108 protein-coding genes and 2 pseudogenes (2 of these 110 only partly in view) are annotated in these 113,607 nt (G+C 57.8%); 48 read left to right on the forward strand and 62 right to left on the reverse strand.

The window, feature by feature from the left end:
- Positions 1–805: the 3' portion of an efflux RND transporter periplasmic adaptor subunit gene (locus JQR90_RS16530; protein ID WP_286790526.1), read on the forward strand. It extends 338 nt beyond the left edge of the window; only the last 805 of its 1,143 coding nucleotides appear in the window; the start codon falls outside the window, past its left edge; it ends in the stop codon at positions 803–805.
- Positions 806–814: 9 nt separating this feature from the next.
- Positions 815–3,961 carry a multidrug efflux RND transporter permease subunit gene (locus tag JQR90_RS16535; RefSeq protein ID WP_434140135.1) on the forward strand — a complete coding sequence of 1,049 codons (3,147 nt, stop codon included), beginning with the start codon at positions 815–817 and terminating at the stop codon, positions 3,959–3,961.
- Between the two features lie 99 nt (positions 3,962–4,060).
- On the opposite strand, the gene JQR90_RS16540 is transcribed toward JQR90_RS16535, so the two are convergent.
- Both JQR90_RS16540 and JQR90_RS16545 read right to left on the reverse strand, forming a co-directional pair.
- The gene (locus tag JQR90_RS16540) at positions 4,061–4,534 is read right to left on the reverse strand and encodes a GNAT family N-acetyltransferase (protein ID WP_286787802.1); all 474 of its coding nucleotides are present in this window, start codon (positions 4,532–4,534) and stop codon (positions 4,061–4,063) included.
- Between the two features lie 15 nt (positions 4,535–4,549).
- Complete coding sequence (locus JQR90_RS16545) at positions 4,550–5,179, reverse strand: LysE family translocator (RefSeq protein WP_073450419.1); 630 nt, start codon at positions 5,177–5,179, stop codon at positions 4,550–4,552.
- Positions 5,180–5,615: 436 nt separating this feature from the next.
- On the opposite strand from JQR90_RS16545, the gene JQR90_RS16550 reads away from it, so the two are divergent.
- From JQR90_RS16550 to JQR90_RS16565, 4 genes are all read left to right on the forward strand, one after another.
- Positions 5,616–6,005 carry a tautomerase family protein gene (locus tag JQR90_RS16550; protein ID WP_010795778.1) on the forward strand — a complete coding sequence of 130 codons (390 nt, stop codon included), beginning with the start codon at positions 5,616–5,618 and terminating at the stop codon, positions 6,003–6,005.
- Between the two features lie 151 nt (positions 6,006–6,156).
- Positions 6,157–6,687 (forward strand): GNAT family N-acetyltransferase, encoded by a 531-nt coding sequence (locus JQR90_RS16555; RefSeq protein ID WP_434140136.1) that lies wholly within the window; start codon positions 6,157–6,159, stop codon positions 6,685–6,687.
- A 136-nt stretch (positions 6,688–6,823) separates the two neighbouring features.
- Positions 6,824–7,252, forward strand: coding sequence for a hypothetical protein (locus JQR90_RS16560; protein WP_010795780.1), 429 nt, complete (start codon positions 6,824–6,826; stop codon positions 7,250–7,252).
- A gap of 759 nt (positions 7,253–8,011) precedes the next feature.
- Positions 8,012–8,365, forward strand: a complete 354-nt coding sequence (locus JQR90_RS16565) for a hypothetical protein (protein WP_434140137.1) — start codon at positions 8,012–8,014, stop codon at positions 8,363–8,365.
- Between the two features lie 37 nt (positions 8,366–8,402).
- Here JQR90_RS16565 and JQR90_RS16570 read toward each other — a convergent pair whose 3' ends face one another.
- The gene (locus tag JQR90_RS16570) at positions 8,403–9,470 is read right to left on the reverse strand and encodes an NAD(P)-dependent alcohol dehydrogenase (RefSeq protein ID WP_010795782.1); all 1,068 of its coding nucleotides are present in this window, start codon (positions 9,468–9,470) and stop codon (positions 8,403–8,405) included.
- A 153-nt stretch (positions 9,471–9,623) separates the two neighbouring features.
- Between JQR90_RS16570 and JQR90_RS16575 the strand changes: the two genes are divergently transcribed.
- The 7 genes from JQR90_RS16575 to JQR90_RS16605 all read left to right on the forward strand — a co-directional run bounded on the left by JQR90_RS16575 (position 9,624) and on the right by JQR90_RS16605 (position 15,827).
- A complete protein-coding gene (locus JQR90_RS16575; protein WP_010795783.1) occupies positions 9,624–10,574 on the forward strand; it encodes a nucleoside hydrolase in 951 nt (316 codons plus the stop codon).
- 223 nt (positions 10,575–10,797) lie between these two features.
- Positions 10,798–11,049 (forward strand): hypothetical protein, encoded by a 252-nt coding sequence (locus JQR90_RS16580; protein WP_010795784.1) that lies wholly within the window; start codon positions 10,798–10,800, stop codon positions 11,047–11,049.
- Positions 11,050–11,342: 293 nt separating this feature from the next.
- Complete coding sequence (gene pstS / locus JQR90_RS16585) at positions 11,343–12,362, forward strand: phosphate ABC transporter substrate-binding protein PstS (protein ID WP_010795785.1); 1,020 nt, start codon at positions 11,343–11,345, stop codon at positions 12,360–12,362.
- Between the two features lie 71 nt (positions 12,363–12,433).
- Entirely contained in the window at positions 12,434–13,414 is a 981-nt protein-coding gene (gene pstC / locus JQR90_RS16590) for a phosphate ABC transporter permease subunit PstC (RefSeq protein ID WP_010795786.1), read from the forward strand.
- Positions 13,414–14,289 (forward strand): phosphate ABC transporter permease PstA, encoded by an 876-nt coding sequence (pstA, locus tag JQR90_RS16595; protein WP_010795787.1) that lies wholly within the window; start codon positions 13,414–13,416, stop codon positions 14,287–14,289. Before pstC ends, pstA begins: the two co-directional genes overlap by 1 nt.
- 17 nt (positions 14,290–14,306) lie before the next feature.
- Positions 14,307–15,059: a phosphate ABC transporter ATP-binding protein PstB gene (gene pstB, locus JQR90_RS16600; RefSeq protein ID WP_230382260.1), complete on the forward strand. Its 753-nt coding sequence runs from the start codon at positions 14,307–14,309 to the stop codon at positions 15,057–15,059.
- Positions 15,060–15,191: 132 nt separating this feature from the next.
- A complete protein-coding gene (locus JQR90_RS16605; RefSeq protein WP_010795789.1) occupies positions 15,192–15,827 on the forward strand; it encodes a LysE family translocator in 636 nt (211 codons plus the stop codon).
- Between the two features lie 37 nt (positions 15,828–15,864).
- Here JQR90_RS16605 and JQR90_RS16610 read toward each other — a convergent pair whose 3' ends face one another.
- Complete coding sequence (locus tag JQR90_RS16610; RefSeq protein WP_010795790.1) at positions 15,865–16,773, reverse strand: M23 family metallopeptidase; 909 nt, start codon at positions 16,771–16,773, stop codon at positions 15,865–15,867.
- A 426-nt stretch (positions 16,774–17,199) separates the two neighbouring features.
- Between JQR90_RS16610 and JQR90_RS16615 the strand changes: the two genes are divergently transcribed.
- Complete coding sequence (locus JQR90_RS16615) at positions 17,200–17,790, forward strand: Yip1 family protein (RefSeq protein ID WP_010795791.1); 591 nt, start codon at positions 17,200–17,202, stop codon at positions 17,788–17,790.
- A gap of 104 nt (positions 17,791–17,894) precedes the next feature.
- Here the strand turns inward: JQR90_RS16615 and JQR90_RS16620 are convergent, their stop codons facing one another.
- The gene (locus tag JQR90_RS16620) at positions 17,895–18,359 is read right to left on the reverse strand and encodes a DUF192 domain-containing protein (RefSeq protein ID WP_010795792.1); all 465 of its coding nucleotides are present in this window, start codon (positions 18,357–18,359) and stop codon (positions 17,895–17,897) included.
- Between the two features lie 185 nt (positions 18,360–18,544).
- Between JQR90_RS16620 and JQR90_RS16625 the strand changes: the two genes are divergently transcribed.
- Positions 18,545–20,245 (forward strand): histidine kinase famiy protein, encoded by a 1,701-nt coding sequence (locus JQR90_RS16625; RefSeq protein WP_434140138.1) that lies wholly within the window; start codon positions 18,545–18,547, stop codon positions 20,243–20,245.
- Between the two features lie 26 nt (positions 20,246–20,271).
- Entirely contained in the window at positions 20,272–20,649 is a 378-nt protein-coding gene (locus JQR90_RS16630; RefSeq protein ID WP_219651050.1) for a response regulator, read from the forward strand.
- A gap of 107 nt (positions 20,650–20,756) precedes the next feature.
- Here JQR90_RS16630 and fecE read toward each other — a convergent pair whose 3' ends face one another.
- Genes fecE through JQR90_RS16650 form a run of 4 tightly spaced genes read right to left on the reverse strand, consistent with a single transcriptional unit; the run spans position 20,757 to position 24,409 of the window.
- A complete protein-coding gene (gene fecE / locus JQR90_RS16635) occupies positions 20,757–21,530 on the reverse strand; it encodes a Fe(3+) dicitrate ABC transporter ATP-binding protein FecE (RefSeq protein ID WP_434140139.1) in 774 nt (257 codons plus the stop codon).
- Positions 21,531–21,534: 4 nt separating this feature from the next.
- On the reverse strand, positions 21,535–22,503 hold the full coding sequence (locus JQR90_RS16640) for an iron chelate uptake ABC transporter family permease subunit (RefSeq protein WP_074822050.1): 969 nt from the start codon (positions 22,501–22,503) through the stop codon (positions 21,535–21,537).
- Complete coding sequence (gene fecC, locus JQR90_RS16645) at positions 22,500–23,462, reverse strand: iron-dicitrate ABC transporter permease FecC (RefSeq protein WP_112297967.1); 963 nt, start codon at positions 23,460–23,462, stop codon at positions 22,500–22,502. The genes JQR90_RS16640 and fecC overlap by 4 nt, the downstream gene beginning before the upstream one ends.
- Positions 23,463–23,497: 35 nt before the next feature.
- Positions 23,498–24,409, reverse strand: coding sequence for a Fe(3+) dicitrate ABC transporter substrate-binding protein (locus tag JQR90_RS16650; RefSeq protein WP_434140140.1), 912 nt, complete (start codon positions 24,407–24,409; stop codon positions 23,498–23,500).
- A 249-nt stretch (positions 24,410–24,658) separates the two neighbouring features.
- Between JQR90_RS16650 and JQR90_RS16655 the strand changes: the two genes are divergently transcribed.
- Entirely contained in the window at positions 24,659–25,111 is a 453-nt protein-coding gene (locus JQR90_RS16655) for a hypothetical protein (protein WP_434140141.1), read from the forward strand.
- A 68-nt stretch (positions 25,112–25,179) separates the two neighbouring features.
- On the opposite strand, the gene JQR90_RS16660 is transcribed toward JQR90_RS16655, so the two are convergent.
- Positions 25,180–26,796, reverse strand: a complete 1,617-nt coding sequence (locus tag JQR90_RS16660; protein WP_010795800.1) for a catalase — start codon at positions 26,794–26,796, stop codon at positions 25,180–25,182.
- A gap of 426 nt (positions 26,797–27,222) precedes the next feature.
- On the opposite strand from JQR90_RS16660, the gene JQR90_RS16665 reads away from it, so the two are divergent.
- From JQR90_RS16665 to xopAW, 3 genes are all read left to right on the forward strand, one after another.
- Complete coding sequence (locus JQR90_RS16665; protein WP_434140142.1) at positions 27,223–27,987, forward strand: response regulator; 765 nt, start codon at positions 27,223–27,225, stop codon at positions 27,985–27,987.
- Between the two features lie 3 nt (positions 27,988–27,990).
- Entirely contained in the window at positions 27,991–29,100 is a 1,110-nt protein-coding gene (locus tag JQR90_RS16670; RefSeq protein WP_434140143.1) for a sensor histidine kinase, read from the forward strand.
- 118 nt (positions 29,101–29,218) lie between these two features.
- Entirely contained in the window at positions 29,219–29,920 is a 702-nt protein-coding gene (gene xopAW, locus JQR90_RS16675) for a XopAW family type III secretion system calcium-binding effector (protein WP_434140144.1), read from the forward strand.
- A 45-nt stretch (positions 29,921–29,965) separates the two neighbouring features.
- Here xopAW and JQR90_RS16680 read toward each other — a convergent pair whose 3' ends face one another.
- Positions 29,966–31,045: a M42 family peptidase gene (locus JQR90_RS16680; protein ID WP_434140145.1), complete on the reverse strand. Its 1,080-nt coding sequence runs from the start codon at positions 31,043–31,045 to the stop codon at positions 29,966–29,968.
- Positions 31,046–31,111: 66 nt separating this feature from the next.
- Positions 31,112–31,291: a hypothetical protein gene (locus tag JQR90_RS16685; protein WP_074822038.1), complete on the reverse strand. Its 180-nt coding sequence runs from the start codon at positions 31,289–31,291 to the stop codon at positions 31,112–31,114.
- Positions 31,292–31,662: 371 nt separating this feature from the next.
- Between JQR90_RS16685 and JQR90_RS16690 the strand changes: the two genes are divergently transcribed.
- Positions 31,663–31,953, forward strand: coding sequence for a hypothetical protein (locus tag JQR90_RS16690; protein WP_010795806.1), 291 nt, complete (start codon positions 31,663–31,665; stop codon positions 31,951–31,953).
- Between the two features lie 23 nt (positions 31,954–31,976).
- On the opposite strand, the gene JQR90_RS16695 is transcribed toward JQR90_RS16690, so the two are convergent.
- The 8 genes and pseudogenes from JQR90_RS16695 to JQR90_RS16730 form a co-directional block, all read right to left on the reverse strand.
- Positions 31,977–32,678 (reverse strand): response regulator, encoded by a 702-nt coding sequence (locus JQR90_RS16695; protein ID WP_010795807.1) that lies wholly within the window; start codon positions 32,676–32,678, stop codon positions 31,977–31,979.
- Positions 32,679–32,738: 60 nt separating this feature from the next.
- A complete protein-coding gene (locus tag JQR90_RS16700; RefSeq protein ID WP_010795808.1) occupies positions 32,739–35,384 on the reverse strand; it encodes a sensor histidine kinase in 2,646 nt (881 codons plus the stop codon).
- A complete protein-coding gene (gene kdpC, locus JQR90_RS16705; protein WP_434134971.1) occupies positions 35,381–35,926 on the reverse strand; it encodes a potassium-transporting ATPase subunit KdpC in 546 nt (181 codons plus the stop codon). The genes JQR90_RS16700 and kdpC overlap by 4 nt, the downstream gene beginning before the upstream one ends.
- A gap of 28 nt (positions 35,927–35,954) precedes the next feature.
- Positions 35,955–38,000 carry a potassium-transporting ATPase subunit KdpB gene (kdpB, locus tag JQR90_RS16710; protein WP_434134972.1) on the reverse strand — a complete coding sequence of 682 codons (2,046 nt, stop codon included), beginning with the start codon at positions 37,998–38,000 and terminating at the stop codon, positions 35,955–35,957.
- A 1-nt stretch (position 38,001) separates the two neighbouring features.
- Positions 38,002–39,702: a potassium-transporting ATPase subunit KdpA gene (kdpA, locus tag JQR90_RS16715; protein ID WP_434140146.1), complete on the reverse strand. Its 1,701-nt coding sequence runs from the start codon at positions 39,700–39,702 to the stop codon at positions 38,002–38,004.
- A gap of 10 nt (positions 39,703–39,712) precedes the next feature.
- Positions 39,713–39,802 (reverse strand): K(+)-transporting ATPase subunit F, encoded by a 90-nt coding sequence (gene kdpF, locus JQR90_RS16720; RefSeq protein ID WP_010795812.1) that lies wholly within the window; start codon positions 39,800–39,802, stop codon positions 39,713–39,715.
- A 151-nt stretch (positions 39,803–39,953) separates the two neighbouring features.
- Positions 39,954–40,688: a methyl-accepting chemotaxis protein gene (locus tag JQR90_RS16725; RefSeq protein WP_434140788.1), complete on the reverse strand. Its 735-nt coding sequence runs from the start codon at positions 40,686–40,688 to the stop codon at positions 39,954–39,956.
- 174 nt (positions 40,689–40,862) lie between these two features.
- Positions 40,863–41,585 (reverse strand): annotated as a pseudogene (locus tag JQR90_RS16730) (cache domain-containing protein); the annotation flags it as partial.
- Positions 41,586–41,833: 248 nt separating this feature from the next.
- On the opposite strand from JQR90_RS16730, the gene JQR90_RS16735 reads away from it, so the two are divergent.
- The 9 genes from JQR90_RS16735 to JQR90_RS16775 all read left to right on the forward strand — a co-directional run bounded on the left by JQR90_RS16735 (position 41,834) and on the right by JQR90_RS16775 (position 53,593).
- Positions 41,834–42,727 (forward strand): chemotaxis protein, encoded by an 894-nt coding sequence (locus JQR90_RS16735; RefSeq protein ID WP_010795814.1) that lies wholly within the window; start codon positions 41,834–41,836, stop codon positions 42,725–42,727.
- Positions 42,728–42,809: 82 nt separating this feature from the next.
- Entirely contained in the window at positions 42,810–43,088 is a 279-nt protein-coding gene (locus JQR90_RS16740) for a DUF3820 family protein (protein WP_083397824.1), read from the forward strand.
- Between the two features lie 177 nt (positions 43,089–43,265).
- Positions 43,266–45,389, forward strand: a complete 2,124-nt coding sequence (locus JQR90_RS16745) for a TonB-dependent siderophore receptor (protein WP_434140147.1) — start codon at positions 43,266–43,268, stop codon at positions 45,387–45,389.
- A 93-nt stretch (positions 45,390–45,482) separates the two neighbouring features.
- Positions 45,483–46,211, forward strand: a complete 729-nt coding sequence (locus JQR90_RS16750) for a DUF4198 domain-containing protein (RefSeq protein WP_312510078.1) — start codon at positions 45,483–45,485, stop codon at positions 46,209–46,211.
- A gap of 91 nt (positions 46,212–46,302) precedes the next feature.
- The gene (locus tag JQR90_RS16755; protein ID WP_434140148.1) at positions 46,303–48,096 is read left to right on the forward strand and encodes a sensor histidine kinase; all 1,794 of its coding nucleotides are present in this window, start codon (positions 46,303–46,305) and stop codon (positions 48,094–48,096) included.
- Entirely contained in the window at positions 48,093–49,427 is a 1,335-nt protein-coding gene (locus tag JQR90_RS16760; RefSeq protein ID WP_434140149.1) for a sigma-54-dependent transcriptional regulator, read from the forward strand. The genes JQR90_RS16755 and JQR90_RS16760 overlap by 4 nt, the downstream gene beginning before the upstream one ends.
- Positions 49,428–49,620: 193 nt before the next feature.
- Positions 49,621–50,931 carry an MFS transporter gene (locus tag JQR90_RS16765; protein ID WP_407362357.1) on the forward strand — a complete coding sequence of 437 codons (1,311 nt, stop codon included), beginning with the start codon at positions 49,621–49,623 and terminating at the stop codon, positions 50,929–50,931.
- 142 nt (positions 50,932–51,073) lie between these two features.
- Positions 51,074–52,816 carry a ClcB-like voltage-gated chloride channel protein gene (locus JQR90_RS16770; RefSeq protein ID WP_010795821.1) on the forward strand — a complete coding sequence of 581 codons (1,743 nt, stop codon included), beginning with the start codon at positions 51,074–51,076 and terminating at the stop codon, positions 52,814–52,816.
- 207 nt (positions 52,817–53,023) lie between these two features.
- The gene (locus JQR90_RS16775; RefSeq protein WP_010795822.1) at positions 53,024–53,593 is read left to right on the forward strand and encodes an HD domain-containing protein; all 570 of its coding nucleotides are present in this window, start codon (positions 53,024–53,026) and stop codon (positions 53,591–53,593) included.
- Between the two features lie 2 nt (positions 53,594–53,595).
- Here JQR90_RS16775 and JQR90_RS16780 read toward each other — a convergent pair whose 3' ends face one another.
- Positions 53,596–55,518: a PAS domain S-box protein gene (locus JQR90_RS16780; RefSeq protein ID WP_434140150.1), complete on the reverse strand. Its 1,923-nt coding sequence runs from the start codon at positions 55,516–55,518 to the stop codon at positions 53,596–53,598.
- A 178-nt stretch (positions 55,519–55,696) separates the two neighbouring features.
- Here JQR90_RS16780 and JQR90_RS16785 point away from each other — a divergent pair, with 178 nt between their 5' ends.
- On the forward strand, positions 55,697–57,046 hold the full coding sequence (locus JQR90_RS16785; RefSeq protein ID WP_434140151.1) for a cation:proton antiporter: 1,350 nt from the start codon (positions 55,697–55,699) through the stop codon (positions 57,044–57,046).
- A 15-nt stretch (positions 57,047–57,061) separates the two neighbouring features.
- On the opposite strand, the gene JQR90_RS16790 is transcribed toward JQR90_RS16785, so the two are convergent.
- The 4 genes from JQR90_RS16790 to JQR90_RS16805 all read right to left on the reverse strand — a co-directional run bounded on the left by JQR90_RS16790 (position 57,062) and on the right by JQR90_RS16805 (position 60,404).
- Positions 57,062–57,424, reverse strand: coding sequence for a response regulator (locus JQR90_RS16790; protein ID WP_074822007.1), 363 nt, complete (start codon positions 57,422–57,424; stop codon positions 57,062–57,064).
- A gap of 27 nt (positions 57,425–57,451) precedes the next feature.
- Positions 57,452–58,894 (reverse strand): ATPase domain-containing protein, encoded by a 1,443-nt coding sequence (locus JQR90_RS16795; protein WP_239383404.1) that lies wholly within the window; start codon positions 58,892–58,894, stop codon positions 57,452–57,454.
- Positions 58,895–59,125: 231 nt separating this feature from the next.
- Positions 59,126–59,764, reverse strand: coding sequence for a peroxiredoxin (locus JQR90_RS16800; protein WP_010795827.1), 639 nt, complete (start codon positions 59,762–59,764; stop codon positions 59,126–59,128).
- 58 nt (positions 59,765–59,822) lie between these two features.
- A complete protein-coding gene (locus tag JQR90_RS16805) occupies positions 59,823–60,404 on the reverse strand; it encodes an alpha/beta hydrolase (protein WP_434140152.1) in 582 nt (193 codons plus the stop codon).
- Between the two features lie 272 nt (positions 60,405–60,676).
- Between JQR90_RS16805 and JQR90_RS16810 the strand changes: the two genes are divergently transcribed.
- Positions 60,677–60,850, forward strand: a complete 174-nt coding sequence (locus JQR90_RS16810) for a general stress protein (RefSeq protein ID WP_010795829.1) — start codon at positions 60,677–60,679, stop codon at positions 60,848–60,850.
- Positions 60,851–61,524: 674 nt separating this feature from the next.
- Here JQR90_RS16810 and JQR90_RS16815 read toward each other — a convergent pair.
- Together JQR90_RS16815 and JQR90_RS16820 are read right to left on the reverse strand one after the other, a co-directional pair.
- Positions 61,525–61,791, reverse strand: a complete 267-nt coding sequence (locus JQR90_RS16815; RefSeq protein ID WP_010795831.1) for a hypothetical protein — start codon at positions 61,789–61,791, stop codon at positions 61,525–61,527.
- Between the two features lie 54 nt (positions 61,792–61,845).
- On the reverse strand, positions 61,846–62,055 hold the full coding sequence (locus JQR90_RS16820) for a cold-shock protein (RefSeq protein WP_416615003.1): 210 nt from the start codon (positions 62,053–62,055) through the stop codon (positions 61,846–61,848).
- A gap of 528 nt (positions 62,056–62,583) precedes the next feature.
- On the opposite strand from JQR90_RS16820, the gene JQR90_RS16825 reads away from it, so the two are divergent.
- On the forward strand, positions 62,584–62,793 hold the full coding sequence (locus JQR90_RS16825) for a cold-shock protein (protein WP_010795833.1): 210 nt from the start codon (positions 62,584–62,586) through the stop codon (positions 62,791–62,793).
- 117 nt (positions 62,794–62,910) lie between these two features.
- On the opposite strand, the gene JQR90_RS16830 is transcribed toward JQR90_RS16825, so the two are convergent.
- Both JQR90_RS16830 and JQR90_RS16835 read right to left on the reverse strand, forming a co-directional pair.
- A complete protein-coding gene (locus tag JQR90_RS16830; protein ID WP_010795835.1) occupies positions 62,911–63,261 on the reverse strand; it encodes a DUF3509 domain-containing protein in 351 nt (116 codons plus the stop codon).
- Between the two features lie 80 nt (positions 63,262–63,341).
- Positions 63,342–63,560 carry a cold-shock protein gene (locus tag JQR90_RS16835; protein ID WP_010795836.1) on the reverse strand — a complete coding sequence of 73 codons (219 nt, stop codon included), beginning with the start codon at positions 63,558–63,560 and terminating at the stop codon, positions 63,342–63,344.
- 354 nt (positions 63,561–63,914) lie between these two features.
- Between JQR90_RS16835 and trhA the strand changes: the two genes are divergently transcribed.
- Positions 63,915–64,532: a PAQR family membrane homeostasis protein TrhA gene (trhA, locus tag JQR90_RS16840; RefSeq protein ID WP_010795837.1), complete on the forward strand. Its 618-nt coding sequence runs from the start codon at positions 63,915–63,917 to the stop codon at positions 64,530–64,532.
- Between the two features lie 250 nt (positions 64,533–64,782).
- The gene (locus tag JQR90_RS16845; protein ID WP_434140153.1) at positions 64,783–68,925 is read left to right on the forward strand and encodes a CheR family methyltransferase; all 4,143 of its coding nucleotides are present in this window, start codon (positions 64,783–64,785) and stop codon (positions 68,923–68,925) included.
- An 82-nt stretch (positions 68,926–69,007) separates the two neighbouring features.
- Here the strand turns inward: JQR90_RS16845 and JQR90_RS16850 are convergent, their stop codons facing one another.
- The 14 genes from JQR90_RS16850 to JQR90_RS16915 all read right to left on the reverse strand — a co-directional run bounded on the left by JQR90_RS16850 (position 69,008) and on the right by JQR90_RS16915 (position 80,140).
- A complete protein-coding gene (locus JQR90_RS16850; protein WP_010795839.1) occupies positions 69,008–69,223 on the reverse strand; it encodes a TOBE domain-containing protein in 216 nt (71 codons plus the stop codon).
- Positions 69,224–69,242: 19 nt separating this feature from the next.
- Positions 69,243–70,046, reverse strand: a complete 804-nt coding sequence (gene ssuB / locus JQR90_RS16855) for an aliphatic sulfonates ABC transporter ATP-binding protein (protein ID WP_434140154.1) — start codon at positions 70,044–70,046, stop codon at positions 69,243–69,245.
- Positions 70,043–70,834: an aliphatic sulfonate ABC transporter permease SsuC gene (ssuC, locus tag JQR90_RS16860; protein WP_010795841.1), complete on the reverse strand. Its 792-nt coding sequence runs from the start codon at positions 70,832–70,834 to the stop codon at positions 70,043–70,045. Before ssuC ends, ssuB begins: the two co-directional genes overlap by 4 nt.
- A gap of 9 nt (positions 70,835–70,843) precedes the next feature.
- A complete protein-coding gene (ssuD, locus tag JQR90_RS16865; protein ID WP_434140155.1) occupies positions 70,844–72,007 on the reverse strand; it encodes an FMNH2-dependent alkanesulfonate monooxygenase in 1,164 nt (387 codons plus the stop codon).
- Positions 72,008–72,075: 68 nt separating this feature from the next.
- Positions 72,076–72,216 (reverse strand): hypothetical protein, encoded by a 141-nt coding sequence (locus JQR90_RS16870; RefSeq protein ID WP_197872564.1) that lies wholly within the window; start codon positions 72,214–72,216, stop codon positions 72,076–72,078.
- Positions 72,213–73,202 (reverse strand): aliphatic sulfonate ABC transporter substrate-binding protein, encoded by a 990-nt coding sequence (locus JQR90_RS16875; RefSeq protein WP_434140156.1) that lies wholly within the window; start codon positions 73,200–73,202, stop codon positions 72,213–72,215. Before JQR90_RS16875 ends, JQR90_RS16870 begins: the two co-directional genes overlap by 4 nt.
- Entirely contained in the window at positions 73,199–74,173 is a 975-nt protein-coding gene (locus JQR90_RS16880; RefSeq protein WP_010795846.1) for a sulfonate ABC transporter substrate-binding protein, read from the reverse strand. The genes JQR90_RS16875 and JQR90_RS16880 overlap by 4 nt, the downstream gene beginning before the upstream one ends.
- Positions 74,174–74,268: 95 nt before the next feature.
- Positions 74,269–74,853 carry an NADPH-dependent FMN reductase gene (gene ssuE / locus JQR90_RS16885; RefSeq protein WP_010795847.1) on the reverse strand — a complete coding sequence of 195 codons (585 nt, stop codon included), beginning with the start codon at positions 74,851–74,853 and terminating at the stop codon, positions 74,269–74,271.
- 228 nt (positions 74,854–75,081) lie between these two features.
- Positions 75,082–76,098 (reverse strand): TRAP transporter substrate-binding protein, encoded by a 1,017-nt coding sequence (locus tag JQR90_RS16890; protein ID WP_073450403.1) that lies wholly within the window; start codon positions 76,096–76,098, stop codon positions 75,082–75,084.
- A 63-nt stretch (positions 76,099–76,161) separates the two neighbouring features.
- Entirely contained in the window at positions 76,162–77,439 is a 1,278-nt protein-coding gene (locus tag JQR90_RS16895) for a TRAP transporter large permease (protein WP_010795849.1), read from the reverse strand.
- A 65-nt stretch (positions 77,440–77,504) separates the two neighbouring features.
- A complete protein-coding gene (locus JQR90_RS16900) occupies positions 77,505–78,641 on the reverse strand; it encodes a gluconokinase, GntK/IdnK-type (RefSeq protein ID WP_010795850.1) in 1,137 nt (378 codons plus the stop codon).
- A 172-nt stretch (positions 78,642–78,813) separates the two neighbouring features.
- A complete protein-coding gene (locus JQR90_RS16905; protein WP_434140157.1) occupies positions 78,814–79,242 on the reverse strand; it encodes a VOC family protein in 429 nt (142 codons plus the stop codon).
- The gene (locus JQR90_RS16910; protein ID WP_010795852.1) at positions 79,242–79,625 is read right to left on the reverse strand and encodes a DUF3140 domain-containing protein; all 384 of its coding nucleotides are present in this window, start codon (positions 79,623–79,625) and stop codon (positions 79,242–79,244) included. Before JQR90_RS16910 ends, JQR90_RS16905 begins: the two co-directional genes overlap by 1 nt.
- Complete coding sequence (locus tag JQR90_RS16915) at positions 79,625–80,140, reverse strand: Rho termination factor N-terminal domain-containing protein (protein ID WP_010795853.1); 516 nt, start codon at positions 80,138–80,140, stop codon at positions 79,625–79,627. Before JQR90_RS16915 ends, JQR90_RS16910 begins: the two co-directional genes overlap by 1 nt.
- Positions 80,141–80,258: 118 nt before the next feature.
- Between JQR90_RS16915 and JQR90_RS16920 the strand changes: the two genes are divergently transcribed.
- The 3 genes from JQR90_RS16920 to JQR90_RS16930 all read left to right on the forward strand — a co-directional run bounded on the left by JQR90_RS16920 (position 80,259) and on the right by JQR90_RS16930 (position 82,835).
- Positions 80,259–80,789, forward strand: coding sequence for a GNAT family N-acetyltransferase (locus JQR90_RS16920; RefSeq protein ID WP_010795854.1), 531 nt, complete (start codon positions 80,259–80,261; stop codon positions 80,787–80,789).
- 476 nt (positions 80,790–81,265) lie between these two features.
- On the forward strand, positions 81,266–82,165 hold the full coding sequence (locus tag JQR90_RS16925; protein ID WP_010795857.1) for an alpha/beta hydrolase: 900 nt from the start codon (positions 81,266–81,268) through the stop codon (positions 82,163–82,165).
- Between the two features lie 154 nt (positions 82,166–82,319).
- Positions 82,320–82,835: a hypothetical protein gene (locus JQR90_RS16930; RefSeq protein WP_010795858.1), complete on the forward strand. Its 516-nt coding sequence runs from the start codon at positions 82,320–82,322 to the stop codon at positions 82,833–82,835.
- A 73-nt stretch (positions 82,836–82,908) separates the two neighbouring features.
- Here JQR90_RS16930 and JQR90_RS16935 read toward each other — a convergent pair whose 3' ends face one another.
- The gene (locus tag JQR90_RS16935) at positions 82,909–84,216 is read right to left on the reverse strand and encodes an MFS transporter (RefSeq protein ID WP_010795859.1); all 1,308 of its coding nucleotides are present in this window, start codon (positions 84,214–84,216) and stop codon (positions 82,909–82,911) included.
- A 222-nt stretch (positions 84,217–84,438) separates the two neighbouring features.
- On the opposite strand from JQR90_RS16935, the gene JQR90_RS16940 reads away from it, so the two are divergent.
- The 5 genes from JQR90_RS16940 to JQR90_RS16960 all read left to right on the forward strand — a co-directional run bounded on the left by JQR90_RS16940 (position 84,439) and on the right by JQR90_RS16960 (position 87,555).
- On the forward strand, positions 84,439–85,131 hold the full coding sequence (locus tag JQR90_RS16940) for a TetR family transcriptional regulator (RefSeq protein ID WP_010795860.1): 693 nt from the start codon (positions 84,439–84,441) through the stop codon (positions 85,129–85,131).
- 95 nt (positions 85,132–85,226) lie between these two features.
- On the forward strand, positions 85,227–85,727 hold the full coding sequence (gene ureE, locus JQR90_RS16945) for an urease accessory protein UreE (RefSeq protein ID WP_010795861.1): 501 nt from the start codon (positions 85,227–85,229) through the stop codon (positions 85,725–85,727).
- A complete protein-coding gene (locus JQR90_RS16950; RefSeq protein WP_074821950.1) occupies positions 85,724–86,395 on the forward strand; it encodes an urease accessory protein UreF in 672 nt (223 codons plus the stop codon). The genes ureE and JQR90_RS16950 overlap by 4 nt, the downstream gene beginning before the upstream one ends.
- Positions 86,396–86,408: 13 nt before the next feature.
- Positions 86,409–87,023: an urease accessory protein UreG gene (gene ureG, locus JQR90_RS16955; RefSeq protein WP_019367367.1), complete on the forward strand. Its 615-nt coding sequence runs from the start codon at positions 86,409–86,411 to the stop codon at positions 87,021–87,023.
- Between the two features lie 58 nt (positions 87,024–87,081).
- Complete coding sequence (locus JQR90_RS16960; RefSeq protein ID WP_434140158.1) at positions 87,082–87,555, forward strand: hypothetical protein; 474 nt, start codon at positions 87,082–87,084, stop codon at positions 87,553–87,555.
- Here JQR90_RS16960 and JQR90_RS16965 read toward each other — a convergent pair.
- From JQR90_RS16965 to JQR90_RS16990, 6 genes are all read right to left on the reverse strand, one after another.
- Positions 87,527–88,150 carry a phosphatase PAP2 family protein gene (locus tag JQR90_RS16965; RefSeq protein WP_434140159.1) on the reverse strand — a complete coding sequence of 208 codons (624 nt, stop codon included), beginning with the start codon at positions 88,148–88,150 and terminating at the stop codon, positions 87,527–87,529. The genes JQR90_RS16960 and JQR90_RS16965 overlap by 29 nt on opposite strands.
- A 58-nt stretch (positions 88,151–88,208) precedes the next feature.
- Positions 88,209–89,453, reverse strand: a complete 1,245-nt coding sequence (locus JQR90_RS16970; RefSeq protein ID WP_434140160.1) for a phospholipase D-like domain-containing protein — start codon at positions 89,451–89,453, stop codon at positions 88,209–88,211.
- Between the two features lie 61 nt (positions 89,454–89,514).
- On the reverse strand, positions 89,515–90,165 hold the full coding sequence (locus JQR90_RS16975) for a MotA/TolQ/ExbB proton channel family protein (RefSeq protein ID WP_010795867.1): 651 nt from the start codon (positions 90,163–90,165) through the stop codon (positions 89,515–89,517).
- Between the two features lie 33 nt (positions 90,166–90,198).
- A complete protein-coding gene (locus JQR90_RS16980; RefSeq protein WP_010795868.1) occupies positions 90,199–92,481 on the reverse strand; it encodes a TonB-dependent receptor in 2,283 nt (760 codons plus the stop codon).
- A 22-nt stretch (positions 92,482–92,503) separates the two neighbouring features.
- Positions 92,504–93,292, reverse strand: a complete 789-nt coding sequence (locus tag JQR90_RS16985; RefSeq protein WP_010795869.1) for an energy transducer TonB family protein — start codon at positions 93,290–93,292, stop codon at positions 92,504–92,506.
- A 3-nt stretch (positions 93,293–93,295) separates the two neighbouring features.
- Positions 93,296–93,703, reverse strand: a complete 408-nt coding sequence (locus JQR90_RS16990) for an ExbD/TolR family protein (protein WP_010795870.1) — start codon at positions 93,701–93,703, stop codon at positions 93,296–93,298.
- A gap of 209 nt (positions 93,704–93,912) precedes the next feature.
- On the opposite strand from JQR90_RS16990, the gene JQR90_RS16995 reads away from it, so the two are divergent.
- Positions 93,913–94,617 carry an aspartate/glutamate racemase family protein gene (locus JQR90_RS16995; RefSeq protein ID WP_010795871.1) on the forward strand — a complete coding sequence of 235 codons (705 nt, stop codon included), beginning with the start codon at positions 93,913–93,915 and terminating at the stop codon, positions 94,615–94,617.
- Between the two features lie 21 nt (positions 94,618–94,638).
- On the opposite strand, the gene JQR90_RS17000 is transcribed toward JQR90_RS16995, so the two are convergent.
- From JQR90_RS17000 to JQR90_RS17015, 4 genes are all read right to left on the reverse strand, one after another.
- Positions 94,639–95,988: a hypothetical protein gene (locus JQR90_RS17000; RefSeq protein WP_010795872.1), complete on the reverse strand. Its 1,350-nt coding sequence runs from the start codon at positions 95,986–95,988 to the stop codon at positions 94,639–94,641.
- A gap of 157 nt (positions 95,989–96,145) precedes the next feature.
- The gene (locus tag JQR90_RS17005) at positions 96,146–97,519 is read right to left on the reverse strand and encodes a hypothetical protein (RefSeq protein WP_434140161.1); all 1,374 of its coding nucleotides are present in this window, start codon (positions 97,517–97,519) and stop codon (positions 96,146–96,148) included.
- Between the two features lie 100 nt (positions 97,520–97,619).
- Positions 97,620–98,675, reverse strand: coding sequence for a hypothetical protein (locus JQR90_RS17010; RefSeq protein ID WP_010795874.1), 1,056 nt, complete (start codon positions 98,673–98,675; stop codon positions 97,620–97,622).
- A gap of 135 nt (positions 98,676–98,810) precedes the next feature.
- Positions 98,811–99,875, reverse strand: a complete 1,065-nt coding sequence (locus JQR90_RS17015; protein WP_010795875.1) for a hypothetical protein — start codon at positions 99,873–99,875, stop codon at positions 98,811–98,813.
- Between the two features lie 397 nt (positions 99,876–100,272).
- Here JQR90_RS17015 and JQR90_RS17020 point away from each other — a divergent pair, with 397 nt between their 5' ends.
- Positions 100,273–100,566 carry a YciI family protein gene (locus tag JQR90_RS17020; protein WP_010795876.1) on the forward strand — a complete coding sequence of 98 codons (294 nt, stop codon included), beginning with the start codon at positions 100,273–100,275 and terminating at the stop codon, positions 100,564–100,566.
- A 33-nt stretch (positions 100,567–100,599) separates the two neighbouring features.
- Here JQR90_RS17020 and nhaA read toward each other — a convergent pair whose 3' ends face one another.
- Together nhaA and JQR90_RS17030 are read right to left on the reverse strand one after the other, a co-directional pair.
- The gene (nhaA, locus tag JQR90_RS17025; RefSeq protein WP_010795877.1) at positions 100,600–101,775 is read right to left on the reverse strand and encodes a Na+/H+ antiporter NhaA; all 1,176 of its coding nucleotides are present in this window, start codon (positions 101,773–101,775) and stop codon (positions 100,600–100,602) included.
- A gap of 36 nt (positions 101,776–101,811) precedes the next feature.
- Positions 101,812–102,900 carry an AI-2E family transporter gene (locus JQR90_RS17030; protein ID WP_208859647.1) on the reverse strand — a complete coding sequence of 363 codons (1,089 nt, stop codon included), beginning with the start codon at positions 102,898–102,900 and terminating at the stop codon, positions 101,812–101,814.
- 465 nt (positions 102,901–103,365) lie between these two features.
- Here JQR90_RS17030 and ahpC point away from each other — a divergent pair, with 465 nt between their 5' ends.
- On the forward strand, positions 103,366–103,929 hold the full coding sequence (gene ahpC, locus JQR90_RS17035; RefSeq protein ID WP_010795879.1) for an alkyl hydroperoxide reductase subunit C: 564 nt from the start codon (positions 103,366–103,368) through the stop codon (positions 103,927–103,929).
- Between the two features lie 121 nt (positions 103,930–104,050).
- Positions 104,051–105,607 carry an alkyl hydroperoxide reductase subunit F gene (gene ahpF, locus JQR90_RS17040; RefSeq protein ID WP_010795880.1) on the forward strand — a complete coding sequence of 519 codons (1,557 nt, stop codon included), beginning with the start codon at positions 104,051–104,053 and terminating at the stop codon, positions 105,605–105,607.
- A gap of 86 nt (positions 105,608–105,693) precedes the next feature.
- Here ahpF and JQR90_RS17045 read toward each other — a convergent pair whose 3' ends face one another.
- The 4 genes from JQR90_RS17045 to JQR90_RS17060 form a co-directional block, all read right to left on the reverse strand.
- On the reverse strand, positions 105,694–106,047 hold the full coding sequence (locus tag JQR90_RS17045; protein ID WP_010795881.1) for a rhodanese-like domain-containing protein: 354 nt from the start codon (positions 106,045–106,047) through the stop codon (positions 105,694–105,696).
- A gap of 36 nt (positions 106,048–106,083) precedes the next feature.
- Positions 106,084–107,433 carry a chromate efflux transporter gene (gene chrA, locus JQR90_RS17050; RefSeq protein WP_073450396.1) on the reverse strand — a complete coding sequence of 450 codons (1,350 nt, stop codon included), beginning with the start codon at positions 107,431–107,433 and terminating at the stop codon, positions 106,084–106,086.
- Positions 107,434–107,492: 59 nt separating this feature from the next.
- Positions 107,493–108,443, reverse strand: a complete 951-nt coding sequence (gene dmeF / locus JQR90_RS17055) for a CDF family Co(II)/Ni(II) efflux transporter DmeF (RefSeq protein WP_010795883.1) — start codon at positions 108,441–108,443, stop codon at positions 107,493–107,495.
- A 132-nt stretch (positions 108,444–108,575) separates the two neighbouring features.
- A complete protein-coding gene (locus JQR90_RS17060; protein ID WP_085985642.1) occupies positions 108,576–109,862 on the reverse strand; it encodes an alanine/glycine:cation symporter family protein in 1,287 nt (428 codons plus the stop codon).
- 334 nt (positions 109,863–110,196) lie between these two features.
- Here JQR90_RS17060 and JQR90_RS17065 point away from each other — a divergent pair, with 334 nt between their 5' ends.
- Positions 110,197–110,820: a hypothetical protein gene (locus tag JQR90_RS17065; protein WP_010795885.1), complete on the forward strand. Its 624-nt coding sequence runs from the start codon at positions 110,197–110,199 to the stop codon at positions 110,818–110,820.
- 57 nt (positions 110,821–110,877) lie between these two features.
- Here the strand turns inward: JQR90_RS17065 and JQR90_RS17070 are convergent, their stop codons facing one another.
- Positions 110,878–111,810 (reverse strand): glycoside hydrolase family 5 protein, encoded by a 933-nt coding sequence (locus JQR90_RS17070; RefSeq protein WP_010795886.1) that lies wholly within the window; start codon positions 111,808–111,810, stop codon positions 110,878–110,880.
- Positions 111,811–112,598: 788 nt separating this feature from the next.
- Positions 112,599–113,607, reverse strand: a pseudogene (locus tag JQR90_RS17075) (glycoside hydrolase family 5 protein) (its annotated part continues 50 nt past the right edge of the window); the annotation flags it as partial.

Genomic DNA, 113,607 nt, shown 5'->3' on the forward strand with positions numbered 1-113,607 from the left:
GGCTGCCGATGCCGCTGAAGACATTGCCAAACGCTCCAGGCAGCTGATGGCCGATGAGTCCATTAGCGCCCAGCAGTACCGCAAGGATTTCTTTACAGAGAAGCAGGCACGGGCTACCCAGAAGGCAGCCGAAGCCAAGGTACAAAGCGCCCGCCTGAAGCTCGCCTATGCCAACGTGACCTCGCCGATTGCCGGCCGCGCACGTCGGGCCGAGGTCACGGAGGGTGCACTGGTCGGTCAGGATGAAGGCACCAAGCTAACTACAGTCGAACAGATCGACCCGATTTATGTGAATTTTGCCCAGCCCATGGCTGATTCCCTGGCGCTCCGGCAGAGCCTTCAGCAGGCCGACAAGCGCGAGAAGCCCATCCTGCGCCTGCGACTGAGCAATGGCTCGACCTACCCTTTGAACGGCACCCTGCTCTTCTCCGATTGGGCAGTGGATGAGAAGACCGACACCGTAGCCATGCGCGCCATCTTCGACAACCCGGACCACCTGTTGCTGCCCGGAATGTATGTGCAGGTCGAGCTGCAGCAGCCCGGCCAGACGCAGGCCGTTCTTATTCCCCAGCAGGCCCTGACACGCACCCGTGAAGGCGCCTATACCATGGTTGTCGACGAGACCAACCACGCCCACAGCCGCCCGATTTCCGCCGATACGCTCGAAGGCAGTCAATGGCGCGTCACCGACGGTCTGAAAGCTGGCGAGCGGGTCATCCTCAGTGGCAGCGCCCTGAAGGACGGTCAGGCCGTAGAGCCCAAGCAAGCCACCCTGACGACCCAGCCGGTCGCCTCAAAAGAGTAAGCGTAGACCATGTCCTCGTTTTTCATTGCGCGCCCAGTGTTCGCCTGGGTCGTCGCCATCATGATCTTTCTGGGCGGCGGCCTGACGGCGCTGCGTCTGGCGGTGGAGCAATACCCTAACGTCTCGCCTCCGAGGGTAGGCATACAGGCCTACTACCCGGGCGCCTCGGCCGAAGTCATCGAACGTACCGTTACCTCCGTTATCGAGCGCGAGCTGAGTGGTATTGAGGGACTGCTGTACTTCGCCTCCGACAGTACCGCCACGGGCGAGGTGGAAATCGGCCTGTCCTTCGAGCCGGGCACCAATCCGCAGATCGCTTCCATTGAAGTGCAGAACCGCATCAAGCGCGTCGAGGAGCGTCTGCCGGAAAGCGTGCGGCGCCAGGGAATCGAAGTGGACAAGAGCGGTGACAACGACCTACTGTTCGTCACACTCCTGGCAGACAACCCGAACATCACGCATATCCAGATGGGCGACTACGCCACTACCGTGGTGCGCCCTGCCCTCTTGCGTGTGCCCGGCGTGGGCAAGGTGGAGGTCTATAGCCCCGAATACGCCATGCGGATCTGGCCGGACGTTCACAAGCTCACCGCCATGGGCGTGACCACTTCAGATATGGTCAGCGCCATCAACCACTACAACGAGCGCATTACTCTCGGCTCCATTGGCACGCCTCCGGTGCCCGCCAATACCACACTCACGGCCCCGCTGACGGTTGAGGAAATCCTCAATACACCGCAGTCCTTTGGCGCGGTTCCGCTGCGGGTCAACCCGGACGGCTCGGCCCTGCGCATTCAGGATGTGGCTCGTGTCGAGCTGGGCGGCAATTATTACACCTACCCCTCCTACGTGAACGGCAGGCCTTGCGGCGCTATTTCCATCAAGCTTGCTCCCGGCGCCAACGCCCTCAGTACGGCACAGGCTGTAAAAGCCACGCTGGCGGAGCTGTCCCAGCAGTTCCCACCGGGCATGCACTACCAGACGGCGTTCGACACCACGACCTACGTACATATGTCCATCGTGAAGGTGGCCTATACGCTGATCGAGGCGATGGTGCTGGTCTTTCTGGTCATGCTGGTGTTTCTGCAAAACCTGCGCGCCACGCTGATCCCTTCCATCGTGGTACCGATAGCCCTGGCCGGCACCTGTGGCACCATGTTGGCACTGGGTTTCTCCATCAACGTGCTGACCCTGTTCGGCATGGTCCTGGCTATCGGGATTCTGGTGGATGATGCCATCGTGGTGGTGGAAAACGTCGAACGCATCATGCGGGAGGAAGGACTGGCTCCCCGCGAGGCAACGCTCAAGGCCATGCAGCAGATCAGCGGCGCCATTGTGGCAATTACGCTGGTACTGACTGCCGTGTTCATCCCGATGGCCTTTTTCGAGGGCGCTACTGGCTCGATCTACCGGCAGTTCTCCGTGGCGCTGGCCGTGCCGATGGCCTTCTCGGCATTTCTGGCGCTCACGCTGACGCCCGCCCTGTGCGCAACGCTACTCAAACCGGCAGCGACCGATACGCTCAGCCTGGGCAGAGTGGGCCGCTGGGCGGCTTCCCTATCGACAGGCTATCAACGCAGCCTGAGCGGTGTCCTGAATCGCCCGGTGCGCTTCGTGCTGCTGTATCTCGTTCTGCTGGCCGTGCTGGCGCTTCTGTTCAGCCGCCTGCCCGGCTCCTTTGTGCCGAACGAAGACAAGGGCAGTTTTGCCACCGTCGTGCTGCTTCCCACCGGCTCGACCCAGGAAATGACGCATCAGGTCGTAAAGGAAGTGCAGGCCTATCTGCGCAGCGATCCTTCAGTCGGCCAGCTCTTCACCCTGCAGGGCTTCAGTTATTTTGGCGGCGGCGAGAACGCTGCCATGATCTGGCCTACGCTCAAGGATTGGTCCGAACGCAAGGCGCCCGATCAGCACGTCGATGCCATCATCGCACGACTGAACGAGCACTTTGCCAATGGCGTCGCGTCGATCCCCAACGTCACTATCCAGGCCTTGAATACCCCGCCGCTGCCCTCCATGGGACGCACCGCCGGTATCGACATGCGTCTTCAGGATCGCGCAGGGCTTGGGCACGAAGCCTTGCTGGCTGCCAAGGACAAGCTCCTGACACTGGCACGGCAGAATCCTGTATTCGCTACCGCCACCTACTCGGGGCAGGACGACACGCCGCAGCTCAAGGTTTCCATTGATCGCTTGAAAGCCCAGAGCATGGGCGTCTCGGTGGATGAGATCAATTCGACCATGGCTACCCTCTACGGCTCGCTCTATGTGGGAGATTTCATCCATGATAATCAAGTCCGCCGAATCGTCATCCAGGCGGAGGGCAAGGACCGGCAACAGCCTGACAGCCTGCTCCAGGCCCGGGTTCGCAATGCTGACGGCGAGATGGTGCCGCTAAGCACCTTCGTGACGCTTAGATGGACGGTAGGCACGATGGCTATCGAGCACTTCAACGGCTTCCCGTCGCTCTCCATCAACGCCACACCGGCGGCGGGCTACAGCACCACCCAGGCGATGGACACCATGGCACGCTTGGTAGGCGAGCTACCCACCGGCGTCGGCTACGAATGGGCAGGTCAGTCCTATCAGGAGCGGCTGTCCGGCGATCAGACACCCCTGCTGTTCGGCCTGTCCATTCTGGTGATCTTTCTGTGCCTGGCAGCGCTCTACGAGAGTTGGTCGGTACCTTTTGCAGTCATCCTGGCGATTCCGCTGGGCATCATCGGTGCGGTCATGGCCACTACGCTGCGCGGACTGCCGGACGACCTGTACTTCAAGGTCGGCCTCATCACCATCATGGGCCTCACTGCCAAGAACGCCATCCTCATCATTGAGGTGGCCCGCGAACTCCAGCATGAGGGCACTCCCTTGCGTCAGGCCATTCTGGACGCCGCCCGGATGCGCCTGCGCCCTATCGTCATGACGTCCCTAGCCTTCATGTTCGGCGTGCTGCCCCTCATGTTTTCTCAGGGCCCGGGCTCGGCCAGCCAGCACGCCATTGGCACCAGCGTTTTCGGCGGCATGCTCTCGGCCACGCTGCTGACCCTGTTTTTCGTTCCACTCCTGTATGCACTGGTCATGCGCCTCAAACGGCGCACGGCCTCTGCTGCGTCTTCCTCCCCTACGGACAGGACGGCCCATGAGCTTACGCCTTGATGCGCTGCTTTCGCACCCTTCAGGCCCTGCCAAACACTTGGATTTCCAGTGGGCGGTAGACCGGTTGATCTGGCTTTTAAAGAATGAGCCGCCCGGCTGCTAACCGGCTTGCTCGGCCAGGATCAGTCGCATGCCGATGACATCCACATCCGAGCGCAGCTCCACTGGTTTGAAGCCGAGCTTGTGGTACAGCGACTGTGCCACGGCATTGTCCCGGTAGACGCGCAACGTAACCATGGAAGCGCCTGTGTCCGCCACAGCCTGCCTAATCAGTTGCTCGCACAACTGCTTGCCATAACCGTGGCCCCGCCAGTCAGGCGAGACGATGATGCGGCACAGGTGGACAGTATCGGGCGAGACGGTTCGGTATTGCCCAAAGGCAAGCGGCCGGTTGACGCCCTCTACCAATGAAAAGCTTTTACCGGGCACCTCCAGCAGTTCCGGCAACTCAACGGCAGTGAACGGATACCTGAGCTGGGGCCCTGCCCAGCGCGCGCAGGCGTCAGCCGTAGGCACCCAGGCAACCAGTGCCTCGTAATCACTGGGAATCGGTGCGCTTAGTGTGGCAGTCATGGTGCAAACCTCCTCTTAGGCCTGCCGGGCCATCAACAGCTTTACGCCCAGCCCTACGAATAACGCGCCGCTGGCCCGCTTGATCGCCGTGACCCAACGGCTCGCGGAAAGCCGCCTGCTGAGCCTGGACACACTGAAGCAATACACACAGTGTACCGTCACGACAATCAAGGCGATGGTCAGGTACATCGTGGTGAACTGTACAACCAATGACCGTCCCGGCTCGATGAACTGCGGCAAGAAAGCTGAAAAGAAGATAAGCGTTTTCGGATTGCTGATTGATACCAGCAGCGCTTCACCAAAAACCTTGGACGACGAGACACTGGGCGCAATAGCTGGTGTGACCGTAGACGATCCAGGCTGACGTTTGAGCAGCTGCACAAAACCAAGATAGATCAGATAAGCCGCTCCGATCAGCTTCATCGCCAGAAACGCCATCGGCATGGCTGCCACCAGAGCGCCTATGCCAAGCGCCACAAGAATGATCACGAATAGCTGCGCCGTCAGGTTACCTGCCAGGGTCGCCAGCGTTCCCCGTGCGCCATAGCGCAAGGTATTGCGAATGACCAAAAGGACGTTGGGCCCGGGAGAAAGCGTTGTTACCAGGTAAGCAACACAAAAGACAAACCAGACATGCAGCGTCATGGAGCTCTCCATAGGATCACAGATGTTACCGCATCACTATCGTGACACTTTACCTGCCTTACCAGGAAAATGTTGAAGGCTTGGCCCAGCTTAAGGAAAGGTTAAGAGCCTTGCTTCAGGTTAGGCCTTTTACCTCTCTAGTGAGGGCTACTTCTTTGTAGTCGTTAGGGCATGCCCCTGCGACTACAGGACTACCTATCAGCTAATAGGTGAAGCTCCAGTGTGATCAGTTACGAGAGGGTTGAATACGGTCCTCCAAGCTGTAACTATGCCCTCATGATTAATACTTTGTTTTCAAGCAGCATGCATTGGCGCCGCTCTATCTAAGAGCGGCCCGGCACGTATTTTCTTAACCGACAGTGCCGCCATGTTCTGGCTGGTGCTGTGCTGTAATCTACTTCCGACATGGCGGCGCTCCAACAAGGAGAGCACGCCCATGGCACAAGTAAAGATCTACGGATTGAGACGTAACCTTGAAGCTATCAGGTCTGAATTATCAGAGGCCATCCACGCTTCTATAGTCGAGGCTTTACAGTACCCGCTAGAGAAGCGCTTTCATCGTTATATCTTACTGGATGAGCTGGATTTTCTTTACCCTGCCGATCGGTCGGAGCGCTACATCATTCTCGAAATAAGTATGTTTGAAGGGCGCTCGGTGAGCGCAAAAAAGCAGCTAATCCATCTCTTGTATAAAAAAATCATGTCAGCAACAGGCATCACTCCTCAGGATATCGAAATTACCTTGTTTGAAACCCCAAAGCATAACTGGGGGATAAGAGGCAAGCCTGGCGATGAGCTCGGGTTGAGTTATCAAGTCACCGTTTAGCATCAGGGCTATAACGGAGGACGTTAATGGTAGCTGCATTCGTGTAGTCGATGGGATATACCCCAACGACTACACCTTGTTCTATAAGCTGTTCTGGTTAGTTAATGTAACGGTAGCCTTCTAGTCACGTTGGGTCGTAAGCAGCTATTTAATGGTGTTAATCAAAATGGCACATAATGTGATATCTGTACGGCCAATAAAACCTAGCGAGTGGCAGCTTTATCGGGATACGCGACTATATGCACTTCGCGACTCTCCCGATGCTTTCGCAAGCACCTATGAAGAAGAAGCTCTAAGAGCAGATGAGAGTTGGAAAGCCCGAATCATTGCGGCTTTTTCCTCCAACAATGACCATGCTTTGTTTGCGCTGGATGGAAATGAGGTTTGCGGTCTGGCTTGGGGAAAGCTATCAGCGAATACCGCTGACATCTTTCAAATGTGGGTAAATCCTAAATCACGAGGGCTAGGTGCAGGCCGCGCTCTGCTCGATGAACTCCTAGCCTGGGCAAAGAGATGTAGAGCGCTCCGTGTCCGCTTAGGTGTTACGGCAGCCGATACACCAGCAATGCATTTATATAAGGCGTTTGGCTTCCTGTTGGATGGAGATCTAGAGCCTCTGCGCAAAGATTCTGTTCTCATAAGTCAGCCAATGGTATTAGAGTTAAGGTCCGCTCTACCTTGAGCGCAAGTCTCTGAGTAGTTATTAGCGTATACCCCAGCGACTACACATGATTAGTAATCGCACACCTCAAAATCAAGGCCAGTCTTAGATTACTACTACTTTTGAGAATATAAGAAACCATGGAGCCACCTTCTGAATGAAACCAAGCGCACAGTTGTCACGGCCCATCATGGAAGTATTACTAGAACTTAGAAAATCCGCCGCGCTAGTTGAATATTCAAAGATCGAGAGTGACGAGTTTATAAATGTTCCTGAGGCAGGAATTTTCTTTCATGCCCAAGATGTTGATGTTGTTACTGGCTACCGAGTGTACTACCAATCGGTTGGCAAATTTTTTCCCGCTCAGGACGAGCTGAAAGAAGAGCTATCTACTCTTACAACATTAGCTGATGCCAAGGCGCTTCTTGGTGAGCCGGCTAAAACAATTAGGTCATTTCAACTACCAGGCATAGAACCAACTTTTCCTGGATTGCTGTTTACACAAAGCGCAAGAACGATAAGTATCTATCATAAACCTGACGATGATCTTGTCAGCTATGTGCATGTCAAGCTGATACGAAACTAGCTGGTGATAGCTTTTTTTGCGTAGTCATTAGGGTGTACCCCAGCAGCTACATCAAAAGCGTATGCCCTTGGTGTAGCGATTAATTAGCAAGAGGACTTAAACGACTACACCGCCTATTCGCTACACCTAACGACTACACTTTTCGGGGCTCGCAAATTAGAAACGCCCCTGCGTCTATAATTGCTTGATAAACACCGATCAGCCATGTCTCAAGCGTAATGCAGCTGTCCCGTTTGCGCTCTAGAGCATGTTACCTGCCTGCACTTTCTCTTTGAGATACCAGCTGTATTAAGCTTTAGGTAACAACCGAAGCCTCTACTAAAATCAATCCAATATATCAATTTATAAAATCGAAATAATAATTTGATTAGATATTCAGGGATAACTATTAAGAGCCGCTAACAAAACCCATTTCTGGTTGGCTGATATAGGCAAGCACAAGCGTGATACTCACTGAAATCTCTTACCCTTGCCCTGCCGCCTACGCTCATTTATGAGGTTTTGTTAGCAGCTCTAAATAACCGCTCTGTACCATGTAACGCTTTTCTGCCCTGCCCTCATCTCCAAGGTGGAGCCTGCTTTATGAACATACTGATTACGGGCGCATCAGGGTCTGGTACAACAACCTTGGGTGTCGCACTGGCCACACATCTGCATGGCGTGGCCCTGGATGCAGATGGCTATTACTGATTACCCACTGAAACACCCTATACCCAGCGACGCGATAAGTTCGAGCGTAATGCGCTGTTGATTAAAGACATGCAGGTCAGTGAGACGGTGATTATTTCCGGCTCGATCATGAACTACGGGGACTCCCTCGAAAACCTGTTCGACCTGATTGTGTTTCTTTACCTGCCCGCTGAAATCCGCATACCCCGCCTCAAGGCACGGGAGGAAGCCCGTTTCGGCTCAGCCAGCCCCGAGTTTCTGGACTGGGCTGCTCAATACGATAGTGGTCCCGCGGTTGGGAGCAGGAGCCTTGCTAACCATACCGCCTGGCTGTGCCAGCGTACCTGCCCGGTGCTTAGGCTGGAAGGCGATATGACCGTGGAGGCACGCGTAAGGCGTGTTGTGGCTGAACTCAAGCGACTGGCCCTTCTACCCCACCCATAAAAAAGCCCGCACAAGGCGGGCTTTTGTCTGTTGGTGATCAGGCGGCGACAGAAGCGGCCTCTTCCAGCGAGGCCATATCGATCACGAAACGGTACTTCACGTCCCCCTTGAGCATGCGCTCGTAGGCTTCGTTGATGTCCTGCATCTTGATCATTTCGATGTCGGAGACGATGTTGTGCTTGGCACAGAAATCCAGCATTTCCTGGGTCTCGGCAATTCCGCCAATCAACGATCCGGCAATCTGGCGACGCTTGAAGATCAGGTTGAACACGTCGGGAGACGGATGCGGCTCACCGGGCGCGCCCACCAGCGTCATGGTGCCGTCACGCTTGAGCAAGGAAATGAACGCATCCAGGTTGTGCGAGGCGGCCACGCAGTTGAGGATGAAATCAAAACTGTTCAGGTGTGCATTCATCTCGTCTTGATTTTTCGACACTACCACTTCGTCAGCACCCAGTCTCAACGCGTCGTCTTTCTTGTCGGGCGAGGTTGTGAACAGTACGACATGGGCCCCCATTGCATGGGCAATCTTGACTGCCATGTGGCCCAGGCCGCCCAGACCAACAACACCTACTTTCTTGCCCGGGCCGACCTTCCAGTGGCTGAGCGGCGAGTAAGTGGTGATACCGGCACACAGGAGCGGTGCAACGGCAGCCAGATTTTCGGTATGGGTGATCTTTAGAACAAACTTTTCGCTGACGACGATATTGTCGGAATAACCGCCATAGGTATTCTCGCCGCCAAAGACCGGGCCGTTATAGGTGCCAACGAAACCGTTCTCGCAATACTGTTCAAGCCCTTCATTGCAGGAAGAACATTGCTGACAGCTATCGACCATGCACCCTACGCCAGCCACATCGCCTACCTTGAAGCGGGTCACATGATCACCAACCGCTACGATACGACCAACGATTTCATGTCCCGGTACTGACGGGTATAGCGTGTTCTTCCATTCATTGTGCGCAGTGTGCAGGTCCGAATGGCAGACGCCGCAGTACAGGATATCGATCTGTACATCGTGTGGGCCTACATCACGCCGGTCGAAGTTGTACGGTACCAGTGGATCCTGAGGGGAATGAGCGGCATAGCCCTGAGACTTGATCATGCTTATCGTCCTCTTGCAGAAGGCCGTAACGGCCAGAAAAAGGCAGGAAACAGTGGACTCGTTTCCACCGGCAAAGTTACCGTGCCCCTATCGGGTCCTGGCGCGCCTTGATGCAAACGCCACCACCCTCTTTAGCAAGAAGGACATGACCGCATGACAACCCCTATCATTTTCGACACCGATCCGGGCATTGATGACGCCCAGGCCATTGCCATCATCATGGCTGATCCGGGCATCGAAGTGGTTGGCCTGACCACCACCTTCGGCAATGTCTCGATCGAGACGGCCACGCGTAATGCCTTATCGCTTGTCGAGCTGGCGGGTCAGGACATTCCCGTGGCCCAGGGCATGGGTACTCCGCTGGAAAAAACGCCTCACCCTGTTCCCGCCCATGTGCATGGCGATGACGGCCTGGGCAATCTGAACCTGCCCGCCCCGACGCGTCAGGCGGTGTCCCAGAGTGCGGCCGAGTTCATTGTCGAGGAAACGCGCAAGCGTCCCGGCGAAATCACCCTGGTGGCTGTCGGCCCGCTGGGTAATCTGGCTAAGGCCCTGGAGCTTGATCCAGAGGTTATCCACCGCGTAAAGCAGGTGATCGTTATGGGCGGCTCGATCCGTGAGGGCGGCAACGTTACGCCACTGGCGGAAGCCAACATGTTTTCCGACCCGCATGCAGCCGCCCGCGTCATGACGGCTGGCTGGCCGCTCACACTGGTAGGCCTGGACGTTACCCACCGCACCTGCCTTGATCCGGTGCGCATGCAGCGCATCACCGAAGCGCACCGCACCCTGGGTCCACTCTTGGCCCATAGTTACGCCTTCTATGCCAAGTTCTACAAATCGGCCCTGGGCATAGACGGCTGTACACCCCATGACAGCTGCGCCGTGGCATTCCTGCGTCATCCGGAGTGGTTCCAGACCGTACGCGGCCACCTGAACGTGATAACCGAGGGGCTTGCCGAAGGCCAGACCGTATTTGCACCCGAAGGCCGCCAGTTCGTAGGAGACCGGTGGAGCCAGTCACCTCTCGTCGACGTGTGCATGGGCATCGATGGCGAAGCAGTCGTGCACTGGATGGAAGAGGTCCTGACGGCCAATACCTAAGCCCGGTCATGGCGCTACGGCTCATTTCGTAGCGCCCGCACGATGGGTGGAGTACAGCGATACCCATCGCCTCTACCGCCACAGCTTTTTCTGCTCAAGCATTGCCGTAGTTCTCAGTTTTCAGGCTCAACCACCGCAGACAGCCGCTTGCGTGGCCCTCGCTGGAACTAACGCAAAGCGGCTGTCTTCCAAGCGACATCATTATGAGAAGGGGGAGTACACCATGCGCCAATGGTTAGCCATCCTGTTTACAGCCTTGGCCCTGACAGGACTCGGCGGGTGTGATGACCAGCCTGAGGACCACCGCAAGGAGGCTGCTGAACACGCGCAAAAGGCCAAGGAGCATGAAGCCGCCGGTAATCAGCAGGCAGCCGATGCCGAGCGTGCCGCCGCGGCAGAAGCCGATCATGCCGCGCGCCTTGAGGAAGCTGAAAAAGATCCTCAGAAAGAAGGTAATGCCGAATCACCGCGTTAAGCCTTTCAGGCTGACTCACGTAATAACCTGTCTTAAAACCGACCGTGACAGCACCCACACGGTCGGTTTGCACAAATAGACAAAAAATTTCGGATAAACCTTCCATATCCTCCGGAACCCTTTGTTTTCAGGGGGATCAAGACAATTTAAAAGCTGAAAAACACGCCTGGATACAATCTCCTGATGGCTCAGTGCCGCTTGTTCATAATTCTGTAACATATTTGTCGCTTTAATTTCACGTACACAAACTAGCTTCTGCCTCACTTAACAGCCAGACATGCCTAGGAGGCATCGTGTACGCCACTCGCACTTTCCGTCTTGCCGCTCTTCTGTCTGCTCTCTGCCTGAGCACGGTCGCTCATGCCACAGACGTTACAGGCGCCGGTTCCAGCTTCGTCTACCCGGTACTGTCGAAGTGGTCTCAGGCTTACAGCCAGAAAACCCAAAACCGTATCAACTACCAGTCCATTGGTTCGGGCGGCGGTATTGCCCAGATCAAGGCGGGCACGGTTGATTTCGGTGCCTCCGACGCCCCGCTGAGCACTGACGATCTGCAAAAGTCAGGTCTGGGTCAGTTCCCCAGCGTGATCGGCGGTATCGTACCGGTCGTTAACGTGGAAGGCATTGCGCCCGGCCAGTTGAAGCTGGACGGCGAAACCTTGGCCAAGATTTTCATGGGTACCATCAAGACCTGGAACGACCCGGCCATCGCCGCGCTGAACCCGGACCTGAAGCTGCCTTCGGCCAACATCACCGTCGTACACCGCTCCGACGGCTCGGGCACCTCCTACAACTTTACCAACTACCTGGCTAAGGTTAGCCCTGAGTGGAAGGAAAAGGTCAACTTCGGCACCACCATCAACTGGCCGACCGGTGTAGGTGGCAAGGGTAACGAAGGAGTTTCTGCCTACATCAAGCAGATCAAGAACTCCATCGGCTACGTCGAATACGCTTATGCCCTGCAAAACAAGATGTCCCATGCTCAGTTGAAAAACGCGGCGGGCACCTTTGTTGAGCCCAACGCGAAGAGCTTCCAGGCCGCTGCTGATACTGCAGACTGGGGCGCCTCCAAGGACTTCAACCTGCTGATGACCAACGCGCCAGGTGCTGACGCGTGGCCAATCACTGCCACGACGTGGGTGATCATGTACAAGGAGCCGAAGAATGCTGAGCGTAGCAAGGTAGCCTTCGACTTCTTCAAGTGGTCCCTGGAAAATGGCCAGAAAGATGCCGCAGCCCTGGACTATGTCCCGCTACCGGACTCTCTGGTTGAGAAAATCGAGGCGTATTGGGCATCTGACTTCAAGAGCTGATTCCCCTCTGCCCTCCCCGTGCACCCTGCCCCGATCTTCGAGGCGGGGTGCATTGCTAAGGATCCTTTAAAATGCCCGCAATACCCTACACGACCGCCAATCGGGAACAACGGGAGCGCCGCGCCAGACGCGATACGCGCCATGACCGCTGGTTCCGTATTATTTTGTTGACCGCTGCGCTTCTTGTCTTGTCCGTCATGCTGGGCGCTGCGATTTCTACGCTTTGGGGCGGTCGCCTGGCCTTTTCTACTTTTGGCTGGTCCTTTCTGACCAGTAGTGAATGGGACGTGGTCAACGGACGCTTCGGCGCACTCGTACCGATTTACGGCACTCTTGTAACATCCCTGATTGCACTGATCCTGGCCGTACCGGTCAGCTTTGGTATCGCGCTGTTTTTAAGCGAGATCGCACCACCATGGCTGCGTACGCCGGTTGCGTCCGCAGTTGAACTGCTTGCGGGTATTCCCTCGATCATCTACGGCATGTGGGGCCTGTTCATATTCGGCCCGTTCATGGCGGAATACCTTGCACCCTGGATCAATGATTACTTGGGCGCCATTCCCGTTATCGGCGGCCTGTTTCAGGGTCCAGCCTTGGGTATCGGCATGCTGAGCGCCGGCATTATTCTGGCGATCATGATTCTGCCCTTCATCACCTCGGTGATGTATGAAGTCTTCCGTACCGTTCCACAACAGCTGAAAGAGTCGGCCTATGCCTTGGGCTCAACGACATGGGAAGTCTGCTGGGATATCGTTCTTCCCTACACTCGCTCAGCAGTCGTCGGCGGTATCTTCCTGGGCCTGGGACGCGCTCTTGGAGAAACCATGGCCGTGACCTTCGTACTGGGTAACGCCCACCAGCTGTCCCTATCGCTGATGATGCCCAGCAGCTCCATTGCTTCGGTCATCGCTAACGAGTTCAACGAGGCCTATACTGATTTGCATCGCTCCTCGCTGATCGCCCTGGGCTTCTTGCTATTCGTCGTCACGTTTATCGTGCTGATGCTGGCCCGTCTCATGTTGGCGCGTATGTCGCGTCGGGCAGGTAATTGATGGCCGTCAACGAAAACCTCTATCGCGCCCGCAAGATCAAGAACGCCATCGCCATGACGCTCAGCAGCGCGGCGGCGATCATCGGCCTTGGCTGGCTGGTCTGGATTCTGGCCACTACCCTGATCAAGGGTGGTAGTGCGCTGAGCCTGACGCTCTTTACCGAGATGACGCCACCGCCCGGCGCCGAAGGGGGCTTGGCCAACGCCTTGTATGGCAGCGTGCTGATCAGCCTGCTTGCCTTGGCAATCGGTGCGCCTATCGGCATTCTGGCCGGCCTATGGCTGGCCGAGTTCGCTCGTACCTCCAGGCTGGGCACGGTGATTCGTTTCGTGAACGATATCCTGTTGTCCGCCCCGTCCATCGTGATCGGTCTGTTCGTCTACACCGCCGTCGTGATCCCGATGAACCAGTTCACCAACGGCTCGATCAGCTTTTCGGGCTTTGCCGGTGGGCTTGCGCTTGCCATGCTGGTGATTCCAGTAGTGACCCGGACCACGGACGAAATGCTTCAGCTGCAGCCTGCGTCCCTGCGTGAGGCGGCCCTGGCGTTGGGTATTCCGCAGTGGAAAGTCACCATTGAAATCCTGCTACGCGCAGCCAAAGCTGGTGTGGTAACAGGCGTTCTATTATCCATGGCGCGCATTACCGGTGAAACGGCGCCGCTGTTGTTTACCGCCTTTGGCAACCAGTTCTGGAACTCCGACCTGCTCAAGCCGATGGCCAGTGTGCCGGTCACCATCTTCCAGTTCGCCATGAGCCCGTTCGAAAGCTGGCAGGCGCTGGCGTGGGCAGGTGCGCTGTTACTGACTATCTTTGTTCTGGTCCTGAGCCTTCTATCCCGTTTCGTTTTCTCCCGTAATAAAGGTGCCCAATGAGCAATCTTCAGACGCATATGCCAGAAATCTGCGCGCGCAACGTTGGGTTCCAGTACAAGAACCATATCGCGCTGAAATCCATTAACCTGGATATCCCGGCCAACAAGATCACCGCGATCATCGGCCCATCCGGCTGCGGCAAGTCCACGCTTCTGCGTATCTTCAACCGCATCTACGCCGAATATCCCAATCAGAAGGCTACCGGCGAGATTCTGCTCGATGGGGAAAACATCCTCGATCCCAAGTATTCGCTGAGCCGCCTGCGCAGCACTGTGGGCATGGTATTCCAGAAGCCGGTGCCCTTCCCGATGTCGATCTTTGACAACGTGGCCTATGGCATTCGCCATCACGAGAAACTGTCCCGCGTCGAAATGAACGATCGCGTAGAGCAGGCCCTTCGCGGCGCAGCATTGTGGGATGAGGTGAAGGACAAGCTCCAGCAGAGCGCCTTGGGTCTTTCCGGCGGTCAGCAGCAGCGCCTGTGTATCGCCCGGACCATTGCCCTGCGTCCCCGCGTACTGCTACTGGACGAACCCACGTCAGCGCTTGACCCGATCTCAACCATGAAGATTGAACAGCTGATCACGGATCTGAAAGAGCAGTTCACTGTTGTGATCGTGACCCACAACATGCAACAGGCCGCCCGCTGTTCGGATATCACTGCGTTCATGTACCTGGGTGAATTGATCGAAGTGGGGTCGACAGACCTGATCTTTACCAAGCCTAAGCAAAAGCAGACCGAAGACTACATCACCGGACGGTTCGGTTGATGTAGCGCAACAGCACGCCACACCTCGCTTATGGGTGTCTCTCAAGGACCTTGAGCGAGGCGTGGTGCTTCTACCCCCTTTACGTTGTACCGCCCTCCCTGCACTATCTCTTGCTCCCCATTACGAGAAGAGATGATTCACATGCTCTCACCTGAGCAATTCTTGAGCTTTCTGGCCTTGGCTCTTTTGATCACCGCCTCACCGGGTCCAGACAATTTGATGGTTTTAGGTATTGGCGTCTCCAAAGGGCGACTGCGCGGCATGGTATTTGGCTTTGGCTGCGCACTCGGCTGTCTGGCGCACACCGCCTTGGCCGCTCTAGGCGTCAGTGCACTGATTGCCGCCTCGGCCACGGCCTTCACTGCCCTCAAGATTGCCGGCGGGCTCTACCTGATATGGCTTGGTATCCAGGCGCTGCGTAGTACCGGGCAGACGCGTATCAATAATGATGTTCAGATTGATGAGTCGCTGAGCAAGCTGTTCTTCAAAGGTCTGTTCGCCAATGCGATCAATCCAAAAGTCGTGCTGTTCTTCCTGTCCTTTTTGCCGCAGTTCGTGATTGCCGAACAGGGTCATGCCAGTCTGCAAATCCTGCAGTTGGGCGTACTGTTCACACTTCAGGCGGCGGTGCTGTTTGGTCTGTTGGGGTACTTCTCGGGCGCAGCCGGGCAATGGCTGCAGCGAAAGCCCCGTATTGGGCTATGGCTCGATCGAGTCGCAGGCGGCATTTTCGTCGCGCTGGGCGTGCGTCTGATCGTTTCACGCTGATAGGCAGGCGGGGCAAGCGGGCCCCGCCATGCGATGTTTACTGCCCGCCCAGCGCGAAGTTGGGCAACTCGCCTACAGGTCTGGCGAAGCGGAAAGGAATGGACACCAGCGCATCCCCCTCGCCCTGCTGAACCACGAAATGCAGGTGCGGCCCGGTACTGCGTCCGGTATTGCCCGACTGCGCCAGGGGTGTGCCTGTCGTAACCTTCTGTCCTTCCCTTACGACAACCGAGCCACGCTTGAGATGCAGATAGGCACTCTGCGTACCATCATCATGCTGGATACGAACAAAGTTGCCTGACGGACTCGGTCCATGCCCGAACTGGCGATTCTGGATCTCGATGACAGTACCGCTACGCGCCGCTACGACGGGCGTGCCTTCAGGCATGGCGACATCCACGGCATAACGGCCCTTGGGCGTATGGTGGCTGAAGTCACCGTTCGCACCCTGGCTGATGAAGAACGGACCGCCCTGCCAGGGCAAGGAATAGGCGTAGCCGGCTGTAATACTGGCCAAACTGTTGGGGTTGCCCAGCCCGCCGCCACTGCCTGGTGCGAAATGAGGAGAAAAGCTGAACGCCTGGTCATAGTGCATCGGGAAGCCCTGCTGACGTTTCTGCAGCGTGGCCACACGAAGCTGACTATTGGCTGGGACCGTCTGGCGAATCACGCCATTACCAACCCCGCCTACATTGACAGTACGGCTCAAGCGCACCGTCACCGTTACAGGTACGTCCATATCATTGCGGACTTCCAGCGCTTTGCCTGCTTTGGTGTTCAATGTCAGGAGACGAACACCGCCCTTACGCTTGGCACGAGGCTTTTCCGTGAGGCTCGTTTGATCAGCCTTGCTGATCAGGGAGGTTTCCTTGCTTTGCTCTGCCATGGCCCATGTGGGCGAGGCCAGCAGCCATGAAGTCAATAAAGCTGAACACAAATAGCGCATGCTGTGATCCGTCACTCGGTAAGGTCTGTGCCCACGCTTGATTGGCGGGCGAAGGGTCGCCGATTGCATGGCGGGATCGGCCTATGATCCAGAGCGAGGAGGTTGAGTTCCAGCGCACACTTTCAAAGTGAGAGGCAAATCAAACTTCCTGATAGCGTCCTGACATCAGGCCTTACCATCTATCGCCTCTATGGCGCCTAGCCCAGCTCAGGTAGACCATTCATCGGTCAGTAAGCAGGTGGCCGATCTCTTCATTTCAGTTTGATCTTTAAGGTTTGTTACTTATGACCAAATGCTCATAGCAATGACCTGACCAAGCATTTTGACTTTCTATACTGAAAACAGGCCGCACCTCTCGCAGCGGCCTGCTGCGGAGGACCTACAACGTTTCGCCGATAGCGTCCTTCGGTGAAAGTGAGGTGTGTCATGATCAATCACGTTTGGGGCCTTCTGGCCCATCCTGATCGTGAATGGAAGCAGATCGATAACGAGAGGGAGTCGGTTTCCCATGCGTATGCGCATCACATCCTCTGGTTGGCTGCGATTCCAGCAGTCTGCGCCTTTATTGGCACGACCCAACTGGGTTGGAGCTTTGGCGGTAATCATCTTCTTCGCCTGTCACCCTGGACAGCCTTCACGATAGGGGTAATGTCCTACGCCTTGATGCTGGGTGCCGTTTACGTGATGGGCAGTGTGATTCACTGGCTGGCACGGCGCTATCCTGACCGGCCCAGCAAGGAACGCTGCGTAGTCTTTGCAGGTTACATTGCTACGCCTATGTTTTTAAGCGGCCTTGTTGCGCTTTACCCGCTGGTCTGGCTGTGTGCATTGGCCGGGATTGCCGGGCTCTGCTACACCGCCTACCTGCTCTATGTAGGTATCCCGAACTTTCTGAATATCGATCGCCGTGAAGGCTTCATCATGTCAGGCTCGACACTGGCCATTGGCGTGCTCGTGCTTGAACTGCTGATGGCGATGACGGTACTGCTCTGGGGGTACGGCCTGCAGTTCGGCTGATACAGTGACGCCGCTCCTGCGATCGGAGCGGCGTGCTCTACGCCTAGCATGAGGGACCGCCAACGCGTTGCAGGAACCTTTAGGCGTCTGACGCTAGCCAGACGCTATAAACCCTGTACCTGATCGCCTGTCTTGACGCCCTGCCGCCTGAACCACCCCTTGTTCATTTCCAGCGCCTGCGTGACCTCGGACGGCGCACAGTGCAAGTCCTCGCTTAACGGCTCCATATCCTGAATATCGACGATACGGCCTCGCGCATCGAGAAAGGCAATCGAGAGCGGCAGTATCGTATCGTGCATCCAGAAGCACACTTTCTTGGGTTCATCGAACACAAACAGCATGCCGTGCATTTCTGGCAACTGATGCCGATGCATGAGCCCCTGCTCACGCTTACTAGCGGTATCGGCAACCTCGACCGTGACCGTATGAATGCCCACCTGCATCGATTTACGCTCGAATGCCTGAGCGTATTCAACCGAGGCGATGAGGACTCCCAGAATAACCGACAGGTCTCGCCGCCGCAGCGCTGAAGCTCGGCGCGTCCAAAAGCACAGCGATAAATACGGCATGATTCCAGAAGCCCTGATGTGATCAACGGAAGGATAAGGCATGAAACCCAATCGAGCCGCTTAAAGTCCATTCAAGAGTAGCTAAGGCATCGACGTCAGGACAGCGACAGACCCTATCATGACAATAGCCAGGAATGCCGTTCTGCCTTTCTCCGACGGGTTTGTATTTCATATGGGAAGCGAGCATGGTCCTGGGCAAAAGCGATTTCGAACGTGAACAGGCGATTAAGGTTGAAGGCGACGGCCAAAGCGCAGGCGTACCGGCGTCCGGCGAACTGGAAGGCAATGCCTATAACCCCTTGGGCAATCCCGGCGAAAACCATTGGCAGGCAGGTTACGTTACCCACACAGGCCTTGATGAACGTAACAATATCTTTTTTGCCGCGGTGCAGATGACCCGCATGCCGATGGTCGTCTGCGATCCCAATCAGCCTGATACGCCCATCGTATTCGCCAACAAGGCGTTTATGGACCTGACGCAATATACTGAAAAAGACATCCTGGGTCGCAATTGTCGCCTCCTTCAAGGCGAGCAGACCGACCAGACTACGGTTGCCGAAATCCGCACTGCCTTGAGTGAACATCGCGCAGTGGCTGTAGACATTCTCAACTACAAAGCTGACGGAACGCCTTTCTGGAATGCGCTGTTCATGGGGCCGGTGTCGGATCAGAACGGCAAGCTGCTCTACTGGTTTGCCTCGCAGATGGATATCACCCAGCGGCGGCTCACCGAAAACTCGTTTCGGCAGGCACAGAAGATGGAGGCTATCGGGCAACTCACCGCGGGGCTGGCCCATGACTTCAATAATCTTCTACAAGTCATTACGGGCAACCTCGAACTGGCGGGTCAGTACGCACATACCCATCCGATCCTCTCTCAGGCCATTGAGAACGCACAACAAGCGGCCGAACGGGGCGGCAAGCTGACACAACAGCTGCTGGCCTTTGCTCGCAAACAACGGCTCGAACCCAAACGCCTTAACCTGAACGCCCTGATCATCGATTTCAGCGAAATGCTGGTGCGGGCGTTGGGCGAGCGAATCGATCTGCGCCTGGACCTCAAACCAGGCCTGCCTTATTGCACGATCGACCCAACGCATATGGAGATGGCGCTACTCAATGTGCTCATCAACGCACGCGACGCCATGCCCAAGGACGGCAAGGTGACGATTGGAACAGCCACGATAACCAACCGTGAGCGCATTGATGTGCATCACCTGCCTCCGGGTGGGTATGTGGTGATTTGTATCATCGATGAAGGCGAAGGCATGTCCCCCGAAGTGATTCGCCGTGCCACAGAGCCTTTCTTTACGACCAAGGCGCCAGGCACTGGATTGGGGCTGGCCATGGTTCACGGTTTCGTTCAGCAATCCAATGGACGCCTGGAAATCGAAAGCGAACAGGGCAAGGGGACGGCCGTACGCATGATTTTCCCGATTACGCAGGAGCAGGCTTTTTCTCCGCACCAGCAGCCGTTTCGCGCCTCAACACAGCCTTCAGAGTCGGGCACCATTCTGCTTGTAGAGGACAGTGAAGATGTACGTCGGGTAACTGAGGATTACTTGAGTTCGCTGGGTTATACGGTGCTCTCGGCCCAGAGCGGCGAGGAAGCACTTCAGCTGCTCGACCGCCATGGAAAGGTCGATCTATTATTTACGGATGTGATCATGCCGGGAGGCATGAATGGCCTGGTACTTGTAGAACGTGTCAGGCAGCGGCTGCCTAACCTCCCTGTCCTGCTTGCCACGGGATACATGGATGAGCTGGCCAACCAGAACGTTAGAGACGCTTCGATGAACGTTCTGAGTAAACCCTATCGCCGTAACGAGCTGGTGGACCATATCCATGCGGTGTTCAAGCGTGACAAGCCTTCTTCCACGCCTTGATGCCTTGTGTTCAGTCTGAGGAATACATGCAACACATTCTGGTAGTAGATGACGACACGCAAATCGCCATGTTGTTTGAAGGTTTTCTGGAGGCCAGCGGTTATCGCGTAACCGTCGCGAACAATGCCCTGGCAGCGCTTGAAGCCGATGCCCGAGACGCCGCTGATGCGGTGGTCACAGACCTGTCCATGCCCGGCATGAATGGTCGGGAGCTGATCGATCAGTTGCGGGCGCGGCGGCCACACCTGCCCGCCATGATCGTGTCAGGCTATCCCTGCAACAATGATCTGGATAAGGCCAACCGGATCGTAGTACTTATGAAGCCGGTCAGGCTGATGCAGCTTGCCGAACGGCTCAGGGATATCCTGGCCGATGCGCAGACGGCTCATAACCTGACCGCTTAGAGTACAGACCGGAATCACACACCTGATGGGCGCTGTCCAGACGATCTCGTCTAGGCGACCCCGTCTAGGCGACCCCATCTAGGCGACCCCATCTGCCGATACCCTGTTTAGGCTACACCTTCGATGACGCACATCGGGGTGCCGGCGCAGGGCTCTTTCATGACCTGTACCCGGACGCCAAACACCTCTTTCACCAAAGCAGGGTTGATAACCTCGTGAGGTGAGCCGAGCGCTTGCAGGGCACCCTGTTTCATCACAGCCAAGTGATCAGCATAGCGACAGGCCTGATTCAGGTCGTGCAGTACGGTAATTACTGTCTTGCCCTCCCCTGCAAGCGACTGCATCAGTTCGAGCAGCTCGACCTGATGGCAGATGTCCAGATAGGTTGTGGGTTCGTCCAGCAGAACCACGGATGCATCCTGCGCCAATACCATGGCCAGCCAGGCGCGCTGACGCTGGCCACCGGAAAGGTCCGCCAACAGCCGACCACGCAGTTCGCCAAGCCCCATGCGTTCAAGCGCTGCTTCCACATAGGGTTTGTCCATCTGGCGCAGACGCCCCCAAAGGCCGTTATGCGGGCTACGGCCGTAGCCCACCAGCTGTTCGACTGTCACCCCTTCCGGCACAGGCAACACTTGCGGCAGAAAGGCAACCTGCCGAGCGATCTCCTTCGCAGACAGAGAGGCATATGCCCTACCGCCCAACCTTATTTCGCCCTGCGTGGGTGTCAGCACTCGGGCAAAGGCCTTGAGCAAGGTCGACTTGCCGCAGCCGTTGGGGCCGATCAAGGCTGTCACCTGGCTGGCAGGTGCCTTGAAATGAAGCGTGTCGACAATGGCCTTGCTGCCATATCCCAGTGTCAATGCGACTGCTTCGAGCATGGAGTCACCCCTTGAGCCGCGTGAGCAGCCATAGAAAATACGGCGCGCCAATGATGGCCGTGAGAATACCGGCTGGAATCTCAACCGGTGGGATCAGTCCTCGCCCCAAGGTATCGGCCAGTACCAGCAGAATGGCGCCTACAATGGCGCTTGCTGGCAGTAGCCACTGATGACGGCCACCGATCAGGCGGCGCGCAAGATGCGGTGCGACCAGACCGATAAAGCTGACCGGCCCGATGATCGCCACGCCCAGACTCGTCAGGATCACGGCCAGTACCAGCACGGCGAGTCGTGCTGGGCCCAGGCGAACCCCCAGTCCCGAAGCGGCTTCATCGCCCAACCCAATCAGATTGAGAGGTTTGGCCAGCATAAGCGCCAAGGGCAGCCCTGCCAGCAGCGGTACGGCCAGTCCAACATGATGCCAGGTGCGGCTCCACAGGCTACCGGTCAGGGCTAGCAGGGCGGTATTGATGTTAAGAGGGTGAGACAGGATCAGAAACTCGATCACGCTGCCAAGGGTGAGTGAAATCGCCACACCCGATAACGCAAAACGTACCCCGGAAAAGGATCGCCCGGCACTGTAGAGTGCCAGGGCACCTGCGCCAAGCGCACCCCCCAGGCAGGCTACCCCGGGTAGCCAGACAAGCGAAAGCGCAGGGAAATAGATCAGCGCGATGGTCAATGCCAGCCCCGCACCCTGGGTTACCCCCAGAATCTCGGGTGAAGCGAGCGGGTTGCGAATCACGCCCTGCACCAACGCGCCTGCCAGGGCAAAGCTTCCTCCGGCCAGCACAGCGATCAATGTTCGCGGCAGACGATGCCGCCAGACAAGAAAGTCCTGCGCGTCATGGGCGATAACGTGCTGGATCGCCTCGACAGGGCTCAACCATTGCGTGCCGATGCACAGACTCGCCAGGCAGACGACGAGCAATACGGCAATAAGCGCGATCAGGCTAGCGGCAGGACGGCTCATCGGGAGCGCCTCGCCAGCCATAGGAAAAACGGCGCCCCCACCAGAGCCGTCACTACACCAGCCGGCGTTTCAGCCGGAAACGCCACCGCGCGAGCCAGGATATCGGAGGCCAGAACGATGACCGCGCCAAGAGCGGCACTGGCGGGCACCAGCACACGGTAATCGTGCCCCAGCCAGTAGCGGGCCATGTTGGGCGCGACCAGACCGACAAAGCCGATCGGCCCGATAGCACAGACGCTCGCGCCTACCAGCAACAGGCTGACCGCAAAGACCAACAGCCGCAGCCCGGCAAGCCGAACACCCAGCGAGCGGGCCGCGTCATCGCCCAGGTTGATGAGATTGAGCCGGGGCGCGCAGGCCAGCGCCAGGACGCCGCCGATCAGCACGGCAGGCCACAGCAGTCCAACCTGACTGTAAGTGACGTTGGCAAAGGAGCCTGCCAGCCAGTTCAGGACATTCTGCGCCTGATCTTCGACCAGAATGATGGTCAGCCGTGTCAATGCCGCACACAGCGCCGCGACAATCACACCGGCCAGTACCAGACGGCCCTGGGTATCCCCCACCGACCACGCCTTGCCCAGGCTGAACACGATCCCCCAGGCAAACGCACCGCCCAGCAGGGTCATGATCATGGCACCGCCCGGCAATGGCAGCGCCACCAATCCGGTTGAAAAGAGCGCCAGCCCCAGCGCCGCTCCCGCCGTGACACCAAACAGAGAAGGCGATGCCAGCTCATTGCGGGTAATGCCTTGCATGAGCGCCCCCGCCATGGCCAATGCAGCACCTACCAGGGCGGCCGCCATTGCTCGGGGCACACGCAGCTGCGCAACAACAAAGGCAATCTGCGTACCGCCCTGGCCGCCGGAGAACAGCCCGTGGAAGGCATCCTGCCGGGTAATGACGAAGGGCGAGTAGACCGATAACGACAACCAGAACAGCCCAAGGCCTACCGCACTCATCGCCCCGAAAGCAAAGCACAGCGCCAGGGTACGGCTCACTCTTGGCCCTTGCCGGTCAGGATCTTCAGCGCATCCTCGGCAATCTGCTCGGACGCCATGATGCCGCGGTTGCGTGCCCAGACGTTACCGTCCACATCGGCTACATGCCCGGCCTGTACCGCACCGAGGGCCTGCCACAGCGGCTGCTTGCTCCAGGCATCCACCAGACTCGGGTGGCGATAATGCCCGACCAGCAGCCAGCCGGGGTTAAGCGCCAGGAGCTGTTCGAGGCTCACGAACTCGGTCGGTGCTGCGCCAGCACGCACGCTTGGTACCGTCAGGCCAATGATCTTAAGCACGCTGCCAGCATATGAGTCAGGACCGTGTACGGAAAAGCTGTCTTCCCGGGCCACACCAAACAGAACCTGGGTGTTGGCAGGAATATTCGCCGCAATGTCCTTGAGGTGCTGGCGATTGGCCGAGATACGATCCTGCATGTCCACGGAACGGTCCAACGCCTTGCCGATCAATTCGGCTGAGGTAAGACTGCTTTCGTAATTCTCTCCGCGAGACGGCAGCAGCAGCGTAGGAGCAATGCTGGAGAGTTCGTCATAGAGACCGGCATGACGGCTCTCGTCCGCAATGATGAGGTCCGGCTTCAGCCGGGCAATGACCTCGATATTGGGTTGCGAGCGCAAACCGACAGACGTCCACTCACCAATGGCTTCCCGAGCGCGAGGCAGGACGCGGCTGGCATCGCCGTCATCGGCAACACCCACCGGCGAAACGTGAATCGAAGCCAGCGCATCGACAAAGGAAAACTCCAGCGCTACGACACGCTTGGGTGCTTCTGGCAAGGTAAGGGTGTGCTCGCCGTCATTGAGCGTGATCGGATTGGCTTGAACCGCCTGGGCGAAAACAACCGCCAGGGAAAACAGACAGAGAGACAGAAATGAGCGCTTGAACATGAGTGACCTGATAGCCCACAGGGCCATTAACGGTAAGGCGAAAAAAGCGGGCACTATTCCACATTGGCTCCGCGGGATCAAAACTCTTCACCGTAGCAAGTAAGAGTCATTACCATTTTCCGACCTTGCGGTGACGAATGAAACCCTCGCCGTCTTATGCTGCGTACTTTGCATACAGGCTTTGAACTTGCGCGTTGTTTCAAGCCTCCTTGTTTACAGGTACATATTCAAATCGAAGATGAGGTCTGCATGAGCATCGAGTCATTGAACAGTGAAGAGCATGTCCTGGGAGCCGTTCTGGACGGAGACCGCGAACATCCGCTTTTCGAAGCCTATGTGGCCTATTGCGATGAACGCACCGAGGCCATGCTGGCCTGTGTCAGCTTTCGGCAATGGCTGTCGGAACGTACCCATATCGAGCACGTTGCGGCTGAGCTGGCGGAGCGTGCCCGTCAGGCTGGTATTCGGGAGTCGGCTCTGGATGAACTGGTTCGCGATGCGTCAGGGGCTAACCAGCCCGATGTCATCAGCATTCGTACGGACGAGGCGCCGGAAGATGAAGAAGGTGAGATGGAATCGCTGGATACGTTAGAAGCCGAAGATGCGCCACATGGGCTGGAAAGCCATATCATTTTTCTGATGACCCACTTTGGCATTTCAAAGGTGGAAATCGAAAAGGAGCTGGGACTGCCGCTTGAATAAAAAAGCGGCTACGTCGCTCATGAGTCGACGTAGCCGCCAAACCAGGCCTCAACGGCCTTTTGGGGAGATTACTTGACGCTGTCAGTCATGACGCTGGCCTGCGTGGGATTGCTTTTGCTATCCCCTTCCGGCTCGCCGGTGTCATAGAGGGTCACGTCCAGATCCTGGCCCGGTGCCGGACGGCCTTCCAATGGCGGCAGTGCCTTGGCCTTTTCGATATCAACACCCACACCGTCGGCCAGACGCTGACCGTAATCCGGATCGCAATGCCAGAAATGCCAGATCATCCGCAGCTGGATGTTTTCCGGGCACTGCTTGAGATCGCCTGTGATGTTGTTGATCAGGTCCTCACGCTCCCAGTCCTCGAAGGTGCGATAGCGGTCACCGGCCTGCTTGTAATCCGCCGCGGTCTTGGTGGTCTGATAACGTCCCAGATGCCCTTCGACCCACTGGTGGTAGTCCTTCTTGGGCTTGGGTGCTTCACGCAGACCGCCCTGGGTGCTGGGCTCGTAGTTCACATGAGGGTTTTCTCCACCATTATCCACGTTGTAGGCCATGAAGCCATCGCGCTGGTTGGTGGCTACCGTGGTTTTTGCCGCATTGATCGGGAGTTGCAGGTAGTTGGCGCCTACGCGATAACGCTGGGTATCGGAATACGATAGCGTCCGGCCCTGCAGCATCTTGTCGTCGGAGAAGTCGATACCGTCTACCAGCACGCCAGTACCAAAGGCAGACTGCTCGGTCTCGGCAAAGACATTGGACGGATTGCGATTCAGGACGATTCGGCCTACCGGCAGCAGCGGAAACTTGTCTTCCGGCCAGCGCTTGGTGTCATCCAGTGGGTCAAAGTCCAAGTTCAGGTGCTCATCCTCGGACATGACCTGAACGCACATTTCCCACTCGGGAAATTCACCGCGCTCAATGGCGTCGTACAGGTCGCGGGTGGCATGCCCCACGTCATTTTTCTGGATTTCAGCAGCCTGCTCGCTGGTCAGGTTCTTCACACCCTGCTTGGGTTCAAAGGAGAACTTGCACAGTACCGCTTCACCCTTGTCATTCACCAGTTTGTAGGTGTTTACGCTGGAGCCCTGCATGTTGCGGTAGGTAGCAGGGCGACCCCAGGGGCTCTTGACCCAAGTCACCATGTGCAGCGCTTCAGGATGATGCTGCACAAAGTCATAGAAGCGCCAGGGCTCTTGACGGTTGCTGATAGGGTCCGGCTTGAACGCGTGGATCATGTCCGGAAACTTGATCGCATCACGGATAAAGAAGACCTTGAGGTTGTTACCGACCAGGTCCCAGTTACCGTCTTCAGTATAGAACTTGATGGCGAAGCCACGGGGGTCCTGAGCTGTCTCGGGCGATTCCTTGCCACCGATCACGGTGGAGAAGCGCAGGAAGATAGGCGTCTGAACGCCGGTCTTGGTGAGCACCTTGGCTCGGGTGTATTTGCTGGCAGGCTCGTCGCCGATCTTGCCATAGGGTTCGAAATAACCATGCGCCGCCGTACCACGGGCATGCACGACGCGCTCCGGGATGCGCTCGCGGTCGAAATGGGTAATCTTTTCGATGAACTGATAGTTTTCCAGCGTAGCCGGGCCGCGCTCGCCTACGCTGCGCAGGCTCTGGTTATTACTGACAGGATGCCCCTGACGGGTTGTGAGTGTTTTCTGTTCGTCAGCCATAGCGATTTCCAAGCCTAAATTCACGGTTGTTGGAGTTATTTAGGTCTGGAAAGCTACGGGGAGTTCGGCCAAGCGAAGCGCCATTAGGCGGACATAGCATGACAATCAGGTGTCAGGCAGCATGGCAAAGTGCCGATGAGAACGGTCTAGCAAACCGCCCCGCCAAAAGCGCATGAATAGCTGGAGCCCTTGCCCAGCCTGCCTTCGGGCATGGTTTGAGTACTTGGAAACAGGGGGTTATTCGAAGTTGGCTTTCGCCTTTATTCAAGCGACCTCATTGATAACGTTAAACCCATCCATTAGTTCTTCTTATCGGTCGAATGTATCGGTTTGTAAAGAAGAGGTAAGGTCAGCCGCTACCTATAGATGCCGGTAGGGCGACTCGCTAGCATTCCGGCCCTGCCTTTTTGTTTTCGCCAGGTATCTATGGACCGCCAGCCTTTTCCTGCATCGCCCGTTGCTGATGAGCCCAGCCGCTGGACGGCCAGGGTCTTACTGGTCGATGACGACGCCCCCATGCGCGAGCTGATCGGTGATTATCTGGCGCGCTTCAATCTGTATGTCGACGGCGTGGCCAGTGGCACCGAGATGCGGCAGAAGCTGGGCGGCAACAGCTACGACATCATCATTCTGGATCTGATGTTGCCTGGTGAAGATGGATTGTCTCTGTGCCGGTGGCTGCGTCAGGACAGCAGTATTCCCATCCTGATGCTGACGGCCCAGTCGGAGCCCATGGACCGGATCATTGGCCTTGAGCTGGGTGCCGATGACTACATGGCCAAACCCTTCGAACCACGGGAGCTGGTCGCCCGTCTTCAATCCGTACTGCGTAGAACTCAGGATACGCGAGGCGTACGCCGGAATGTTGCACGCACGCATATCCGCTTCGATGGTTGGAAGCTCGATGGAGTGCGGCACCAGCTGCACTCACCGGACGGCATGGTCGTTCCGTTATCCAACGCCGAGGTGCGAATGCTCTGGGTATTTATCGATCACCCGCGTCAGGTACTCAGCCGCGACAAGCTACTGGATGCCACCCGTGGACGCGCCATCGAGGCGTTCGACCGGAGTATCGACCTGCAAGTCTCACGGTTAAGGCAAAAGCTGGGAGACGACCCCCGCTCACCAACGCTTATCAAGACGGTGCGCGGCGAAGGCTACCTGTTCGACGCCCAGAAAATCGGAAACTGACCCGTGCGCCGTCTGGACACCCTATTTGCGCGTCTGTTCGGCGTACTGGTCATTGCCATCGTACTGGGCCACCTGCTGGCCTTCGCCTGGTTCCATTATATGGGAAGGCAGCCCGACCCACCCCTGCTGCCGCCAGGCGCTGAGTCTCGTCTACCACCACCCGCGATCACAGCATTCAGTGGTCCTCACCCTCCGCCGCCTTTTACCAATCCATCGCTCCCGCCTCCTGCCGGACCGCCGGTTTCGGCATTAGGTCAGCTTGGCTGGATGTTGGGCGGACCGTTCCCCTTCCAGTTAGGCACTCTGCTGGTTGCTGCCTGGATCAGCGCCCGTCTGCTGACCCGCCCTATCAGCCGTCTCACCGCGGCAGCGCAGGACCTGAGCGATAACCTGGACAGCCCTCCCATACCAGAAACGGGCCCTCACGAAACCCGTGAAGCGGCACGGGTGATGAACCAGATGCGCGAACGCATCGTAGCGCAGATCCAGCAACGCGGACGGATGCTGGCGGCGGTTTCCCATGATCTGCGTACACCACTGGCCCGCGTAAAGCTCAGGCTGGAAGACATCGACGATCCTCAACTGCGCAGCCGTGTAACGCAGGATGTGGACGACATGATTAACCTGCTCAACGCAACACTGGAGTACCTGCGCGAGCAACGCAGTGAAGAGCCCTGGGTGCTGTTCGATATTCAGGCGTTGGCTGAATCACTGACGGAAAACGCTCTGGATGACGGAGCCGCTGTATCGCTGAGTGGCCAGTGCAAGCCTGTCCGGGCCCAGGCCATGGCCCTGCGCTCATGCCTGACCAACCTGCTCGATAATGCACTGCGCTACGGGGGTAGCGCCGAAATCGTATTGAAGGAACATCCTGACTCCATAGAAATACAGGTGCGCGATCACGGTCCCGGAATTTCTGCCCAATACCGCGAGGCAGTATTCGAGCCGTTTTTCCGCCTGGAAGGCTCTCGTAACCGCAACTCCGGCGGCGTGGGGCTGGGCCTTGCCATTGCGCGGGAGTCCATTCAAAACCAAGGCGGCACGTTGTGCCTGGAAGAAACCCCAGGCGGCGGTCTGACCGCCCTTATCATGCTGCCGATACGCTCGGCATGATGCCTTTAACCGCTGTGTATCTCGCCAGATACACAGTCACGATACCCACGACATACTCATGCGCGAAGCTTGAACCTGAGAACTCCCTTTAGCCCTTTCTCAGCCAGGTAGCCCCGTCATGATCAGTGGAATAGGTAACAGTTATTCCAGCTATTTCAGCAGTTACACTGCTAACAAGAACAGTACCACCGTACCCGCCAGCACCACGAGTGATGATGAAAATCCACTCAAGAATCTGTTCAAGGCCTTGGATGCCGACGGTGATGGTTCGATCAGCCAGAGCGAGCTGACCGCAGCCGCCTCCAGCAGCGGAGAGAGTGACGACAGCACGGCAATTGATGTCGACCAGCTGCTCAGCCTGATGGATCAGGACAGCAGCGATAGCATCAGCCAACGTGAATTTGCCAGTGCATTCGCACCACCACCGCCTCCCCTGCCGGTAGCTGATGCAGACAGCGACGATCTGGCCGACGAGCTGATCGTCAGCCTGGATGCTGATGCCAGCGGTACACTCAGTACCCTCGAACTGGCCGCTCTGGACGACACTAACAGCACGTCGCTGATGTCCGCACTGGACGAAGACGAGAACGGAGAAGTCAGTCAGGATGAATTGAGCCGTGCATTGCAGGCCTCGATGATGGCGCACACGGACAATGACGACAGCAGCACGTCTGGTACGGTCAGTGCAGCCAGCACCTCATCAACAGTCGCCAATGATGCCGTTAACCTGCTGGCGCAAGCGGTGATCCGCAAGTACCAGAGCGTTAGCAACTATTCATTGGATGCGTCCAAGGCGTCCCGGATCAGCGTATCGGTCTGAGTGGACACGAGGCCATTCTCCGAATGGCCTTTCTCTACGGGATCACTATCCGTTCACAGGCTTGCCGATCAGGTATTCCGTCAGCGCTCGGGCACAGGCATCCATGCCGTCATGCAGGACCACCTCATAGCCATGGGTATTTTCAGTTGGGATGGCGATACACCCTGCCTTACCTTTCGAGCCGGAACTGAGTATGGCACTGGCATCGGAAGCAAAATCCGGCATGAGCGCTGGTTGCGGATTGAGTCCGCAACGCTCGGCAGCCTGCAATAGATCGTCCGTTACGGATTTCGAGTAAAACCCTTTTTCATCACCGGTCAGCACAATCGGGTCGGCGCTAAGCTGCGTATCGTATTCCTCGGCGATAGGCCCCACCTCGACGGCAATGACAATTTCACCGGGTAGCGTTCGGGCTGCATATTGAGCACCGCCATTGGTTTCCTCCTCCTTGGTCGTAAAGACAAACACGGCATCGCGCTTGAGGAGGGAACGGCGCGCAGCCGTCAACGCAGCGGCCTTGAGCGTCGCCACGATAGGCGCACGGTCATCCAAAAAATGGGCTGCGATGGCGTCATTAACATTGAAGGGCTGGCGCCAATGTTGACTCAGCACAACCCGTGTACCAGCCCGTATGCCTGCTTCGCCCAGCTCATCCTTCGAGCGCCGGGTAAGCACATGCACATCCTTCCATTGCACATTGCCGCTGAGCACATCGGCTCCTTGAGGCGACTCGGGCGTGGCATGCATGGTTCCGAATGACAGTACGCCAGGCAGCAGGGCGTGCTCACCCATGATATCCACCGGGCACATGCCAAAGTTCACCGGAAAGGCCCCGCCCAGTGCGACGACGCTCAACGTACCGTCAGAGTTGACGCGTTTGACGACCATGGCGATTTCATCTTGGTGCGCCATGATCACGACGCTGCGCTGTGCAGCCTCTTCCCGGGAAATCTCCTCGGTGGCCCGCACGACCCCGATCACGTTATCGGCCGCGTCGACCCATACCTCATCACAGCTGCGCTTGAGCTCACGTAGGCAGATGCGCCTGACTTCATCCTCCTGCCCGCCCGGGCCTCGGGCCAGAAGCAGCTCTTCCAGCAGTTTCAGATCCTCGGTGTTCGCCATGCCTTACCTTCCTGCTCCGGGCGACCTGCCAGGCAGGCCACCAACCTTCAATCGCGCCCTATTGCCTTACTTGCCGCTGTTGGCGTCCTGGTTGTCCTGGCCGGTGGCGTCGTCCTGGGGCGAGTGCATCTGGATGGATGCCTTCTCGGAGCTGGATTCGCTGGATTTGTCATCGGAGCTGCCAAAGCAGCCACTGAGCAGCACGGCACATAGGGTGAGTCCGACCATGCCTATTCTGGAAACCATCTTTCTACCTCCACGTCGATTTCCGGACCCGTCAATACCAGGGTCCGTACAAGAAAGTACAAGAAAGTACAAGAAAGTCGACCGTCGATCGTTCTGGATGGTTCGAATTGAGGTGAGGGAAACCGGATACAGGCAGTGCCTCTTTCGTGACACAGGTCAACCCCATCGGTCAGTCTTTCACACTTTTTTGACAATTGGATGATTTCAAATCGCTACCCTGCCGTTTCATTCATTGAAAGGGAGCCTTTACGTGCCCAAGACGTATCCGCTCATCTCCAAAATGAACCATTACCGGTACGGGGTATGGTCGACCAGATCGGGAAATGGCATATTGCCATACCACGATTTATTTGATGATTGAGAAGTACATCATGTCTCTAGCACCCAGTACCGATCAGGTAATCAGTACCCCTCGCCGTGCCCGTCGTACCAAGCACTACGAATCCCAGTACGACTTTCACAATCGCTTGCTCACCCGGTGTGAAGACCGGATCGAAGAACTTGGCATGCTCGACAATATAAGTCGGGATGAAAAGATGACTCACCTGCAGAACATCGAACTGCTGGCCAATACCGTCTTGGCCCAGACTGAAGAAGAGGACCTGATCAAGCGCGCTCAGGCTGCACTTCAGTACAGTCGCGAGCAGATGCTCGAAGCGTGATCCGCCAGCGCCCAGGGATGGGCTCAGGCATCGTGCCTGTCACGTAGCCGGTAACCCACACCAGGCTCGGTGATGATGTACTGCGGAGCAGCAGGGTCGTCGCCCAGTTTCTGCCGCAAGTGCCCTACCACGACACGCAGATAGTGGGTGTCCTCGACATGGGACGGGCCCCAGATTTCTCTGAGCAGATGTTGCTGGGTCACCACGCGCCCCAGATGACGAGCAAGGTGTTCAAGCACTGCATATTCCTTGCGCGTCAGGGCGATGTCACTGTCCTGCACCGTGACGCGGCGAAAGGCAAAATCTACCTTGAGCGCTCCTAGGCTCAGGGCTGACTCTGTCTGCGGCTGGGCCACACCCTGCCTTAACAATACCCGTACCCGGGCCAGAAACTCCTGAATGCCGAAGGGCTTGGTGACGTAGTCATTCGCCCCTGCATCCAGTGCACGGACCTTTTCCTGCTCATCCGCCCGGACCGACAGAATAAGTACCGGTACGGACGACCATTCACGAATTTCCCTGAGGATGGTCTGCCCATCTTCATCCGGCAGACCCAGATCCAGCACGACCAGATCAGGCCGCTCCAGTGCCGTCTTGGCCAATCCTTCTGCACCGGTGGCAGCCTCGATGACCCGATAGGTTTGGGCCGTCAGGCTGATGCGCAGGAATTTGCGAATCTGCGGCTCGTCATCGACGATCAGGATCAAGGGTGCATTTGTGGTCATGGAAGCCTTCAGAAAAAGCGAACACTTGCCGCATGCTACGTTATTGAAAGGCGAAACGCCTCAGCCCTCGCTGTCGCCGAGCGGTTGTGGATGCAGCGGCAGATGCAGGGTCAAGGTCGCCCCCTTTCCGTCCAGGCCGGTATCAACAGTCACGCGACCGCCGTGCGCGCCCACCATACCTTGGCAGATTGCCAATCCCAGCCCTGTACCCTGCCCGCCTCGGTCACCCCTCGCGGCGGTGTAGAACATATCGAAAATCCGGGCACGTTCCCCCTCTGGAATACCGGGGCCCTGGTCGCTCACAGCCAGACGGATCTCTTCATCGTCATGCTCGACCGCAACGCGCAGGCGCCCGTGCTCCGGGGAAAACCGCGCCGCGTTTTCCAATACGTTAATCAGGGCCTGTTCGATCAGGGCAGGATGCACATAGAGCAGCGGCATATCGGGGGGAACCGATGTTTCGACATGCAGCGGTGCCAGTACAGGCTTCAGTCGGCTCAGGGCGCTGGCCACGACGTCGCCTGGGGAGACCCAGTCGCGGGCCAGCTGCAGCCCGCCATGACCCAACCGGGTCATGTCAAGCAGGTTCTGGATGTACCGATCCAGACGTTCGGCTTCGAGACGTGTCGTATCCAGAAGGGATTGGCGATCCTCGGCGCTGATGCTGTCGCCCAGCGTGGCCAGTGTGTCGATAGAGCCGCGCATGGCGGTAAGCGGGGTGCGCAGGTCATGCGATACGGAGGCCAGCAAGGCGCTGCGTAGCTGCTCGGTTTCCCCATGCAGGCGTGCAGCCTCCAGGTCTTCGGCCAGACGCGCCCGCGCCAGCGCCTGGGCCAGCGGCTGACCCAGCGCAGCAAACAGCCGACGCTGCTCGGCGCTCAGGCTCCTGCCGTCTTTCAAGGCAATCCCCAGCAGCGCCAGAGGGTCTTCTTCGGACGCCAGGGGCCACCACCACCAGCGCCCATGGGGCAAGGTATCCGTTCCATGGCCCGCTGGCTGCTCGTGCTTCCACGCCCAGTCAGCCGCGGCACGTTCACTTTCATTCAGGACGCTGGCGGTCCCAGCCTCGACATGCCACTGCTCATGGCTATCCCGGCTCATCAGGCAGACCTCAATGTCGATGGAACTCAGCTGCTGCGCCGCAGCCTTCAGTACTGCCTGCCGGTCAGTGGCGGCCGTCAGCTTGCGGGAGAGTTCAAGCAGGGCGCCGGTTTCGGTCTGGGCCTGTCTGAGGCTGTTCAGCTGCCCTCGCTGGCGGGCCGCCAGATTGCCGGTAAGCGTTGCCATGAACAGAAAGAACATGAGTGTCAGCACATCCTGTTCACGTTGAATGGTGAACGAGAACAACGGCGGGATGAACAGAAAGTTATAGGTCAGAAAACTCAGGACCGCGCACAAGATGGCCGGACCACGGCTACTGCGAATGGCGACCAATAAAACGGCGGTCAGGAACACCAGCGAAATATTGGGGAGCTCCAGCAGGCTGGAGGCGGCCTTGGCCAGAAGGGCAGCGCCCACGGTAGCGCCGATCGCCAGCAGGTAATCCCGGCCATTGCGTTGGGGCACCTTTGGCAGGGAAGTGCCTACCTCCTCACGGGCGTCCAGCACACTGATCTCAAGCCCCGCCTCGAACTGTAGCAAGCGCGAGGCCAACCCAGTACCAAACAGACGGCGAACCCAGGTGGGCCGGCTGCGCCCGACCAGCAACAGGCTGGCCCGTGTCTCTACGGCGTGATTCACAAGGGATTTCGCCACCTCCCCGGCCCGTAGAATGACCACTTCACCCCCGAGCCGCTCGGCCAGACGCTGGGCGGCTTGCAGGCGGGCGCGCTCGGTCTCATCCTGCGTCCGGCCGGTCTCGACATGCACCAGGCTCCACGGCAGATGCCGGCGCTCCGCCACCCGGCTCGCATGACGCACCAGCCGCTCCGCCTGACCGTCACCGTTGACCGCCACCAGCAGACGCCCCAGAAGCGCCGGGGCATCCTCTCCCTGGGCGCGATAACGCCGGGCCAGATCCGAGTCGACCCGCGCCGCTGCCGTCTGCATGGCCATCTCGCGCAGGGCGGTAAGGTTGGTCTGGCTGAAAAAGGCATCGATGGCCGCCCGCGCCTGTTCGGGTACGTAGACCTTGCCTTCGCGCAGCCGCTCCAATAGCTCGCGCGGCGGCAGGTCGATCAGAACGATCTCATAGGCATCCTGCAACAGCCGGTCCGGCACGGTCTCGCGCACCTGTACGCCGGTCACATCACGCACCTGATCGTTCAGGCTTTCCAGATGCTGGACGTTGACGGTGGTGTAGACATCGATCCCGGCGGCCAGAAGCTCTTCGATGTCCTGCCAGCGCTTGGCGTGGCGGCTCCCCGGCGCATTGGTATGCGCCAGCTCATCAACCAGCACGAGTCGGGGTGGATTGGCGAGTACACCGTCCAGATCCAGCTCCGCCAGGTGCATGCCCCGGTAGTCGTATCGCCGTAGCGGTTGTTGCGCAAGACCGGCGACCAGAGCTTCGGTCTCCGCGCGTCGGTGGGTCTCTACGACGCCGATCCGCACGTCCACACCCTGTCGCTGCAAAGCCTGGGCAGCCTGGAGCATGGCGTAGGTCTTGCCGACACCGGGCGCCGCGCCCAGGAATACCTTTAGCCGACCACGTCCTTCGGCGTGGTCGGCAAGCAGTGCATCGGCGCGCTCGGCGGCATCGGTCATCGCGTACGCTCATCTAGGGCCAGATTAAGTTGCAGCACATTAACCACTGGCGGCCCGATCAGCGAGCGTTCCGTATGCTCGACGACCAGTTTTTCCAGCTCATCGGCCGGTATGCCGCGCGCCTGGGCTATCCGGGCGATCTGATAACGGGCGGCAGCCGGTGGCAAATCCGGGTCAAGCCCGCTGCCCGACGTCATGACCAACGCCAGCGGCGCCGGTCCACTGCCCTGCTCATTCCCCAGCGACTCGGCGATTCGCTGTACCAGTGCCGGGTTGGATGCCGCGAGATTGCTCGCACTGCTGGACACCGTGGCAAAATCACCCGCCGAGGGACGCGGGTGGAACCATTGGTTTCCGGTAAAAGGCTGGGCGATCAATGCCGAGCCGATGACCTGACCCGCCGGGTTGCGAATCAGACTTCCATTGGCCTGGCTGGCAAAGGCGGTCTGCCCGACACCAGCGACCACTAGAGGGTAGGCCACTCCAGTGATCAGGCTCAGGACCAGCATCATGGCCAGGGCGGGACGAGCGTGCGCAAACATAACGATTCTCCTAAGGAAGACTGGCCGCTCAGGCCAGCCCTACGGCAGTCAACACCATATCGATCAGCTTGATTCCCACGAACGGCACCAGCAGACCGCCGAGGCCGTAGATCAGCAGGTTACGGCGCAGTAATTGGCTAGCATTGGCGGCCTGGATACGCACACCGCGTAGCGCCAGGGGTATCAGCACCACGATGATCAGGGCATTGAACACAATGGCAGACAGAATCGCGCTTTGCGGACTGTGCAGACCCATCACGTTAAGTGCACCCAACTGCGGATAAATACTGGCGAACAATGCCGGCAGAATGGCGAAGTACTTGGCCACGTCATTGGCGATGGAAAAGGTGGTTAGCGCACCACGTGTAACCAATAGCTCCTTGCCCACCTGCACGACATCCAGAAGCTTGGTAGGGTCGGAGTCCAGATCCACCAGGTTGGCCGCTTCGCGAGCCGCCTGGGTGCCGTCGTTCATGGCCATGCCCACATCAGCCTGGGCCAGCGCCGGAGCATCGTTGGCTCCATCACCGCACATGGCAACCAGCTTGCCGTCCGCCTGTTCCTCACGGATGCGGGCCAGCTTTTTCTCAGGCGTGGCTTCGGCGATCACATCATCGACCCCCGCCTCGGCCGCAATCGCCGCGGCGGTCAGCGGGTTGTCACCGGTTACCATCACGGTGCGGATACCCAGCTTGCGCAGCTCGGCGAAACGCTCTCGGATACCGGGCTTGACCACATCCTTCAGGTGAATGGCCCCAAGCAGCTGCCCATCGGCACAGACCAGCAGCGGCGTACCGCCATCCTTGGCAATGCGGTCGATCTCACGGGCCAGCACATCGGGCAGGTGGCTGCGTGTCATGCCTAGAAAACGCAGCACGGCGTCCATTGCCCCCTTGCGGTAGACGTGGCCGTCCCAATCAATACCGGACAGGCGTGTCTCGGCGCTAAAGGTGATCGGCGTGACCGCATTACGGGCAGGCTCGTTCATGGGATGTAGGGCGCGCAGGTATTCGACGATGGATTTGCCCTCAGGGGTATCGTCCACCAGTGACGCCAGCAGGGCGCCTTCAGCCAGCTGTTTGGCCGTAATGCCGCTTGCCGCATACATGGCGCTGCACCGGCGGTTGCCAAAGGTGATGGTGCCGGTCTTGTCCAGCAGCAGCGTATGCACGTCCCCGGCAGCCTCCACAGCACGGCCGGATTTGGCAATCACGTTCAGTCGCACCAGACGATCCATCCCGGCAATGCCAATGGCCGAAAGCAGGCCGCCAATGGTGGTCGGAATCAACGTCACCAGCAGCGCCGCCAGGTACAGCATGGGCAGGTCGCCACCGGCATAGCGAGCAAAGGGCTGAAGCGTAGCGACCACCAGGAGAAAGATGAGCGTCAGGCCGATCAGCAGGATATCCAGCGCGACCTCGTTAGGTGTCTTCTGCCGCTTGGCCCCTTCCACCAGGGCGATCATGCGATCCAGCGTAGATTCGCCCGGATTGGTCGTGATGCGCACCAGCAGCCAATCTGAGACGATCTGGGTATTGCCGGTTACGGCCGAGCGATCCCCGCCGGACTCACGGATGACCGGAGCGGATTCGCCTGTAATGGCCGCCTCGTTGACAGCAGCGATCCCCTGGACGACCTCACCATCTCCCGGAATCAGCTCACCTGCCTCGACGCGGACCACATCTCCTTTGCGCAACCCCACGGCCGGCACCATTTCGAACAGACCGTCCGCGGTCTGGCGACGGGCCATAAGATCCTGCCCTACGCCTTTCAGGCTATCGGCACGCGCCTTGCCGCGTCCTTCGGCCAGGGCTTCGGCAAAGTTGGCAAAGAGCACCGTGAACCACAGCCACAAAGTGATTTGTACGGCCACGGCGGTACTCACTCCGGCTTGCGGCAAAAAGCACAGCACGGTGGTGAAAACGGCAGTCAGCTCCACAACGAACATGATCGGCGAGCGCACCAGCTGCCGTGGGTCCAGCTTCACGAACGCCTGGACCAGCGCTGCCTGCCAGAGCGGTTTGCCGGGCGCAGGCGCAGCGGCAGCAGTGGTCGGTTGGGTATGCATGTTCATATCAATGTCCACCGAAAAGCATCAGTTGATCGGCAATCGGCCCAAGGGCCAGGGTCGGCAGGAAGGTCAGGCCACCTACCAGGAGGATGGTCAGGGTTAGCAGCGTGACGAACAGCGGGCCGTGAGTAGGAAAGCTGTTTGGCCCATGCGGTACGGTACGCTTGGCGGCGAGGCTCCCGGCAATGGCCAGTACCGGCAGGATGTAGCCATAACGGCCAAGCAGCATGGCCAGCCCCTGCATCAGATTGTGAAAGGGCGTGTTGGCACCGAACCCGCCAAAGGCCGAGCCGTTATTGGCGGTGGCGGAGGTATAGGCATAAAGCAGTTGGCTGAAGCCGTGGGGGCCGGGGTTGCTGATGGCCGATACCGGTCCCGGCAGGCTGATGGCCAGAGCCCCCAGCACCAGCACGCCCAGCGGCATGACCAGGAGTGTTGCCACCAGCAGGCGAACTTCCCGCGCTTCAAGCTTCTTGCCCAGGTATTCCGGGGTGCGCCCCACCATCAGCCCGGCCAGGAACACCGCGATCAGCACGTTGAGCAACATGCCGTAGAGCCCGGCGCCTACCCCGCCAAAGATGACCTCCCCTAGCATCATGTTGAACAACGCCACCAGCCCGGACAGCGGCGAAAGGCTGTCATGCATTGCATTGACCGACCCGTTGGAGGCCGCCGTGGTGGCAACCGACCAGAGCACCGAGGCCGTGATGCCAAAGCGGCTTTCCTTGCCCTCCAGCGAGGCGCCCTGCTCAACAGCCAGCGAGGCCAGGGCCGGATTGCTCTGCCATTCGGACCACAGCGATACGCCTATGCCGATCAGCAAAAGGCCCAGCATGCAGGCCAGAATCGCCCGGCTCTGCCGCAGATCCTTCACATAATGGCCAAAGGTAAACACCAGTGCGGCCGGGATCAGCAGCAGCGAGACCATTTCCAGGAGATTGCTCAGCGCCGTCGGGTTTTCGAAGGGATGCGCGGAGTTCACGCCAAAAAAGCCACCGCCATTAGTGCCCAACTGCTTGATGGCGATCTGACTGGCGGCTGGCCCCAGCGGTAAGGCCTGCGTACCGCCCTGGACCGTCTGGGCGCCGATATAGGCCGAGAAGGTTTGCGGCACGCCCTGCCAGATCAGCAACACGGCCAGCACCAGGCTGAGCGGTAGCAGGATATAGAGCGTCGCGCGGGCCAGATCGACCCAAAAATTACCCAGTGCCAGCGCGCTGCGGCGGGTAATGCCGCGGCTCAAGGCTACCAGCACGGCAATCCCGGTCGCAGCGCTCACGAAGTTCTGTACGCCCAACCCTACCATCTGGCTGAAATACGACAGCGACGCCTCACCGCTGTAGGCCTGCCAGTTGGTGTTGGTGACAAAGCTGATCGCCGTGTTCAGTGCCAGGGTCCATTCAAGCCCCGGCAGATGCTGCGGATTGAGCGGCAGATACGCTTGCAGCAGAAGCATCAGGAACAAGGCCAGCAAGCCGACCAGATTGAACAGGAGCAGCGCCAGGGCGTATTGCTGCCAGCTCTGCTCCTGCCGGGCGTCAATACCGCCAAGGCGATAGCCCACCCGCTCCAGCGGCGCCAGGACCGGGGTAAGCCAGGTGCGCTCGCCTTCGAGGGCACGGTAGAAAAAACGCCCCAGAAGAGGCGCTGGCGCTAGGAAAAACGCCAAAAACAGGACAATCAACAAGCCATCGGCAGTGCTCATGGTCGCGGCCTCACGAACGGTCGGCGCGCATCAGCGCCACCAGCAGGTACACGAACAGGCCCACGGCCAATAGCAGGCACAGGCTATCCAGAACGCTCATGACTCTCTCCTTTACGCGGCACGACCGCTGATGGAGAGCATTGTCGGGAGGAGTCCTGTAAAGGATCGAGACGTAAGCCCCCAGGGAGGCGTAAAGAAAGCGTTAAGAAATGCAGGGCGACCCGTCAGGACCGGCCCTGCAAGGGAAGGTATTACACCTTGAACTGGCCGAGCAGATGACCCAACTGATCGGCAATGCCACGCAGCTGCTGGCTGGCCTGACTCGTCTGCACGCTCGCCGTGGCGTTGGTCTGGGCAAGGCCGGCCACCTGCACGACGCTCTGATTGATCTCCTCCACCACATGGGACTGCTGCAGAGTAGCGCTCGCAATCGAGGCGTTTACCGCTGCAAGGTTACGCAGGGTCTGGTTGATCTGCTCAAGGCTGTCGCTGGCCTGACCGGCCTGCTCGATGGTGTGCTGCGAAGCCTGCCGGCTCTCCTGAATGACCCGAACCGCCGCGCCCGAATTGGTCTGCAGCCGCTCGATCATGGCATGAATCTCCTGGGTGGACTTCTGGGTACGCTGCGCCAGAAGCCTGACCTCATCGGCCACTACCGCAAACCCGCGCCCCTGCTCACCGGCACGTGCTGCCTCGATAGCAGCGTTAAGAGCCAGGAGGTTGGTCTGGTCGGCAATGGAGCGGATCACGTCGAGTACGGTGCCGATCTGGGTACTCTCCTGCGCCAGTGATTCAATGACCTCGGCAGCCTGAAGAATAGTGTCTGACAACCCTTCGGTCTGGTGGAGGCTGGTCTGGATACTAACCTGCCCCTGATCGGCCCGACGCTCAGCACTCTGCACCTCGCCTGAGGCCTGCTCGGCGTGGCGGGCCACGTCCTGGATAGCATGCGTCACTTCATTGATAGCCGTGGCGAGCATATCCATCTGCTGGGTCTGGGTATCGCTGTGCCGCTGGCTTTGGGCCGCAATGGCACCCAGCTCGCCCGAATGACGATCCAGCGAATGAGCAGCCGTCAGTAGCTGACGAATGAGTTCACCCAAATGCTCCGAAAACCGGTTGAAATGACGGCCCAGCTCAGACAACTCGTCACGGCCCGACGTGTCGAGCCTGTGGGTCAGGTCGGCCTCGCCACTGGCGATACTGGCCATTGCCCTGACGGTCGACGTCAGCGGTCGGGTAATGCTGCGCTGAATGAGAAAGATCAAGACGCCCATGAGCACTACGATGACGGCCCCGACGCCTGCCGTCTGCCAGACCTGTGCGCGAAACTCGGCCTGCAGATCATCCAGGTAGACGCCTGTTCCCAGCACCCAGCCCCAGGGCTCGAACTGCTTGACGTAGGAAACCTTGGGCACCGGCTCACTGGCGCCGGGCTTGGGCCAACGGTAGGCCACAACCCCACCGCCGTTTTTCGCCACGACTACCATCTCATTGAACAGCGCTTTGCCGTCAGGATCTTTATAGGTAGAAAGGTCCTGCCCGTCGAGCTTGGGGTTCATCGGATGCATGACCATGCGCGGTTGCAGATCGTTGACCCACAAGTAGTCGTTGCGACCGTAGCGAAGCGCTTTGAGCACAGCCAAGGCGCCTTGCTGCGCCGCCTCACGGCTGAGCGTGCCGCCCGCTTCCAACGCCTGAAAATGCGTGAACACACCCAGGGCGGTTTCGACCACATGCTGCGTCTTTTCGGCCTTGCCCTGATAGAGGTGCTCATAGGACGCCCTGAGCGTCAGCGCGCCGAAGGCCAGCAGCATCAGGGCCGCGACGGTCAGAATCAACCACAGACGCGCGCGAACGGGGTATTTGCGTAAGACATCCATGCAACAGGCTCCTGTTTATTCTTGTTGAAGCTCACATGACATGACGGTGCCCGGACTCTTTTCGGGCTGTCTTTAGATTCATCGACTCCCTTTTGGGGATCTGAAGCCCGACCCGATGACTGGCTACGCTCGCCCGGCCAGTGGCTCTTCGGGCGGATGCGACAGAATGAAGCAAACTTTCGCCTAAACCTTCGCGTCTATTGGCCGATAGTTCTGGCAGCCAAGTTGAATTCCTGAACAGGTCGCACATGCCCAAGCACAATCCGTCCGATGACTCCCTCTCGCTGCTGCTGTTCTCATTGCGCAGCGGAAAGCTCATGGCCATCAACCTGCTCAAGGTCAGCGAAATCATTCCGTGCCCGCCCCTGACGCGCATGCCTGAGTCGCATCCACATGTCAAAGGCGTTACGACCCTGCGAGGCGCCTCGCTATCGGTGATTGACCTGAGCCGTGCCATTGGCGAACAGCCCCTGGCCGACCCTTCTGGTGGCTGCCTGATCGTGACCGAGATCAGCCGTACCAAGCAGGCGCTACACGTCCAGAACGTTGCCAAGATCATTCACTGCCGGTCGAGCGACATCATCCCGCCCCCCTTCGGCTCGGGTAGTCGCGCGTTTGTCACCGGCGTGACCCAAGTGGAAGGCACGCTGGTTCAAGTGTTGGATATCGAAAAGGTTATCCACGGTATTGCACCGCCTGCTATACCGCAGACGCCTTCGGCCCTGAACGAAGAAGATATCGAAGCCCTGGAGGCAACGCGTATCTTGATCGTGGATGACAGCCAAGTCGCGCGCAACCTGTCGCTTCATGCCTTGCAGACATTGAATATCCGCTGCCATGTTGCCCGCAGCGGCAAGGAAGCCATTGAAAAGCTTCTAGAGCTACAAGGCACAGATGATGAGATCAATGTGGTTGTCTCCGACATTGAAATGCCGGAAATGGACGGCTACGCCTTTACCCAGAGCCTGCGCGAGAGTCCGGACTTCAGCAGTCTCTACGTACTGCTGCATACGTCGCTGGACAGCTCCATGAACAGCGACAGGGCCAAGAAGGCAGGTGCCAACGACGTACTCACCAAGTTCTCTCCACCGGAGCTGACCCGCTGCGTGATTCGAGCGGCCCATGCCGTTCAGGGGCGCTGACCTCGCCTGTCAGCCTCGATACGGTAGAATGTCCGGGTCCGGTGAAGATCCGGGCATTCCAACCGTTACCCTGTGAGGCTTTATGGACCCGAAGGATCTGCAACTGCTGGTGACCCGTGAAATGCCCTATGGCAAATACAAGGGTCGCGTCATTGCCGATCTACCCGGCCATTACCTCAACTGGTTTGCCCGCGAAGGATTTCCCAAGGGCGAAATCGGCCGCCTGATCCAGCTGATGCAGGAGATCGACCACAACGGTCTGTCACCGCTGCTCGAACCGCTGCGCAAAGCGCACCCGCCCAAGTCTGGAACCCGCTTTCCAGACAAGCCCCCGCGACCCAAGCGGTTCTCCTTCGACTAGCCGTCTTTCTTCCGCCTGAACACCTGAGGCGTTAGGACAGCGCGTTCCGTGCTCGTTGCATTCCAGACGACGCAATCAAGTTGCTATCAACTCGTTATTGATAACGATTATCATAATATATAGCATCCGCATCCTATCTCCGCGTCTGGCGGTTCTTACCAAGGAAAAGAAGAAGAAATGCGGCGTCTTATCGTCCCCGTGCTCTCTCTGCACGCCTTCACCTGCTATGCCCAGGAAACCCCATCCGACTCCGAGCCAGCCTCGTTATCGCAGATGGAAATCACAGCCAACGTGACCGAAAGCGCTCAAGGCCCCGTTGAAGGTTATCGGGCAACCCGTTCGGCCAGTGCCACCCGTACCGATACGGCCATCCACGAGACGCCGCAGTCCATTAGCGTAGTGCCGCGTCAGGTCGTAGAAGATATTGGTGCTACCCGGCTTGAAGATGCCCTGGACTACGCGGGTGGCGTAGAGCGAGGCAACAACTTTGGCGGACAGGGTCTGACTGAGTTCCTGGTGCGGGGCTTTAGTACCCAGGAGTTCTACCGCAACGGCTTTGCCGTCAACCGTGGCTATCCCAACATGCCGGATGCCAGCACGATCGAGCGCCTGGAGGTACTTCGTGGCCCTGCATCCATGCTGTATGGCCGAGGCGACCCGGGCGGCACGTTCAATATTGTCAGCAAGCAGCCCCAGGCCGATCGGAAAACCGTTCTGGGCAGCCAGTTCAACACCCAGGGGCTGCGCCGCGGCACGCTGGACACCACCGGTGCACTGGATGAAAACGCCGAATTTACCTATCGCCTGAATCTGGTGGCTGAAGGCAGCGACAGCTTTCGTGACCATGTGGAAAGCGAACGGTACAACGTAGCGCCCGTGCTGCGCTGGCAGCTGAGCGACCGTACCGCTGTGATCCTAGAGGGCGACTATCTGCACAACCGCCATCCTATGGATCGGGGCGTTACCCGTTATGCCACCCAGGCCGGTCAGCTTCCACGCGATCGTTTCCTGGGCGAGGAGGACGCTGGCAAACTTCGTAATGAAAACGCCACCACCCAGCTGCGTCTGGAACACCAGCTCAATGACGACTGGGCCATTCGTGGCGGCGTGCAGTATCTCGACGGTAGCCTGGACGGCGGTGCCGTAGAGAACAATGGGCTGGCAGCCGATGGCCGCACCATTGGCCGGAACTATAGCGAGCGCACCCTGGAATGGGACGATATAGCCTTTCAGACCAACGTTGAAGGCCACTTCAAGACCGCGGGCTTTGCTCACACCTTGCTGGCTGGTGTCGAGTACGACGATTTCAATTACACATCCTTTATCCGCCGCTCCAGCGGCAGCGTCAGTGCCTTCCCGCTCGACCTCTATGCGCCGGTGTATGGCCAGCCGCTGCCTGCCCTGACCCGTACGACCACCCATGATGACGAGAACCTGAAGTCTTACGCGCTGTACCTGCAGGATCAGGTCGAACTTACCGACCGGCTCAAGGCCCAGGTTGGTGCGCGGCTGGAGCGCTTCGAGCAGCAGTACACGAACTACCTGTCCGCATCAGGCAGCTGGGAGCAGGCACATAACGCCGTCTCGCCTCGCTTCGGCCTGGTGTATGACCTGACCGACTCGCTGGCCGTGTATGCCAACACGGCTCGCTCGTTCAAGCCCAACCGGGGCGCCGATCGCAGCAGCCAGGCCTTCGACCCGGAAAAAGGCATTGCCTACGAGACCGGCATCAAGTACGACGTGCCGGAGCATGACCTGAGTATTACGGCCGCCCTGTTCCATATCACCAAGGAAAACGTCCTTACATCGGACCCGCTCGACAGCAATTACCAGATTGCGGCAGGCGAAGTGCGTAGCCGTGGCTTCGATCTCAGCTTGGCTGGCAATATCACGCCGCAATGGCGCGTTATTGGTGGTTATGCCTATGTCGATGCCGAAGTGACCAAGAGCACGACGTCCACCATGCCTGCCGGCAGCCGTCTGGCAAACGTTCCCAAGCACAGCGTGAATCTGCTCAATACCTATGAATTCGATTCGGGTCTGTTGAGCGGGCTGGGCGTGGGCGTAGGGCTCAAATACGTAAGCGACCGCAAGGGCAGCACCTCGTCTACGGCGTTCGACATGTCGTCCTATACCGTTGTCGACTTGCTTGCCTATTACCCGCTGACAGACCGTATTCGCCTGAACCTCAACCTCGACAACGTCTTTAACGAGGAATACGACGAGCGTGCCTGGGGTTCGATCTGGGCCTACCCCGGAGCGCCACGCACCCTGCAGGCCGGGGTTTCCATCACCTTGTAAGCCGAACGCGGCGTGTGCCGGATTCATCGCCTGCACACGCTTCGCTTTTATCGAAACGCTGTATCCCGTCACGCTCGCTACAGGAACCTCGACATGAATACCAAGCACACCCTGGTGGCCGCCACCCTTGCGTTGTCCGTTTTCAGCGGCTCGCTGTTTGCCCATGCGCTCTGGCCGGAGGAGCGCCGCGGCCAGATCGAAGTGGTCTTTGGCGAAGGCGCCGAAGAGGACGCCTATGACCCGGCCCGGATTTCTGGTGCCTGGGCATACGACACCTCCGGCAAGCCCGTACCGATCACGGTTGAAAAGCAAAGCGACCATGCGCGTCTGAAACCGGCCGCTACACCAGCGGTGCTGGCGGTTGCGCTGGACAATGGCTATTGGGCACAAGGCCAGGACAAGAAGTGGGTGAACAAGGGAGCAACTGAGGTATCGGGCGCCCTTGCCTCAGGACGCTATTACAAGTACAGCCTCGCGGTTATGGAAAAAGGCGCCAAGCTGCCCTCTCTGGACGCACTTAAATTCGCCATTATTCCTCAGCGCGATCCATTGGCCGTAGAGCCCGGTGAGACGCTGGAGGTGCAAGTCCTGCTCGACGGCAAGCCCGCCTCCGGTATCAAGCTGTACGACGATGTGATCAACGACCCTGATCACGTCAGCGTCACGACCGATGCCCAGGGCCGGGCACAGATTACGGTGCGCCATCATGGTCGTAACGTGATCGGCGCCAACACGGAGGTCAAGCAGGACGACCCCAACGGCCGCGTGCGCGGGATGTTTTCCACCCTGGTCTTTGTCAGCCCGAGCGACCACCACCATTGATGCCGGCGTAGACCTCTGAAACAGCCCAGTTATCGAAAAGCCGTTCAAGTGCATTTCGGTAACCGGGCTGTCAGTACCGGCCGAACGCAGTATGATCCGTGCTCCGCTGATCGCGAAGTCTGCCATGCGCCTGTCCCGTTCCTCGCGTCTGTTTGTTGCCTCGCTCGTCATCGTGGCCGGTGCCGTGCTGGTGGCCTATGCCGCCACACGTCAGGCTGAGCGCTATGCCCTGCGCGAAGCCGGTGCCCTGAGCGAAGAGCAGCTGCACCTTTATGCCCGCAACCTGCAAACCCTGATCGACCGCTACCGCTCCTTACCCGCCGTTCTGGCACTTGATCCCGAGATGAGCCAGAGTCTGGCCGGGCCCCTGAGTACCGAAGCCCAGCATCGGCTCAACCTTAAGCTCGAACAGCTCAACCGGGCCGCTGGCTCATCCACGTTGGAACTGCTCGACCGCACGGGTCTTGCCGTGGCTGCCAGTAACTGGCGCCTGCCCACCAGTTATGTAGGGCATAACTACGGGTTTCGTCCCTATTTTCTACAGACGCGCACCCGGGGAGCGGGTCGTTTCTATGCAGTAGGCGTCACCACAGGCATACCCGGCTACTTTCTCTCCCAGGCGGTGACGGCCGATGACGGCACCTTTCTTGGGGCCATTGTGGTCAAGCTGGAGTTTCCAGAGCTTGAACACTCCTGGAGCCAGCAGCCGGATATCATCCTGGTAAGCGATGTGCGTGGAATCGTGTTTATCGCCAACCAGCCGGGGTGGCGCTACCGCATCCTCGAGTCGCTAAGGCCCGATGACCATGCCGAACTTGAGGAGACCCGGCAGTACAACCGTCAGCCCTTGTTGCCGCTCACTTATCAGCCCATGAACACCCTGGCGCAGAATCAGCGCCTCACCCGGGTCCACGGTCCCCTGGGCGTGCAGGATTTTCTCTGGACCTCACTGCCCCTCACCGAAGAAGGCTGGACGCTGCACCTGCTGCGTGACCGCTCTCGTCTTCCTGCCACGGCCCAAACCACGGGCCTTGCGGCCGCCGGTGCCTGGTTTGCCTTGGTCTTCGCCCTGCTCTTTCTTCAGCAGCGACGGCGTCTGGCCCGTGAGCGCCAGCGCAGCCGTGATGAGCTGGAGCGTCTGGTCGAGGCCCGTACCGCCGACCTGCGAACCGCCCAGGACGGTTTGATCCAGGCTGCCAAACTGGCCGCGCTCGGGCAGATGTCCGCCGCCCTCGCCCATGAGCTGAACCAGCCGCTCACAGCCCAGCGCATGCAGCTGGCCAGCGTTCGCCTCCTGCTCGACCAGCAGCGTCACGATGAGGCTCGCCAGAGCCTTATCCGTATCGATGAACTCCTGGGTCGCATGGCTGCGTTGACCGGTCATCTGAAAACCTATGCCCGCAAGACGCCTGCCGGTCTTCGCGAACCGCTGGATCTGGCCTGCGTAGTAGACAAGTCCTTCGAGCTATTGGCGCCCCGGGTCCAGAACGAGCGGGTCGACGTCAGCCTGCGCATGAGCCGGCCCGCCAAGGTGCGGGGTGATGCCATCCGTCTTGAGCAAGTGCTCGTCAATCTTCTGCGCAATGCACTGGATGCCATAGCGGATAAATCGATTCGCCAGCTGGATATTGCCCTGACACCCGAGCGAGGCCGTTGGCTGCTATCCGTCACGGATTCCGGCGGCGGGATCGCGGAAGAACATCTGAGCCAGGTTTTCGATCCGTTCTTCACCACCAAGCCGGTCGGTGAAGGATTGGGCCTTGGCTTAGCCGTGTCGTACGCTATCGTCCACGAACTGGGCGGCGAGCTGACGGTTGACAATACGGCCCAGGGCGCGCGTTTTATGTTGACCCTGCCCATGGTGATCGAAGAGGACCCAACATGACGGACCGCGTAATCGTCATCGATGATGAATCCACTATCCGGGAAGCCATCCAGCAATGGCTGCAACTCTCGGGATTCGAGGTCGCGTTGTACGCCAGCGCCGAGGCCTGCCTGGCGCAGCTGACGCCCGACTTCGCCGGTGTGATCATCAGCGATGTCCGCATGCCCGGCCTGGACGGGCTCTCCTTGCTCGAGCAGCTTCAGACCCTGGACAAGGACCTGCCGGTCATCCTGCTGACCGGCCACGGCGATGTGACCATGGCCGTCGAAGCGATGCGCCAGGGTGCCTATGATTTCCTGGAAAAGCCTTTCAGCCCCGAGGCCTTGCTCGGCAGCCTCAAGCGCGCCCAGGAAAAACGCCGCCTGGTGCTCGAAAACCGGCGCCTGCACGATCACTCGGACCAGAAAGCTCAGCTGGCTGCACGGCTGATCGGCTATTCACGCCCCATGGAAACGCTACGCAGACAGGTGCTTGAACTGGCCAATACGCCCGTCAATATCCTTCTGCGGGGTGAAACGGGTAGCGGCAAGGAGCTGGTCGCCCGCTGCCTGCATGACTTCAGCACCCGTAGCGCCAAGCCCTTTGTGGCGCTCAACTGTGCCGCCATCCCCGATACACTGTTCGAGGCCGAGCTGTTCGGGCATGAGAGTGGCGCCTTTACCGGGGCAACCGGCAAGCGGATCGGCAAACTGGAACATGCTAACGGCGGCAGCCTGTTTCTCGACGAGATCGAAAGTATGCCTCTCGCCCAGCAGGCCAAGCTGCTGCGGGTCTTGCAGGAGCAGCAGCTGGAGCGGCTCGGCTCCAATCAGAGCATTCCTGTGGACCTGCGCATCATTGCCGCCACCAAGCCTGATCTGCTGGAAGAAGCCCGTGCCGGCCGGTTCAGAGAGGACCTTGCCTACCGTCTCAACGTAGCGGAGCTTTACCTGCCACCGCTGCGCGAGCGCCGCGAGGACATCCCCCTCCTGTTCGAGCATTTTCTCCAGCAGGCTGCCAAACGTCTGGACCGCGAGCCCGGCACGCCCAGTGGTAACCAGTTGGCCCGCCTTCTGGCCCATGACTGGCCGGGCAATGTCCGGGAGCTGGCCAACGCAGCCGAGCGGCATGTGCTGGGCCTGGATAGCGGCGCTCCGCAATCAACGGCGGACCTTTCCCTCTATGAGCAAATGGAAGCCTTCGAGGCGCAATGCCTGCGTAATGCGCTGGCCCGGCACAAAGGCGACATAAAGGCGGTACTGGAGGAACTCAAGCTTCCACGTCGTACCCTCAATGAAAAAATGCAGCGCCATGGGCTGATGCGGGAAGTCTTTCTGGAAGCCGACGGCTGACCCAGACGCAACCAGCGGCGACCATAGGCGGAAATCCGCTTATGGTTTAAGGGCCTTCGGCAAGATTCCGCTTACATCCTCCTCTACAACCCGCTGGATACGGCCAGCACCCTGATGGCACGTCTCGTGCAGTCAGGATGACAAGCCGTGCGTTCACGCAGCGGCATACAACAATGATAAGAGAGGATTCCGAATGGAAAGCACCGCCACCCTGGCCACGGGCGTAACGCCCAAGACCACGTCACAGCGCATCAAATCCATCTTTAGTGGCTCCGTTGGTAACCTGGTCGAATGGTACGACTGGTACGTCTATGCCGCCTTCTCGCTTTATTTCGCCAAGGCCTTCTTTCCGCAAGGCGACCTCACCGCTCAACTGCTGAACACGGCCGCCATCTTTGCCGTAGGTTTTCTGATGCGTCCCATCGGCGGCTGGCTGATGGGCGTTTATGCCGATAAAAAAGGGCGTAAGGCTGCGTTGATGCTGTCGGTCGTCATGATGTGCGGCGGCTCGCTGATCATCGCACTCACGCCCAGCTATGCCACCATCGGGGTAGCCGCTCCCGTCCTGCTGGTGCTGGCCCGCCTCTTACAAGGGCTTTCCGTGGGGGGCGAATACGGCACCTCCGCCACGTACCTCAGTGAGATGGCGACCAAGGAACGCCGTGGCTTTTTCTCCAGCTTCCAGTACGTCACACTGATCTCAGGCCAGCTCATCGCCCTGGCAGTATTGATCATCCTGCAGCTGACGTTGACCAACGAGCAGCTGGAAAGCTGGGGCTGGCGCATTCCGTTCCTGATCGGTGCGGCCTGCGCTGTCACCGCGCTATACCTGCGCCGTGGAATGGAAGAAACCGCCTCCTTCAAGAAAAAGGATGAAAGCGTCGTCCAAGAAAGCCTGATGCGTACGCTGATGCGCCACCCCAAGGAGCTGCTGACCGTGGTAGGCCTGACCATGGGCGGCACCCTGGCGTTCTACACCTACACCACCTACATGCAGAAGTATCTGGTAAACACCGTAGGCATGAGCAAGTCCGACTCGACCATGATTTCGGCGGCCACGCTGTTTCTCTTCATGCTGCTGCAACCCGTAGTAGGCGCGCTGTCCGATAAGATCGGCCGTCGCCCCATCCTGATCGCCTTCGGGGTACTGGGCACGATATTCACCGTTCCGATCCTGTCTGCGCTGCACACCATCCAATCCATGTGGGGCGCGTTCTTCCTGATCATGGCGGCACTGGTCATCGTCAGCGGCTACACCTCGATCAATGCGGTGGTGAAAGCCGAACTGTTCCCCACTGAAATCCGTGCCCTGGGTGTGGGTCTGCCCTATGCACTGACCGTTTCGATCTTTGGCGGCACCGCGGAATACGTAGCCCTGTGGTTCAAGAGCATCGGCATGGAGACCGGCTACTACTGGTATGTTACCGGCTGTATCGCCTGCTCGCTTCTGGTCTACCTGTTCATGAAAGACACACGCGACCACTCTCGCATTACCCACGAGTAACCCCTCCCCAAAAGGCCCCGCAAGGGGCCTTTTTTGTCGCAGCCAGCATCAATCAGGACGCTTTTGCCATAACTAGGGGATAGCCCTTGCGCAAGGCATGGTCCATGATCCGAACAGCATTTCTTGTGGCTTCGGATTGTTTATGAGGGTTATCACCCGGCTGGTATCGTCCTTTCGTCAAACCTGGCAGCACCTGAGCGAACGACTCGGCGATGCTGAAAACCTGAGTACCCTGCTCTGGGCCATCCCGATCGGGATCGTCGGGGCGCTGGTCACGCTGGGCTTCCGCCATGCGATTGACCTCATCCATCTCGCGGCCTTCGGCAAAACGGCCGACGTGGTCGAGCTGGCCCAGTCCAGCGAATGGTACATGCGCCTGATCGTGCCTACTCTGGGCGGGATCGTGGCGGGCTTCCTGCTCCTGCTCAGTCGACGCTATACCAAGGCCACGGCGCATTCGGACTATATGGAAGCCATCACCTTGGGCGATGGCCGTATCCCGGTTCGGCAGACGCTGGCACGCAGTTCATCTTCACTGTGCTCGATTGCCACCGGCTCCTCTATCGGACAAGAAGGCCCCATGGTGCAGCTGGCCGCCCTCTGCGCCTCTTTGGTGGGTCGCTTTCGCACGATCTCACCGGAGCAGATGCGGACCCTGGTGGCCTGCGGGGCCGCAGCCGGGATCACCTCTGTATACAACGCCCCGATTGCCGGTGCCTTCTTCGTGGCAGAGATCGTATTAGGCTCCATCGTGGCGGAGCGCATGCCTCCGCTGATCATGGCGTCCGTGGTAGCCAACCTCACCATGCGCTCGCTGCCGGGGTATCACTCGATCTACAGCGTACCGCTGTTCGAGCCCCTGAGCCTGTCGCAAGACCTGATGTTCATCCTGCTGGGGATTCTGCTCGGCGCGCTGGCCCCGCTCTTTCTCTGGCTGCTAGAACACTCGCGCAAGCGAATCGACCAGATTCACCTGCCGCTGCCCGTCAAGCTGGGGTGCGGCGGCCTCGTGGTCGGCCTGATTTCAGTCTTCTATCCACAGACCTGGGGTAACGGCTATAGCGTCATCAATGACTTCATCAACCACCCATGGCCCTGGACAGCCGTGGCGGCTCTGCTGGTCTTCAAGGTCCTGGCGACAACCGCCTCAGCCGGTACGGGAACGGTAGGCGGCATTTTCACGCCGACCTTGTTTGTCGGCGCCGCCATCGGTGTGCTGTTTGCCAGCCTGGTCGAGCATCTCGCCCCTACCCTGCATGCGCCAACCTTTACCTATGTCGTGGTCGGCATGGGCGCGTTTCTCGCTGCCACCAGCCGGGCGCCGCTCATGGCAATCCTCATGGTGTTCGAGATGACGTTGAGCTATGACATCGTGCTGCCGTTGCTGCTGTGCGTGGTGGCTGGCTACTACATCAGCGGCGCATTCTCGCCCCGCTCCATGTACGCCGTGACCGCCAAAAACAACGAACTCTGGAAAGCCCGTAACCAGACGCGCAACCTCAAGGTTAAAGCCATTCTTAACGAGGGCGCTCAAACCGTACCAGCATCAGCCACGCTGGAAGAAGTGCTGCAAACGTTCCGCGAACAGATCGTCAAGTTTGTGTACGTAATCGACGAAAATGGCCTGCTGGTCAAGATCGTCGCGCTGCGAGACCTCAACAGAGCCCAGGCGGCTGGAACACTTGATGCCAACCTGCTCGCCAGGGACCTGCCGGGTCATACGCTTCCCCTGCTGCACCCTTACGATAACCTCACGGTTGCCCTGGAAGCCTTCCTGAACCATCCCGGCGAACGCCTGCCGGTGGTAGAAAGCCAGGCCTGCCCCAGGCTTTTGGGCTATATATCGAAAAGTCAGGTCCTGGCGCACCTGAAGCTGTATTTATAAGGCGGGTTTTGCAGGGTATCGCCCCGGTGGCAATGCCCTGCTGTCTCTTGCGTCAGGCGTTAATGCGGGAAGACCCAATCTTCTCTCACCTTTTCACCTTTGTGCTGTCCAAGCCATCATCTATCGAGCGTCCCGCGCCGTGCCTGCACATTCAGGCCCTGCGCACTCGATTCGTTGTATTGATTCACCCTGACAGGAGTGGCCTGCATGACACTAAGCGAATTAATGGGAACACTCCGCTTTCTCAAGGATGCCGAGATGCTGAAGGATACCCTTCGCACCGCCTATACCCGCTCGGGAAAGCAGGAGAGCACCGCGGAACACACCTGGCGGCTATGCCTCATGGCCATGGTGTACGAAGACGAACTCCAAGGCATCGACTTTGCCAAGCTGCTGAAAATCTGCCTTATCCATGACCTGGGCGAAGCCATCAGCGGTGATATTCCGGCCGTGCTACAGCGACCGGGCCTGAGCAAGTCCGGGCAGGAACGCCAGGACTTGCAAACCCTGCTGGCCTCGCTCCCTGCGGAGCGTCAGGAACGTTTTCTGGCGTTGTGGGACGAGTACGAGAACGGCTCCTCTCCAGAGGCCAAGCTTGCCAAGGGCCTGGATAAGCTCGAGACCATTCTCCAGCACAACCAAGGCTTGAATCCGCCAGACTTCGACTATGGCTTCAACCTGAACTACGGCCGCCAATACACCTCCGCACACCCGTTGCTGGCTGCCATCCGTGAGCAGCTGGATGAAGAAACCGAGCGCAGAACAGTCGCTCACTAGGCTTACATGAGATGAAACCGGGCCTTGCCGGCCCGTTTTGCCTCATACATGGCCGTGTCGGCAGTCTTGATAAGGTCGTCCGCCGAGAGGGCAGAGCCCGGCGTGTAGAGCGTGATGCCAATACTGGCACTTACTCTGGCCTCGTAGTCTCCCAGCCAGATCGGCGCCTGAATCTTTTCAAGCAGAAGGCTGGCCAGACGACACGCATCACTTGCGCCATCCACAAGCCCTTCCAGCATGACCGTGAACTCATCGCCGCCCAAGCGGATGACTTCATCGGACTTGCGGACGCCCTCTTGCAAGCGCTTTGCGATTTCACGCAGCAGCGCATCGCCGGCATCATGTCCCCGGGCATCGTTGACGGCCTTGAAACCATCCAGATCGAGAAAGAGTAGCGCCAGATCCACCTTGTTCCGCTCAGCTCGCGTAATGGCCTTGGGCAAGACGTCCATCAGGGCACGACGATTCAATAGTCCCGTCAGTGCATCATGGCGCGCTTCGTATTCACGTCTTGCTTCAGCCGCCTTGCGCTCGGAAATATCGTGCAGGAAAGCGCTGAAAAAGGACTGCCCCTCTACATTCAGAGCTCGGATACGCACCTCGACCGGAATATCAGACCCATCACGCCGTATGGCAGGCAGTTCCAGGCGCTGGTTGAGCACCTTAGCCTCACCGGTCGACAAATAACGGGCCATTCCCACCCGATGCGCTTCGCGCAGGGCAGGCGGAATAATCATGTCACTCAACGGCTGGCCCAGAGCTTCTTCCACCGTCCAGCCAAAGGTTTCGACTGCCTGACGATTCCAGGCTGTGACAATCCCCGCCTCGTCAATACGGACATAGGCATCATTGGCATGCTCGATCACGCTGCTGAGTTCTGCCTCACGCCGACGAAGCGCCTGCTCAGACTGTAGCTGGTGCGCCATTGCCTGGGATAGCTGCTCATTGGCACGTTGAAGCTCATGGGTTCGAAGCACTACACGCTGCTCCAGATCCTCCTTTAGAGCCGCCAGGGCCTCTTCGGCTTCCTTGCGCGCATGAACATCGATAATGATCGCGACGATGCTGCTGGCATTGCCGTCGTGATCCTCCAGACGGCTTACACTCAGCCGGACCCATACCGGCTCGCCCTGCTTATTGAGCGCCCGCCGCTCAAGGTCGATGGCATCGATCCTGCCGGTACTGAGCCACTCGGCCAACTGCCTGAACTCCTCCAGGTCGTCCGGATGAATAAGCTCCCAGAACGTCAGCGTTTGCAGCTCCTCGCGGCTGTAACCAAGGATGCGGCAGAGCGCATCGTTGATATCGATCCACTGATCATTCCTGCCTACCAGAGAGATGCCTACGGCAGCCCGTTCGAAAATGGCGCGAAAGCGCGCCTCACGTGTCTCGAACACCGCTTTCGACCGTTTGACGTGACGGCGGGCCAGCAGGGTTGTTTCGCGCAGCTGAACCTCATGACAGACCAGGGCGGCCAGGTCGTTGAGCACCTCAAGCTCTTCTGCCTCCAGCCTGCGCGGTGTTGTGTCCATGACACACAGTGCACCGAGCGCCAGTCCTTCGATACTCGTGATGGGGATCCCGGCATAAAAGCGAATATGCTTGCCACCCTTGACGAGATGATGGTTTTTAAACCGCTCATCCAGCGTTGTGTCTTCGATAAAGATAGCCTGCTGCGCCAATACCGTATGAGCGCAGAAAGAGGACTCCCGACTGGTTTCCACGATATCCAGGCCAATCTGGGACTTGAACCATTGCCGCTTGTCATCCACCAGCGAGATATAGGCGATGGGCATACCCAGTGTACGTACCGCCAGCCGGGTAATCCGGTCGAAAAAAGGCTCGGCAGGCGAATCCATCAGCTCAAGCGCATTCAGGACGCGCAAGCGTTCGGTTTCGTAAGAAGGATCGGCTGCTGGCAACATGGCAATGGTCAGGCTAAAGCGGGACTATTTCACAGTCTGACAGATAAGCAGCCGTTTCTGCTCATGGTTTCGTCAGGCCACAGTATGTCATTGATAGCGTTTTGATCCGATAACCTGAACCAGTACGCCCTGTCATGTCTCGAACCATAACGTTTCAGTATCAGGTATCCATGAGCGCATGACTTTCATTCAATGGGCAGGCGTACTCAGTACGTTACTGCTGGTTCTGGCCCTGGCATCGGCCTACCTTCGCTGGCTTCCTGTCACTACATCCGTCGTTTGCCTGGCATTTGGCATTGCTATTGGCCCGCTGGGGCTGGGCCTCTGGCAGGAAAGCTTTCAGGACGTGGCCCCCTGGATGGAGCATCTGACGGAAGTTGCCGTTCTGATCTCCCTGTTCGTGACCGGACTCAAATTGCGATTACCCCTGACAGACCCGGCCTGGCGCGGTGCCTACATGCTGGCCGGACCGATCATGCTGTGCTGTATTACCGGCAGTACCCTGGTCTGTCACTACCTGTTTGGTCTCAACTGGGGCACCTCCCTTCTCATCGGCGCGGCACTGGCCCCTACCGACCCTGTCCTGGCCGGGCTCGTCCAGGTCGTTCATGCCCGGGACTTCGACCGGGTGCGCTACTCGCTGTCCGGTGAGGCGGGCCTCAATGACGGCACGGCCTTTCCGTTTGTTGCCCTGGCCCTGCTGGTCATGCACCACGATAGCGTACAGGCTGACTGGCTGGGTGAATGGGTTCTGCATCGCCTGCTCTGGGCCGTGCCTGCAGGCCTTCTAATCGGCTACACCCTGGGGCGGTTGATGGGGCGATTCTCCATTTACCTGCGGATCAAGCACCGCGATAGCGTCATCTCTCCCAATGACTTTCTTGCACTGGCCCTGATAGGTCTGGCCTATGTACTGGCCGATCTGGTCGGCGCCTGGGGCTTTCTTGCCGTGTTTGCAGCGGGCGTGGGGTTGCGTCGAGTGGAGGTCTCATCCTCCGGCCACGCCAAGATTCCAGCCGAGGAGCAGACCCAGCCGGTACTGGGTCACATGACCGGATCGGTCGTACAGGCCAATCAGCTCGACCAGGACAAACTGAGCAGCCCCACCGTGGCAGCCGGTGTGCTGATGGGTGACATGCTGGCCTTTGGCAACCTGCTGGAACGCTCCCTGGAAGTGTTGCTGGTCACGCTGCTGGGCGTATTGCTCTACCCCCACTGGGATTGGCGCGCGGCAGGGCTGGCGCTGATATTGTTCTGCGCGATCCGCCCTTTAAGTGTGTACTTGCTGATGGGTCGACGTTGGGCGACCCCTGCCCAGCGCACACTGATCGGCTGGTTCGGCATACGAGGGATCGGCAGCCTGTACTACCTGAGTTATGCCCTGAACCACGGCCTTACGGAAGGCTCACTCAAGGACAGTATCGACATCACTTTGACCGTCGTAACTATCAGCATCCTGCTGCACGGAGTCACTACCCAGCCCTTGCTGGATCGCTATGAGCGTAAACATGCGAAAGAACAGGCATGAGCTAGCGCGCGGGGCTTATACCGTGTCGGTAAGTGCTTTGACCGTGTCGATGACTTTGAAGACGTCGAAAGGCTTTTCGAAGATGGCATTGAACAGATGCTGGTTCTGCTGAGCGATATGCGCCTGCGCACCGGTGGTCAGGATGATGGGTATCGCCTTGAGATCGGGATGGTCGTGAATGGCCTGGGCCAACTCCATGCCATTCATCAAGGGCATCATGAAATCCGTGATGACCAGCGCAGGCTGCTCGCGCAGCAAGGCATCCAGCGCCTTTTGGCCATTGCTGGCCGTTTTGACCTGGAACCCGGCATCCTCAAGCGCGAACGAGAGAATTTCTGCGATTAAAAACTCATCATCGACCACCAGAATCGTCGTCATGTATTTACCTTCCCTGTAATGACGACGTCAGCCCTGACTGTTCGACGTTGCTGAGCCTGAAAGAACCATCTCCGCATTTCTGAAAGCCTTAGCTAAATCAATACCACTATCACTGATAACAATTTCACGAAGTGACGGGTCGAAGTGGCTGTCCCGCACCTTCAATATGGAAATGACCCGCTTGAGTTCGGCATTCAATTCCGCATAGCGCATCATGAACAGATTGTCTGTAATGCCTGACAGTTCAGGCGCAGGCGCGTGAATATCCGACCCGAAGAGGTCTTTCATCTCCCACGTGCCATACACTGTGACACCCATAGACCTGAGCTGGTTGGTGAGCGCGGTAAAGAATTCCATGAGTCGATCCTCCTTGCTGGCCATGCGAGCAATGGCGCCGAGGCTGTCAATCAATAACCGCCTGGCCTTCAATCGGCGGACCTCATCAATAATCTGATGGCCTACTTTATCCAGCTGCAACTCAACCGTTGGCTGCCAATGAATATGTACAGCGCCGCTATCGATCAGGCCGCCCAGATCCAGCCCTATACTGCGTGCCTTGATGCGGAGCCGGTCTGGCGTCTCGTAAAACCCGAAGATCACGCCAGGTTCCTCCAGAGAGGACTGGGCAATAAAGCTCAGGCCCATGGAGGTTTTGCCGCTGCCTGACGGCCCCATCAGCAAGGAGATGGAGGATTGACTAAGGCCTCCTGCAAGCATCTGGTCAAAACTGGTCAGCCCTGTGCCGACTCGGCGCTCATCAATCTGTTCCGGACGATAAGGCGTGTTGTAGACAGCCTCGAGCCTTGGATAGACCACAAACCCATCTTCAGTGATCTGATACTCATGCAGCCCGGCAATCGCAGGGCTACCACGCGTCTTGCGCAGGCTCATGCGACGAATGGAGCGCACGCCACGAATCTCCTCGCCCACGTCCAGCACACCGTCGACCATGGTCAACTCGGGGCTGCCGTCATCGAGACGTGAGCTGGTCAGGAACAGAACCGTACAATTGGCAAAGGCGGCATGGGCCTGCAATTCGGCAATAAATCGCTTCGTGTCCAAAGGCGTTTCGGCTCTGGAGCGGGCATTGAGCAGTCCATCGACCACCAGCAGCGTCGCCTTTTGCCGGGAGATCTCCCGGCGCAGCAGCTTGACGACCGGCTCCAGCCCTTCCTGCTCCATGGTGTCGAACGCACTAAGGTATTGGATATCACCGCCGATCTGGCTGTGATCGAAAAAGCTGAGCGTGGAAAGAAACTGGAACATCCGCTCATGGGATTCGGACAACAACGTGGCGAACAGGACACGCTCACCCTTGCGCACATGGTTGAAGGCAATCTGATTGGCCAGAATTGTCTTGCCAGAACCCGGACGGCCCTGAATGACATATGACGCGCCGGCCACAAAGCCGCCCCGTAATAAGGTATCCAGCCCCTCGATTCCACTTTCCAGGCGCGTTAGTTGCTTCAATTCGATTGGCCCTGCCAGAGAGTAAAAGATCATTGATCGACCACACCGTGGCGGTCTGAACAGGTCGACAAGACTATGGCTCAGCGCCTGAAATATCCAGATGAATGCTTCGGAGAGAGGCCCAGGGTACTTATCAGAGATGACAAATGAGCAGGAGTTCTCAGACGGCAACGCCTGGGGCACCACGCCTGTAGAGACGGGAGCGGTAGCTGCCGCTCCCTGAGGAGAATGTTACTTGTCTGGCTGAGGCGTCATGCGCAGGTAGGGGCGCAGCGCCTGATAGCCTTTCGGGAAGCGCTGCTTGATCTCGTCTTCATCCTTGAGCGAAGGCACGATCACCACATCGCCACCCTGCTCCCAGTTGGCTGGCGTAGCCACCTTATGGTTATCGGTCAGCTGCAGCGAATCGATCACCCGCAGGATCTCATTGAAGTTACGTCCCGTGCTGGCGGGGTACGTGATGATCAGCCGGACCTTTTTGTTCGGGTCGATGACAAACAACGAGCGAACCGTCAGCGAGTCGTTCGCGTTCGGATGGATCATGTCGTACAGGCCCGACACTTTCCGATCTTCATCGGCAATAATGGGAAAGTTGACGGTGGTCTTCTGAGTGTCGTTGATGTCATCGATCCAGCGGCGGTGAGAATCAGCCGGATCGACCGACAGGGCAATGACCTTGACGTTTCGGGCTGCGAATTCGTCCTTTAGCTTGGCCGTGAACCCAAGCTCTGTCGTACAGACGGGCGTGAAATCGGCCGGGTGCGAGAACAGCACGCCCCAGCTATCGCCCAGCCACTCGTGAAAACGAATACGGCCTTCGCTGGAATCCTGTTCGAAATCGGGTGCTATATCGCCCAATCTAAGGCTCATGGTGATCCTCCAGTATCGGTTCAAGGGGCCACCTGCCTGCGCAGATGGTCCGGATAAGTTAAGCCCGGTATCGTGACGTTCGCTCGATTTGATGCTGCAGCTGGTACAGGAATGTGAAACCGTCCTCCCAGCGTTCATGACCGGACTTCACATTGATGTGACCGACATCGGCCAGGATCGTTGAGGCGGCACCCCAGGTATTCGCCAGATAACGCGCGCGCTCCGGTGTGGCAGCCGGGTCGTTACCGGAGCCGACAAGCAGCGCCGGAAACGGCAGAGCCTGCCGAGGCAATGGCGCAAAATTCTTTAGCGGCGCGGGACAGGCCGGTCGCTCGACGTCTGCAGGTGCAACCAGCAACGCACCGACTACATGCTGTCTTGTTTCAGGGTCGGCCTGCTCGGCCCAATGGGCCACGGTTGCACAGCCCAGGCTGTGGGCGATCAGGATAACCGGAGCGTGGCAGGCCTTCAGACTGCGCTCCAGCTCATCCACCCATTCCTGACGTTGCGGCGTGAACCAATCCTTTTGCTCTACCCGAGAGCAATCAGGCAGAACACGCTGCCAGTGGCTTTGCCAATGATTGGCAGGCGAGCCCTGCCAGCCGGGAACGATCAGATAGTGTATCGGGGTGGTGCCCATGGCGATGCCTCTACAGGAGTCATGCCAGCAGTGTACGCACACCTAAAATACGCACAAAGAATAAGTAATAATTGATTTATTCTTTAATGGAATATGGCTTATTCCTCGACAGGCTGCTATGCGTGTCCTGGATGATTACGCCTCCTATGCCATTGGTCTTCTTTATTACCATCAGCCCGTAATATCTGAACTCCCGGCGGATATCCCTCTCCTTACCTAGGAAGGCTGTTGATCATCAATAGCCGAATCAGGGTTCCCCCTGGAGAATTCAAATGACTGCTAAAAACGACAACCCAGGAAATTTTGCCAACGACCGCGAAAAAGCCTCCGAAGCAGGCAAGAAAGGGGGTCAGAACAGCGGCGGTAACTTTGCCAACGATCGGGAGAAGGCCTCTGAAGCAGGCAAAAAAGGTGGCCAGAACAGCCATGGCGGCGGCCGCAGCTAGTAGCTGAGTGGTTGAGCGGAGGCCCAGCTTCCGCTCAAGCTCTGTTTTCAGGCGCTGCTGAAGACACTTCCTACCGTTTGAATAAATCCACGCTTTTACCAACCTCTAATACCCCTCTTTGATCATCACCCTCCCTGACATGACCTGATCGCTCGCTTCAGACGTATCTGCCTGAGCGGCCTGCTCTTTGGAGTATTTCGGCCTCCAGAGAAGAGCTCAAGCGCATGAGGGTCTGGTATAGCCTCTCTAAAATAGAGCTACACACAGACATCTGCCTTAAGCGTGTAAAGGTAATAACCTGATGAGGGCAATTGGGAATTGCCGGAGGGCTTATGAATTAAATTGGCAGAACAGACACACCGATAACCAGAGCTTAAAAAACAATATCGGTAAATTCATCTTCCTATGGTTTGCACAATAGCGGCATCGCTGAACTCTTCCATCCGCAACAATTTCAGCGAAGCGAGAAACGCATGAGCCTGATGTTCATGGCGAAATTCAATAGATGGCCGCTGGGATTCAGTACACATAGCCGGTATGTTTCTTTCCTGCCATACCACCGTGACCAACTTTCCTCGTAATGAACAGCTATGTAGCGTTCTTCCGTCACTGGTCTTGATTGTCCAGGCAGTCATGAAGTACCTGTATAGTTAATGAATAACCGTTGCGCCTCGTTAAACTTTGGCCAGACTATTCTTTCTTCGAATATCAAACTGATTATCTATTTCACGCTTGATGCCCGTCACCCACACTTGCGCCTCAGCCTGGCTCATTTGATAAGGTGAACTATTTCGTCTGGCTTCTAGAATGGTAATACCGCTTTGCTGATTGAAGATGCGCACGGCGAAGCCTTTTTCGCTCTCTTCCAGCACTTGGAAACCCAAGGGCAGAAACTGCGACTTCATATAGGTGAGAACAGGGGCTGATACGTCAGTCGACATGAATTTTCCTTACGCTAATAAACGTGAAAAACCCCGGCTTGGCGGGGCCTTATGTCAACGCTCTCTGACCTGTCCCGCTTCGAAGCCCTTAGGCCCTACGATCAACTGATAACTCACAAGCTGGCCTTCATTCGGACCTCTGAAGCTTCGGTTTTCAAAAGAGTTCGTATGAATGAAAAGGTCTGGTCCTTCTTGCGGAATAATAAAGCCAAATCCTTTATCTTCACTAAACCACTTAATAGTGCCTTGATGTCTAATGGACATGATTTTTCTCCTGGGTATGAATCACGGCAGCCTTTGAAATGCGCCGAGACTGCACCTAACGGGCAGAGGAACCGAGGAGATGATTTCAGACAGGCCATCAAGTCAGCATCGCGGTGACAATTAGCTATACAGTAAGACCACTGTACTCTCTTTCACGTCCATGTGTTGCTTTTATACTGAACCTAGACGGACGGAATAAATAAAAACAGATATGACTATTACTACTCCATTACTTATGCTTCCCAAATATTATAGGACAGCCATTTATTTGGTCTAACACCCTGATTTTATTGAGCAAGTGTTATTTAAATCGTTTTTAGCAGAGAAAAATAATCGAGAAAATAAAAATAAAGGTATACAAGAGCTGAAAAAAGCGTATTGTGATCTCACTGCTTTGCAACTGCTACTTCGATACCTGGCTTGATGTTCTGTTTTTCGTTTCATCTCCTCGGCTCGTTTTACTTTCGCACCTCAGTCTCGGCCTGAATGTTTCAGCGCCGCAGCCTTATTTTACCCTGGAGATACATCATGTCTGGTCGTCAAAATGGCACCGTCAAATGGTTCAACGATGAAAAAGGTTTTGGTTTTATCACTCCTGAGAGTGGTCCGGACCTGTTCGTCCATTATCGCTCGATCGAAAGTTCAGGCTTCAAGAGCCTGAGCGAAGGTCAAGCAGTGTCCTTCGTGGCCGTCAAAGGTCAGAAAGGCATGCAAGCTGATCAGGTTCAAGTCGCTTAAGACACCTGATCCAAAAAAAGCCCCGCACTGCGGGGCTTTTTTATTGCCTTGGAAAATAGCCTGCCAACCGATTCGCCCAAGGCATACCCCGTGAGCATGCCTGCACCTGGACAATGATCAGGTAGGCACGGGCCCATCCGGTGATATAAACGGCTTTGTAAAACCCGGTGCCAAGGGTGCCAATGCCCACTCACTGCGGAATCGGCTGAGGTACACCATGTTGCTGCGGGTGGCGGCTTTTCGGTTCATTTTCCCAGCCATAACCGCGAGCTGCGTCTTGATACCATCAATAACCGTATGTAACCGCTCCTGATCATCCAGATCGGCTGCGGAAATCACACGTATGGCCACCACATCCTTGTTTTGCGTTGAAAACGTTAGCGTCAGACTGCCGTCAGGTCGAACGGCTGAAATGACGGGCCGGTTAACCTCAAAGGAGGATGACAGGGTCTTGAGATACGCCTTCATGTGAAACACCTCGCCGAGCAGAATGGTAGATATTGGCAGCCAGCGCTGCGTTTATGGCTCCAGAAGCCAGTGCGAGGCACCTAGAGTGCCTCGACATGTTCAGCCTGCATGCCCTTCCCTAATTTGCCTTCAGCGGCAATGTAGGAAACCGGCTGGCCCGCGATCAGCTGCTTGACCGCATGACCACCGTTGACCGACTTGTGGTGCACAAACAATTCAGGCCCCTGGGCCTGAACAATGAAGCCATACCCTTTGACACGGTCGAACCATTTGACGGTACCGGTTTGACGATCAGACATGAAAGGCTCCTGGATAAGGTAGGCCGCAGGGAAATATCCCGTGCGAGCCGAGGCGGCAGTGATCCAAAGAGAGGCTGGGGTGTAGATAAAACACCCTCAAGGGGTCATGGCAGCATGATAGCAACGTAGTTACTTCACCATAGGCGCATTCGGCCTGGGGTGTGCGGCTATTTAGCTGTGCGGCGACGGGTGGGAATCCTTGCTCTGCCATGCGATCAAAGCGACAAACTGCTCAGCACAGCGGCAGGCCTGATTGAGCACGTGTAGAAAGTCCATGCCAGACGGGTTCTTATCGCTGATGCAGGCGCAGGCGCGGTACTGATATGAACCGAAGGCATTCAGCCTGGGAGAACTATGTACTACGGAGAGCGATTCAACGCCTGGACGCACCTGATCGGCGCAGCCCTGGCGTTCATGGGTGCGGTATGGCTACTGGTACGGGCCACCCTTGACGGCTCACCAGCTAAGGTCATCAGCATCATTATCTATGGCGTCACGCTGGTGCTGCTCTATAGCGCCTCGACGATTTACCACAGTGTGCAGGGCCGTGCGAAAACGGTCATGCGCAAGGTGGATCACCTCTCCATCTACCTGTTGATTGCTGGCAGCTACACGCCGTTCTGCCTGGTGACACTGAAAGGTCCCTGGGGCTGGACACTGTTCGCCATTGTCTGGGGGTTGGCGGTCATCGGTATGCTGCAGGAGATCAAACCCCGTTCCGAGGCCCGCGTTCTGTCTGTCGTGATTTATGCCGTGATGGGCTGGATCGTTCTGGTCGCGGTCAATCCATTGCTGGCGTCGCTGGGCGCGGCAGGCTTTACCTGGCTGGTCACAGGGGGTTGCCTTTATACACTAGGGATCATTTTCTTTGCGTTCGATCACCGTTTTCGCCACTGGCATGGCATCTGGCACTTATTCGTTATGGGGGGCAGCCTGCTGCACTTTATTACCATCGCCCTGTATGTGGTGTGATACCTTCAATTCAGTAGTATTGAGCGAACACAGGTATCAGGCCGGAGCAAGCCACTCATCTGCTACTGAAAAAGACCTGAATCAGACACTATGCTTGAAGGTCTTTGCTCATAGCACTGTTTCTAATTTTGAGCGCTGTCTTGGACACTATAAAAGCTTTAACAGGTTTGCCTGACAGTACTCCTGCGCAAGGCTTGCTACTTACATTTCGCCTCACCCATAGGCGACCCGCTGGATCGTACGGGGTTATATGAACACCACTACCCAACCATCGGTTCCTGACAATCAGAAGAACCTGACTCGCAGCGATATTGATTTTCCGGTGGTAGGTATCGGCGCCTCAGCAGGCGGTCTGCAAGCCCTTCTGAAGTTCTTTGAACACATGCGCAGCGATAGCAACATGGCGTTTGTGGTCATTATGCATCTGTCGCCAAAGCACACAAGCGCGGCTGACCGCATCCTGCAGAACGTAACCAAGATGCCGGTTATTCAGGTCACAAGCCCTGTCCCAGTCGAGAAGAATCACGTCTATGTGATACCGCCGGGCAAAGACCTGAGCATGAACGACAGTTACCTGCGTCTGGGAGAACCACAGCGTACCCGCGGGGATCACGTAGCAATCGATTTGTTCTTTCGGACACTGGCCGATGTTCATCGGAGCAGGGCCATTGGCATCGTGCTATCGGGTGCCGGAGCCGATGGCTCGGTGGGGCTTGCACGGGTAAAGGAGCAAGGCGGTATTACCCTTGCCCAGTCCCCGCAGGATGCTGAATATGACTCGATGCCCAACAGCGCCATTTCTACCGGTGTGGTGGATATCGTCCTGCCTGTGGTTGAGATGCCACAAAAGCTGCTGGAAGTCGCTGCCAATCTGGTAAATATCCAGATACCGATCAACGACCCCCGTGAAGAGAACGAGCCGCAGATCGATCCTCAGATCAGAAATCGAACGAATCAGCTGGCCCTTCGGGATATCCTGACGCTGCTGCTAACGCGCACCGGCCATAATTTCAAGCAGTACAAGACCGCTACCATATTACGGCGCATCGAACGGCGCATGCAGGTCAACTCCATCCCTGACATGAACAGTTATGCAACCTTTCTGCATGACCATGTCGAGGAAACGCCCGCCTTGCTCAAAGACATGCTGATAGGCGTGACCAACTTCTTTCGGGACCGCGAAGCCTTCGAAACGCTTGAGCGAGACATTATTCCCGATCTGTTCGAGCAGTTCGCTGCGGCAGAGAGCGAAGACAGTGAAATGCGGGTATGGTCTGCAGCCTGCTCGACAGGCGAGGAAGCCTACTCCCTGGCCATGCTGCTCACCGAACAGGCAGAACTGAGAGGCTCACCTGCCAAAATTCAGGTGTTTGCAACCGATATCGATAATCAGGCACTGGGTGTAGGACGTGCCGGCCTTTATCCACAGGCCATTGTCACGGATGTCCCTCCATCCCGTCTGCGCCAGCACTTCATAAAAGAGCAGATGCATTACCGGATCAAGAAGGAGCTTCGCGAGCGGGTTTTGTTTGCGGCGCATAACCTGCTGAGTGATCCTCCCTTTTCCCGACTGGATCTAATCTGCTGCCGCAACCTCCTGATTTATCTGGACCGTGAAGTGCAAAGTGAAATCCTGCAAACATTTCACTTTGCGTTGAAGCCGGGTGGCTACCTCTTTTTGGGCAGCTCCGAATCAGCTGACATGTGCAGCAGTCTATTTGTGCCGGTCGACAAGAAGAACCGCATCTACCGCGCCAAGAACACGACCGGAATATTGCGATCCCGTCCAGTGCTGCAATTCAGTCCAGGCTATCCAACGGTGCGATTGCCTCAGCACCAAGTGGGCCGGGGCAAGAAGGTTTCCTTTGCCGAAGTCCATCGCCGGGTACTGGAGCAATATGCGCCGCCCAGCGTAATCGTCGATCACGAATCGAACATTGTGCACATGTCGGACCGTGCCGGGCGGTTCCTGCGTTATGTGGGCGGCGAGCCTTCTCATAACCTGCCAACGCTGGTGCTGCCTGAGTTGCGCCTTGAGCTGCGGACCGCGCTCTTCCAGGCGATACAGTCCAACAAAAGCGTTGAGGCACGGCGGGTGCGAATCACCCGTGACGATCGGACGTATTACATCAACATGGTCGTGCGCCCCTTCCGCGATGATGAGGCCAACAGCGATTTCATGCTGGTGATCTTCGATGAGGTCGAAGATGTGATGAGCCAGGAGTCCACTACACCTCATACCGAAGCCAAGGACAGCGTACTTACCCAGCTCGAAGCGGAGCTGCACCGCACCAAGGAGCAGCTACAGCTCACCATTGAGCACTCCGAAACCTCGACGGAAGAGCTCAAGGCATCAAACGAAGAGCTTCAGGCCATTAATGAAGAGTTACGCTCGGCCACGGAGGAGCTGGAGACCAGCAAGGAAGAGTTGCAGTCGATCAACGAAGAGTTGATTACCGTTAACGCTGAACTCAAGAGTAAAATTGAAGAGACCGGCAAGATCAATGACGATCTCCAAAACCTGATCACCTCGACGGATATCGCCACGGTATTCGTGGACCGTCGCATGCGTATCAAATGGTTCACGCCCCGAGCAACCGAGTTGTTCAATATCATAGCCAACGATGCCGGACGCTCCCTGCTCGATATCACGCATCGGCTGGATTACGACGAACTGGCTGAGGACGCGACCCGGGTCTTCGAATCCCTGCACCTGATCGAGCGCGAAATCTGCGCCTCGAATGGGCATTGGTATCTGGCCAGGATGCTGCCCTACCGCACGGCGGATGACCGAATAGAAGGCGCGGTACTCACCTTTATTGATATAACCGGGCGACGCGAAGCTGAAGAGCAGGTACGCGCCAGCGAAAACCATATGAAGCTGGTGGCACAAAGCGTCAGTGACTACGCCATCATCACCATGGATCAAAACGGACTCATCACCACCTGGAACCATGGCGCCGAAATCATGTTCGGGTATTCCGAGGCGGAGGTGGCCGGGCACTGCATCGAGACCATCTTCACGCCTGAAGAGCGGGCCAAGGGCATACACCTTGAGGAACTTAGAATTGCCCGGGAGAAAGGCCACTCCCTTGATAAACGCTGGCATCAGCGCAAGGATGGCAGCCGCTTGTATTGCAGTGGTGTCACCTACCCTATGCAAGATACCGAGCTACGCGGCTATGCCAAGATCGCCCAGGACACCACAGAAGAGTATCAGCGTGCCTGCGAGAAGGACGATCAACTGGTCCGATCGGAAACCAGCAGCCAGCTCAAGGACGAGTTTTTTGCCGTCATGTCCCATGAACTGAAGCATCCGTTGAATTTGATTCAGTTGAACGTTGAGTTGATTGCTCGCGCGCCCTCGGTTCGTGCCTCCGCCGCCACGCTGCGCGCCGCCGAAACGATCCAGCGCTCGGTACGCAGTCAGGCCCAGATCATCGACGATCTGCTCGATTTTTCACGTGTGCGAACCGGTAAGCTCAAGCTCGATCGCACGATAGTGGATGTTGTCAGCCTGCTGCAGGAAATTGCCAATGTCCTGCGGCCTACGGCAGTTGCCGAGTCTATCCGCCTGGAGGGTCCCAATGTGTCCGAGCAGCCCTTGCTGATCGAGGCGGACCGCACCCGGATGGAACAGATCGTATGGAATCTGCTTAACAACGCAGTGAAGTTCACGCCTGCTGGCGGCACCGTTACGCTCCGCCTGAGCGAAGACGGCGACAGCGTCCGGCTGGATGTCATCGATACCGGACAAGGCATTGCGCCTGAGTTTCTACCCAAGGTATTCGACATGTTTGGCCAGGCTGAAATGCACAATACGGCGCGCGCCCGGCATGGCCTGGGCATTGGCCTGGCCCTGGTAAAGCAGTTGGTCGAGGCTCATAACGGCCGGATTGAAGCCGAATCGGCCGGCTTAGGCCAAGGCTCACGCTTCACGGTCTGGATACCGAAATGCAGCTACGACGAGACGACTTGCGAGTGTATCGACGCCTGCTCGGAGGCGGGACAACTGCAGGGGCTCAAGCTGCTGCTGGTGGATGATTCCGAAGATATTGTCGAAACCATGCAGATGCTGCTGGAAAGCGAAGGGGCCGAGGTTACGCCGGCCTGTAGCGGTGAGCAGGGGCTGGCACTTGCCAAAGAGCAGGTCTTTAATCTGATCCTGTCCGATATTGGCATGCCGGGCATGGATGGACACGAGCTGATGATCGCGTTGCGTCTGGACAGTCTCAACCAGCAGACGCCAGCGATTGCCTTGACGGGGTATGGCAGCAAGACGGACATCGACAAGGCAATGCAGGCGGGCTTCGACGCTCATTTAAGCAAGCCCATCCAGTTCGATACGCTTATCCAGCACACGCTTGAAACGGTCAATCGGCGTCGGTCTTAAAAAGAGCCCGCCTCGCGGCGGGCTAAAGGTGCCTTATAGGGGAATAACTACAGGCAGCGTGACGTGGGTGACCGCGTGGCAATCAGAGTTTGGCGATCGAGACCTCCGTGGACTTCACGAAGGCAATCACCTCGCTGCCGACCACCAGTTCCAGCTCCTTGACCGAGCGCGTGGTGATAACGGAGGTAACGATCCCGGCAGCGGTTTGTACGTCAATTTCGGAAAGTACCGACCCTTCGATGATTTCCTTGATGGTGCCTTTGAACTGGTTACGAACGTTGATGGCTTTAATGGTCATGGTTGTGCTCCTCAAGTGATCAGAGTGCCCAGCGCAGTTGCGTGGGACGGTAGTCGATGTCGTGATGGTCAGGGAGTGAAGGTTGGGCCAGTACGCGGGCCAGCACTTCGGCCTCCAGAGCGGCAAGCCCGGCCGAGCCGCGGTTGCGCGGACGCGGCAGATTGATGCCGAGGTCCAGGCCGACCCGGCCCTCCTCGATCAGCAGGACGCGATCCGCCATGGCTACGGCTTCGCCCACGTCGTGCGTGACCAGCAGGACGGTGAACCCATGCTGCTGCCAGAGACGCTCGATCAACTGCTGCATCTCGATGCGGGTCAGGGCGTCCAGCGCACCCAAGGGCTCATCCAGCAGCAACAGGCGCGGCTCATGAATCAGAGCCCGCGCCAGGGCCACACGCTGTTTCTGTCCACCCGACAACGCAGCCGGCCATTCATGGGCACGCTCAGCCAGCCCCACGGCATCCAGCGCCTCTAGCGCCTTCTGCCGCCAATGGCCTTTGAGGCCCAGGCCGACGTTATCGATGATGCGTTTCCAGGGCAGCAGACGGGCATCCTGAAACATGAGGCGAGTCGCCTCCTGATGCCGGGCAAGCGGCTCCTTTCCCGCCAGCAGCTGCCCGCCAGTCGGCTTATCCAGCCCGGCCACCAGCCGCAGCAAGGTGCTCTTGCCGCAACCGCTGCGCCCCACCACGGCCACAAACTGACCAGAGGGAATCGTCAGGTCGATGCCCTGAAGGACGTCGCGCTCACCGAACCGCTTGCCGACCCCTTCCAGGGTCAGGGCTGTTCCCCGCTTGTAAGGGAGACTGTGCAAGGCCGTCATGCTGCACCTCCTGTTTTCTGATAGGCCGGATGCCAGCGCAGCCATGCACGCTCAAGGCCGCGGGCCGCAAGATCTGCCAGCTTGCCAAGGACGGCATACAGCACGATTGCCAGTACCACGATGTCGGTTTGCAGGAATTCACGGGCATTCATAGCGAGATACCCGATGCCGGAACTGGCCGAGATAGTCTCCGCCACGATCAGGGTCAGCCACATCAACCCAAGCGCAAAGCGCACCCCCACGAGGATCGACGGCAGCGCCCCAGGCAGCACGACCTGCGTGAACAATCGATAGCCGGAGAGCCCGTAGCTGCGCGCCATTTCCACCAGGGCCGGATCGACGTTGCGAATGCCGTGATAGGTATTGAGGTAGATTGGGAAAAACGTACCCAGGGCGACCAGGAAGATCTTGGCCGACTCGTCGATCCCGAACCACAGAATGACCAGCGGGATCAGCGCCAGGTGCGGGACGTTGCGGACCATCTGCACGGAGCTGTCGAGCAAACGCTCGCCCCAGGTCGAAAGCCCTGTGATAAAGCCCAGGAGCAGGCCGATACCACCTCCGATAGCAAAGCCGATACTGGCGCGCCAGCTGCTGATGGCGAGGTGTTGCCAGAGCTCGCCACTGCGCACCAGGCTCCAGCCTGCCTCCAACACTGCACTGGGTGCCGGCAGGATACGGCTGGACAAGAGGCCGGTTTCCACAGCCACCTGCCACCCGGTCAGGAGCAGCACGGGCAGCACCCAGGGCGCTACGCGTTGCAGGGAAGTGTTGATCGTATGATTCATACCGCCTCCTCAGCTCTGCGCGGCATACTTCGTGGTTGAGAATGGCACTATGTCGTTGGCCACGATCTCACCGAAGGGGCTGATGTTATTGGCACCCGCTGGCTGCTCGGGTCGGCTAAGCGGCAGGTGCGGGAACAGGAGTTCGGCCACGCGGTAGGACTCTTCCAGGTGCGGATAGCCGGACAGGATGAAGGTATCGATGCCCAGTTCAGCATACTCCTTCATCCGCTGGGCCACCGTAGGGCCGTCACCCACCAGGGCAGTCCCTGCCCCGCCGCGCACAAGCCCTACACCGGCCCAGAGGTTGGGGGCAATTTCCAGCTTGTCGCGTCGTCCGCCGTGCAGCGCAGCCATGCGCTGCTGACCAACCGAATCGAACCGCGCAAACGAAGCCTGGGCTTTGGCGATGGTGGCATCATCCAGATTGGCGATGAGCCGGTCGGCCGCCTTCCAGGCCTCTTCGTTCGTCTCGCGGACAATGACGTGCAGGCGAATCCCAAAGCGAACGGTACGGCCATGGCGAGCGGCCTTTTCACGTACGGACTCGATCTTCTCGCGCACCGCCTCAAGCGGTTCACCCCAGGTCAGGTACAGCTCGACCTGCTGGGCAGCCAGTTCCTGGGCAGGCTCGGAGGAGCCTCCAAAGTACAGTGGCGGACGTGGCTGTTGCAGCGGCGGATAAAGCAGCTTGGCGCCCTTGACCTTGATGTGCTTGCCGTCAAAGTCGACCGTCTCGCCTTCCAGCACACGGCGCCAGATATGAGTGAATTCTTCCGAGGCCTCGTAACGCTCCTCATGGCTCAGGAACAATCCGTCCCCGGCCAGCTCTTCCGGGTCGCCGCCGGTCACGAGGTTGAACAGCGCCCGCCCGCCGGACAGGCGATCGAGCGTAGCGGCCTGACGAGCGGCCACGGTGGGTGAAATGATGCCGGGGCGCAGCGCTACCAGAAACTTGAGTCGCTGGGTCACTGGGATCAGCGAGGCCGCTACCAGCCAAGAGTCCTCGCAGCTGCGGCCGGTAGGAATCAGTACGCCGCCAAACCCGAGCCGATCCGCCGCCTGGGCGATCTGTTGCAGGTAGCCGTGGTCAACGGCGCGGGCGCCCTCTGCGGTGCCAAGGTAATGGCCGTCGCCGTGGGTTGGTAGAAACCAGAAAACGGTGAGATTGCTCATGAACAGGGCTCCGTCAGATGGAAATCTGGGTTAATTCAAATGTGGGCTTCAGGGTGCTTTCAGCGGCATCAGCCGTGGGCTCCAGGGGCAAGGGCTGCACATGGGCGTCGACAAAGGCACACCATGACGCGTGCCATCGCCTGATCCATCCCATTCAGGTAGCGCTCGACCAGACGGCTGGCGATCGTAGGCAGGGGCTTGGTACTCATGGCGTCACCTCGGTGTTGGTTTGGCGTTGCGCAGTAACCGGTACGGCGGGCGTCGCAACGTCGGCCACGCGTATCGGCTTGGGAATCAGGCGGTTCTGGTAGAACAGGTCAGCGGTTTGCTGCTGGTTTTCGATGTCCCTGGCGGTAATCGGGCTGATGGGCGAATCCGGACGGTGGCTGAAATAGGAGGCCACCACGGCATGCGGCAGTCCCAGCTGGCGCGTCATGATTTCGATACTGCCTTCGGGATTGGCCCGCGTGAGCGCCTCGGCCTGGTTCAGCGCATTGAAGATCTGCGGGATAAGGTCTGGATTGCGCTCGGCAAACGGACGGGCCGCCAAGTAGAAGGAGCCTGAGTTGGAAAGCCCGTTACGACCATCGGTCAGCACACGCACCTGACCGGTTAATAGCGCCGCCGAATAGAAGGGATCCCAGATGGCCCAGGCGTCCACGTTGCCCTGATCGAAGGCTGCGCGAGCATCGGCAGGCGGCAGGTAGACCGGCTGGATATCGGTGTAGTTGAGGCCTGCCTGATTAAGCGCTCGAAGCAGCAGCGCATGGGAGCTGGAGCCTTTCTGGAAGGCCACCTTTTTCCCCTTGAGATCCGCCAGGGTGTGGATCGGGCTGTCCTTGCTCACCAGAATGACCTCGGCCAACGGCTTGGCGGGCTCGGTGCCAACATAAAGCAGATCGGCTCCGGCAGCCTGGGCAAAGATCGGCGGGATATCACCTGTCGCCCCCAAATCGATGCTGCCTGCGTTCAGGGCTTCGAGCAGTTGCGGCCCGGCCGGAAACTCTACATAACGAACCTGCGTATTCGGGAAGCGCGTCTCCAGGAAGCGCTTCTCCCGCGCCACCACCAGATTCACGGCACTCTTCTGATAACCGATGCGCAACTCGGCGGGATCGGCCGAGGCGCCCTGGAACGCGAACGCTGCCAGCGTGCCGAGCAGGATCAGGCTGCGGGTCAGAAAAGCAGGCTTCATGGTTTTACCTCCGCGCGCTGGGCAAGGTTGGCAGGCGGTGTCCAGATCACGTCACGAACCGCCAGCGTTTTAGGAATCAGACGAATCTGCGTAAAGGCATCAGCGATCTTCTGCTGCGCGGTTACCACCTCAGGGGAGATGAACTGGGCCCCGTAGCCCTGCCGCGCCACGACCGTACGGGCAATGTCTTCCGGCAAGCCGAGCAGCGGCGCGACCTGCTTGGCGACCTCCTCAGGATTGGCCTTTGCCCACTCCCCTACCGAGCGAACCTCGTCGACCAGCGTGGCAATGACTTGCGGGTGCTGTTGGGCGTAAGGGCGTGTTGAGAGATAGAACTGGTGGTTGTCGACCAGCCCGGTACCGTCGGTAAGCGTGCGCGCCTGAAGCTGCTTTTCCGCAGCCGCCTGATACGGGTCCCAAATAACCCAGGCATCGGCGCTGCCGCGCTCAAAAGCGGCGCGGGCATCTGCCGGAGGCAGGTAGATCGGTTGGATGTCGCTGTATTTCAGGCCTGCCTTTTCCAGCGCGCGAACCAGCAGGTAATGAACATTGGAGCCCTTGTTCAGGACGATCCTCTTGCCCTTGAGATCGGCCAGCGTCTGGATGGAAGAATCCTTAGGCACCAGGATCGCTTCGCTGGTCGGCGCTGGCGGCTCATGGGCGACATATACGAGGTCAGCACCCGCCGCCTGAGCGAAAACGGGTGGGGTTTCACCAGTAACCCCAAAGTCGATACTGCCAACATTCAGCCCTTCCAGTAATTGGGGGCCGCCGGGAAATTCAGTCCATTGCACGGTAACGCCCTGCTCGGCCAGGCGCTTTTCCAGCGTGCTACGGGCCTTGAGCAGCACCAGCGTGCCGTATTTCTGATAGCCGACCCGTAAGGTTTCGGCGGCTTGAACGGTGGCATCGAGCGACAGGGCCAGCAGCAGCGCGGCAACCCATCCTCGATGCAAGGGTTTGACGCGCATCGCGTGCTCCTTGGCTTCGAGTGGTGTCCTGCCTGCTGCCCCGTTGTCGGGTCAGTAAGGTCGGTAATCTATTCTCCCGTGTGGGAGTGGTTACATCAGATGCTCCAGCGTGCCTGTGTCAGCTGCGCTGTCAAAACATGTGGCTCGACCGGCTTCGGTCGGCGGGCCAGTGCGGCCAGAAAAAGCTCCAGTGACTCGTCCAAACGCTCCGCCAGTGCAGATGAGAGCGGTGTTTCGCTTTCATAGCTGACCTGGCTGTCATCGGCGAACACGCCGGGCAGGATCTCCTGCGCCTTGAGCGCAGCCAGCACCGGCTTGAGTGCGTAGTCCACCGCCAACATATGTGCAATCGAGCCGCCGGTTGCCAACGGCAGCACCACCTTATGGTTGAGTGCCCGCTCCGGTAACAGGTCAAGTACCGTCTTGAGCACCCCGGAAAATGAGGCCTTGTAGATCGGTGTGGACACCACAAGGCCGTCCGCATTGTGCACGTGCTCGACAAAGGCCTTGACCTGAGGGCTCTCGAACCGCGCCTGGATCAAATCTTCGGGCGGGAAATCCTGGATGCGCCAGGAGGCTACCTCGACCCCATGTGCGTTCAGCCATTGCCGGGCCTCGCCGAGCAGTACGCTCGATCGGGATCTGGCCCCCGGGCTGCCCGCCAGCGAAACCACTAGCATGCCGTTCCCCTTCAACTGTCCTGTCAGGGTCGGTATGCCCTTCAGGTATGTAGCGAACCATAGCAAGCCTTAGCTTATACCTAAAAATCATTTTTATTAATTTGCTTATAACTTTTTGTATAAATGAAAAACCCCAGCGCGCAGGCTGGGGTTTTCTGATGTTGTAAGACTTGCAAGCAGAGTGCGGAAGATCGGTACTGCACCCTCGATTTACAGGGTGAAGCGCCCTTACTGCGGCGCTTTCTGGATTTCAGCCTGAACCTGATCGAACAGCGGTTTGCCCACGGTATCGATAACCGACTGGATGGCCGGCTGCGCCTTTTCACGCATGCGCTGGGTTTCTTCTGCGCTTACCTGGTTGATCTGCATTCCGTGGGCCTTCAGCTCTTCCAGGGCTTTTTCGCCTTCGGCGCGTGTGTCCAGCCGCTCGGCATCACGTGCCTTCCTGGCTGCCGCCATTAGGATATCCTGCTCGGTCTTGGACAGACCATCCCACCAGCGCTTGGAGGCCATCATGATCCAGGGGCTATAGACGTGGTTGGTCACGGTCAGGTACTTCTGCACCTCATAAAACTTGGACGACAGAATCGTGTTGAACGGGTTTTCCTGCCCATCCACGGCCTTGGTCTCCAGACCGGTAAAGAGTTCGGAGAACGGCAGCGGCACGGCATTGGCACCCAGTTGCTTGAAGGTATCCATGAAGACCGGGCTCTGCATCACCCGCACCTTGATGCCGGAGAAATCTTCCAGCTTGTTGATCGGGCGAACGTTGTTGGTCATGTTGCGAAAGCCGTTCTCCCAGTAGACAAGGCCGACGAGGCCCTTTTCCTGGAGCTTGTCCATAACCTGCTGGCCTACTGGTCCGTCGAGTACATAATCCGCCTGTTTTGCATTGGAAAACAAAAAGGGCGTATCCCAGATCGCCATCTCCTTGGTGATGCCGACCAGTGTCGCGGTAGAACCCACCATCATTTCCTGCGCCCCGCCAATCAACGCATTCTGCATCTGGGCATCCGGGCCCAGGCTACCGGCGCCAAAGGTGCGCACCTTGAGCTTGCCACCTGAGGCCTTGGCCACCTCCTCTGCAAATACCTTGGCGCCGCGTCCCTGGTTACTGTCTTCGTTTAGGCCATAACCGAAGCGGATCATGCGGGGGCGAATGTCATCGGCGGCCTGGGTTGTGAGGGTGGCTAGCGGGCCGCAGAGCACAGCCGTGGCCAGGGTTGCGAAGAGAAAGCGTTTCATGGGCGTTCCTTTTATTGTTGTTGATAAAGCCTGATGCCTGGGCGCTACAAGGGCCCAGGCCGTTCAATGCAACCACTTCAGAGGTACGGTAATGATCTCGGGAAAGATCACCAGCAGGACAACAATGGCGATATAGGTAAAGAAGAAGGGCAGCACGCCCTGCACCAGCTTTTCCATGCGGATACGTCCGATCCCTCCAACCACGTTCAATACGGTACCCACCGGCGGCGTGATCAGGCCAATCGAGCCGATCAGCACAAACATCACCCCAAAGTAGACCGGGTCGACGCCCGCCTTGGCTGCAATGGGTGCCAGGACAGGTCCCAGGATCAGGATGGTGGGCGTAAGGTCCAGCACCATGCCGATGGCCACCATCAAGAGCATGATGGCGGCTACCAGCAGCTTGGGATTGTCGGCAATCGGACCCAGCATGGCGGCGATTTCATCGGGGAGCTGGGCCAGTGTGACCATGTAGGCCGAAACGGTCGCGGCCGCACACAGGAACATCACCGAGGCCGTGGTGCGGCTGGCCCGGGTCAGCACCTCAACCAGTGCGTTCCAGCTCAGTTCCCGGTACAGCAGCGTGGACACCAGTAGCGCATATACCGCCGCGACCACGGCTGCCTCGGTGGGCGTGAAGATACCGCCCCGCAGACCGCCCACAATAATCACCGGTAGCATCAGGGCGGCAATGCCATCCACGATGGCATGACGGCGTTCCGCCCAGGAAGCCTTGGGTTGCGGCGGCTCGTGAATGCTTCGGGCGATCAATGTCCAGGCGATGATCAGCCCGGCCCCCATGATGAGCCCAGGAACCAGACCCGCCAGGAATAACTGGCTGATCGAGGTATTGGTTACAACGCCGTAAATCACAAAGGGCATCGACGGCGGAATGATCGGCGCAATAATGCCCCCTGCCGACACCAGTCCACAGGAAGAGCTGAGCGGATAGCCGCGCTGACGCATCATGGGCAGTAGCAGGGTCGCCAACGCCGCGGTATCGGCCAGGGCCGAACCCGACATGCTGGCCAGCAGCACCGAGGCGGCAATGGCAACGTAACCCAACCCGCCCTTCTTGTGGCCGACAAAGGCTTGGGCCATGGTGATGATGCGTCGGGAAATGCCGCCTGCGTTCATCAGCTCGCCAGCCAGAATAAAGAATGGCACAGCCAGGAGCGGAAAGCTGTCGGCACCGGCCTGTAGATTCTGGGCCAGCAGTTGCACATCCCAGAAGTCCAGGTACCACATCAGCACCGCGCCGGTCAGCAGGAGTGCAAACGCAATCGGCATCCCGAACGCCATGAAGCCCAACAGGGAGGAAAGAAAGACAGCAACGGTCATGATCAGCCCTTAAGGGAGGCAGCGCCTCGTAGTCTTGTTATTGGAATCGACTGATTACACCGGGCTCAGTCTGCCGTGACATTTGCCAGGGCTGGCGGTACCTCCCGCTCGGTACGCCAGGCATTGAGCAGTTGCACCAGTGCCAGCACCGCGAGTGCGATCATGCTTACCAACACCGGTAACATGGCAATGGCTAACGGATAGCCGACCACGGGGCTCGCGTTCTGCCAGCCAAACTGCATCTGATACCATGCCCCCCACGCAGACAGACCGCTGCCGGTAGCAATCAACAAGGCGCTGACCGAATCGACAAGCCGCCGGGCAATGCGCGGAAACTTGTCACGGATCAGGGTAAAACTCATCAGCTCGCCGCGACGCATGCTGGACGCAACGCCAACAAAGATCAGCCAGACGAAGGCCAGCCGGGACAACTCTTCGGCCCCGGCCCATCCGGAGCCGAACGCATAACGCAGCACCACATTGACAAAGACAGCACCCACCATGAAGGCCATCAGAATGGCCATCAAGCTGTCGGTGAGCTTATCGAAGCGCTGGGCCGTGCGGTTGTTATAGATCGGCTCGCTGGTCAGGGGCGGCTCGTTCCGCGGAGAAGGTGCATCGGGCATCTTTGAGGCCAGGCTGATCAAGGCAGCCATTTCGCTACTTGGAATTGGCGCATGCATCCAGGCGCTTACCTCCTGAACAACCGCATCGCTGGCCTTGGAGGCCTCGACATACAGCACCCCTGGTTCTCCTCTGGGAGATTCGAGGATGTCGAACTGGCTCTTGACGAGTGACGTAGGCATGTAATGGCCAGAACGCTCTCCGACGCGCTGGAGCGCCGTTTCGTAATCGACCGACAGATACGCGAAACGCAGGCCGGGTACAGCATCACGCAGACGGTCCCGGTAGCTGCGACGCAGTGCCGAGCAGGACAGCACGAATCCCGTGCCATCCTGCACCGCCTTTTGCATCTCAAGCCGCAGGCGATCGAGCCACTCGAGACGGTCGGCATCGGTCAATGGCGTACCGGCCTGCATGCGGGCCACGTTTTCAGCGGAATGGAAATGGTCGGCTTCGATATGACGAAAACCAAGACAGCGGGCAACGCCCAGGCTCGTCTCGGTCTTCCCTGAACCGCTGACGCCCATGATGACAAGGGCCTGAGCGGGTGTAGCGGAGGTACTGACGGGTGAAGTCATGGCGCTCTCCAGAGCGCCTTTCGGTGCGCTCATTCTTATTTTTGTTTGATGTTAGCGCTAACATTACAATTGGGCAATGAGACTGAAAGGCCACCAGTCGAACGTGTCCCGCATAGACGTAACAAGATATTTCATGAACCGAGTAGGATGCCCTGCTAGAGCAATGGGCAGATCAGTAGTTTTCCCACAGCCCCGGCGTTGCCAGCTCAACCAAATGCTCGTCAGGATCACGAAAGTACAGGCTTACTCCGCCCTTCGGCCATCGCACTTCACCTTCGATCACAATCCCGTGAGTCGCCAGATGATCACGCCACGGCTGTAGATATTCAGGAGCAATGGAAAAGGCGTAATGAAGTCTGCCTGAACCGTCATGGGGTGGAATGGTGCCGCCGGGAAGCTGAGCAGGCGTATCGGTCGTGCCCTGCTGGAAAAGCAGTAAAACGCTACCCGGTGCGGCGTCATAGGCCGCGACACGCTCATCATGAAACATGACGCTCAGGCCCAGCAGTTCCTCATAGAAACGGCGAGCCTTTTCCAGGTCAGCTACATAAAGACCGGTTTCCAGTACTGGACCAAGGGGCGGAGCGATTGGGGATGTCATCAGCCGGCCTTTTGCTTCATGGGATCATGCCCCCAGTTCATCAGGGACTTGCGCCAGCGCGTATCACCTACCTCACCATCCGGGCGCTGCTTGATGTGCCGATGCACATAGCCGATGACCTTACGCATGGCCAGGTAGTCATCTTCGCTCAGCTCACCCTGCCGCTTGCGTTTAATCTCGAGGATACGCTCGCCCATCTCATGGCCAACCGCCTCGCCGTCAGCCTTTGCCTTGACCTTTTGGCCTTTGGCCGTCATGCCTACAGACTGGCTCTCCTCGCCCTGCAACCACTTGCGCAGCCGGGCAGGCGGCATGTTGACCACCTGTTTGAATTCACTGCGCAGTTCTTTCTTGTCCGCATCGGTAAGCGCTTTTGCTGTCATTATTCACCTGCCTGCTTGAGTGCATGAATCAGCTCGTCCTTTTTCATCCGCGAGCGCCCACGGACCTGATGGTGTGCTGCACGCGCCATCAGCTCGGTCTTGGTCATATCGGATAGAGCGGTCTTACGGGCAGACGCCGTCTTGCGGGCAACATCCTCCGGCTGTTTGGAGTGCTGCTTGCCTCGACGGGTATCCCGCCGCTTATTGGCAGTGCTGCGGGCATATTCGCTGTCGCTGATCTGCTCTCGTGCCTTTTTAGGCAGATAGCGCTCACCCGTCTCGGTGGACTTCTCGCCGGACTTTGTCCCCCAGTCCTGCTCGGTCCATTGCTGGAGATGGTTATCGGGGCCCTTGCCGCCCTCATAACCCCCACCCCGCCTCTGGTATTCCTGGCTCGCCAATTGCGCTTTTCGCGCCGACCACTGGCCGGCACGACCACCCTTCGAGCCACGCGTCACATCCTCTTTAACACTGTTCCACAATTCCGGATCGGTCTTCCTGGCGGTAGCAGACATCTGTCTTTCTCCTCAGTAGAGTTTCGGACCCCTCGGAAATGGGGACCACCTATCGAGACGCTTGTTCTAGCCAGGCGACGGGGTGTATCAAGAAGGACGCTTCAAGAAGGACATGGTCATGCCGCTACCCTCGCTTCAAATCCGTGATGCCACCGAGCCGGATATTCCTGCTATCCAAGCCATTTATGCTCATCATGTTCTGCATGGAACGGCCACCTTCGAAGAAATTCCACCCGATGAAGCCGGCATGAAACGACGCCTGCGGACCCTTCAGGAAGCTTCCTTGCCGTTTCTGGTCGCCGAGCTGGATGGCATGGTACGAGGCTACTGCTATGCCAACTTCTATCACACGCGATCGGCCTATCGTTACACCCTGGAAGACACGGTTTATCTGGAGGAAGGCTGGCGTGGCCGCGGCCTGGGTAAAGCCCTGTTGAGTGCACTGCTTGAGCGCTGCGAAGCGGGAGGTTGGCGGCAGATGGTGGCGCTTATCGGCGACAGCACCAACGCAGGCTCCATCGGGCTCCATCGCAGCCTGGGCTTTCGTCAGATAGGTATTCTGGAAAAGGTCGGCCTCAAGTTCGGCCAGTGGCATGATGTGGTGATGATGCAGAAAAATCTGGGTAAAGGCAGCAGCGATACACCGTAAGTCGGCTGTACAGAACTTCGGTTACTTCGGCTCCTCACAACAGGTACACCCACTTAGAGGAGACCTAGCATGGCCGATAAATCGCCAGTAGCACCAGAGCGCCAGGAAGCGGAACTGTCCCCGGATGACTTTGAAGAAATGCCTGAGGACGAAGAAGAGTAACACATGCGCCCATAAAAAAGCCCACCGCATGCTCAGGTGGGCTTTTCATGAGCCTCGCATCAGAAGATCAACTTGATGATGCCGATAACCACGATCAGGCCGATGATGAAAATAACGCCGGCAGTGCCCCCAATAAACTTCAACATACCCATGCTCCTTGATTAAGTGCGTTCACTTATTAAGACGCCAGTTGTTCGCAGACGTTCGCTGAAATATTCATTAAAGGCTTCTGCCGAACGGCCAGGCAGGTTTTCCAGTCTCTCTTAGGTAACGCGCCTCCAACGGTCCATCCGCATTTCGCAAGAGCCCTGTTCATGTCTACCACATTGATTCGCCGCCGCTGGCGCCCCTTGGCCTTTCTTGCCTTGTTGCTGGGTGTGGGTCTGCCGTTTGGCTGTTCTGAACTCGCCCACAAGGAGCGCGAGCTGGTGTTCAACATCGAACCCGGCACTGCCAGTTGGTTCTCGGGCGTGCCTACCGGTGTCCAGCAGTTCAACATCCCGGTCACGACTGGGCTCAGCAAGACGCAATATGTCCATGCCTGGTGGTGGCCTGCCGCAAAGAAAGATGCCCCTGCCGCCCTGTACCTGCATGGGACACGCTGGAACCTGACCGCCCAGGTGCGTCGCATCACTGCCCTGCGCAGCCTGGGCTATTCCGTTCTGGCCATCGACTACCGGGGCTTTGGTGAAAGCCCTGGCGATCTGCCCTCGGAAAACACGGTGTATGAGGATGCCCGGGTGGCCTGGAAGCGCCTCGTTGAGCTGCAGCCCAACCCTGAAAAACGCTACATCTACGGACACTCGCTGGGCGGTGCAATAGCCGTCAACCTGGCTCAGCAGATTTCAAAACAGAAAGACCCGGAGGGCGATCCCGCCGCCGCAGCCGGCCTGATCATCGAGTCGACCTTTACCAGCCTGGCGGATGCAGCAGCTGCCGTGGTCGACACCTCGTTGCCGATCCGCTGGATTATGTCGGAGAAATTCAATTCCATCGACAAGATCGACCAGGTCGATATGCCGGTACTGATCGTCCATGGAACAGGTGACCAGTACGTACCCTCCCGCTTTAGCGAGGAGTTATTCAGAAAAGCTCAGGATCCGAAGCGGTTATTGCTCATTGAGGGAGGCAACCACACCAACAGCATGTCCATCGGAAGCCAGGAATATGCCCGGGCAGTACGGGATCTCTTTGGGCTGAAAGGCGCGTACTAGAGATCAGCGCGCCCTGCACTATCAACGAGAACATATGCCACCTCGATTGGGCATCATTTCCGGTGATGTTTGGTATGCCTACGATCCATTTTTTAATCGATCAACTCGAACCGATACTGAATCTGTCGAAACGATCCCATCGAGGAAACAGATCATGAAACGCACTATCGCATTCGGTATCGGCCTCACCGCCCTGGCATTCAACACTCTGGTTGCTGCTCAATCCCTGCCCCAAGCCGCTCAGCTGTACGCAGAAGATGGCAGCCAGTACACCGTGGACAAGATGATCAACCGTCAGACCAAGAGCATTGAAGAACGTCTGCTGACCGAGAACGGCTCCGACCAGACCCTGGGCCGCCTGATCGAGCGCCAGCAAAACCGCCTGAATACTCCTGCCCAACTGGCCGAAGACGGTACTGAGCAGACCATCGACAAAATGATTCATCGTCAGCAACATCAGATCCAGTTAGCTGAAGATGGTACCGAGCAGACCATTGATAAGATGATCCATCGCCAGCAGCACCAGCTTCAGGTAGCCGAAGACGGTACCGAGCAGACCATTGACCGGATGATCCAGCGTCAACAGGAGCACATTCAGCCGCAGCTGGCTGCCGATGATTCACAGCAGACCATCGACCGCTCGCATCACCGCATGCACCGGATTGTCTGATGCCGGCCCCATAAAAAAGCCCGACCAGTTGATCGGGCTTTTTTATTTATAGCGACTGCTTTACGCGACTATTTCATGCGACCGGCTTTTCATCCGGGAGGCCATCGGAGCGGCCAATGTTAGGCGGCGTATCCACCATCAGCTCCTCGGGCACTTCCTCCACGCGGGGGTCGAGCGTTGCGGCCATCGGGCTAACTGTATCCGGCATCGCCACGTGATGCAGTGGTGCTTCATCCACGAGATGCTCATTTGTTACGAAGCGAGGCTGAACCCAGATGATCAAAATGACGGCATAGATCGACACCAGAATGTAGAACATGCCGGGACCAAACTGATTCATCAGCGCACCGGCCAGCAGCGGACCAATACAAGCGCCTACGCCATAGGTGGTCAGCAGCATGGCGGAAAGCTCCACGCGGCGCGAGGGCTCCACATGGTCATTGGCATAGGCCACTGACAACGGATACAACGTGAACAGCAGCATGCCAGTCAAAAAGCCGGTGCCGAGCAGTCCGGCATAGGGCAAGGTGATGTATCCCCACATCGGAATTGCCGCCAGGCAGAGCAGCACGGCGTTGGCGCGGATCAACTTGCAGCGGTCGACCCGATCGGACAACCAGCCTAGCGGCCACTGTGCACAAAAACCTGCCACGATGCATATACCCACAAACATACTCGACTGCGCCGTATCGAGCCCATTGCGGTTGGCATATACCGGCGCCAGACCATAGAAGGCACCGACCATCAGGCCAGCGGCAAAGATCGTGACCAGTGACTGCGGTACGCGCTGCCAGAAGAACTTGATTTCAAGGGGCGCGGCGACCAGCTTGGCCGGGTGTACGCGACGCGTCATGGCGATGGGAATCAGGCAGGACGCAAAGCAGATTGCCACCAGCAGCAGCGGCTTGTAATCCAGTGCCGGGTGTACGGCCAGCAAGGCCTGTCCGACCACCAGTCCCAGATCCACCGCCACCATGTAGCCGGCAAACACCTTGCCCCGCTGGTGGTTTTCGGCCTGCTCGTTGAGCCAGCTTTCAATCACCATGTACTGGTTCATCATCAGAACACCCATGATGAAGCGCAGCACCAGCCAGACGCCCAGATGATCGGTCAGGGCGTGAATGAGTACCGTCACCGTCGCGCCGCCGGCGCAGGCGACGTATGAGCGGATATGCCCTACGTTGGCGATCAGCCGGTGGCCGAGTTTGCCACCGCAGACCAGCCCGAAATAATACGCCGCCATCAGGCAGCCGACCCACAGATCGCCCGCCCCCTGTTCCGTCAGGCGAAGGCCGATGTAAGTGGTGAAGAGGCCGGAACCGGCCAGCATCAGGAGCGTAGCAATATAGAGCGCGGGAAATGTGACAAGCGGGCTGAACATGAGTCGTCTGATTTGAGCTGAGCCAATCCTGGCGGGAAGAGAGCGATCGAAGGCACGGCTATCGGCCGTGGGTGCTTCATCTTTAAGCGCATCGATTATCACCTGGATGATGCGCCATATGCAGACAGACTACCGGCGCCCGGATTTTGTCACACGACAAGTGTTTCAACCGGACGTGCGGGTATTTGATAGAGTACCCCCTTGCCTGATTGGAAAACCGCCATGTCCTCCCGCGCCGAGCAAAAACTGCAAACCCGCCATGCCCTGCTGGATGCTGCACGTATGCTCATGAGCAGTGGCCGCGGCTTCGGCAGTTTGAGTCTTAGAGAAGTGACCCGCAGCGCCGGTATCGTTCCGGCGGGGTTCTACCGGCACTTTCCCGATATGGATGCCTTTGGACTTGCGCTGGTTGCCGAAGTGGGCGAGACCTTTCGCGAAACCCTGCGCCGGGTACGTCATAACGAAATCGAGCTGCGTGGTGTGATTGATGCCTCGGTCGGCATCTTTATCGAAGCCGTCGCCGAACACCGTAGCCAGTTCATCTTTCTCGCCCGGGAGCAATACGGCGGTTCGTTGTCGATTCGTCAGGCCATCAGTGAACTGCGCCAGCACATTACTGATGACCTTGCATTAGACCTGTCCCAACTCAACCGGCTGCCCCACCTTTCGTGTCAGGACATCGATGTTCTGGCGGATCTGGTGGTCAAGACCGTATTCGCCACTCTGCCCGAGCTGATTGATGCGCCTGACGAGGGACTGGAGCCGCACAAGACACCCCAGGCCAAGATCATTCATCAGCTACGCTTCATCATGATCGGTGCCAAGCACTGGCGCGGCCTTAACATGCTGTTCGCACCAAATCAGGGCGAACCCCTGCCCTCCGACCCGCTGTTGCACCGAAATCAGGCAAACTGAGCGCACAATCCCCTGTGCAACGCCGGTGAAACGAGCCGTTGCGTTCTGGCAGGCCGCTTGCTGTAGTCTTCATAAAGCACAGCGGATACTGCCTTATGTTGGTCATTCACACCCGTCTGCCCCCCCCCGATACCTGGCACGAAGAAATTCACCTTGGCTTCGAGGCGCGCAGCAAGAGCCGGCTGCGAACCGTGACGGTCAGTGGCGAAGATGTCGGGCTGTTTCTCGAACGCGGCCAGCCGCCCCTGTTTGACGGTGAAGGGCTGCGTGCCCAGGACGGCCGTATCGTACGCGTCTGCGCCCGCCCCGAGGCTCTTTTGCACATCACCTGCGCCAATGCCCATGAGCTGACCCGCGCTGCCTACCACCTGGGCAACCGTCATGTGACGCTGCAAGTAGGCGACGGCTGGCTACGCATTCTGGATGATCATGTACTCAAGGCCATGCTGGATCAACTGGGCACTACGTGTGAATCGATCCAGGCGCCTTTCCAACCTGAGCATGGCGCTTATGGTGGTGGGCATCACCACTCGCACCACGGTGAGGCTGATTTCAATTACGGCCCTCGGCTGCACCATTTCGGGGTGCGGATATGAGCCCGGCCTGGGCATTGATGCGTCTGGCCAGCCCGCAATTACCTATCGGCGGTTACAGCTACTCCCAAGGGTTAGAGGCGGCCATCGAGACCGGCCTCGTAACCGACTCAAGCTCGGCTCGCGTCTGGCTCGAAGATCAGCTGGAGCTTAACCTTGCCCGCTTCGAAGCGCCCTTGCTGCTGGCTCACTGTCAAGCGGCTGCCTCCGGTGACTGGCTGCGGCTAACTGAATTAGCAGGCCGCCACTCAGCCAGCCGAGAAACCCGAGAGCTGCGCCTGGAGAGCCGCCAGACCGGTTTTTCCCTGACGCAACTGCTCAAGGACTTGCCCGAACTGGACCCCGAAGCACGCGAGCACCTTTTGGCCAGCGAGCCAACGTTTGCCCTGGGTTGGGCGGTTGCCGCGCGTGCCTGGGCCATTGCCCCGGCAGAGGCCGTCTCGGCCTGGCTCTGGGGGTGGCTGGAAAACCAGCTGGCCGTTCTGATGAAAACCCTGCCCCTCGGCCAGCAGGCAGCACAGCGACTGACCTCTGAACTCCTGCCAGCCTTGGACGCAGCCCTCGCAACTGCCCGTGCGCTACCGGAAACCCTCTGGGGCAGCGCACCGTTTGGTCTGGCGCTCGCCAGCATGGCCCACGAACAACAATACAGCCGTCTTTTCAGATCCTAGGAGAACAAGCGCGATGAACACTCAACCCCTGCGCGTCGGTATTGGCGGCCCGGTCGGTTCCGGCAAGACGGCCCTCACCCTCGCCCTCTGCCGTGCCCTGCGTGATCGTTACAACCTGGCGGTTGTCACCAACGATATCTATACCCGTGAAGATGCCGATTTTCTCGTGCGCAACGAGGCGTTGGCCCCTGAGCGCATCATCGGCGTGGAAACCGGTGGCTGCCCGCACACGGCCATCCGTGAGGATGCTTCCATCAACCTGGAAGCGGTAGACCAGCTCAACCGCCGCTTTCCTGGTCTTGATCTGATCCTGGTCGAATCCGGCGGCGATAACCTTTCCGCCACGTTCAGCCCGGAGCTGTCTGACCTGACTATCTACGTGATTGACGTGTCTGCGGGCGACAAGCTCCCCCGCAAGGGCGGCCCGGGCATCTGCAAGTCTGACCTGCTGGTTATCAACAAGGTGGATCTTGCCCCAATGGTCGGTGCCTCACTTGAGGTGATGGACCGTGACGCCCGCAAGATGCGGGGCGAGAAGCCGTTCGTGTTCAGCAACCAGAAAGTGGGCCAGGGCCTGGATGACATCATCGCCTTTATCGAAAAGCAGGGCATGCTGACGGCTGCGTAGCGCCCCATACTGCAAGGCAGATACGCAGTAGAGCCAAACCAATAGTAAAGGGGTTGCCATGAGTCACGCTGCTGCCTTGCGCTGGATCATCGATCTGCTGAACGAGCGACACATCCCCTTTCTTTTATGCGGCGGTCTGGCGGCCCATGTTTATGGCGCCAGACGCCCGCTGAACGATACTGATCTCCTGGTTCCAGCAGACCGCTTGCAGGAGATAGCCGCTGCCGGCGCTGCTGTCACGACCAAGCCCCTCGAGCGCCGCTGCGAGGAGGGCTGGGATGTGGAGTACGTACAGTTCAAAGTTGAAGGCGTGAAGATCGAGATAGGCGGCACGCCCGGTGCCCGGATTTTCGATAAGGGCCACTCAACCTGGAGAGACCTTGAGGCAAACCTGGCCAAAGCCCGCCCCGCCACGCTGCTGGGCGTAGCCCTTCAGGTAATGGACCGTGATGAGCTGGCCGCCTACAAAGCTATGCTTGGACGCGAAGTGGATACAGAAGACCTTATCGCCCTTTCGACGTCACACCCATGACCTTGTTGACCAGTACCGCTACGCTGGCGCCAAGCAAGCCACCGGCGACCACATCGGAAAAGAAGTGGTAGTTACACAGCAAAAGCCCCACCGGTACCACCGCGGCTATTACTACCGCAAGTCCCCTTAGGCGGGGCCAGCACAGGGCAATCGCCACGGCGGCAGCGTAGGCAACTGTGGTATGTCCAGAAGGAAAGGACGCGTACCAGTCTCCGCCGTGAAACCAGTTGAAGCCATAAGCCTGATTATGGATCAGCGAGGGATTGCCATGGGTCCAGGTCTCCGGCCAATAACGACCGAAGACAGGCTTGAGCGAATCCTTAACGCCTTTGGCAACCAGCACGCTGAAGGCAAATACAAAACAGCGATGACGATGTAAAGGCAGCAGCCGCTGACCGATGCCCAGCACAATAACCAGTATTACCGCTAACGCCGTCAGCCAGTCCGCTACATGGGTCATCAGGTTGGGCCACGCCAGACGGCGCAGGTCGCCTGCATGGGCCCAATAGGCAATGGGCTGGTCGATCACGCCATATCCCAGCAGGATCAATACAAGCCCTGCTACCCAAGCTATTAGCAACGATTTACGTGTCACGGTACAGGCTCCTTTCCAGGGTGAGCGGCATTCAGCCCGATACCCGTCCCGTTGGCAATCACGGCGTGCCGGGATGCGGCTCCGGGTAAGTACGCGTCACGCTGATCATGTCGGCATAGGGGCTGTTCCACAACTGCTCATGGAGCTGACGAATGCGCTCGGCCATGGCGTGATCCTGCATCACCACCTCTAGGTTGCGGGAGTTATCCAGATAACCGCCGAGCCAATTGCTGGTGCCTACCCAGGCCAGGCGTCCATCGATTTCCATCGTCTTGCTGTGAATCACCCGCGCAAAAGGAATGAAACCGCTCGGATCGGCCGGCAGCGTGACGATCTTGACCTGTACATTCGGTAGCACGGCCAGGCTTTTCAGGTAGTCGATCTCCGGTGCGCCCGTGCTCCAGTGGGACACCATCAGCTTGATGGATACCCCTCGGGCGGCCGCCGCGCGCAAGGCATTGTCGATCACCGGGTAATACGGGCGGGTCTTGTCCGGTCCGTAGGATAACGGCGCATAGTCAAGCAACTGCACCCGCACCTCATGCCGGGCCTGAGCGAGCAAACGCGGTAACTCTATCTGGGAGTCACGCACGCCGGGCGGGTTGTAGCGCGCAGGGCTGGCGACCAGATAACTGCCGGTCGGAGCTGGTTGGTCCAAGGATTGATGCCGGGGCTGAGGCACGGGTTTACCTTCAGCCAGCGCTTCCTGCGCCTGCCAGTCCTGATTGAAGATAGCCTGTATTTGACCCGCTACCGTGCGGTCGCTGACCCGCACACCTGTTTCATGGATATGCGTCAGAGAACGCCAATCAAAATTCTGGCTACCCACAAATGCCTCGCGGCCATCTACGACCAGATATTTGGCGTGAATGATCCCCCCGGTCAGCTGGCCATACGGCAATACATGCAAGGTCAGATTAGGAATGCTGCGTAAGCGGTCCAGCGTGGCAGGGTCCGACATCCGCAGCCCCTTCTCTTCCAGCAGGAAGCGAATCGTCACGCCGCGCTGCCCGGCCGCCTGCAAATGCTCGATCACAGTATCCAATTGTGAACCCGGCTGACCGGACGCATAGAACTGGCCTATGTCGATGCGGTGCTGCGCCCGGTCGAACATCCCGGTCCAGACCTCGACCGGGTTACGCAGGTCAGGCGTTGCCAGATCGATCCCCACCGGCACCGTATGCACCAGCTCGAACCCTGGAATCTTGAAATCGGCCCAACTGAGCGTACTGGCGCTGAGTAAGAAAAACCCAAAACATAGGCGTCGAGCGCCACGGATCGGCAAACGGGACAATACAGGCATGGAGGTCTCAAACAAGAAGGAAAAGACTGGGCGAGGACCGACTGGCCCTCGCCGCAACCGATCAGGCGGTACGGTACTGCGCCATTGGCTCTACAGATTGAACGTGGGCTTCATCCACAGGCTGAGCACCCATGCTGGCGCGAATCAGCAGGATCTTGAGCTGATCGTTGATGCGCTCCAGGCGATCCTGGAAGAAGTTATGAAAGACCACGCAGCCCAGCGCGATGGCAATACCCAAACCGGTCGCAAACAGCGCCGTTCCGATGCCTGCCGAAATCTGGCCTGGATCAGAGACACCTGCTGAGGCCAGCGCCTTGAAGGTATCAATAATGCCCAGAATGGTACCCAACAGACCCAGCAGCGGCGCCGCGGTCGTAATGGTTTCGATGATCCATAGACTACGGGCCAGCGGTGCGCGGGTTGCGAGGTACTGCGCCTCGATCGTCTCGTCCAGTTCCTTGCGCGTTCCTCGCTGCGCCTTCTGCGCCAGTACCGGCCGCACCATGGTAAGCGGCAAGCTTTCGCGGCGGGTAAAGGACTCTGGCAGATCACGGTCGCTGCGTACCTTGGCCGTCAGTAACGACTCCAGTTGACGCGCCTGCCTGCGGGTATAGGCAAAGTACAGGCTCCGCTCGATGATAACGAACAGGGCAATGGCGATAGCGCCGTACATGACATAAAACGTGATGTCATGGAGCAGGTCGGTATTCATATTCAGCACACCTCGTTAAAGAAGGTTCGAAGGTCAGAAGCTGGCTTCCAGGGACACCGTTACGGTCCGCTCGACGCCGACGATGTAAGCCGGGTCGCCGTCGCGGTAGCCGCTGTAGCTCGCTGCGTTGGTCTTGTAGGTGTACACACCGTCCAGGTACTTCTTGTCGAACAGGTTGTCGACGTTCAGACGCAGGGTGGCGCCCTTGACGATGTGCTTGTCTACCGGCAGGTATACACCAGCTCCGAGGTTGAAGATTGTGCGCCCCGGAATGCTCTCGTCATTGGTCAGGTCACCGTAGAGCTTGCTCGTGTACTTGGCGCCGAAAGTGCCGTAATAACGGCCGTCGTCATAACCGATATTGGCTGCCAGCATGTTCTTGGGCACGTTGGCAAACTGCTTGCCGCTGGTAGGCAGCTCCACCGCAACGCCATTATTGTAGGCAGTGACGTCGTCCTTCTGCTTGGCACGGGTGTACGTGTAGGAGGTGTAGTAATTGAAGTTGTGCGGCAGCAGGCCGCTCCACTCCAGCTCAAGCCCCATGTTGTCTACGTCACCCGCGTTGATATCGGCGTAGTCACCGTTCTCGTCACGCGAGGAAACCTGGCGGTCCTTGAACTTCAGGTAGAACAGGGTAGCCGACAGGGCCATGTCTTCCTGGGTGTAGCGCCAGCCCAGTTCGTTGCTCCAGCTGGTTTCAGGATTGAGATTGATCGAGCCCTCACCCTGATCGTACAGCACGTAGTTGTACGGTATGCGCATGTTACGGGTCAGGTTATAGAAGAACTGATTTTGCTCGTCGAAGCGGTAGCCGATACCAAAGGTCGGCAGCACCTTGCTGTAGTTCTGGTGACGCTTCTCCGGCAGCTCGGTCAGGCTGCCATGGTTGGTCCCCTTGCGATCGACATCCATGTAGGCCACGCCGGCGTTGAGCGTCCAGTCCGGGTTCATGTACCAGGTATCCTGTACCCATACCTTATGGGCTGGCGTAACGGTGTAACGGTCGCGTCCCTGGATGATGTTGCCGTTGGCGTCGCGGGTCTCGTCCGAGTCAGACCAGACGCTTTCAGGCTTGCCACTGGACTTGAGTGCAATGAACGGCTGGGTCTGCCGCTGACGGGCGCGTTCGTACCAATAACCGAACTGCAGGCTGTGATCGCCCAGGTCCCAGTTCAGCTTGGTCGTGATGCCGGGGCGCCAGGTCTGGGTACGAGACGGCCGATAATAAACACCGGTATAGGAAAGCCCATCATTGGCGTAGCTGCTGGCCGTAGGCAGATTGCCCAGGTCGTAGACACCATTGCTGCTGGTTCCGCGGTTGAGCGAATACGCGGTGCTGCCTACGCCGCTGCCGTCCCCCCAGTAGTAATAGGGGATGACCGACAGGGACATGTCATCGCGCAGGCGGAATTGGGTGTTGAGCACGCCGGTAAAAGTCTTGAAGGGATTCTGTGCCAGCTCGTAGTACTTGGAAATCTTGCCGTTGGAGCCCAGCGCAGGCGGATTGGGGTTAGGATCGTATTTGCGACCGTACTGGGTGAATTCACTCTTGGTGAGCTGGCTATAGCTGTTGTTGTCCTGCTCATGGTACTTGAGGATCAGGTTGGCCGTATTGCCATCCCCGGCGTCGAAAAAGCTATTCCATTCCACCTTGTCGGCCCGAACGGCACCGTGACCGCGCCACATCTGACCTTCGGTATGCGAGGCAGACAGCCAGTTGGACAGGCCATTCCACTCGCCTGTATTCAGACGGGCAAAGGTCTTGTAAGTACCGTTGCTGCCTGCAGTCTGTTTAACAAATGCGCCGGTCTCTTTGGTTGGCCGGATAGTTGTCAGGGTAATGTTGCCGCCACTGGAGCCGATGTGCGGACCGTCGGCATCCGAGGCGCCCTGTACTACGGAGATCTGGTCGAGGTTTTCCGGATCGCCCAGCAGGTTGGAATACAGCGCATAGTTGCCCGAGTCGTTGATAGGCATCCCGTCGACGGACATGCCGACCTGATCGGAGTTAAGCCCCCGCAGGGTGAAGCGAAAGCCCGACAGGCCCGTGGCGTCTTCGCTGGAGATGTTCAGTCCCGGTGTGTACTTGAGACGGTCGACGGCATTGGCGGTTGCCGTCTGCTTGTTCATGGCTTCGCGAGTAAGGGTGGAGCGCGACTTGGGGCTTTCTTCAGGGGTCATGTACCCGCTGCCCAACGTGGCCTTTCCTTCGACGCCGATAGTGCCGACATCACGCTCATCGGTTTCCTGCGCCATGGCTACACCATGGCAAAGACCAGAGGCAACCAGCGCCAGGTAAATCCTTGTGTACTTCATTGGAATTCCTCGAATCGGATAATCACTGCATGCTGTAACTGAAGGTGGCGGTAAAGCGGAGCTGGTCCTTGCCGGCAAAGGCCTCGGACGGGAACGGCTTGACGCTCTTGATACGGTTCAGGCTGTTGGCGGCTGCACGATTGAGCAGCATGCTGCCAGCCTTGTCCTGTATGCCGGAGTCCAGTACGCGCCCGGCGCGGTCGACCAGCAGCCAGATCACGACATCACCGTGTGGCCGCTCAAGCGATGCCTGGCGTCCGGTGGGGTACTGCTTGTAACGATCCAGCTCGGCACGCAACCCCTGTACGTAGCCGCCTTCCAGTGCCTGGGCATTGACGGTCGGCTTGGGCGGTGTAGCCGGTGCCGGCTTGGCTGCGACCGGAGCAGGTGCCGAAGCAGGCGTCGGCTTGGCTACCAGTTGCTCGACCTTGGCCACGGCAGGCTTGGCCACTGGCTTTGGCTGTGGTTTCGGCTGAGGCTTGGGTTGCGACTTCGGCACTGGCTTGGGCTCAGGTTTGGGTTTCGGCTTGGGCTGCGGCTTGGGAGGTGGTGGCAAGGCAGCCTCCTCTTCCTCCACGACAGGCTCCGGTGGTGGTGTAGTAACGGGCACTGCCACCGGCTCAGGCGGCGTGGCAACTGGCTCGGGCGTCTGGACCGGATCGGGTTCGACCAGAGCCAACTCAACGGCTGATTCGTCGTATACCGGCTGAACTTTCAGCGGCGTACGCTGGGCATACAGGGCAATCAGTACCAGCGCAGCAAGCGCAGGTAGCCAGCCCAACACATGGCGGGAGCGATAGAACGTATACATGGATCAGGACTTGCGCGTAGCGATGGAGACGGAGGTAAAACCGCCTAAACGAAGGGTGTCCATCACCTCGACCAACCGGGCCACTTCCACGCCCTTGTCGCTGTTAACGATGATGGTGGTCTTGCTGTCTGGTTTCTCCTGCGCCTTGAGCGCCACGACCAGGGCATCGACCTGAATGTCCTGACCATCCAGTTGCAGCTCACCGTTAGCGCCCAGCGTCAGGATGGCCTTGTTCTGCGGTTTGAGCTGTTGCGCGCTGCTGGCGCTAGGGAGCTGGGTTTTCATTCCCAGTGCCGGGATCACGTTCAGACTGACCAGTACAAAGAAGACCAACAGGAACATCATCACATCGATCATCGGGATGAGCTCGATATGAGCCTTGCGCTTCTTGGGTTCTTCCCAGGTTCTCATGATGACTGCCCTCCAAAATGATGGGGGCACGCTAACAACCGAAAATGACAGCGGGGTTAAGTATTCTTGACCATTTAAAGCTCTAGATCGGGCTTTTTACTGAACAATCGATACAGCTGTTAACTATCGGATCAGTACAGTGGCCTCTTGCCTTGCTGCACTGGACTGGCCTGTGAGACGGTTCCACTCTCTCTTCAAGGAGCAGAATCATGCGAACGCTAGGACTTCTTGCCGGCATGAGCTGGGAAAGCTCGGTCGAGTACTATCGCCTTCTCAATCAAATCGCCCGACAGCGCCTTGGTGGTCTGCACTCGGCACCGCTGCTTATGTGGTCGGTCGATTTTGCAAAGGTTGCCGAGCTGCAACATCACGGCGATTGGGACGGTTGCGCCAGACTGCTGGTAGATGCAGCACGCCGCCTGGAAACAGCAGGCGCCGAAGGTCTGCTCATCTGCACCAACACCATGCACAAGCTGGCCGAACCTATCCAGGCGGCAATTAATATCCCATTGATTCACATCGCTGACGCGACCGCAAAAGCGTTAACGAAAGCCGGTATGCAACGCCCTGCCCTGCTCGCCACACGCTTTACCATGGAACAGGACTTCTATGTCGGCCACTTGCGCGCCCACGGTCTAGACCCACGTATCCCGGACGCCCCAGGTCGCGAACGGGTTCACCAGATCATTTATGAAGAGCTGTGCCAGGGCGTGGTTCGGAACGAATCCAGACAGACCTATGTGGCAGAAATCGGCAAGCTGGCCGACCAGGGTGCCGACAGCGTGATCCTGGGCTGTACGGAAATCGGATTACTGCTCAGCCAGAAGGATCTCGCCCTTCCTGTCTTCGATACGACCGAAATTCACGCCGAAGCCGCAATGGATTTTGCTCTAGGTAACGAGACGCTGCCGTAACGCACGGCAGCGTCTGCTCCCTCATTGCTGAAGCACAGAAGCCACGTTGTTCAAGCCATTCTGAACGATGGTCGCCGAGTCATTTCCGCTGTTGAAGTCACCATTGACCAGACCGCCCTGCACCACCGTTGCCACGTTGCCGCTCAGGCTCTGGCTGATACTGGCCTCGTTACCGCCGTTGCTCCAGCTTTGCGTCAGGCTGGCGCTGTTGAAGTCACCGCTTTGGGTGATTTCAGCCATGGCCGTCCCAGTGGGGTTGGCCTGGGTGATGTCGGCCTCGTTGTCATTGCCAGTCTGGGTAATCTCGGCCTGCCGGCTGCCCCAGAACTGGTCAATCGAAGCAGTGTTGCGATCACCCGCCTGGGCAATCCGCGCCACACTGTCATATACCATAGGCCCACCACCACCTTGGGCGGCCGCGGCCTGGTTGGCATTACCGGTTTGACTGACATCGATCACGCTACGGTCTGCCTGTTGGCTTAGTGTTGCGCTATTGGTGGACCCTAGTTGATCGAGATTAATGGTGTTGGTAATCCCATCCTGATTAATCGAAACGGTATTCTCATCACCAATGGAACTGCCACGCACCGTGGCGCCGAGCCCACTCTGCGCGCTGGTCAGCTGGTTGGCGTTACCTTCCTGGCGGAAAATGAACGACGCATTCGAGCCTTGATCAACCGTTGCGGAGTTGCCGTTACCCACTTGGTCCAATGTCATCTCGGAAAGATAACGTGAGGTACTCTGAGTGACAGACGCCAGATTTTCGTTACCGTTTTGGGTAACCGTAGCAACAGCTCCCGAATCGCTACTGCCCTGCTCCAGGATAATCGTATTGTTATCGCCTAATTGGGTAGTCTGTCCAACACCATAGCCGGTCTGAGTCACCTGAGTGGCGTTGCCGTTACCCACGCTGGAAGTATTAACGGTATTGGCGTACCACTGTTGCTGGATGGTATGTGTATTGTTGTTGCCTTCCTGATAGACCGTGGCCTCGGAGCCCTGCCCGTCCTGCTGATACAGCGACACGCTGTTGTCATCGCCTGCCTGGGTTACAGTAGCCGATTGTGAGCCGCTGTCCTGATAAAGATAGGCCGTGTTCCGGTTACCGGTCTGGCCCAGATCGATAGTGTTGGAAGAAAACGCAGTGTCCTGAACAGTCTCCGCGACGTTGTCATCGCCGTTTTGGACAATGGCAGATCGGCCGAAACTTCCCGTCTGTGTTTGCGTCGCCTGATTTCTTGCGCCCTGCTGCTCCAGCGTAGCCTCGTTGTTGTCTCCTGCCTGACTCTGGGTAGCGGTATTGCTTTCAGCATAGGCATGGCTGCCAATAACCAACATCAAGGCAACAGCCAAGGGTTTTAACCTGAACATATGCACGTCCCTCAATAGCGTTATTGTTGTTGTCCGGGCCTGTATCTCACAGGATCGGACAGGCGGTAACGCACGCCTGGACTACGGCAGTAATTTTCAGGCCCAGACGCTAGAACAACAGGTGCTGCCTCATTCAGGACAACACCTGCACCGTCGGTTATTGCTGAATAACCGAAGCCACATTGTTCATACCGGTTTGAGAGATAGTGGCTACACGCTCACCGACCACTACTTCGCCATTGAGCAGGCCGCCTTGAGTGATACTCGCTACATTACCTGCCACCTGCTGGGTAATTGTGGCCTCGTCGAACCCTACCGTGTCATGTTGAGTAATCGAGGCCTTATGGTTATCCCCAGTCTGCTGAATGCCGGCTGTTGTCCAACCCTCAATATTGCTGTGATCTATAGTCGCCTGGTTGGCTGCTCCGGCTTGCTCGATAAAACCTCTCGCCAAAGGCCCAAAGCTTTGGTTCAACACAGCGCTGTTTGCCTCTCCTTCCTGAAGGACATAGGCACTGCTGTTAGGCTCGTAATCACTAACGTAATCATCTTGCGTAATGGCAGTCTCGTTTCCTGTTCCGGCCTGACGAACAGACGCGGTATGACCAAGCCCTCTTTGAGAGACAGCTATACGGTTGTTATCACCGTTCTGCTCCAGCCATGCATTCAAGTATGTCCCCACTTGACTGGCTTCTATGACGTTGCCATTTCCAACCATGGCGCCGCCCAAAGAGCCTCGCCAGATGCCTTGGTCTGCAACCAGATCATTGCCAGTGCCATCCTGAACGAACTCAAGCGTTGCCATATCGGAACGTTGAGCCAAGTTGGCTGTATTGCCATCACCTACCTGATTCAGGATCAAGTCGATTTGCCCATACCGCGACGAGGTTTGATAAAGCGTCGCCGCCTGGTTTGTACCCTCTTGGTAGACCTCGATATTGCCCCCGGCGTAGCCTACACTTTGGGTCAGCTCAACCGAATTACCCTCGCCTCGCTGCTCAGCATGCGCAGGTCCGCCTCCATACTGCGTAGTGGTTGCGCTATTTCCATTACCCACACTCGTTACGCTTAATTCATTGCCGTAGCGCAGCTGCTGGATGTTATGGATGTTCCCATTCCCCTCCTGATACAAGCTGGCAACCGAGCCATTGCCGTCCTGTTGGTAAAGCGTTATGTCATTGCCATCTCCTCGCTGCAAAACAGTAGCCTGATGTCCGTATCCCAGGTTCTGTTGATTGAGCAGCGCGGTGTTCTGATTGCCAATCTGTTCAAGCCGCAAACTGTTTTCAGGAGTAGAAGCCTGGGATTCTTGCTCGATTTGAGCTGAGTTACCGTTACCGGTCTGCACAACTTCCGAGCGACTGAAGTCACCCCTTTGAATCTGGGCAGCGTTATTACCCTCACCGGCCTGCTCCAGAAGAGCATCGTTGTAGTTACCGTCTTGTGTTTGGATAGCAGTGTTATTTGCGGCAAGGGCATAACTGCCTGAGAGTATCAGCAGTGCCATAGCCAAGGGCTTGAGCGTAAACATATAGAAGTACCTCTATGAGGTCACACGAACGGGCGAACTCTGGTCTTACCAGCCCAGTACTCAGGGCTGGCGCTAACCATGTCAGCGCCAGCTGCTTACATCACTGCTGGGTAATCCTGGCAATGTTTCCTGTACCGTTCTGCAGGACGGTAGCTGAGTTGCCGTTCACATCTACTGGCGTGGCCTGAGTAATGGCAACCTGATTGGAGAAGCCTATCTGGCTGACCGCAGCCAGGCTGTTATTGCCAGACTGGTCGATTGTGGCGAGGTTACCGTCACCCTCCTGTACGAGATCTACACGAGCGAAATACAGGTCCTGGGTAATAGCAGCCACGTTGTCATTGCCCGTAGAGCGTCCTGTAATGGTGCCGCTGATACTAAGCTGATCAATTGTCAGGTCGTTATTATTGCCCTGCTGGGCAAAATCAACCGTACTAAATCCACCGTTTTGATTGATCGTGGCGGTATTGGTATCACCTTCCTGCGCTAATGCCACACTGGTCGCAGGGTAGCGACCAGAGCTCTGGGTAACGGAAGCCAGGTTTTCATTGCCGTTCTGCTGGATTGTGGCTGTACCACCTGAGGAGCCGCCGGTTTGATCCAGGTTGATAACATTGTTATCGCCTGTCTGTATCGCGTCTGCCTGCATTCCGTGCCGTTGTATAGCATTCAGGGCGTTGCCATTACCCACCGTACGTGCTGTCAGCTCGTTGCCGCCATAGCCGTTCTGTTCGACATTGTGCGTATTGTTGCTGCCTTCCTGATACAGCGTAGCGACAGCGCCATTACCGCCTTGCTGATACAACACTACGGTGTTTGTATCGCCCAACTGGGTAACAGTGGCGCTATGCTCTAGATCGAAGCTCTGCTGGTAGACCTGGGCTACGTTGATATCTCCTGTCTGATAAAGATCGACCGTATTCCCAAGCCCCAGCTGCGTTGTTTCAGCCGCGTTGGTGGCCCCATTCTGAGTAATAGCCGAGCGATGTTCGTTGCCCTCTTGAGTTTGGGTAGCGGTATTGCCTTCGCCCGTCTGCTCCAGTGTCGTTTCGTTGTAATTACCGTCCTGCGTTTGGGTAGCGGTGTTGTTTGCAGCCAGGGCATAGCTGCCGGAGAGCATCAGCAATGCTACAACCAGGGGTTTGAGTTTGAACATGAGAGATCCCTCTAGACGTATAAGTTAACCACTAAGGCCCATACCGAGCGCAGGGAATGATCCCTACGCCTGGTTAGGTAAATGGGACCGCTACGCTTGGGCAGGCAGTAACAGCCCCAAATGCTCTACTGACTGCTACTGTTGGGTAATCCTGGCCACGTTGCCGGTACCGCTCTGCATGACGGTCGCTGCGCTCCCTTCACCGAATACACCAGCTATACCGGTTTGCATCAGCGCAACCTGATTGGCAGAGCCCATTTGATTGACGGTTGCGATACTTCCACTGCCGCCCTGGTTGATCGTGGCCAGGTTGGCATCACCCTCCTGCACCAGATCTACCTTCGTGTAGTAGTCACCCTGCATGATGCTGGCAACGTTGTTGTCACCGACTGAACGCCCGGAAATGGCTCCGTTAGTGCTGAACTGATCGACATTCAACTCGTTGTTGTTACCTTCCTGGGTAAACTCAACGACGTCAAAGCCGCCACGCTGACTGATGGTCGACGTATTGGCATCGCCGTCCTGCGTCAGCGTCACTCGCCCGGCAGGGTAGCGGCCCGAGGTCTGCGTTACCGACGCCAGGTTGCTGTTGCCGTCTTGGGTAATCGTGGTCCAGCTTCCGCCCATACTGCCCGTCTGATCCAGACTGATGAGGTTGTTGTCTCCGGTCTGGATAGTCTGTGCAAATACACCCTCATTGCGTTGAATGGCATCAAGCCTATTGCCGGTACCTACCGTACGCGCTACCAGCTCCTTGAAACCTTCACCGTTCTGTTCAACTTCATGGATATTGTTGTTGCCCTCTTGGTACAGAGTCGCCACGGAGCCATTACCGTTCTGCTGGTACAGCGTCACGTGGTTCGTATCGCCCAACTGGGTAACGGTAGCGCTATGCCCATAGATAAAGCTCTCCTGGTAGACCTGAGCTATGTTGCTATCACCCGTCTGGTAGAGAGCGACCGCATTTTCAAGTCCTAGCTGCGTCGTTTCAGCCGAGTTAATGGACCCATTCTGGGTAATGGCGGAGCGATGCGCTGAGCCAGTCTGGGTCTGCGTCGCAGTATTGCCCTGCCCGCTCTGTTCAAGGATAACTTCGTTGTTATCGCCATCCTGCGCCTGGGTGGCACTATGGCTGGCAGCAAAGGCGGTAGTACCAAGGGAGACGAGAAGAATTAATGCCAAAGGCTTGAGCGTAGACATGAGTACTTTCCTTGATTAGTCGTAAGGCCGATAAGCTGAGCAAAAGGCAAAGCTGTAAAACCATTAACTACTCATGAAGGCACACGTGAAGGCGTACCCTGGTGACTCCTGTAACAGTTGGTCGGCAGGTTTGATGTCCAGCATCCCCGGCAATGGATCATCCTACTCACCCGCGCGAGCACGTATGGCAGTGCCCCACGGTAACAACCTGATCTCCAGCCTGGAGATACGGAGGCGAAGATTCGTGCAAATCCGTCTTTACGAATATCCATCGAACGGTGTAATACGATGAACGGTATTCATCCTAGACACTTGCGCTGGTTTATAAGACAGAACTGTCAGGCACTCGAATCGCCTGGACTGATCTCCACCAACATAATTAAAAACAGGAGCCACCATGCAATTTGTAGTAACCGCCTACGACCATACCGATCCAGAGGCCTTTAATCGTCGACTGGAAAATCGCCAGGCTCATCTGGAAGGAATTCGAGCCATGGCCAAGGAAGGAACATTTATCAGCGGCGGGGCCATTCTGAACGATGAAGGTCGAATGGTAGGCTCGACCGTACATGTCGAATTCGAGAACCGCGAGGCATTGGACCTCTGGTTGAAGAGCGACCCCTATGTCACCGGTCGCGTCTGGAATGAGATAGATGTACGAGAAATCAAGCTCGTTAACATCACCACATGATGCAAAAAGGGCACCTTCCGGTGCCCTTTGCTCTTAGGCGTTTTTCTTTTTGCCGACCGCAATCAGCATAAGCGCACCCAGACAGCCGGACGTAATCGACCCCAGCAGTACACCGATCTTGACCGCATCCACCAGTTCTGGCGAATTGGGGAATGCCAGCAGGCCGATGAAGAGGCTCATCGTGAAGCCGATTCCACACAGCAGGCCGATCCCGTACAGCTGCTTCCAGGTGGCATGTTCCGGCAGTTCGGCCAGTCCCAGGCGAATACTCAACCAGGCAAACGAGAATACGCCCACCTGCTTGCCAACCAAGAGGCCCAGCGCGATCCCCAGCGGAACCGAGCCCATCACGGAGGCAAGGCTCACGCCATTGAACGAGACACCAGCGTTGGCGAATCCAAAGATCGGAATGACCAGAAACGCGGTGTAAGGGTGCAATGTATGCTCAAGACGCTCCAGCGGCGGATGCTTCGAGCCGGTACGCAGCGGGATGGTCAGGGCCAGCGCTACCCCGGCCAGTGTCGCGTGTACGCCCGATTTGAACACGAAGAACCACAACACGATACCGACCAGCAGATATGGCAGGATTCGCGTTACGCCCAGCTTGTTCATGGCAATCAGCACCAGCAGGGTGAGACCTGCCAGTCCCAACATCGGCAGGGACAGATCTGCCGTGTAGAACACCGCAATGATGCACACGGCGAACAGGTCGTCGAGAATCGCAAGCGCGGTCAGGAAGATCTTGAGCGATACCGGAATACGCGAGCCCAGCAGGGAGAGTACCCCGAGTGCAAAGGCGATATCGGTCGCCGTGGGAATCGCCCAGCCTTGAAGTAAATGCGCATCGTCATGGTTGAGTGCCGCATAAATCACCGCTGGCACGACCGCCCCGCCTAATGCCGCCAGCCCTGGCAGTGCACGCCGTCCCCAGGTGGACAACTGCCCGACCAGCATTTCACGTTTGATTTCGAGCCCGACCAGCAGGAAGAAGACGGCCATGAGCGCATCGTTGATCCAGTGCAGGACACTCATGCCCAGCACGTAGCGCTCCAGGGTGCTGAAGTACACACTGGCCAGCGGCGAATTCGCCACAATCAAAGCAATAGCTGCCACGGCCATCAGAAGCAATCCGCCTGAGGCCTCGCTCGTCAGAAAGGCCCTGTAAAAGGCCTGGAGGCCATTCGAGCCCCGGATCTTGTTGTCTTGCATCTTTTCAACCTCACTCCTGAAAATGTAATCGAAGCCTTAAGGGCTTTTCTCTGATGTGTTGTTATCGGATACGACCACGGCATCCCGCGGCCAGGCGCTCCAAAGCGCCTTGAACAGGGTCGCCAGCGGGATCGCAAAGAAGATTCCCCAAAAGCCCAGCGTGCCGCCAAAAAAGAGAATGGCCAGGATAATGGCTACCGGATGCAGATTGACGGCACCTGAAAACAGCAGCGGTGACAATACATTTCCATCCAGTATCTGAATGATGGTGTAAGCCAGAATCGCATACAGGAACTGATCGCCCAGACCAAAGCTAAAGCCTGCCACAGCCGCAACGGGCAAGGTCGCGACGGCAGCACCGATGAAGGGAATCAGCACGGACAGACCGACCACCAGCCCGAGCAACATGGCATAGGGCAACCCCAGGATATAAAACGTGGCGTAGCTAACCGCCGCCACGATCACAATCTCGATGACCTTGCCGCGCACATAGTTGGCGATCTGCTCGTCGACCTCCTTCCAGACTCGGGCCATCAGGGTCCGCTTACGGGGAAGTACGGACAGGAAGAAGCCCACCAGCAGGTCCTTGTCCTTGAGCATGAAAAACACCAGGATCGGCACCAGTACCAGAAACGTACCAAAGGCGATGATATTGCCCAGCGAGGTCAACGACAGCCGGACCGCTCGCTGCGCAAGGGCAGTCAGCTCACTGCCTGCCGTCCCGATCCAGCCCTGAATCTGCTCATGAGTAACGACACTGGGATAGCGCTGCTGAAGCTCATCCAAGAGGACCTGAGCCTGGGCAAACATCCGGGGCGACTCCTGCAACAGCGTCACCAGCTGATCCCATACCAGCGGGAGCACAAACAACAAGAGGCCCAGGAATATGCCTAAAAAAGACAGGAACATGAGCGATATTGCCCAAAGCCTGGGTACTCTCCAGTGCTCCAGACGGCTGACGCCACCCTGTAGGAGAAAGGCGACGACCAGCGCCGTCAGGAACGGCGCCAGGGGCTTGCCCAACAACATGACCAGAGCAAAGCCCAAGATGAGCAAGACGCTGAGAACCACCGCTTCATCTTGGGAGAAATAGCGGGCAAACCACTGGGTAATGACGCGCCTGATCGCCATGACTAATGCCCTCCACGCTGGGCAGGTTCAGGTCGGCAACCTGAAAAGACAGCGATCAACAGTGAAGTGAATCTGCTTGGGAAGTCGAAGCCCTCAGGAAACAACTGGACGAATGCGGCTCCTGACATGTTTCTCCTTCGTCATCCTGTTTAACGAACACGATCGGCAAGGAAACCATATTTTTCAGCTTAATGCTCAACAGCTGTTTTTCACAAAATGTCCGAGCTAGTGCGTTTAGGCGCTTGAATTCTGATAATTCAGCCATACCACTAGCGCTTGCGGCAGTGTTTGTTGACCTCAGATACCTCCAAGTACTCTGCCTGAAAGAAAGACTTAATGATCCTGAATGCGTGGATAGGTCAAACTTATGAGATTGATGCCCACATTCAATTAAGTCTAATGTGCATAAGCGAGTATCTTATCCCTCGCCAATTCTTAACCCCTGATGGAGATTCAGTGATGTCTTTGATCAATTCCGAGATCAAACCGTTTAAAGCTACAGCGTACAAGGATGGCAAGTTCATCGATCTGACTGAAGCTGACTTCAAAGGCAAGTGGTCCCTGGTTGTTTTCTACCCAGCTGACTTCACCTTCGTTTGCCCGACTGAGCTGGAAGACCTGGCTGACCTGTACCCTGAATTCCAAAAGCTGGGCGTAGAGATCTACGGCGTATCGTGCGATACCCACTTCGCTCACAAAGCGTGGCACGACACTTCCGACGCTATCAAGAAGGTTCAGTACGCCCTGGTTGGCGACCCGACTGCAACTCTGGCTCGCAACTTCGACGTTCTGATCGAAGAAGAAGGCATGGCGCTGCGTGGTTCCTTCCTGATCAACCCGGAAGGCCAGATCAAGCTGTGTGAAGTACACGACAACGGCATCGGCCGCGACGCGTCCGAAATGCTGCGTAAGGTCAAGGCTGCTCAGTACGTTGCCTCCCACCCGGGCGAAGTTTGCCCTGCCAAGTGGAAAGAAGGCGAAGCTACTCTGAGCCCGTCTCTGGACCTGGTTGGCAAGATCTAAACGCCAACACACGGTTATCTGCGCTTAGGAGCCGGCTTCCGGCTCCCTCTAGTGCCCGAACGCCCGGGCGGAATACGTCCGGGCGTTTTTATTCCCGAAATTTGTCGAGAGGTAATGCCTCATGTTGGACGCCAGTCTTAAAACTCAGCTTAAAGCCTATCTGGAAAAGGTTACCAAACCCTTCGAGATCGTCGCGTCCCTTGATGACGGCGCTAAATCTCAAGAAATGTTGGGTCTGCTCCAGGACATCGTCAGCCTGACTGACAAGATCACCCTGCGCACCGATGGCAATGATGCTCGCACACCTTCGTTTGCCCTGAACCGTCCGGGTGAAAACATCAGCCTGCGCTTTGCCGGTCTGCCCATGGGCCACGAGTTCACCTCGCTGGTTCTGGCGCTGCTGCAAGTGGGCGGTCACCCGTCCAAGGCCAGTGCAGATACTCTGGAAGCGATCCGCTCGCTCAAGGGCGAATTCAATTTCGAAACCTACTTCTCGCTGTCCTGCCAGAACTGCCCTGACGTTGTTCAGGCGCTGAACCTGATGGCCGTACTGAATCCGAACATCCGCCACGTTGCGGTCGACGGTGCGCTGTTCCAGGACGAAGTTACCGAGCGCCAGATCATGGCTGTGCCCAGCATCTACCTGAACGGCGAACCGTTCGGTCAGGGCCGCATGGGTCTGGAAGAAATTCTGGCCAAGCTCGATACCGGCGCCAGTGCCCGTGACGCTGAAAAGCTCAGCGCCAAGGACGCTTTTGACGTGCTGGTGATCGGTGGTGGTCCTGCCGGTGCTTCCGCTGCGGTGTATGCCGCCCGTAAAGGTATTCGTACCGGTGTTGCGGCAGAGCGTTTTGGCGGTCAGGTACTCGATACTCTGGCGATTGAAAACTTCATTTCCATCAAGGAAACCGAAGGCCCGAAACTGGCCGTAGCCCTTGAAGAGCACGTGAAGCAGTACGACGTCGACATCATGAACCTGCAGCGTGCCGAGCAACTGATCCCTGCCACCGAGGCGGGTCAGCTGCACGAAGTCAAGTTTGCCAATGGTGCTTCGCTCAAGTCCAAGACGCTGATCATCTCCACCGGCGCTCGTTGGCGTGAAATGAATGTCCCGGGTGAGAAGGAATACCGTAACCGTGGTGTAGCCTACTGCCCGCATTGCGACGGCCCGCTGTTCAAGGGCAAGCGCGTTGCAGTTATCGGTGGCGGCAACTCCGGTGTGGAAGCGGCAATCGACCTGGCCGGTATCGTGGCACACGTGACCCTGATCGAGTTTGACAGCCAGCTGCGTGCGGATGCGGTACTACAGCGCAAACTGCACAGCCTGCCGAATGTGACCGTGATCACCAGCGCCCTGACCAGTGAAGTGAAAGGTGACGGCCAGAAAGTGGTTGGCTTGACCTACAAGGACCGCAACTCCAGCGAGTTCAAGTCCATCGACCTGGAAGGTATCTTCGTCCAGATCGGTCTGGTCCCCAACACCGAATGGCTCAAGGGCACCGTCGAGCTGTCACCCCGTGGCGAGATCGTTGTAGATAGCCGTGGCGAAACCTCGCTGCCGGGTATCTTTGCGGCCGGCGACGTAACAACCGTACCGTACAAGCAGATCGTGATCGCGGTCGGCGAAGGTGCGAAGGCTTCCCTGGCTGCATTCGATTATCTGATCCGCCAGGTGTAAGTTTGACTGTGTACCGCTCTGCCGGTACACAGCCTTCTCAAAACGCAGGGTATCTAAGATGCCCTGCGTTTTTTATTGCTCGTTGATCAGTCTTTCTGGGTATTGCAGGCCGCAAGGCCTCCCTCGATGGAGACGACTTGGGTGTATCCCATGCGCTGCAGGCTTTCGGCGGCCAACGCTCCCCGGTTACCGCCACCGCAATAGCAGACGATCGGTGTGGCCTTGTTGGCTGCCAGTTCGCCGATGTGCATCTCAAGAATCCCCCGGCTCATGTGGGTAGCGCCGTCCAGGTGCCCCCGTTCGAACTCGTCCCGCTCCCGAACGTCCAGAAGCAGCGCGCCCTGATCGACCAATTGCTCGGCTTCAACGGGCGAAACCTGTCGAATACGAGACTTGGCTTCGGCTGCCAGTTTGAGAAAATCATCTGAATGGTTTGCCATAGTGCATCCTCTCTACAGCAGCCAAGCTGCTCCTTGTCACATGAATACGACGTGCATTAACAACCCTACTGTTGCACAGGCTAGCAGCACTTCCATAACTGTGCGCTTGAACCGGAAGAGCGCTATCGCTGCCAGGAGTGTGATCAGGGCGGAGAGTAGGTCGAACGATCCGCTCAAGCCCTGCGGCCAGAATACGTGGTAGCCGAAGAACAAGGCCAGATTCAGGATTACGCCGACGACCGCCGCGGTAATGGCGGTGAGCGGAGCTGTGAAGCCCACCACATTATGGGTGGACTCCACCAGAGGCCCGCCGGCCAGAATGAAAAGAAACGAAGGCAGAAAGGTAAACCAGGTCACCAGCACGGCAGCCAATGCCCCGGCGGCAAACATGTGCTCGTCTCCTAATGCCGCCTGCCCATATCCGCCTAAAAACGCGACAAACGCCACCACCATGATCAATGGTCCGGGCGTGGTTTCGCCCAGGGCAAGGCCATCGATCATCTGGGCTGGGCTCAGCCAGCCGTAATGCGTGACGGCGCTCTGATACACGTAGGGCAGTACCGCATAGGCACCGCCAAAGGTCAGCAGCGCAGCCTTGGTAAAAAACCAGCCCATCTGGGTGAAGGTATGAGTCCAGCCAAACAGATAGATCAAGCTCAGCATCGGCACGAGCCAGAGAAACATGCCCATGACTAGCAATTGCGCCAGCCGCGACCAGTGAAAACGGGCATGCTCAGGCGGCGGCGTGTCATCATCGATCAGCGCGGGTCCGAACGAAGCCGCCTGATTGGCATGCCCTCCCCCTACCCTGAACCGGTCCGGAGCGTACCTGCCTCCGAGAAAGCCAATAATCGCCGCAGACAGTACGATCAGGGGAAACGGCACGTTGAAGGCAAACAAGGCGATGAACGAAGCCGCTGCAATGGCCCAGAGCCAATGGTTCTTCAAGGTACGTGTTCCGATGCGATGGGCGGCCTGCACAACAATGGCGGTCACCGCTGGCTTGATGCCGTAAAAGATACCTGCCACAACTGGAGCGTTGCCCCAGGCCAAATAGATCCATGACAGGGCGATCAGGATAAGCAGCGAAGGCAATATAAAGAGCGCTCCGGCGATAACCCCACCCCAGGTCCGGTGCATCAACCAGCCAATATAGGTCGCCAACTGTTGGGCTTCAGGTCCGGGCAGTACCATGCAGTAGTTGAGCGCATGGAGAAAGCGTCGCTCGGAAATCCAGCGCCGACGCTCCACCAGCTCCTGATGCATGATTGCTATCTGCCCAGCCGGTCCGCCAAAGCTGATAAAGCCCAGCTTGAGCCAGAATAGAAACGCCTGAAACAGGCCTACCGGGGCAGGAAGCGACAAGCGAGGCTCGGAAGAAGGCATGTTGAATCCTGTCGTTGACCAAGACCCGGTTATATCACTTGCCGCTGTCGCCTACCTCCTCAGCGTACCGGACAGATCCCGTCTCTGTTGATCTCAACCGTGATGTGGACAAGCTCTTCATGGACGGAAAGCTGCTGTTTGAAGTCTTCAGGCGAGGCATCACTGGTTGTGGCGATGCTGACGATGCAGGCGTACTTGCCCTTACCTACCTTCCAGACATGCAGATCACAGATCTTGGCCTCGATAGGGCTCTCTGCGATCACATCCCTGACCTCCTGTACCACCGGATCGTCCATCTGCGCATCCAGCAGCACACGCCCGGTTTGCTTGATGAGCCCAACGGCCCAGATGGCGACCAGTATGCCGCCTACGATTCCCATGACCGGGTCGAGCCAGCTGGCTCCCCAGAGCATGCCGCCAATCAGCGCGACGATAGCCAGGACGGAGGTTGCCGCATCAGTAATGACATGGATGTAGGCCGAACGCAGATTCAGATCCTGATGCTCACCGTGGCCATGATGATGATCGTGACCATGACCATGATCATGCCCGTGAGAATCCTTGAGCAGCCACGCACACACCAGATTGACCAGCAATCCCAGAATGGCGATGGCGATGGCCTGCGTATAGTGAATCGGAGCAGGTGTCACGAGCCTGATCACGGATTCGTATAGCATCAACAGAGCGATGCCAATCAGCGCCAGCGCACTGGTATAACCAGCCAGCACCTCCATTTTCCATGTTCCAAACGCAAAGCGTGCGTCGGTCGCATACCGTCTGGCCGCCGCATAGGCGAACAGCGAAAGCCCCAGCGCCAGCACGTGGGAACTCATGTGCCAGCCATCCGCCAGCAGTGCCATGGAGTTGAAGGCCCAGCCGCCCGCAATCTCGATCACCATCATGATGGCGGTGAAAATCACGGCGCGGCGGGTATTCTTTTCCGCCAGCGGGTTTCCCTCGTTGAAGACGTGCGGGTGAGAACAGGAATGCTCAAGCGAAGATCGGGACATCGGAATGCTCTATCCAGAAAGGCCAGGAAAACAGCGTTAGCCTTTGGACCACAGCATCGCGATTTTCACCCATTTTCCAGGTCCGGGCCTCGCGAGCCCCAATGAAAAAGGCTCGCCGTAGCGAGCCTTTGTTTATTTGCTGGCGAAGTATTCTCGCGTCAGCCGGAGCACCACCGGACTGAGCAACAGCAGCGAGATCAGGTTAGGAATGGCCATCAAACCATTGAGCGTATCGGCCAGCAGCCAGGCGAAGTCCAACTGTGCAATTGCGCCAAACGGTACAGCCAATACGAAGATGATCCGGAACGGCAGAATGGTCTTGGTACCCGCAAGAAACTCCCAGCAGCGCTCGCAGTAATAGCTCCACCCCAGGATAGTGGTAAAGGCAAACACTACCAGAGCGATGGTCAGGATGATGCCGCCAAAACCGGGCAGCGCCGTCTCGAAGGCCGCCGCTGACAAGGCCGCCCCACTCTGCCCGCTCGTCCAGACGCCGGAGCAGATAATGGTAAGACCCGTCATGGTGCAGATGATCAGAGTATCGATAAACGTTCCGAGCATACCAATCATGCCTGAACGTACGGCGCTGTTGGTCGTACCGGCTGCCTGGGCGATACCGGCGGTACCCAACCCGGCTTCGTTGGAGAAGACGCCACGCGCCACCCCGAAGCGAATGGCAGCCATGACCGCCGCCCCTGCGAAGCCGCCCGTCGCCGCCGCCGGAGTGAAGGCATGGGTGAAGACCAGGCTGAGCGCATGGGGAATTTCGGACGCATGGGTCACCAGCACGGCAATGGCCGCGATGATATAGCCTATGCACATGGCAGGGACCAGGGACGAGGCGACCGCCCCGATCCGCTTAATACCGCCCAGGATCACGAGCCCCACAACCACCATCGTCACGACACCGGTCAGCCACAGGGGCACGGAAAAGGTTGTCTCCAGGGCCTGCGCCATACTGTTGACCTGCACCATGTTGCCGATACCGAACCCGGCCAACCCACCGAACAGGGCAAAGGCGCCGCCTAGCCAGGCCCAACGCTTGCCCAGGCCGTTGCGGATGGCATACATCGGGCCGCCGACATGCTCGCCACGCTCGTCCTTTTCACGAAAATGTACAGCCAATACTACTTCGGCATATTTGGTAGCCATACCAACCAATGCCGTACACCACATCCAGAACAGCGCGCCGGGGCCACCCAGGAAGATCGCGGTAGCAACACCCGCGATGTTGCCGGTTCCCACGGTGGCAGCCAGGCAGGTCATCAAGGCCTGGAAAGGACTGATCTCACCGCTTTCGTCGTCATCCTTGGTCCGGCCCTGCCACAACAGGCGAAAGCCGGTGCCCAGTCTTACGATCGGCATCAGTTTGAGGCGTAGCATCAGATAAAGACCCGTGCACAGGATCAGTACCAGCATGGGCACGCCCCAGACAAGGCCATTGAGGTCGTTGACCAGGGTATGGAGAAATTGCACGTAGAACTCCTTACATTCATTCAACGCCAGGAAACGGGCGCTGAGCCATGAGGTCTAGCCAATGAGCGTCGCGCGCTGGAAACCACGCCAGGAAAGCCGAGTACAACTCAGCGGGAAGAAACGTCTGTGCGGTGCTCAATGAGGCTAGTAATAATGCGGCACCCCGGATCAATGGGTAAAACGTCATCCGGAGCGTGGACGGATGCTAGCACGTGTCTTTCGGAACGGGTCGGAAATTAGCACGTCCGCCGTCCTCTCTTCATACCAGGAGCACGCCATGCCGCTTTCCGCCGAAGTCCGCTGGTTTTGGCCCGCACTGCCGGGTACTGATCTGATCGACTGGTTTCACCAGTCCGATCTGTGGGATCAGCCACCGGGAGGCGGAATACGCAAGATGCACCACTACCTCAGGGATGCCAGTCAATCCGACCTCGGTATCAAAACCCGTGGAGACTCAACAGTTGAGGTAAAGGGGCTGGTCATACCTGACTGGCATACCCTGGACGTCTCGCCGTTCAGGGGGCCTGTCGAGTTATGGCATAAATGGCATTCCGAGGCCTTGACGCTGACACCGCATCCTACGGTTGCCGTTCAGAAGCAGCGCTGGCTTCGCCTGTTTACGGTCGAGCAGGCCGCTCTGCGTGAAATCGCATTGGATGAAAACGAATCCCCTTACGAAGCCATGCCGTCCGCAGGCTGTACCGTAGAACTGACTCAACTCTGGGTTGATGGCCATGCGGCCGGCTGGACGCTGGGGCTTGAGGCCTTTGGTGATCGGCACGTTCTAGCAGCACATTTGAACGCGGTGGCAGCCTACCTGGGTACTCGCTGCCCACCGAGATGGCCTGAGGCTACACGCAACCATTATCCCGGCTGGCTGAAGCAGCAGGTGGAGCCTTGACGTTATCAACAGCCGGGCCCTCCCAACGCCCGGCTGTATAGTCTCGTTGAAGCGGTTTTACCGGCCCGGACCGATTGCGGTACAGCTGGTGTCGTTCAGGTGCTTTCTCAACGTGGGCCACTGCGGGCGGCTTTGTCCGTTGATAGGCTCGACGGACAGACTGTAATTCCCCCAACCCGGACCGGCGGCCCAGTAGGTAGCCGGTACGCAATGCTGCTTGAGGTAGGTCAGCATGTTGTCCATGACTACATTCCAGCGGGAATCGTTATCCGGTACGCCAAACTCTCCAATAAAGCCCTTCTTGTTGTTCTGCTTGAGCCACTCCACAAAGGGCTTCACCCGATTGACGCCAGCCTGAGCAGACAAACTGTCAGCGCTCAGCTGGGTGTAGGAACCACCGCCATCGGCGTCGAAATAGACGTGCGCCTCATAGATCAGCTTGTTGACAGGATCCTTCAAGTCCTTGAGAGAGTCGCTCCACACCGGCCACCGTTCGGCGCTGGCCCAGGCATTGCCTTCCACAAAGATCAGGTGAGCCTTGTCAGCCTGCCGGATCCCGTTGATGGCGTACTGCGCCGCTGTAGGCCAGTACGCCACGGCGCCGTTGGGCTCATTCATGATGTCGTAGCCATAAATGGCCGGGTGGCTACCCCACTTCTGAGCGATCCGGTTCCAGACATTCTCGAAGCGATAATACGGTACGCTGCTCGTACCGATGATATGGCCGCGATAGCGCGCATAATTATGCAGATCCAGAATGACCCGGATGTTGTATTTGTGGGCATAGTCCAGTGAGCGGGAAATTAGTGAGGCGTAGGTCTGATCGAGGGAATATCCCAGCCCCGGCTGGAGCCGCTCCCACAGAATGGGAAAGCGGACCAGCCTGATCCCTCTTGCACTCCAGTTCTTGAAGGTCTCTTCCTTGGCAAAGATATAGTTCTTCTCGTTGATTCCGGGCAACACCGTACCTGCAAACTCGGCACCTGCCATGTTAAGTCCGACGAGATTAACTTGCTCAGCCTGTACCGCTGTACTTCCCAAAGCCAGTAACGCAGTTAATGAAAGTGCCTTAGATACGCCTCGCGTTATACCAAAATGTTGGGTTACAGATAAAAAACTCATATTCACCAAATTGCCAGTAACTTTTTTACGCGCGAGCAATGCCCTGACTCAAAAGAGCCATATAAAAAAGTCCCAATTGACCGGCTATATTGTTTTAGCCGACGGTTATTTCATCCTTACGATGAACTTCCCGACCTCAACCCTGAGTGATGGAAGTATTTGCCAGCTAATCATCGAGCTAGCGACAACAATGAACGGCCTAAAAAGCCGCCATTGAGGGCATGCGTATCGGTGAACAGGCATTGCCCGTGCAGTCGAAACGCAACTATTTGCCAATACCAGGAATGGCGAATAATGAACGGGGTATGAAAACGCCCGCTGAGAGGTATCGCATGGCATCGAAAACGCAGGATCGCTCAGTGCCCGCCACGCCTTTTACAGCACGTTGGCTGACCCGAGAAATACCTTGCGCAGGCCAATATCGATACAGGGACCGGTCCTGGGAAAACCCAGCCAGCATGCGGCCTTTAGCCATCATCCGGGTCGTGTTAACCGGGGGGACGCAACCATAAGCGTTTGCGCTGTGATCAGGGCGACCGCTCGTCGAGAGAAGGGAAATTTATCTACTGGATCAAGGATTTAGATCTGAACCCAAAAGGGCCCGACAGCAAAAAGCCCGGACCAGTAGGCCGGGCTTTTTCGAACCGTCATTATTTAAGCGGACCGTATGCGGTGCAGCTGGTGTTGTTAATATACTTCTTTAGCGTCGGCCACTGCGGGCGCTCCACACCGTTAACAGGCTCCACAGCCAGGCTATAGCTACCCCAGCCCGGGCCTGCGGCCCAGTAGGTAGCCGGTACACAGTTCTGCTTCAGGTAGGCCAGCATGTTGTCGACCAGGATATTCCAGCGCGGATTGTTATCCGGTACGCCGAATTCACCGATCATGCCTTGCTTGCCGTTCTTCTTCAGCCACTCCACGAACGGCTTCACACGCTCGACGCCATAATTCACGTCCAGCTTGTTTACATCAACGGTTTCGTAGGTGCCGCCAGCGTTTTCATCGAAGTAACTATGGGCTTCGAAGATAATCTTGTTGGACGGGTCTTTCAGACTCAACAGGGAGTCGTTCCACTGGGCCCAGCGTGTCGCTTCGGCCCAGCCGTTACCCTCTACCAGGATAGGCCTTACCTTATCGACTGCCCGGACGCCATTGATCCCGTACTGAGCAGCAGTAGGCCAATATGCCAATGCACCGTTGGGTTCGTTCATGATGTCGTAGGCATACAGTGACGATTGCCCACTCCAACGCTGGGCGATGCGGGTCATCACGTTCTGATAACTGCTGTACGGGACGCCGCTCGTACCAATGATCTGGCCGCGATAACGCGCATAGTTATGCAGATCCAGAATGACCTTCACGTTGTATTTCTGCGCATACGCAAAGGTCTGGTCGATCAAGCCTGCATAGGTTGCGTCCAGATTGCCATTGAGCGTTGGCTGCAGGCGCTCCCACAGGATTGGAAAGCGAATCAGCTTGATGCCCCTTGCGCTCCACTGTTGGAAATAGGACTCGGTTGGAAAGATGTAGTTAGTACCGTTCACGCCAGGCAAAACCTGTCCGGCAAAATCGGCACCGGACATATTGAGACCGACGAGATCAACCGGCTCAGCCTGGACAACCGAGCTGAACAACGCTCCTGCTGCCAGCACAGGCAGCACTTTT

This window comes from Pseudomonas sp. JZ114, from assembly GCF_051027705.1.
Taxonomy (GTDB): Bacteria; Pseudomonadota; Gammaproteobacteria; order Pseudomonadales; family Pseudomonadaceae; genus Chryseomonas; species Chryseomonas luteola.

Excerpts from the sequence above, each read along its gene's own strand:
- ahpC (WP_010795879.1), top strand. The coding sequence starts at position 103,366 with ATGTCTTTGATCAATTCCGAGATCAAACCGTTTAAAGCTACAGCGTAC.
- fecE (WP_434140139.1), bottom strand. The coding sequence starts at position 21,530 with ATGCTCGAAGCAGTCGCATTGACACTGGGATATGGCAGCAAGGCCATT.
- JQR90_RS16790 (WP_074822007.1), bottom strand. The coding sequence starts at position 57,424 with ATGACGACGATTCTGGTGGTCGATGATGAGTTTTTAATCGCAGAAATT.
- trhA (WP_010795837.1), top strand. The coding sequence starts at position 63,915 with ATGTACTACGGAGAGCGATTCAACGCCTGGACGCACCTGATCGGCGCA.
- JQR90_RS16775 (WP_010795822.1), top strand. The coding sequence starts at position 53,024 with ATGACACTAAGCGAATTAATGGGAACACTCCGCTTTCTCAAGGATGCC.
- chrA (WP_073450396.1), bottom strand. The coding sequence starts at position 107,433 with ATGCCTTCTTCCGAGCCTCGCTTGTCGCTTCCTGCCCCGGTAGGCCTG.
- kdpC (WP_434134971.1), bottom strand. The coding sequence starts at position 35,926 with ATGTTTGCGCACGCTCGTCCCGCCCTGGCCATGATGCTGGTCCTGAGC.
- JQR90_RS16555 (WP_434140136.1), top strand. The coding sequence starts at position 6,157 with ATGGTGTTAATCAAAATGGCACATAATGTGATATCTGTACGGCCAATA.
- JQR90_RS16765 (WP_407362357.1), top strand. The coding sequence starts at position 49,621 with ATGGAAAGCACCGCCACCCTGGCCACGGGCGTAACGCCCAAGACCACG.
- kdpB (WP_434134972.1), bottom strand. The coding sequence starts at position 38,000 with ATGAACATGCATACCCAACCGACCACTGCTGCCGCTGCGCCTGCGCCC.
- JQR90_RS16810 (WP_010795829.1), top strand. The coding sequence starts at position 60,677 with ATGACTGCTAAAAACGACAACCCAGGAAATTTTGCCAACGACCGCGAA.
- JQR90_RS16970 (WP_434140160.1), bottom strand. The coding sequence starts at position 89,453 with ATGCCTGTATTGTCCCGTTTGCCGATCCGTGGCGCTCGACGCCTATGT.
- JQR90_RS17065 (WP_010795885.1), top strand. The coding sequence starts at position 110,197 with ATGCCGCTTTCCGCCGAAGTCCGCTGGTTTTGGCCCGCACTGCCGGGT.
- JQR90_RS16740 (WP_083397824.1), top strand. The coding sequence starts at position 42,810 with ATGGACCCGAAGGATCTGCAACTGCTGGTGACCCGTGAAATGCCCTAT.
- dmeF (WP_010795883.1), bottom strand. The coding sequence starts at position 108,443 with ATGTCCCGATCTTCGCTTGAGCATTCCTGTTCTCACCCGCACGTCTTC.
- nhaA (WP_010795877.1), bottom strand. The coding sequence starts at position 101,775 with ATGCAAGACAACAAGATCCGGGGCTCGAATGGCCTCCAGGCCTTTTAC.
- JQR90_RS16770 (WP_010795821.1), top strand. The coding sequence starts at position 51,074 with ATGAGGGTTATCACCCGGCTGGTATCGTCCTTTCGTCAAACCTGGCAG.
- ureE (WP_010795861.1), top strand. The coding sequence starts at position 85,227 with ATGTTGGTCATTCACACCCGTCTGCCCCCCCCCGATACCTGGCACGAA.
- JQR90_RS16640 (WP_074822050.1), bottom strand. The coding sequence starts at position 22,503 with ATGAGCCGTCCTGCCGCTAGCCTGATCGCGCTTATTGCCGTATTGCTC.
- JQR90_RS16615 (WP_010795791.1), top strand. The coding sequence starts at position 17,200 with ATGATCAATCACGTTTGGGGCCTTCTGGCCCATCCTGATCGTGAATGG.
- JQR90_RS16560 (WP_010795780.1), top strand. The coding sequence starts at position 6,824 with ATGAAACCAAGCGCACAGTTGTCACGGCCCATCATGGAAGTATTACTA.
- JQR90_RS16745 (WP_434140147.1), top strand. The coding sequence starts at position 43,266 with ATGCGGCGTCTTATCGTCCCCGTGCTCTCTCTGCACGCCTTCACCTGC.
- JQR90_RS16900 (WP_010795850.1), bottom strand. The coding sequence starts at position 78,641 with ATGACTTCACCCGTCAGTACCTCCGCTACACCCGCTCAGGCCCTTGTC.
- JQR90_RS16880 (WP_010795846.1), bottom strand. The coding sequence starts at position 74,173 with ATGCGCGTCAAACCCTTGCATCGAGGATGGGTTGCCGCGCTGCTGCTG.
- JQR90_RS16605 (WP_010795789.1), top strand. The coding sequence starts at position 15,192 with ATGATTCACATGCTCTCACCTGAGCAATTCTTGAGCTTTCTGGCCTTG.
- JQR90_RS16660 (WP_010795800.1), bottom strand. The coding sequence starts at position 26,796 with ATGGCTGACGAACAGAAAACACTCACAACCCGTCAGGGGCATCCTGTC.
- JQR90_RS16805 (WP_434140152.1), bottom strand. The coding sequence starts at position 60,404 with ATGGGCACCACCCCGATACACTATCTGATCGTTCCCGGCTGGCAGGGC.
- JQR90_RS16890 (WP_073450403.1), bottom strand. The coding sequence starts at position 76,098 with ATGAAACGCTTTCTCTTCGCAACCCTGGCCACGGCTGTGCTCTGCGGC.
- JQR90_RS16655 (WP_434140141.1), top strand. The coding sequence starts at position 24,659 with ATGAGCATCGAGTCATTGAACAGTGAAGAGCATGTCCTGGGAGCCGTT.
- JQR90_RS16990 (WP_010795870.1), bottom strand. The coding sequence starts at position 93,703 with ATGAGAACCTGGGAAGAACCCAAGAAGCGCAAGGCTCATATCGAGCTC.
- JQR90_RS16780 (WP_434140150.1), bottom strand. The coding sequence starts at position 55,518 with ATGTTGCCAGCAGCCGATCCTTCTTACGAAACCGAACGCTTGCGCGTC.
- JQR90_RS16930 (WP_010795858.1), top strand. The coding sequence starts at position 82,320 with ATGAAACGCACTATCGCATTCGGTATCGGCCTCACCGCCCTGGCATTC.
- kdpF (WP_010795812.1), bottom strand. The coding sequence starts at position 39,802 with ATGAGCGTTCTGGATAGCCTGTGCCTGCTATTGGCCGTGGGCCTGTTC.
- JQR90_RS16910 (WP_010795852.1), bottom strand. The coding sequence starts at position 79,625 with ATGACAGCAAAAGCGCTTACCGATGCGGACAAGAAAGAACTGCGCAGT.
- JQR90_RS16950 (WP_074821950.1), top strand. The coding sequence starts at position 85,724 with ATGAGCCCGGCCTGGGCATTGATGCGTCTGGCCAGCCCGCAATTACCT.
- JQR90_RS16755 (WP_434140148.1), top strand. The coding sequence starts at position 46,303 with ATGATCCGTGCTCCGCTGATCGCGAAGTCTGCCATGCGCCTGTCCCGT.
- JQR90_RS16785 (WP_434140151.1), top strand. The coding sequence starts at position 55,697 with ATGACTTTCATTCAATGGGCAGGCGTACTCAGTACGTTACTGCTGGTT.
- ureG (WP_019367367.1), top strand. The coding sequence starts at position 86,409 with ATGAACACTCAACCCCTGCGCGTCGGTATTGGCGGCCCGGTCGGTTCC.
- JQR90_RS16800 (WP_010795827.1), bottom strand. The coding sequence starts at position 59,764 with ATGAGCCTTAGATTGGGCGATATAGCACCCGATTTCGAACAGGATTCC.
- JQR90_RS16540 (WP_286787802.1), bottom strand. The coding sequence starts at position 4,534 with ATGACTGCCACACTAAGCGCACCGATTCCCAGTGATTACGAGGCACTG.
- JQR90_RS16985 (WP_010795869.1), bottom strand. The coding sequence starts at position 93,292 with ATGTATACGTTCTATCGCTCCCGCCATGTGTTGGGCTGGCTACCTGCG.
- JQR90_RS16610 (WP_010795790.1), bottom strand. The coding sequence starts at position 16,773 with ATGCGCTATTTGTGTTCAGCTTTATTGACTTCATGGCTGCTGGCCTCG.
- ssuB (WP_434140154.1), bottom strand. The coding sequence starts at position 70,046 with ATGACGGCCTTGCACAGTCTCCCTTACAAGCGGGGAACAGCCCTGACC.
- JQR90_RS16625 (WP_434140138.1), top strand. The coding sequence starts at position 18,545 with ATGGTCCTGGGCAAAAGCGATTTCGAACGTGAACAGGCGATTAAGGTT.
- JQR90_RS16550 (WP_010795778.1), top strand. The coding sequence starts at position 5,616 with ATGGCACAAGTAAAGATCTACGGATTGAGACGTAACCTTGAAGCTATC.
- JQR90_RS16760 (WP_434140149.1), top strand. The coding sequence starts at position 48,093 with ATGACGGACCGCGTAATCGTCATCGATGATGAATCCACTATCCGGGAA.
- JQR90_RS17060 (WP_085985642.1), bottom strand. The coding sequence starts at position 109,862 with ATGCTGGTACTGATCCTGTGCACGGGTCTTTATCTGATGCTACGCCTC.
- JQR90_RS16695 (WP_010795807.1), bottom strand. The coding sequence starts at position 32,678 with ATGACCACAAATGCACCCTTGATCCTGATCGTCGATGACGAGCCGCAG.
- JQR90_RS17015 (WP_010795875.1), bottom strand. The coding sequence starts at position 99,875 with ATGTCTACGCTCAAGCCTTTGGCATTAATTCTTCTCGTCTCCCTTGGT.
- JQR90_RS16570 (WP_010795782.1), bottom strand. The coding sequence starts at position 9,470 with ATGATCAAGTCTCAGGGCTATGCCGCTCATTCCCCTCAGGATCCACTG.
- JQR90_RS16690 (WP_010795806.1), top strand. The coding sequence starts at position 31,663 with ATGTCTCTAGCACCCAGTACCGATCAGGTAATCAGTACCCCTCGCCGT.
- JQR90_RS16685 (WP_074822038.1), bottom strand. The coding sequence starts at position 31,291 with ATGGTTTCCAGAATAGGCATGGTCGGACTCACCCTATGTGCCGTGCTG.
- JQR90_RS16825 (WP_010795833.1), top strand. The coding sequence starts at position 62,584 with ATGTCTGGTCGTCAAAATGGCACCGTCAAATGGTTCAACGATGAAAAA.
- JQR90_RS16820 (WP_416615003.1), bottom strand. The coding sequence starts at position 62,055 with ATGTCCATTAGACATCAAGGCACTATTAAGTGGTTTAGTGAAGATAAA.
- JQR90_RS16815 (WP_010795831.1), bottom strand. The coding sequence starts at position 61,791 with ATGTCGACTGACGTATCAGCCCCTGTTCTCACCTATATGAAGTCGCAG.
- JQR90_RS16750 (WP_312510078.1), top strand. The coding sequence starts at position 45,483 with ATGAATACCAAGCACACCCTGGTGGCCGCCACCCTTGCGTTGTCCGTT.
- pstA (WP_010795787.1), top strand. The coding sequence starts at position 13,414 with ATGGCCGTCAACGAAAACCTCTATCGCGCCCGCAAGATCAAGAACGCC.
- JQR90_RS16565 (WP_434140137.1), top strand. The coding sequence starts at position 8,012 with ATGCAGGTCAGTGAGACGGTGATTATTTCCGGCTCGATCATGAACTAC.
- JQR90_RS16980 (WP_010795868.1), bottom strand. The coding sequence starts at position 92,481 with ATGAAGTACACAAGGATTTACCTGGCGCTGGTTGCCTCTGGTCTTTGC.
- fecC (WP_112297967.1), bottom strand. The coding sequence starts at position 23,462 with ATGAGTGCGGTAGGCCTTGGGCTGTTCTGGTTGTCGTTATCGGTCTAC.
- JQR90_RS16895 (WP_010795849.1), bottom strand. The coding sequence starts at position 77,439 with ATGACCGTTGCTGTCTTTCTTTCCTCCCTGTTGGGCTTCATGGCGTTC.
- JQR90_RS17010 (WP_010795874.1), bottom strand. The coding sequence starts at position 98,675 with ATGTTCAAACTCAAACCCCTGGTTGTAGCATTGCTGATGCTCTCCGGC.
- JQR90_RS16700 (WP_010795808.1), bottom strand. The coding sequence starts at position 35,384 with ATGACCGATGCCGCCGAGCGCGCCGATGCACTGCTTGCCGACCACGCC.
- JQR90_RS16620 (WP_010795792.1), bottom strand. The coding sequence starts at position 18,359 with ATGCCGTATTTATCGCTGTGCTTTTGGACGCGCCGAGCTTCAGCGCTG.
- JQR90_RS16935 (WP_010795859.1), bottom strand. The coding sequence starts at position 84,216 with ATGTTCAGCCCGCTTGTCACATTTCCCGCGCTCTATATTGCTACGCTC.
- kdpA (WP_434140146.1), bottom strand. The coding sequence starts at position 39,702 with ATGAGCACTGCCGATGGCTTGTTGATTGTCCTGTTTTTGGCGTTTTTC.
- JQR90_RS16915 (WP_010795853.1), bottom strand. The coding sequence starts at position 80,140 with ATGTCTGCTACCGCCAGGAAGACCGATCCGGAATTGTGGAACAGTGTT.
- JQR90_RS16580 (WP_010795784.1), top strand. The coding sequence starts at position 10,798 with ATGCGCCAATGGTTAGCCATCCTGTTTACAGCCTTGGCCCTGACAGGA.
- JQR90_RS16575 (WP_010795783.1), top strand. The coding sequence starts at position 9,624 with ATGACAACCCCTATCATTTTCGACACCGATCCGGGCATTGATGACGCC.
- JQR90_RS16830 (WP_010795835.1), bottom strand. The coding sequence starts at position 63,261 with ATGAAGGCGTATCTCAAGACCCTGTCATCCTCCTTTGAGGTTAACCGG.
- JQR90_RS16835 (WP_010795836.1), bottom strand. The coding sequence starts at position 63,560 with ATGTCTGATCGTCAAACCGGTACCGTCAAATGGTTCGACCGTGTCAAA.
- JQR90_RS16630 (WP_219651050.1), top strand. The coding sequence starts at position 20,272 with ATGCAACACATTCTGGTAGTAGATGACGACACGCAAATCGCCATGTTG.
- JQR90_RS16650 (WP_434140140.1), bottom strand. The coding sequence starts at position 24,409 with ATGTTCAAGCGCTCATTTCTGTCTCTCTGTCTGTTTTCCCTGGCGGTT.
- JQR90_RS16850 (WP_010795839.1), bottom strand. The coding sequence starts at position 69,223 with ATGACCATTAAAGCCATCAACGTTCGTAACCAGTTCAAAGGCACCATC.
- JQR90_RS16975 (WP_010795867.1), bottom strand. The coding sequence starts at position 90,165 with ATGAATACCGACCTGCTCCATGACATCACGTTTTATGTCATGTACGGC.
- JQR90_RS17000 (WP_010795872.1), bottom strand. The coding sequence starts at position 95,988 with ATGTTCAGGTTAAAACCCTTGGCTGTTGCCTTGATGTTGGTTATTGGC.
- JQR90_RS17070 (WP_010795886.1), bottom strand. The coding sequence starts at position 111,810 with ATGGCAGGTGCCGAGTTTGCAGGTACGGTGTTGCCCGGAATCAACGAG.
- pstC (WP_010795786.1), top strand. The coding sequence starts at position 12,434 with ATGCCCGCAATACCCTACACGACCGCCAATCGGGAACAACGGGAGCGC.
- JQR90_RS16920 (WP_010795854.1), top strand. The coding sequence starts at position 80,259 with ATGCCGCTACCCTCGCTTCAAATCCGTGATGCCACCGAGCCGGATATT.
- JQR90_RS16545 (WP_073450419.1), bottom strand. The coding sequence starts at position 5,179 with ATGACGCTGCATGTCTGGTTTGTCTTTTGTGTTGCTTACCTGGTAACA.
- JQR90_RS16535 (WP_434140135.1), top strand. The coding sequence starts at position 815 with ATGTCCTCGTTTTTCATTGCGCGCCCAGTGTTCGCCTGGGTCGTCGCC.
- pstB (WP_230382260.1), top strand. The coding sequence starts at position 14,307 with ATGCCAGAAATCTGCGCGCGCAACGTTGGGTTCCAGTACAAGAACCAT.
- ssuE (WP_010795847.1), bottom strand. The coding sequence starts at position 74,853 with ATGCTAGTGGTTTCGCTGGCGGGCAGCCCGGGGGCCAGATCCCGATCG.
- JQR90_RS16735 (WP_010795814.1), top strand. The coding sequence starts at position 41,834 with ATGCCCAAGCACAATCCGTCCGATGACTCCCTCTCGCTGCTGCTGTTC.
- JQR90_RS16875 (WP_434140156.1), bottom strand. The coding sequence starts at position 73,202 with ATGAAGCCTGCTTTTCTGACCCGCAGCCTGATCCTGCTCGGCACGCTG.
- JQR90_RS16680 (WP_434140145.1), bottom strand. The coding sequence starts at position 31,045 with ATGGCGAACACCGAGGATCTGAAACTGCTGGAAGAGCTGCTTCTGGCC.
- xopAW (WP_434140144.1), top strand. The coding sequence starts at position 29,219 with ATGATCAGTGGAATAGGTAACAGTTATTCCAGCTATTTCAGCAGTTAC.
- JQR90_RS16940 (WP_010795860.1), top strand. The coding sequence starts at position 84,439 with ATGTCCTCCCGCGCCGAGCAAAAACTGCAAACCCGCCATGCCCTGCTG.
- JQR90_RS16665 (WP_434140142.1), top strand. The coding sequence starts at position 27,223 with ATGGACCGCCAGCCTTTTCCTGCATCGCCCGTTGCTGATGAGCCCAGC.
- ssuD (WP_434140155.1), bottom strand. The coding sequence starts at position 72,007 with ATGAGCAATCTCACCGTTTTCTGGTTTCTACCAACCCACGGCGACGGC.
- JQR90_RS17005 (WP_434140161.1), bottom strand. The coding sequence starts at position 97,519 with ATGTTTACGCTCAAGCCCTTGGCTATGGCACTGCTGATACTCTCAGGC.
- JQR90_RS16870 (WP_197872564.1), bottom strand. The coding sequence starts at position 72,216 with ATGAGTACCAAGCCCCTGCCTACGATCGCCAGCCGTCTGGTCGAGCGC.
- JQR90_RS16905 (WP_434140157.1), bottom strand. The coding sequence starts at position 79,242 with ATGACATCCCCAATCGCTCCGCCCCTTGGTCCAGTACTGGAAACCGGT.
- ssuC (WP_010795841.1), bottom strand. The coding sequence starts at position 70,834 with ATGAATCATACGATCAACACTTCCCTGCAACGCGTAGCGCCCTGGGTG.
- JQR90_RS16960 (WP_434140158.1), top strand. The coding sequence starts at position 87,082 with ATGAGTCACGCTGCTGCCTTGCGCTGGATCATCGATCTGCTGAACGAG.
- JQR90_RS17045 (WP_010795881.1), bottom strand. The coding sequence starts at position 106,047 with ATGGCAAACCATTCAGATGATTTTCTCAAACTGGCAGCCGAAGCCAAG.
- JQR90_RS16725 (WP_434140788.1), bottom strand. The coding sequence starts at position 40,688 with ATGGATATGCTCGCCACGGCTATCAATGAAGTGACGCATGCTATCCAG.
- ahpF (WP_010795880.1), top strand. The coding sequence starts at position 104,051 with ATGTTGGACGCCAGTCTTAAAACTCAGCTTAAAGCCTATCTGGAAAAG.
- JQR90_RS16845 (WP_434140153.1), top strand. The coding sequence starts at position 64,783 with ATGAACACCACTACCCAACCATCGGTTCCTGACAATCAGAAGAACCTG.
- JQR90_RS17020 (WP_010795876.1), top strand. The coding sequence starts at position 100,273 with ATGCAATTTGTAGTAACCGCCTACGACCATACCGATCCAGAGGCCTTT.
- JQR90_RS16925 (WP_010795857.1), top strand. The coding sequence starts at position 81,266 with ATGTCTACCACATTGATTCGCCGCCGCTGGCGCCCCTTGGCCTTTCTT.
- JQR90_RS16995 (WP_010795871.1), top strand. The coding sequence starts at position 93,913 with ATGCGAACGCTAGGACTTCTTGCCGGCATGAGCTGGGAAAGCTCGGTC.